The organism is Klebsiella sp. 28 (genome assembly GCF_018223905.1).
GTDB classification, from domain to species: domain Bacteria; phylum Pseudomonadota; class Gammaproteobacteria; order Enterobacterales; family Enterobacteriaceae; genus Klebsiella; species Klebsiella pneumoniae.
Window position 1 is genome coordinate 1 of sequence record NZ_JAGRQY010000021.1, and the last position, 113,696, is coordinate 113,696.

At 57.1% G+C, this 113,696-nt stretch carries 107 protein-coding genes, 3 tRNA genes and 1 other annotated feature (1 of these 111 running past the window's edge); of the genes, 40 read left to right on the forward strand and 70 right to left on the reverse strand.

Annotated elements, in window-relative coordinates; genetic code table 11:
• From polB to rluA, 3 genes are all read left to right on the forward strand, one after another.
• The coding region (gene polB / locus KHQ28_RS03695; RefSeq protein WP_211777565.1) for a DNA polymerase II at positions 1 to 2,305 on the forward strand (2,305 nt) is incomplete at its 5' end.
• Positions 2,306 to 2,492: 187 nt separating this feature from the next.
• On the forward strand, positions 2,493 to 5,399 hold the full coding sequence (gene rapA / locus KHQ28_RS03700; protein ID WP_023287243.1) for an RNA polymerase-associated protein RapA: 2,907 nt from the start codon (positions 2,493 to 2,495) through the stop codon (positions 5,397 to 5,399).
• 12 nt (positions 5,400 to 5,411) lie between these two features.
• Positions 5,412 to 6,071 carry a bifunctional tRNA pseudouridine(32) synthase/23S rRNA pseudouridine(746) synthase RluA gene (gene rluA / locus KHQ28_RS03705; protein WP_032419413.1) on the forward strand — a complete coding sequence of 220 codons (660 nt, stop codon included), beginning with the start codon at positions 5,412 to 5,414 and terminating at the stop codon, positions 6,069 to 6,071.
• Positions 6,072 to 6,145: 74 nt separating this feature from the next.
• Here the strand turns inward: rluA and citX are convergent, their stop codons facing one another.
• Both citX and KHQ28_RS03715 read right to left on the reverse strand, forming a co-directional pair.
• Complete coding sequence (gene citX / locus KHQ28_RS03710) at positions 6,146 to 6,685, reverse strand: citrate lyase holo-[acyl-carrier protein] synthase (RefSeq protein WP_002888347.1); 540 nt, start codon at positions 6,683 to 6,685, stop codon at positions 6,146 to 6,148.
• A gap of 179 nt (positions 6,686 to 6,864) precedes the next feature.
• The gene (locus tag KHQ28_RS03715) at positions 6,865 to 8,229 is read right to left on the reverse strand and encodes a 2-hydroxycarboxylate transporter family protein (RefSeq protein ID WP_002888345.1); all 1,365 of its coding nucleotides are present in this window, start codon (positions 8,227 to 8,229) and stop codon (positions 6,865 to 6,867) included.
• A gap of 324 nt (positions 8,230 to 8,553) precedes the next feature.
• Here KHQ28_RS03715 and KHQ28_RS03720 point away from each other — a divergent pair, with 324 nt between their 5' ends.
• A complete protein-coding gene (locus KHQ28_RS03720) occupies positions 8,554 to 10,179 on the forward strand; it encodes a sensor histidine kinase (protein WP_032419414.1) in 1,626 nt (541 codons plus the stop codon).
• Entirely contained in the window at positions 10,169 to 10,867 is a 699-nt protein-coding gene (locus KHQ28_RS03725; protein ID WP_032419415.1) for a response regulator, read from the forward strand. Before KHQ28_RS03720 ends, KHQ28_RS03725 begins: the two co-directional genes overlap by 11 nt.
• A gap of 32 nt (positions 10,868 to 10,899) precedes the next feature.
• Here KHQ28_RS03725 and djlA read toward each other — a convergent pair whose 3' ends face one another.
• Complete coding sequence (djlA, locus tag KHQ28_RS03730) at positions 10,900 to 11,727, reverse strand: co-chaperone DjlA (protein ID WP_002888332.1); 828 nt, start codon at positions 11,725 to 11,727, stop codon at positions 10,900 to 10,902.
• A 243-nt stretch (positions 11,728 to 11,970) separates the two neighbouring features.
• On the opposite strand from djlA, the gene lptD reads away from it, so the two are divergent.
• From lptD to apaH, 6 genes are read left to right on the forward strand one after another with little or no spacing between them, the layout of a single operon-like run.
• On the forward strand, positions 11,971 to 14,319 hold the full coding sequence (gene lptD / locus KHQ28_RS03735; protein ID WP_004147026.1) for an LPS assembly protein LptD: 2,349 nt from the start codon (positions 11,971 to 11,973) through the stop codon (positions 14,317 to 14,319).
• Between the two features lie 54 nt (positions 14,320 to 14,373).
• Positions 14,374 to 15,660, forward strand: coding sequence for a peptidylprolyl isomerase SurA (surA, locus tag KHQ28_RS03740; RefSeq protein WP_002888329.1), 1,287 nt, complete (start codon positions 14,374 to 14,376; stop codon positions 15,658 to 15,660).
• A 5-nt stretch (positions 15,661 to 15,665) separates the two neighbouring features.
• Positions 15,666 to 16,655 carry a 4-hydroxythreonine-4-phosphate dehydrogenase PdxA gene (gene pdxA / locus KHQ28_RS03745; RefSeq protein WP_004177430.1) on the forward strand — a complete coding sequence of 330 codons (990 nt, stop codon included), beginning with the start codon at positions 15,666 to 15,668 and terminating at the stop codon, positions 16,653 to 16,655.
• Entirely contained in the window at positions 16,652 to 17,473 is an 822-nt protein-coding gene (gene rsmA, locus KHQ28_RS03750; protein ID WP_002888324.1) for a 16S rRNA (adenine(1518)-N(6)/adenine(1519)-N(6))-dimethyltransferase RsmA, read from the forward strand. The genes pdxA and rsmA overlap by 4 nt, the downstream gene beginning before the upstream one ends.
• Positions 17,474 to 17,475: 2 nt before the next feature.
• On the forward strand, positions 17,476 to 17,853 hold the full coding sequence (apaG, locus tag KHQ28_RS03755) for a Co2+/Mg2+ efflux protein ApaG (protein ID WP_002888323.1): 378 nt from the start codon (positions 17,476 to 17,478) through the stop codon (positions 17,851 to 17,853).
• Between the two features lie 4 nt (positions 17,854 to 17,857).
• Positions 17,858 to 18,706 carry a bis(5'-nucleosyl)-tetraphosphatase (symmetrical) ApaH gene (gene apaH / locus KHQ28_RS03760; protein ID WP_002888321.1) on the forward strand — a complete coding sequence of 283 codons (849 nt, stop codon included), beginning with the start codon at positions 17,858 to 17,860 and terminating at the stop codon, positions 18,704 to 18,706.
• 419 nt (positions 18,707 to 19,125) lie between these two features.
• On the opposite strand, the gene folA is transcribed toward apaH, so the two are convergent.
• From folA to KHQ28_RS03800, 8 genes are all read right to left on the reverse strand, one after another.
• The gene (folA, locus tag KHQ28_RS03765; protein ID WP_002888320.1) at positions 19,126 to 19,605 is read right to left on the reverse strand and encodes a type 3 dihydrofolate reductase; all 480 of its coding nucleotides are present in this window, start codon (positions 19,603 to 19,605) and stop codon (positions 19,126 to 19,128) included.
• Between the two features lie 173 nt (positions 19,606 to 19,778).
• A complete protein-coding gene (gene kefC / locus KHQ28_RS03770; protein ID WP_004145992.1) occupies positions 19,779 to 21,644 on the reverse strand; it encodes a glutathione-regulated potassium-efflux system protein KefC in 1,866 nt (621 codons plus the stop codon).
• Positions 21,637 to 22,170, reverse strand: coding sequence for a glutathione-regulated potassium-efflux system oxidoreductase KefF (gene kefF, locus KHQ28_RS03775; RefSeq protein WP_002888068.1), 534 nt, complete (start codon positions 22,168 to 22,170; stop codon positions 21,637 to 21,639). Before kefF ends, kefC begins: the two co-directional genes overlap by 8 nt.
• 131 nt (positions 22,171 to 22,301) lie before the next feature.
• Positions 22,302 to 22,535 carry a YgdI/YgdR family lipoprotein gene (locus KHQ28_RS03780; protein WP_002888059.1) on the reverse strand — a complete coding sequence of 78 codons (234 nt, stop codon included), beginning with the start codon at positions 22,533 to 22,535 and terminating at the stop codon, positions 22,302 to 22,304.
• 169 nt (positions 22,536 to 22,704) lie between these two features.
• Positions 22,705 to 25,929: a carbamoyl-phosphate synthase large subunit gene (gene carB / locus KHQ28_RS03785; RefSeq protein WP_002888056.1), complete on the reverse strand. Its 3,225-nt coding sequence runs from the start codon at positions 25,927 to 25,929 to the stop codon at positions 22,705 to 22,707.
• 17 nt (positions 25,930 to 25,946) lie between these two features.
• A complete protein-coding gene (gene carA, locus KHQ28_RS03790) occupies positions 25,947 to 27,095 on the reverse strand; it encodes a glutamine-hydrolyzing carbamoyl-phosphate synthase small subunit (protein ID WP_004212571.1) in 1,149 nt (382 codons plus the stop codon).
• A 457-nt stretch (positions 27,096 to 27,552) separates the two neighbouring features.
• Complete coding sequence (dapB, locus tag KHQ28_RS03795) at positions 27,553 to 28,392, reverse strand: 4-hydroxy-tetrahydrodipicolinate reductase (RefSeq protein ID WP_211777566.1); 840 nt, start codon at positions 28,390 to 28,392, stop codon at positions 27,553 to 27,555.
• Between the two features lie 294 nt (positions 28,393 to 28,686).
• On the reverse strand, positions 28,687 to 29,316 hold the full coding sequence (locus KHQ28_RS03800) for a hypothetical protein (protein ID WP_009309191.1): 630 nt from the start codon (positions 29,314 to 29,316) through the stop codon (positions 28,687 to 28,689).
• Positions 29,317 to 29,408: 92 nt separating this feature from the next.
• On the opposite strand from KHQ28_RS03800, the gene KHQ28_RS03805 reads away from it, so the two are divergent.
• On the forward strand, positions 29,409 to 30,338 hold the full coding sequence (locus KHQ28_RS03805) for a LysR family transcriptional regulator (RefSeq protein ID WP_002887987.1): 930 nt from the start codon (positions 29,409 to 29,411) through the stop codon (positions 30,336 to 30,338).
• Here KHQ28_RS03805 and KHQ28_RS03810 read toward each other — a convergent pair.
• From KHQ28_RS03810 to ribF, 7 genes are all read right to left on the reverse strand, one after another.
• Positions 30,286 to 30,651, reverse strand: a complete 366-nt coding sequence (locus tag KHQ28_RS03810; protein ID WP_002887984.1) for a DUF805 domain-containing protein — start codon at positions 30,649 to 30,651, stop codon at positions 30,286 to 30,288. The two genes, KHQ28_RS03805 and KHQ28_RS03810, sit on opposite strands and share 53 nt — an antisense overlap.
• Before the next feature lie 30 nt (positions 30,652 to 30,681).
• Complete coding sequence (gene rihC, locus KHQ28_RS03815) at positions 30,682 to 31,596, reverse strand: ribonucleoside hydrolase RihC (RefSeq protein ID WP_002887981.1); 915 nt, start codon at positions 31,594 to 31,596, stop codon at positions 30,682 to 30,684.
• A 66-nt stretch (positions 31,597 to 31,662) separates the two neighbouring features.
• Positions 31,663 to 32,613 (reverse strand): 4-hydroxy-3-methylbut-2-enyl diphosphate reductase, encoded by a 951-nt coding sequence (gene ispH / locus KHQ28_RS03820; RefSeq protein ID WP_002887979.1) that lies wholly within the window; start codon positions 32,611 to 32,613, stop codon positions 31,663 to 31,665.
• Between the two features lies 1 nt (position 32,614).
• Positions 32,615 to 33,064: an FKBP-type peptidyl-prolyl cis-trans isomerase gene (gene fkpB / locus KHQ28_RS03825; RefSeq protein WP_002887976.1), complete on the reverse strand. Its 450-nt coding sequence runs from the start codon at positions 33,062 to 33,064 to the stop codon at positions 32,615 to 32,617.
• A 115-nt stretch (positions 33,065 to 33,179) separates the two neighbouring features.
• Positions 33,180 to 33,680 carry a signal peptidase II gene (gene lspA, locus KHQ28_RS03830; RefSeq protein ID WP_002887973.1) on the reverse strand — a complete coding sequence of 167 codons (501 nt, stop codon included), beginning with the start codon at positions 33,678 to 33,680 and terminating at the stop codon, positions 33,180 to 33,182.
• Positions 33,680 to 36,496: an isoleucine--tRNA ligase gene (gene ileS, locus KHQ28_RS03835; protein WP_004212580.1), complete on the reverse strand. Its 2,817-nt coding sequence runs from the start codon at positions 36,494 to 36,496 to the stop codon at positions 33,680 to 33,682. Before ileS ends, lspA begins: the two co-directional genes overlap by 1 nt.
• Positions 36,497 to 36,539: 43 nt before the next feature.
• On the reverse strand, positions 36,540 to 37,478 hold the full coding sequence (gene ribF, locus KHQ28_RS03840; RefSeq protein ID WP_002887969.1) for a bifunctional riboflavin kinase/FAD synthetase: 939 nt from the start codon (positions 37,476 to 37,478) through the stop codon (positions 36,540 to 36,542).
• 329 nt (positions 37,479 to 37,807) lie between these two features.
• Between ribF and rpsT the strand changes: the two genes are divergently transcribed.
• On the forward strand, positions 37,808 to 38,071 hold the full coding sequence (gene rpsT / locus KHQ28_RS03845) for a 30S ribosomal protein S20 (protein WP_002887965.1): 264 nt from the start codon (positions 37,808 to 37,810) through the stop codon (positions 38,069 to 38,071).
• Between the two features lie 119 nt (positions 38,072 to 38,190).
• On the opposite strand, the gene nhaR is transcribed toward rpsT, so the two are convergent.
• From nhaR to dnaK, 4 genes are all read right to left on the reverse strand, one after another.
• A complete protein-coding gene (gene nhaR / locus KHQ28_RS03850) occupies positions 38,191 to 39,087 on the reverse strand; it encodes a transcriptional activator NhaR (RefSeq protein ID WP_002887961.1) in 897 nt (298 codons plus the stop codon).
• A gap of 54 nt (positions 39,088 to 39,141) precedes the next feature.
• Positions 39,142 to 40,317 (reverse strand): Na+/H+ antiporter NhaA, encoded by a 1,176-nt coding sequence (gene nhaA / locus KHQ28_RS03855; protein WP_004192071.1) that lies wholly within the window; start codon positions 40,315 to 40,317, stop codon positions 39,142 to 39,144.
• Positions 40,318 to 40,494: 177 nt separating this feature from the next.
• Positions 40,495 to 41,628 (reverse strand): molecular chaperone DnaJ, encoded by a 1,134-nt coding sequence (dnaJ, locus tag KHQ28_RS03860; protein ID WP_002887955.1) that lies wholly within the window; start codon positions 41,626 to 41,628, stop codon positions 40,495 to 40,497.
• 87 nt (positions 41,629 to 41,715) lie between these two features.
• Positions 41,716 to 43,632, reverse strand: a complete 1,917-nt coding sequence (dnaK, locus tag KHQ28_RS03865) for a molecular chaperone DnaK (protein WP_004146997.1) — start codon at positions 43,630 to 43,632, stop codon at positions 41,716 to 41,718.
• Positions 43,633 to 44,017: 385 nt separating this feature from the next.
• Between dnaK and KHQ28_RS03870 the strand changes: the two genes are divergently transcribed.
• From KHQ28_RS03870 to satP, 3 genes are all read left to right on the forward strand, one after another.
• Positions 44,018 to 44,422 (forward strand): DUF2541 family protein, encoded by a 405-nt coding sequence (locus KHQ28_RS03870; RefSeq protein ID WP_002887909.1) that lies wholly within the window; start codon positions 44,018 to 44,020, stop codon positions 44,420 to 44,422.
• 27 nt (positions 44,423 to 44,449) lie between these two features.
• The gene (gene msyB, locus KHQ28_RS03875) at positions 44,450 to 45,199 is read left to right on the forward strand and encodes an acidic protein MsyB (protein ID WP_004146011.1); all 750 of its coding nucleotides are present in this window, start codon (positions 44,450 to 44,452) and stop codon (positions 45,197 to 45,199) included.
• Between the two features lie 88 nt (positions 45,200 to 45,287).
• Complete coding sequence (gene satP, locus KHQ28_RS03880) at positions 45,288 to 45,854, forward strand: acetate uptake transporter (RefSeq protein ID WP_002887905.1); 567 nt, start codon at positions 45,288 to 45,290, stop codon at positions 45,852 to 45,854.
• A gap of 62 nt (positions 45,855 to 45,916) precedes the next feature.
• On the opposite strand, the gene KHQ28_RS03885 is transcribed toward satP, so the two are convergent.
• From KHQ28_RS03885 to tal, 3 genes are all read right to left on the reverse strand, one after another.
• Positions 45,917 to 47,221, reverse strand: coding sequence for an MFS transporter (locus tag KHQ28_RS03885; protein ID WP_002887901.1), 1,305 nt, complete (start codon positions 47,219 to 47,221; stop codon positions 45,917 to 45,919).
• Positions 47,222 to 47,340: 119 nt separating this feature from the next.
• Positions 47,341 to 47,928 carry a molybdopterin adenylyltransferase gene (gene mog / locus KHQ28_RS03890; RefSeq protein ID WP_002887898.1) on the reverse strand — a complete coding sequence of 196 codons (588 nt, stop codon included), beginning with the start codon at positions 47,926 to 47,928 and terminating at the stop codon, positions 47,341 to 47,343.
• Positions 47,929 to 48,027: 99 nt separating this feature from the next.
• Positions 48,028 to 48,981, reverse strand: coding sequence for a transaldolase (gene tal / locus KHQ28_RS03895; RefSeq protein ID WP_002887897.1), 954 nt, complete (start codon positions 48,979 to 48,981; stop codon positions 48,028 to 48,030).
• Between the two features lie 202 nt (positions 48,982 to 49,183).
• Here tal and KHQ28_RS03900 point away from each other — a divergent pair, with 202 nt between their 5' ends.
• Together KHQ28_RS03900 and yaaA are read left to right on the forward strand one after the other, a co-directional pair.
• A complete protein-coding gene (locus KHQ28_RS03900) occupies positions 49,184 to 50,614 on the forward strand; it encodes a sodium:alanine symporter family protein (RefSeq protein WP_002887871.1) in 1,431 nt (476 codons plus the stop codon).
• 77 nt (positions 50,615 to 50,691) lie between these two features.
• Positions 50,692 to 51,465 carry a peroxide stress protein YaaA gene (gene yaaA / locus KHQ28_RS03905; RefSeq protein WP_004178561.1) on the forward strand — a complete coding sequence of 258 codons (774 nt, stop codon included), beginning with the start codon at positions 50,692 to 50,694 and terminating at the stop codon, positions 51,463 to 51,465.
• A 68-nt stretch (positions 51,466 to 51,533) separates the two neighbouring features.
• Here yaaA and KHQ28_RS03910 read toward each other — a convergent pair whose 3' ends face one another.
• The 7 genes from KHQ28_RS03910 to yjjY form a co-directional block, all read right to left on the reverse strand.
• The gene (locus KHQ28_RS03910) at positions 51,534 to 51,911 is read right to left on the reverse strand and encodes a hypothetical protein (protein WP_002887866.1); all 378 of its coding nucleotides are present in this window, start codon (positions 51,909 to 51,911) and stop codon (positions 51,534 to 51,536) included.
• A gap of 314 nt (positions 51,912 to 52,225) precedes the next feature.
• Positions 52,226 to 53,506: a threonine synthase gene (gene thrC / locus KHQ28_RS03915; RefSeq protein WP_002887863.1), complete on the reverse strand. Its 1,281-nt coding sequence runs from the start codon at positions 53,504 to 53,506 to the stop codon at positions 52,226 to 52,228.
• Between the two features lie 3 nt (positions 53,507 to 53,509).
• Complete coding sequence (gene thrB / locus KHQ28_RS03920; RefSeq protein WP_002887853.1) at positions 53,510 to 54,439, reverse strand: homoserine kinase; 930 nt, start codon at positions 54,437 to 54,439, stop codon at positions 53,510 to 53,512.
• 1 nt (position 54,440) lies between these two features.
• Positions 54,441 to 56,903, reverse strand: a complete 2,463-nt coding sequence (gene thrA / locus KHQ28_RS03925; protein WP_002887848.1) for a bifunctional aspartate kinase/homoserine dehydrogenase I — start codon at positions 56,901 to 56,903, stop codon at positions 54,441 to 54,443.
• 25 nt (positions 56,904 to 56,928) lie between these two features.
• Positions 56,929 to 57,046: a sequence feature (Thr leader region), on the reverse strand.
• Complete coding sequence (thrL, locus tag KHQ28_RS03930) at positions 56,985 to 57,053, reverse strand: thr operon leader peptide (protein WP_004222578.1); 69 nt, start codon at positions 57,051 to 57,053, stop codon at positions 56,985 to 56,987. It overlaps the preceding feature by 62 nt.
• A 211-nt stretch (positions 57,054 to 57,264) precedes the next feature.
• On the reverse strand, positions 57,265 to 57,951 hold the full coding sequence (locus KHQ28_RS03935; protein ID WP_002887846.1) for a tRNA/rRNA methyltransferase: 687 nt from the start codon (positions 57,949 to 57,951) through the stop codon (positions 57,265 to 57,267).
• Positions 57,952 to 58,347: 396 nt separating this feature from the next.
• A complete protein-coding gene (gene yjjY / locus KHQ28_RS03940; protein WP_004146984.1) occupies positions 58,348 to 58,488 on the reverse strand; it encodes a protein YjjY in 141 nt (46 codons plus the stop codon).
• A 95-nt stretch (positions 58,489 to 58,583) separates the two neighbouring features.
• Here yjjY and arcA point away from each other — a divergent pair, with 95 nt between their 5' ends.
• On the forward strand, positions 58,584 to 59,300 hold the full coding sequence (arcA, locus tag KHQ28_RS03945) for a two-component system response regulator ArcA (protein WP_002887843.1): 717 nt from the start codon (positions 58,584 to 58,586) through the stop codon (positions 59,298 to 59,300).
• A 62-nt stretch (positions 59,301 to 59,362) separates the two neighbouring features.
• Here the strand turns inward: arcA and creD are convergent, their stop codons facing one another.
• From creD to creA, 4 genes are read right to left on the reverse strand one after another with little or no spacing between them, the layout of a single operon-like run.
• On the reverse strand, positions 59,363 to 60,721 hold the full coding sequence (gene creD, locus KHQ28_RS03950; protein WP_032418066.1) for a cell envelope integrity protein CreD: 1,359 nt from the start codon (positions 60,719 to 60,721) through the stop codon (positions 59,363 to 59,365).
• 60 nt (positions 60,722 to 60,781) lie between these two features.
• Positions 60,782 to 62,206 (reverse strand): two-component system sensor histidine kinase CreC, encoded by a 1,425-nt coding sequence (creC, locus tag KHQ28_RS03955; RefSeq protein WP_002887823.1) that lies wholly within the window; start codon positions 62,204 to 62,206, stop codon positions 60,782 to 60,784.
• The gene (creB, locus tag KHQ28_RS03960) at positions 62,206 to 62,895 is read right to left on the reverse strand and encodes a two-component system response regulator CreB (protein ID WP_002887820.1); all 690 of its coding nucleotides are present in this window, start codon (positions 62,893 to 62,895) and stop codon (positions 62,206 to 62,208) included. The genes creC and creB overlap by 1 nt, the downstream gene beginning before the upstream one ends.
• A 12-nt stretch (positions 62,896 to 62,907) precedes the next feature.
• Positions 62,908 to 63,381 (reverse strand): protein CreA, encoded by a 474-nt coding sequence (creA, locus tag KHQ28_RS03965; RefSeq protein WP_004182876.1) that lies wholly within the window; start codon positions 63,379 to 63,381, stop codon positions 62,908 to 62,910.
• 209 nt (positions 63,382 to 63,590) lie between these two features.
• Between creA and robA the strand changes: the two genes are divergently transcribed.
• Entirely contained in the window at positions 63,591 to 64,460 is an 870-nt protein-coding gene (robA, locus tag KHQ28_RS03970) for an MDR efflux pump AcrAB transcriptional activator RobA (protein WP_002887812.1), read from the forward strand.
• On the opposite strand, the gene gpmB is transcribed toward robA, so the two are convergent.
• Complete coding sequence (gpmB, locus tag KHQ28_RS03975) at positions 64,457 to 65,104, reverse strand: 2,3-diphosphoglycerate-dependent phosphoglycerate mutase GpmB (RefSeq protein ID WP_002887811.1); 648 nt, start codon at positions 65,102 to 65,104, stop codon at positions 64,457 to 64,459. The two genes, robA and gpmB, sit on opposite strands and share 4 nt — an antisense overlap.
• A 113-nt stretch (positions 65,105 to 65,217) precedes the next feature.
• Here gpmB and yjjX point away from each other — a divergent pair, with 113 nt between their 5' ends.
• A complete protein-coding gene (gene yjjX, locus KHQ28_RS03980; protein WP_002887810.1) occupies positions 65,218 to 65,733 on the forward strand; it encodes an inosine/xanthosine triphosphatase in 516 nt (171 codons plus the stop codon).
• On the opposite strand, the gene trpR is transcribed toward yjjX, so the two are convergent.
• The gene (gene trpR, locus KHQ28_RS03985) at positions 65,720 to 66,049 is read right to left on the reverse strand and encodes a trp operon repressor (protein WP_002887809.1); all 330 of its coding nucleotides are present in this window, start codon (positions 66,047 to 66,049) and stop codon (positions 65,720 to 65,722) included. The two genes, yjjX and trpR, sit on opposite strands and share 14 nt — an antisense overlap.
• 88 nt (positions 66,050 to 66,137) lie before the next feature.
• Positions 66,138 to 68,075 (reverse strand): murein transglycosylase, encoded by a 1,938-nt coding sequence (gene sltY, locus KHQ28_RS03990; RefSeq protein WP_002887806.1) that lies wholly within the window; start codon positions 68,073 to 68,075, stop codon positions 66,138 to 66,140.
• Positions 68,076 to 68,303: 228 nt separating this feature from the next.
• On the opposite strand from sltY, the gene ettA reads away from it, so the two are divergent.
• A complete protein-coding gene (gene ettA / locus KHQ28_RS03995) occupies positions 68,304 to 69,971 on the forward strand; it encodes an energy-dependent translational throttle protein EttA (protein ID WP_032418067.1) in 1,668 nt (555 codons plus the stop codon).
• 93 nt (positions 69,972 to 70,064) lie between these two features.
• Here ettA and nadR read toward each other — a convergent pair whose 3' ends face one another.
• The 3 genes from nadR to serB are packed head-to-tail and all read right to left on the reverse strand — an operon-like array spanning position 70,065 to position 73,682.
• Positions 70,065 to 71,297 carry a multifunctional transcriptional regulator/nicotinamide-nucleotide adenylyltransferase/ribosylnicotinamide kinase NadR gene (nadR, locus tag KHQ28_RS04000; RefSeq protein ID WP_002887802.1) on the reverse strand — a complete coding sequence of 411 codons (1,233 nt, stop codon included), beginning with the start codon at positions 71,295 to 71,297 and terminating at the stop codon, positions 70,065 to 70,067.
• Between the two features lie 21 nt (positions 71,298 to 71,318).
• On the reverse strand, positions 71,319 to 72,701 hold the full coding sequence (gene radA, locus KHQ28_RS04005; RefSeq protein WP_032418069.1) for a DNA repair protein RadA: 1,383 nt from the start codon (positions 72,699 to 72,701) through the stop codon (positions 71,319 to 71,321).
• A 9-nt stretch (positions 72,702 to 72,710) separates the two neighbouring features.
• Positions 72,711 to 73,682, reverse strand: a complete 972-nt coding sequence (serB, locus tag KHQ28_RS04010) for a phosphoserine phosphatase (protein WP_004177487.1) — start codon at positions 73,680 to 73,682, stop codon at positions 72,711 to 72,713.
• Between the two features lie 104 nt (positions 73,683 to 73,786).
• Here serB and KHQ28_RS04015 point away from each other — a divergent pair, with 104 nt between their 5' ends.
• Both KHQ28_RS04015 and lplA read left to right on the forward strand, forming a co-directional pair.
• Positions 73,787 to 74,434, forward strand: a complete 648-nt coding sequence (locus KHQ28_RS04015) for a YtjB family periplasmic protein (protein ID WP_002887794.1) — start codon at positions 73,787 to 73,789, stop codon at positions 74,432 to 74,434.
• Complete coding sequence (lplA, locus tag KHQ28_RS04020) at positions 74,434 to 75,450, forward strand: lipoate--protein ligase LplA (protein WP_002887791.1); 1,017 nt, start codon at positions 74,434 to 74,436, stop codon at positions 75,448 to 75,450. Before KHQ28_RS04015 ends, lplA begins: the two co-directional genes overlap by 1 nt.
• A gap of 80 nt (positions 75,451 to 75,530) precedes the next feature.
• Here lplA and deoD read toward each other — a convergent pair whose 3' ends face one another.
• The 13 genes from deoD to KHQ28_RS04085 form a co-directional block, all read right to left on the reverse strand.
• A complete protein-coding gene (deoD, locus tag KHQ28_RS04025) occupies positions 75,531 to 76,250 on the reverse strand; it encodes a purine-nucleoside phosphorylase (RefSeq protein ID WP_002887789.1) in 720 nt (239 codons plus the stop codon).
• A 102-nt stretch (positions 76,251 to 76,352) separates the two neighbouring features.
• Complete coding sequence (deoB, locus tag KHQ28_RS04030; RefSeq protein WP_004151380.1) at positions 76,353 to 77,576, reverse strand: phosphopentomutase; 1,224 nt, start codon at positions 77,574 to 77,576, stop codon at positions 76,353 to 76,355.
• A gap of 52 nt (positions 77,577 to 77,628) precedes the next feature.
• Positions 77,629 to 78,951 carry a thymidine phosphorylase gene (gene deoA, locus KHQ28_RS04035; protein ID WP_002887787.1) on the reverse strand — a complete coding sequence of 441 codons (1,323 nt, stop codon included), beginning with the start codon at positions 78,949 to 78,951 and terminating at the stop codon, positions 77,629 to 77,631.
• A gap of 113 nt (positions 78,952 to 79,064) precedes the next feature.
• Positions 79,065 to 79,844, reverse strand: a complete 780-nt coding sequence (gene deoC / locus KHQ28_RS04040) for a deoxyribose-phosphate aldolase (RefSeq protein WP_002887784.1) — start codon at positions 79,842 to 79,844, stop codon at positions 79,065 to 79,067.
• A 416-nt stretch (positions 79,845 to 80,260) separates the two neighbouring features.
• Positions 80,261 to 81,538: a NupC/NupG family nucleoside CNT transporter gene (locus tag KHQ28_RS04045; RefSeq protein ID WP_004146034.1), complete on the reverse strand. Its 1,278-nt coding sequence runs from the start codon at positions 81,536 to 81,538 to the stop codon at positions 80,261 to 80,263.
• A gap of 130 nt (positions 81,539 to 81,668) precedes the next feature.
• Complete coding sequence (locus tag KHQ28_RS04050; protein ID WP_004192101.1) at positions 81,669 to 82,463, reverse strand: metal-dependent hydrolase; 795 nt, start codon at positions 82,461 to 82,463, stop codon at positions 81,669 to 81,671.
• Complete coding sequence (locus KHQ28_RS04055) at positions 82,460 to 83,533, reverse strand: patatin family protein (protein WP_004146038.1); 1,074 nt, start codon at positions 83,531 to 83,533, stop codon at positions 82,460 to 82,462. Before KHQ28_RS04055 ends, KHQ28_RS04050 begins: the two co-directional genes overlap by 4 nt.
• 153 nt (positions 83,534 to 83,686) lie before the next feature.
• The gene (locus KHQ28_RS04060; RefSeq protein ID WP_002887716.1) at positions 83,687 to 83,848 is read right to left on the reverse strand and encodes a DUF1328 domain-containing protein; all 162 of its coding nucleotides are present in this window, start codon (positions 83,846 to 83,848) and stop codon (positions 83,687 to 83,689) included.
• 129 nt (positions 83,849 to 83,977) lie between these two features.
• Complete coding sequence (gene osmY, locus KHQ28_RS04065) at positions 83,978 to 84,598, reverse strand: molecular chaperone OsmY (RefSeq protein ID WP_004146042.1); 621 nt, start codon at positions 84,596 to 84,598, stop codon at positions 83,978 to 83,980.
• A gap of 219 nt (positions 84,599 to 84,817) precedes the next feature.
• Positions 84,818 to 86,407 carry a peptide chain release factor 3 gene (gene prfC, locus KHQ28_RS04070; RefSeq protein WP_002887711.1) on the reverse strand — a complete coding sequence of 530 codons (1,590 nt, stop codon included), beginning with the start codon at positions 86,405 to 86,407 and terminating at the stop codon, positions 84,818 to 84,820.
• Positions 86,408 to 86,497: 90 nt separating this feature from the next.
• Positions 86,498 to 87,175: a pyrimidine 5'-nucleotidase gene (yjjG, locus tag KHQ28_RS04075; protein ID WP_004146044.1), complete on the reverse strand. Its 678-nt coding sequence runs from the start codon at positions 87,173 to 87,175 to the stop codon at positions 86,498 to 86,500.
• 14 nt (positions 87,176 to 87,189) lie between these two features.
• The gene (gene rimI / locus KHQ28_RS04080) at positions 87,190 to 87,636 is read right to left on the reverse strand and encodes a ribosomal protein S18-alanine N-acetyltransferase (RefSeq protein ID WP_009309163.1); all 447 of its coding nucleotides are present in this window, start codon (positions 87,634 to 87,636) and stop codon (positions 87,190 to 87,192) included.
• Positions 87,605 to 88,018 carry a DNA polymerase III subunit psi gene (locus KHQ28_RS04085; protein WP_004146046.1) on the reverse strand — a complete coding sequence of 138 codons (414 nt, stop codon included), beginning with the start codon at positions 88,016 to 88,018 and terminating at the stop codon, positions 87,605 to 87,607. The genes rimI and KHQ28_RS04085 overlap by 32 nt, the downstream gene beginning before the upstream one ends.
• Before the next feature lie 102 nt (positions 88,019 to 88,120).
• On the opposite strand from KHQ28_RS04085, the gene rsmC reads away from it, so the two are divergent.
• The 4 genes from rsmC to KHQ28_RS04105 all read left to right on the forward strand — a co-directional run bounded on the left by rsmC (position 88,121) and on the right by KHQ28_RS04105 (position 89,640).
• Positions 88,121 to 89,149, forward strand: coding sequence for a 16S rRNA (guanine(1207)-N(2))-methyltransferase RsmC (gene rsmC / locus KHQ28_RS04090; RefSeq protein WP_004177499.1), 1,029 nt, complete (start codon positions 88,121 to 88,123; stop codon positions 89,147 to 89,149).
• 171 nt (positions 89,150 to 89,320) lie between these two features.
• Positions 89,321 to 89,407: transfer RNA gene (locus tag KHQ28_RS04095), tRNA-Leu, on the forward strand.
• 28 nt (positions 89,408 to 89,435) lie between these two features.
• Positions 89,436 to 89,522, forward strand: a tRNA-Leu gene (locus tag KHQ28_RS04100).
• Between the two features lie 31 nt (positions 89,523 to 89,553).
• Positions 89,554 to 89,640: transfer RNA gene (locus KHQ28_RS04105), tRNA-Leu, on the forward strand.
• Between the two features lie 21 nt (positions 89,641 to 89,661).
• On the opposite strand, the gene KHQ28_RS04110 is transcribed toward KHQ28_RS04105, so the two are convergent.
• On the reverse strand, positions 89,662 to 89,901 hold the full coding sequence (locus tag KHQ28_RS04110; RefSeq protein ID WP_002887654.1) for a DUF1435 domain-containing protein: 240 nt from the start codon (positions 89,899 to 89,901) through the stop codon (positions 89,662 to 89,664).
• Positions 89,902 to 89,971: 70 nt separating this feature from the next.
• Here KHQ28_RS04110 and KHQ28_RS04115 point away from each other — a divergent pair, with 70 nt between their 5' ends.
• The 3 genes from KHQ28_RS04115 (at position 89,972) to fhuF (ending at position 92,107) form a co-directional block, all read left to right on the forward strand.
• Positions 89,972 to 90,142 carry a hypothetical protein gene (locus tag KHQ28_RS04115; RefSeq protein WP_004221147.1) on the forward strand — a complete coding sequence of 57 codons (171 nt, stop codon included), beginning with the start codon at positions 89,972 to 89,974 and terminating at the stop codon, positions 90,140 to 90,142.
• Positions 90,143 to 90,165: 23 nt separating this feature from the next.
• Entirely contained in the window at positions 90,166 to 91,212 is a 1,047-nt protein-coding gene (locus KHQ28_RS04120) for a GGDEF domain-containing protein (protein WP_002887653.1), read from the forward strand.
• 106 nt (positions 91,213 to 91,318) lie between these two features.
• Positions 91,319 to 92,107, forward strand: coding sequence for a siderophore-iron reductase FhuF (gene fhuF / locus KHQ28_RS04125; protein WP_023159267.1), 789 nt, complete (start codon positions 91,319 to 91,321; stop codon positions 92,105 to 92,107).
• A 49-nt stretch (positions 92,108 to 92,156) separates the two neighbouring features.
• Here fhuF and KHQ28_RS04130 read toward each other — a convergent pair whose 3' ends face one another.
• Positions 92,157 to 93,500: a PTS sugar transporter subunit IIC gene (locus KHQ28_RS04130; RefSeq protein WP_032418070.1), complete on the reverse strand. Its 1,344-nt coding sequence runs from the start codon at positions 93,498 to 93,500 to the stop codon at positions 92,157 to 92,159.
• A 337-nt stretch (positions 93,501 to 93,837) separates the two neighbouring features.
• Between KHQ28_RS04130 and KHQ28_RS04135 the strand changes: the two genes are divergently transcribed.
• A complete protein-coding gene (locus tag KHQ28_RS04135; RefSeq protein ID WP_004151383.1) occupies positions 93,838 to 94,296 on the forward strand; it encodes a YbaK/EbsC family protein in 459 nt (152 codons plus the stop codon).
• Between the two features lie 5 nt (positions 94,297 to 94,301).
• Here KHQ28_RS04135 and bglJ read toward each other — a convergent pair whose 3' ends face one another.
• From bglJ to pobA, 4 genes are all read right to left on the reverse strand, one after another.
• Entirely contained in the window at positions 94,302 to 94,976 is a 675-nt protein-coding gene (gene bglJ, locus KHQ28_RS04140; protein ID WP_002887647.1) for a DNA-binding transcriptional activator BglJ, read from the reverse strand.
• The gene (locus tag KHQ28_RS04145) at positions 94,937 to 95,659 is read right to left on the reverse strand and encodes a LuxR C-terminal-related transcriptional regulator (RefSeq protein ID WP_002887645.1); all 723 of its coding nucleotides are present in this window, start codon (positions 95,657 to 95,659) and stop codon (positions 94,937 to 94,939) included. Before KHQ28_RS04145 ends, bglJ begins: the two co-directional genes overlap by 40 nt.
• A gap of 265 nt (positions 95,660 to 95,924) precedes the next feature.
• Positions 95,925 to 96,806, reverse strand: coding sequence for a helix-turn-helix domain-containing protein (locus KHQ28_RS04150; RefSeq protein WP_002887643.1), 882 nt, complete (start codon positions 96,804 to 96,806; stop codon positions 95,925 to 95,927).
• Positions 96,807 to 96,822: 16 nt separating this feature from the next.
• Positions 96,823 to 98,007, reverse strand: a complete 1,185-nt coding sequence (gene pobA, locus KHQ28_RS04155; RefSeq protein ID WP_004146953.1) for a 4-hydroxybenzoate 3-monooxygenase — start codon at positions 98,005 to 98,007, stop codon at positions 96,823 to 96,825.
• A gap of 103 nt (positions 98,008 to 98,110) precedes the next feature.
• On the opposite strand from pobA, the gene KHQ28_RS29460 reads away from it, so the two are divergent.
• From KHQ28_RS29460 to opgB, 7 genes are all read left to right on the forward strand, one after another.
• Positions 98,111 to 98,245 (forward strand): hypothetical protein, encoded by a 135-nt coding sequence (locus KHQ28_RS29460; RefSeq protein WP_254910869.1) that lies wholly within the window; start codon positions 98,111 to 98,113, stop codon positions 98,243 to 98,245.
• Between the two features lie 41 nt (positions 98,246 to 98,286).
• Entirely contained in the window at positions 98,287 to 99,063 is a 777-nt protein-coding gene (locus KHQ28_RS04160) for a threonine/serine exporter ThrE family protein (RefSeq protein ID WP_004146059.1), read from the forward strand.
• Positions 99,054 to 99,527, forward strand: a complete 474-nt coding sequence (locus KHQ28_RS04165; protein ID WP_002887631.1) for a threonine/serine exporter — start codon at positions 99,054 to 99,056, stop codon at positions 99,525 to 99,527. The genes KHQ28_RS04160 and KHQ28_RS04165 overlap by 10 nt, the downstream gene beginning before the upstream one ends.
• A gap of 102 nt (positions 99,528 to 99,629) precedes the next feature.
• Positions 99,630 to 100,169: a primosomal protein DnaT gene (gene dnaT / locus KHQ28_RS04170; RefSeq protein WP_002887624.1), complete on the forward strand. Its 540-nt coding sequence runs from the start codon at positions 99,630 to 99,632 to the stop codon at positions 100,167 to 100,169.
• Positions 100,170 to 100,171: 2 nt separating this feature from the next.
• Positions 100,172 to 100,909, forward strand: coding sequence for a DNA replication protein DnaC (dnaC, locus tag KHQ28_RS04175; protein ID WP_002887623.1), 738 nt, complete (start codon positions 100,172 to 100,174; stop codon positions 100,907 to 100,909).
• A gap of 65 nt (positions 100,910 to 100,974) precedes the next feature.
• A complete protein-coding gene (locus KHQ28_RS04180) occupies positions 100,975 to 101,466 on the forward strand; it encodes a DUF2501 domain-containing protein (RefSeq protein ID WP_032418071.1) in 492 nt (163 codons plus the stop codon).
• A gap of 257 nt (positions 101,467 to 101,723) precedes the next feature.
• Complete coding sequence (gene opgB, locus KHQ28_RS04185) at positions 101,724 to 104,027, forward strand: phosphatidylglycerol--membrane-oligosaccharide glycerophosphotransferase (RefSeq protein ID WP_211777567.1); 2,304 nt, start codon at positions 101,724 to 101,726, stop codon at positions 104,025 to 104,027.
• 54 nt (positions 104,028 to 104,081) lie between these two features.
• Here opgB and KHQ28_RS04190 read toward each other — a convergent pair whose 3' ends face one another.
• The 9 genes from KHQ28_RS04190 to KHQ28_RS04230 form a co-directional block, all read right to left on the reverse strand.
• Entirely contained in the window at positions 104,082 to 105,026 is a 945-nt protein-coding gene (locus KHQ28_RS04190) for an Rpn family recombination-promoting nuclease/putative transposase (protein WP_072198303.1), read from the reverse strand.
• Positions 105,027 to 105,159: 133 nt separating this feature from the next.
• Positions 105,160 to 106,170: an SIS domain-containing protein gene (locus KHQ28_RS04195; protein WP_004178531.1), complete on the reverse strand. Its 1,011-nt coding sequence runs from the start codon at positions 106,168 to 106,170 to the stop codon at positions 105,160 to 105,162.
• Between the two features lie 17 nt (positions 106,171 to 106,187).
• On the reverse strand, positions 106,188 to 107,249 hold the full coding sequence (locus tag KHQ28_RS04200; RefSeq protein ID WP_032418072.1) for an SIS domain-containing protein: 1,062 nt from the start codon (positions 107,247 to 107,249) through the stop codon (positions 106,188 to 106,190).
• A 12-nt stretch (positions 107,250 to 107,261) separates the two neighbouring features.
• Positions 107,262 to 108,113, reverse strand: coding sequence for a PTS system mannose/fructose/sorbose family transporter subunit IID (locus tag KHQ28_RS04205; protein WP_004146068.1), 852 nt, complete (start codon positions 108,111 to 108,113; stop codon positions 107,262 to 107,264).
• A complete protein-coding gene (locus KHQ28_RS04210; protein WP_002887608.1) occupies positions 108,091 to 108,870 on the reverse strand; it encodes a PTS mannose/fructose/sorbose/N-acetylgalactosamine transporter subunit IIC in 780 nt (259 codons plus the stop codon). The genes KHQ28_RS04205 and KHQ28_RS04210 overlap by 23 nt, the downstream gene beginning before the upstream one ends.
• Positions 108,871 to 108,886: 16 nt before the next feature.
• Positions 108,887 to 109,357, reverse strand: a complete 471-nt coding sequence (locus tag KHQ28_RS04215; protein ID WP_002887607.1) for a PTS sugar transporter subunit IIB — start codon at positions 109,355 to 109,357, stop codon at positions 108,887 to 108,889.
• 14 nt (positions 109,358 to 109,371) lie between these two features.
• The gene (locus KHQ28_RS04220) at positions 109,372 to 109,794 is read right to left on the reverse strand and encodes a PTS sugar transporter subunit IIA (RefSeq protein WP_002887606.1); all 423 of its coding nucleotides are present in this window, start codon (positions 109,792 to 109,794) and stop codon (positions 109,372 to 109,374) included.
• 100 nt (positions 109,795 to 109,894) lie between these two features.
• Positions 109,895 to 112,660 carry a sigma 54-interacting transcriptional regulator gene (locus KHQ28_RS04225; protein WP_032418073.1) on the reverse strand — a complete coding sequence of 922 codons (2,766 nt, stop codon included), beginning with the start codon at positions 112,658 to 112,660 and terminating at the stop codon, positions 109,895 to 109,897.
• Between the two features lie 108 nt (positions 112,661 to 112,768).
• Positions 112,769 to 113,590, reverse strand: a complete 822-nt coding sequence (locus KHQ28_RS04230; protein WP_032418074.1) for a GNAT family N-acetyltransferase — start codon at positions 113,588 to 113,590, stop codon at positions 112,769 to 112,771.
• A gap of 32 nt (positions 113,591 to 113,622) precedes the next feature.
• Here KHQ28_RS04230 and KHQ28_RS04235 point away from each other — a divergent pair, with 32 nt between their 5' ends.
• Positions 113,623 to 113,696 carry the beginning of a GNAT family N-acetyltransferase gene (locus KHQ28_RS04235; protein WP_002887560.1) on the forward strand. The gene runs 460 nt beyond the window's last position, so 74 of the gene's 534 nt are visible here — the first part of the coding sequence; the start codon lies at positions 113,623 to 113,625; its stop codon lies off the right edge, out of view.

The following is a 113,696-nucleotide window of genomic DNA, read 5'->3' on the forward strand; positions in this document are numbered from 1 at the left end:
GCAGGGCACCGAGCTCTCCTTCTGGCTGGCCACCGACGACGGTCCGCTGCAGGTAACCCTCCCGCCGCAGGAGTCCGTCGCCTTTATTCCCGAAGCGCAGCGGGCGCAGGCTGAACGGCTGCTGCAGGGGGAGAAAGGGCTCCGCTTCGCCCCGCTGGCCCTGAAAGATTTCCACCGTCAGCCGATTGTTGGCCTCTACTGCCGCGCCCATCGCCAGTTGATGCGTCTGGAGAAGATGCTCCGCGACAGCGGCGTCACCGTTTACGAAGGCGATATCCGCCCGCCGGAGCGCTATCTGATGGAGCGCTTTATCACCGCCCCGGTGTGGGTGGAAGGCGAAACGCGCGGCTCGCAGCTGGTCAACGCGCGCATGAAGCCGAACCCTGACTATCGTCCGCCGCTGAAATGGGTGTCGCTGGATATCGAAACCAGCCGCCACGGCGAGCTGTACTGCATCGGTCTGGAAGGCTGCGGCCAGAGGGTGGTCTACATGCTGGGCCCCGAACCGGAAACGCCGCCAGACGTCGACTTCGAGCTGGTCTTCATCGCCAGCCGTCCCCTGCTGCTGGAAAAGCTCAACGCCTGGTTTGCCGAACACGACCCCGACGTGCTGATCGGCTGGAACGTGGTGCAGTTCGATCTGCGCGTTCTGCAAAAGCACGCCGAACGCTATCGTATCCCGCTGCGGCTCGGCCGCGGCAACAGCGAGCTGGAGTGGCGTGAGCACGGCTTTAAGAACGGCGTCTTTTTCGCCCAGGCCAACGGGCGGCTGATTATCGACGGCATCGACGCGCTAAAATCGGCGTTCTGGAATTTCTCCTCCTTTTCGCTGGAGGCGGTGGCCCGCGAGCTGCTGGGAGAAGGCAAAGCCATCGACAACCCATGGGATCGGATGGATGAGATCGATCGCCGGTTTCATGAAGACAAACCGGCGCTGGCCATCTATAACCTGCAGGATTGCGAGCTGGTGACGCGGATCTTCCACAAAACGGAGATCATGCCGTTTTTGCTCGAACGGGCGACGGTCAACGGTCTGCCCGCCGACCGCCACGGCGGCTCGGTCGCCGCCTTCAGCCATCTCTATTTCCCGCGCATGCACCGCCTGGGCTACGTGGCGCCGAATCTCGGCGACGTACCGCCGCAGGCGAGCCCCGGCGGCTACGTGATGGACTCCCGCCCCGGCCTGTATGACTCGGTGCTGGTGCTGGACTATAAAAGCCTGTATCCGTCGATTATTCGTACCTTTTTAATCGATCCGGTCGGCCTGGTTGAAGGGCTGGCGCAACCCGATGACCAGCACAGTATCGAGGGCTTCCTCGGCGCCCGCTTCTCGCGAGATAAGCACTGCCTGCCGGGGATTGTCAGCCAGATCTGGCACGGCCGGGATGAAGCCAAACGCCAGCACAATAAGCCGCTCTCCCAGGCGCTGAAGATCATTATGAACGCCTTTTACGGCGTGCTGGGGACCAGCGCCTGCCGCTTCTTCGACCCGCGTCTCGCCTCGTCGATCACCATGCGCGGCCATGCGATCATGCGCCAGACTAAAGCGTTAATTGAAGCCAAAGGCTATGACGTTATCTACGGCGATACCGACTCCACCTTCGTCTGGCTTAAGCGCCCGCACAGCGAAGCCCAGGCGGCGGAGATCGGCCGCGAGCTGGTCAGCGATGTCAACGCCTGGTGGGCGCAGGAGCTTAGCAAAAGCCAGCTTACCAGCGCCCTGGAGCTGGAGTATGAAACCCACTTCTGCCGCTTTTTAATGCCGACGATCCGCGGCGCCGATACCGGCAGCAAGAAGCGCTATGCCGGGATGATTCAGGAGGGCGATGCCCAGCGCATGGTGTTTAAGGGGCTGGAAACGGTGCGTACCGACTGGACGCCGCTGGCCCAGCAGTTTCAACAGGAGTTATACCTGCGCATCTTCCGCAACCAGCCGTATCAGGATTATGTGCGGGAGACTATCGCCAGGCTGATGAACGGCGAGCTCGACGAACAGCTGGTTTATCGCAAACGCCTGCGCCGGCCGCTGGCGGAGTATCAGCGCAACGTACCGCCGCACGTGCGCGCCGCCCGGCTTGCCGATGAACACAACCTGAAGCTTGGGCGGGCGCAGCAGTATCAGCAGCGCGGCACCATCAAATACGTCTGGACCACCAGCGGCCCGGAGCCGGTGGATTACCAGCAGTCGCCGCTCGATTACGATCACTATTTAACAAAGCAGTTGCAGCCGGTGGCGGAAGGGATCCTGCCCTTCGTCAACGATGACTTTGCTACAATAGTGACAGGACAGTTGGGGCTATTTTGATTTTTTGTCACCCATTCCACGGGCACGAAAGCCTAAAAATGAAGCGTGAGGAGAACGTGACGAACGTTCTGCCATCCAGTAATATAGCGCCCTTTCCATTCCTGGCCCCAATTTTGACGCATCTCCGATTGTTCATGGAGATGATCAACTATTGCCTGCAATTAAAGAACTAAAGAGCCGAACATATATGCCTTTTACACTTGGTCAACGCTGGATTAGCGACACAGAGAGCGAACTAGGATTAGGGACGGTGGTAGCGCTGGATGCGCGCATGGTCACTCTCCTTTTCCCCGCCATCGGCGAAAACCGTCTGTACTCTCGCAACGATTCCCCGATCACCCGCGTAATGTTTAACCCGGGCGACACCATCACCAGCCATGAAGGCTGGCAGCTCCACGTTGACAAAGTGAATGAAGAGAACGGGCTGCTGTCCTACACTGGCACCCGCCTGGACACCCAGGAAACGAACGTCACCCTGCGTGAAGTGCTGCTCGACAGCAAACTGGTATTCAGCAAACCGCAGGACCGCCTGTTCGCCGGCCAAATCGACCGCATGGATCGCTTTGCCCTGCGCTACCGCGCGCGCAAGTTCCAGAGCGAACAGTACCGCATGCCGTGGAGCGGCCTGCGCGGCCAGCGCACCAGCCTGATCCCGCACCAGCTGCATATTGCCCACGATGTGGGCCGTCGTCACGCGCCGCGCGTCCTGCTGGCCGATGAAGTGGGCTTAGGTAAAACCATTGAAGCCGGGATGATCCTGCACCAGCAGCTGCTCTCCGGCGCCGCCGAGCGCGTGCTGATCGTGGTCCCGGAAACCCTCCAGCACCAGTGGCTGGTGGAGATGCTGCGCCGTTTCAACCTGCGTTTCTCGCTGTTCGACGACGAGCGCTACGCCGAAGCGCAGCACGATGCCTACAATCCGTTCGAAACCGAACAGCTGGTGATCTGCTCTTTAGACTTCGTGCGTCGCAGCAAGCAGCGCCTGGAGCACCTGTGCGACGCCGAGTGGGACCTGATGGTGGTCGACGAAGCGCACCACCTGGTGTGGAGCGAAGAGGCGCCGAGCCGTGAATATCAGGCTATTGAACAGCTGGCTGAGCGCGTGCCGGGTATCCTGCTGCTCACCGCGACGCCGGAACAGCTGGGAATGGAGAGCCATTTTGCGCGCCTGCGTCTGTTGGATCCGAACCGCTTCCACGATTTTGAACAGTTTGTCGAAGAACAGCAGAACTACCGTCCGGTGGCCGACGCCGTCGCGCTGCTGCTGGCGGGCAACAAGCTGAGCGATAGCGAACTCAATACCCTGGGCGATCTGATCGGCGAGCAGGATATCGAGCCGCTGCTGCAGGCCGCCAACAGCGATCGCGAAGATGCCCAGGCCGCGCGCCAGGAGCTGATCTCGATGCTGATGGACCGCCACGGCACCAGCCGCGTGCTGTTCCGTAATACCCGTAACGGCGTCAAAGGTTTCCCGAAACGCGAGCTGCACACCATTCGTCTGCCGCTGCCGACCCAGTACCAGACGGCCATCAAAGTGTCCGGCATTATGGGCGCGCGCAAAACCGCGGAAGAGCGCGCGCGCGACATGCTCTATCCGGAGCAGATCTATCAGGAATTTGAAGGTGATACCGGTACCTGGTGGAACTTCGACCCGCGCGTCGAGTGGCTGATGGGCTACCTGACCAGCCATCGCTCGCAGAAGGTGCTGGTAATCTGCGCTAAGGCCGCCACCGCCCTGCAGCTGGAGCAGGTGCTGCGCGAGCGCGAAGGCATCCGCGCCGCGGTGTTCCATGAAGGGATGTCGATTATCGAACGCGACCGCGCCGCGGCGTGGTTTGCTGAAGAAGACACCGGCGCCCAGGTGCTGCTGTGCTCCGAGATCGGCTCCGAAGGACGCAACTTCCAGTTCGCCAGCAACCTGGTGATGTTCGACCTGCCGTTTAACCCGGATCTGCTGGAGCAGCGTATCGGTCGTCTCGACCGTATCGGCCAGGCGCACGATATCCAGATCCACGTTCCGTACCTGGAAAAAACCGCGCAGTCGGTGCTGGTGCGCTGGTATCACGAAGGGCTCGACGCCTTCGAACATACCTGCCCGACCGGTCGCACCGTCTACGACAGCGTGCACGATGAACTGATCAACTATCTTGCGGCGCCGGAATCCATCGACGGCTTTGACGATCTGATCAAATCCTGCCGCCAACAGCATGATGCCCTGAAGGCGCAGCTGGAGCAGGGCCGCGACCGTCTGCTGGAGATCCACTCCAACGGCGGCGAGAAAGCCCAGGCCCTGGCGGAGAGCATCGAAGAGCAGGATGACGACACCAGCCTGATCGCTTTCTCGATGAACCTGTTCGATATCGTCGGCATCAACCAGGACGACCGCGGTGAAAACCTGATCGTCCTCACCCCTTCCGACCATATGCTGGTGCCGGATTTCCCGGGCCTGCCGGAAGACGGTTGCACCATCACCTTCGAACGTGACGTGGCGCTGTCGCGTGAAGATGCGCAATTTATTACCTGGGAACACCCGCTGATACGCAACGGTCTGGACCTGATCCTTTCCGGCGATACCGGCAGCAGCACCATTTCCCTGCTGAAGAACAAGGCGCTGCCGGTCGGCACCCTGCTGCTGGAGCTGATCTATGTCGTCGAAGCGCAGGCGCCGAAGCAGCTGCAGCTCAACCGCTTCCTGCCGGCGACCCCGGTTCGCATGCTGCTGGATAAAAACGGCAACAACCTCGCCGCGCAGGTGGAGTTCGAAAGCTTCAACCGCCAGCTGAGCGCGGTCAACCGCCATACCGGTAGCAAGCTGGTCAATGCGGTGCAGCAGGACGTTCATGCGATTCTGCAGCAGGGTGAAGCGCAGATCGCCAAAGCGGCGCAGGGGCTGATCGACGCGGCGCGTAACGAAGCCGATGAAAAGCTGACGGCGGAGCTGTCGCGTCTGGAAGCGCTGAAGGCGGTGAACCCGAACATCCGTGACGACGAACTGGCGGCGATCGAAAGCAACCGTCAGCAGGTGATGGATGCGCTGGCGCAGGCCGGATGGCGTCTGGACGCGCTGCGTCTGATCGTCGTCACTCACCAGTAACGGAACGCGAACATGGCGATGGAAAACTACAATCCGCCGCAGGATCCCTGGCTGGTGATCCTGTATCAGGATGAGCACATCATGGTGGTCAACAAGCCGAGCGGCTTGTTGTCCGTCCCCGGTCGTCTTGAGGAGCATAAAGACAGCGTGATGACGCGCATTCAGCGCGACTTCCCGCAGGCCGAATCGGTGCATCGCCTGGATATGGCCACCAGCGGCGTGATTGTGGTGGCGCTGAATAAAGCCGCCGAGCGTGAACTGAAGCGTCAGTTCCGCGAGCGCGAGCCGAAGAAGCAGTACGTCGCCCGCGTCTGGGGCCATCCGCAGCCGGCGGAAGGCCTCGTGGATTTACCGCTGATTTGCGACTGGCCGAACCGGCCAAAGCAGAAGGTGTGCTATGAAACCGGCAAAGCGGCGCAAACCGAATATGAGGTGCTGGAGTACGCAGAGGATAACACCGCCCGCGTGCGCCTGAAGCCGATTACCGGGCGGTCGCACCAGCTGCGCGTGCATATGCTGGCGCTGGGGCATCCGATCCTTGGCGACCGCTTCTATGCCACGCCGCAGGCGCTGGCGATGGCCCCGCGCCTGCTGCTGCACGCCGAGACGCTCACCATCACCCATCCTGCCTACGGCAACGCGATGACCTTTCGCGCGCCGATCGACTTTTAACGCTCATACTTCGAGTTGCATGCGGGTTGGCTGCGTGCAACTCGGATTAGTGAGGATACAGAAAACAATCCCGATTAATCGCGGGCGAACCACGCGTCAATCATCTGCTCAACGCGGGCGACGACGAGATCGGTGTCGTGACGACGGCTGCGCGCACAGGCGTGCGCCGGCTCATCGCACAGCAGGCAGCGGCGCTGCGATTCGCCCAGCGACTGGCGTCCCACCAGCCCGTTCTGCGGACAGATTACATCGATATCCCACAGGCGTCCCAGCGGATGGCTCTGCTCCAGCGTACTGCACATCGCTTTGATTTCGCTGGCCGGATGCGCTACGCACCACAGCGCTTCTGGCCCGGTCGGCAGCCATAGCACCTGACGATCCAGCGTTTGCCAGCGGTGCTTCCACAGCAGCTGATCGCAGGCCTGGAGGGCAACGCCCATCATATTGCGATAGCGAATGCTGTCCTTCACCGCCCCCGGGGTCACCAGGGTCAGGGAAATAACAGGCTGCTGATAATGGGCCAACCAGTCGGCCTGGCGGGCTGCACGCTGCTCTTTCGCCGCCAGCAATGCGTCGATGCTGACGCCCGCCTGGGCGGGAGTATCCACTGACATTAATTCCTCTCCTACATATGATAAATACGACAGCGCCTGGACTGTCATGATGATGGTTGCGATAGCCGATCGCGCGCTGATTGTAACGCTAAATGCGGAGCATTTAGGATACAGAACGCAGATATTTTCGGCGTTCTGTAGCGGAAAATAGCAGATTTATCGCTGAGCGTAGCGTTATATCACGCCAGATAGTGGCTGAGGAACAGCAACCCCAGCGAGACATTTATCGCCCCGCCGATGCGGGTAGCGATCTGCGCGAACGGCATCAGGCTCATGCGGTTGCCGGCGGTCAGGATCGCCACATCGCCGGTGCCGCCCTGCCCGCTCTGGCAACAGGAAACAATCGCCACATCGATCGGGTGCATCCCTATCTTTTTACCAACCAGGAAACCGGTCGCCACCAGCGCGGAGACGGTACTGACGATCACCAGCAGGTTGGTTAAAGTGAAGGCGTTTACCAGTTCCTGCCACGGGGTGATCGCCACGCCAACGGCAAAGAGGATCGGGTAGGTGACCGCGGTGCGGAAGAATTTATACACCATCTGCGACCCCTCCTGCAGACGCGGAGACACCACGTTAGCCAGCTTTAACAGCACCGCGAGGAACAGCATGCCTACCGGCGCCGGCAGACCAATCAGTTTGTGGCCGAGCATCCCCATCATATACAGCAGTACCGCCAGCAGCGCGCCGGAGGCGAGGGTCCCAACGTCGGTCTTACCGCTCACGCCTTCGCTCTCGCTGAGGCTGCGGGTTTCATGGCTGCGGTTCGGCATCAGTTGCCCTTCGCCGGTCAGATGCGGGAAGCGCTTGCCGAGCTGGTTGAGGCAGCCGGAGATGACGATCGCCGTCAGGCTGCCAAGCATCACCATCGGCAATACCCGGCCCAGGGCCACGCCCTGCTCCATATGCATCAGCGCGGCATAACCCATTGACAGCGGGATCGCCCCCTCTCCCACGCCGCCGGCCATAATCGGCAGCACGATAAAGAAGAACACCTGGAACGGCTCCATGCCCAGCAGCGTGCCGACGCCGATGCCCACCAGCATGCCGACCACTTCGCCGCACAGCATCGGGAAGAAGATCTTCAGAAAGCCCTGAATCAGCGTGGTGCGGTTCATACTCATGATGCTGCCGACAATGATGCAGCAGATATAGAGATAGAGGATGTTAGTGGATTTATAGAATTTGGTCGTGGATTCAATAACCACGTCAGGCAGCAGACCATAGTGGACCAGCGCGGAAGGAATAAAGGTGGCGCAGATCGCCGCCGCACCGAGTTTCCCCAGCACCGGGAGGCGTTTACCAAACTCGCCGCAGGCGAAGCCAAAGAAAGCCAGGGTGGCCACCATCACCACGATATCGCTCGGCAGTTTGCCGCCAAGGCAGTCGAGGGCAATCAGTCCTCCGGCCAGCAGAAACAGCGGCAGCGGGACGATCCCCACCTTCCAGTTATCCATGATATGCCACCAGCGCTGCTTGAGCGTGGTTTTCGGCGTATCGATCGGTTCAAGGGTTGCAGAGAATGCATTGTCTGTGGTGCTCATAAATTCAGCCCTGTCGTTATTATTCATTTTCAGCGTAAAGGGACAGCGGCGTCGTTAATGTGAAGCTTCCCAGATTAAAAAAGAAGTTTTAATGGTCACTATGGTTTTTATGGTTTCTATTCGCTGAACTGCCCGGGAGTGATATATCTCTGATTTATGACTGTGGTTTTTATGGTTTTTATTTCCCGCCGGCCGCCTATTTCCGCCGCGACCGCTGGCGGCAGCCCGCGCCTGCGCCGCTGATCACAACTTTCCCTTAACATTTACGTCACGTGACAGAAAAATGTTAGAGTGCCGGTATGGTTAATACGTCGTCCGGGGCCTATGAAATTATCTTTTCAATATAAGCTGTTTATTTCTCTGGTCGCTTTTTTCTCGGTCCTTTTTATCGCGCTGGGCATTTATTATTATTTTGACGCCAGCCGCCAGCTTTATCAGGAGATGAGCGCCCGGGCCAAAATACAGGCCGAAGAGATAGCCCTGATGCCGAATTTACGTCAACAGGTCAGCCGGCACGATCCACAGGCGATTCAGGCGTTTATGCAGCAAATCGCCGCCCATAGCGACGCCAGCTTTATCGTCATCGGCGACCGTCAGGGAGTTCATCTGTTTCATTCCGTCCATCCGGAGTGGGTCGGCACCCGACTGGTCGGCGGCGACAACCAGGCGGTACTGGAAGGAAAATCCATCACCACCATTCGCAAAGGCGGCCTCGGGGTCTCGCTGCGCAGCAAAACGCCCATCGTTGATGACGCAGGGCGTGTGATCGGTATTGTCTCCGTCGGCTACCTCACCAGCTATCTCGACAGCATTACTCTGACTAAAGTGATCAATATTTTTATCGCCGCCGTCCTGCTGCTCATCGCCCTGTTTATCTTCTCCTGGTACTTTACCCGCAGCATCAAGAAGCAAATTTTTTCGCTCGAGCCGCGGGAAATTGGCCTGCTGGTTCGCCAGCAAAAGGCGATGATGGAGTCGATCTTTGAGGGGGTGATCGTCATCGATCACCAGCGGCGTATTGAGGTGATAAACCATGCCGCCCGCAGCCTGCTGGGGCTCAGCCAGCCCGCCCGCCAGCTGCGCGGTCAGTCGATCGACAGCGTCATTTCGCCGCAGCCCTTTTTCGCCAGCGGCGACATGCTCGAACGCGATACCCACGATGAGCTGTGCCGCTTCAACCAGTTGACCGTGCTCGCCAGTCGGGTGCGCATTATGCTGGAGAATACCCTGCAGGGCTGGGTGATCACATTCCGTGACCGCAATGAAATCAATGCCCTCACCGCCCAGCTGAGCCAGGTGAAGCGCTATGTCGACAATCTGCGCATCATGCGCCACGAGCAGCTCAACCGGATGACTACCCTCTCCGGCCTGCTGCATATGGGCCATTATGACGAAGCGATCCGCTATATTCAGGCCCAGTCGGAACATGCTCAGGAGCTACTGGATTTTATCTCCTCGCACTTCCACTCGCCGACGCTATGCGGTCTGCTGCTCGGCAAAGCCACCCGCGCCCGCGAAAAAGGCGTGGCGCTGAGCTTCGACCCGGCCTGCCGTATCGACCGCCCCCTGCCGTCGCTGATGGAATCCGAGCTGATCTCCATCATCGGCAACCTGCTGGATAACGCCATCGAAGCCACGCAGCGTGCCGAGCTGCCGCATGAGCCGGTGGAAGTCCTGATCCAGCTCAACGCCCGGGAGTTGATTATCGAAGTGGCCGACCGCGGCGTCGGCATCCGCCCCGATATCCGCGAGCGCATTTTTGAACGCGGCGTCACCACCAAAACCCGTGGCGATCACGGCATTGGTCTGTATCTTATTGAACATTATGTCACTCAGGCGGGCGGCACCATCGAAGTCGCCGATAACGCGCCGCGGGGAACGATCTTCACCCTATTTATCCCGGCCGACGCGCACGCCTGTCCGCAACCGGAGGCCCACGATGCATCATGACCTGGTCGATGTGCTAATCATTGAAGATGAGAGCGAACTGGCGCGCCTGCACGCCGAGCTTGTGCAAAAACACCCGCGACTGCGGCTGGCAGGCATGGCGGCCTCCCTCGCCCAGGCGCGGCAGCTGCTTCACGCCACGCCGCCGCAGCTGGTGCTGCTGGATAACTATTTACCGGACGGCAAAGGCGTCACGCTGATGACCGACCCGGCGCTGGCGACCAGCCAATGCTCGGTGATCTTTATCACCGCCGCCAGCGATATGGAAACCTGCAGCCAGGCCATCCGCAACGGCGCCTTCGACTATATCCTTAAGCCGGTATCATGGAAGCGGCTGAGCCAGTCGCTGGAGCGCTTTATCCAGTTCTACGATCAGCAACGGGAGTGGAAAATCGTCGATCAGCAAAACGTCGATTCCCTCTATCAACTGCAGGCGAAGAACTATCGCGTGGATAGCGGCAGCAAGGGGATTGAAGAGAAAACGCTGGCGCTGGTGCAGGGACTGTTTAGCGACCGGGAAGCGCACTGTTTTTCCGTTGATGAAGTGGTCAGCGCCGCCGGGCTTAGCAAAACCACCGCCCGTCGCTATCTGGAGCACGGCGTTGAGATCGGTTTTCTGGAAGTGGAGATGCTGTACGGAAAAATTGGCCATCCGCGGCGGCTGTATCGCCGCGCTAAGGTCAAAAGTTAAAACCCCTCGCCGGACGGGAGGGGCTGGAAACGTCAGAAGCCGCGCTGCTCTTTGATCAGCTCCCAGGCCTTCTGGATCTCCTGGGCCTTCTGTTTGGCCATCTCCATCATCTCCGGCGGCAGACCTTTCGCTACCAGCTTGTCCGGATGATGTTCGTTCATCAGCTTGCGATAGGCGCGCTTCACCGTCGCCGCGTCGTCGGTCGGTTTTACTCCCAGCACATTGCAGGCATCTTCGAGGGTCGGCCCACGCTGCGCCTGCTGCCAGCCGGCGTTGCCGCCATGCTGGCCATAAGAGCGCTGCTGCGAACCGCCGCCAAACTGGGCGCCGCCCTGCATCATCCGCAGGAATTGATCGAACTGGGCGCGGGAGATGCCGAGCTCGTCGGCAATGACGAACAGCACTTCACGTTCGTTAGGATGCAGTTCGCCATCAGCGAACGCCGCCTGCAGCTGAATTTCCAGAAACATCCGAATCAGATCGAAACGGCCAAAGCAGACGCTGCGCAGCTGACGCATTTTCTCGCGCAGGGGATAGTTGTCGGCCTTACCGTCGCGAAACGCCTGCTGCGCCGCGGTGCGCGAGGCGCCATGCAGGTTCATGCGATCCATTAGCACATTGGCGACATGAATATCCGCTTCGGTAACGCGGCCCTTGGATTTGGTCAGGTGCCCCATCACTTCGAAGGTGGTGGAAAAGAAGAGCGACTGACGCTCCTGCTGATTGGCGAAGAGATTTAACCGGCGGCTGCGCGCCCGGTCAAACATATGGCCGACCAGAAAGCCAAGCACCACGCCCCAGAACCCACCCCCCATCAGCAAAGCCACTGCCACGCCAATCACTTTACCCAAATACTGCATAGACTCCCCAACTGTTTATCGCCGTTAAGCTCGAATATGACCGCACGTTACCCGGCACTCGCGCCTCGGTCAATTGTGGGACATAGCCTATAATTTGCTTTATCATACTCGTCATTCAACAGGGTGCCTAACGCTCGGGCTCGAAACGGGCAGGATTAACACTAGCGTGATAATGTTGAGTAAGTTAGGCTCTGACCGTTTGCAAGCCGCTGTCACAAGATGATGGAACAATAAATACAACGTATGAAAAAACGTATTCCCAGCCTCCTGGCTACGATGATTGCCAGCGCCTTGTATAGCCAACAAGGCCTCGCTGCCGATCTCGCAACGCAATGTATGCTTGGCGTGCCAAGCTATGATCGTCCGCTCGTGGAAGGTCGTCCTGGCGATCTGCCGGTGACGATTAACGCCGATCATGCGAAGGGCAACTACCCGGACAACGCCGTCTTTACCGGCAACGTCGATATTAACCAGGGGAATAGTCGCCTCCGCGCCGACGAAGTTCAGCTGCATCAGCAGCAGGCCGCGGGCCAGGCGCAGCCGGTGCGCACGGTGGACGCGCTGGGCAACGTGCATTACGACGATAACCAGGTGATCCTCAAAGGGCCAAAAGCCTGGTCGAATCTGAATACCAAAGATACCAACGTCTGGCAGGGCGATTATCAAATGGTCGGACGCCAGGGACGCGGCACCGCCGACCTGATGAAACAGCGCGGTGAAAACCGCTATACCATTCTCGAAAACGGCAGCTTTACCTCCTGTCTGCCGGGCTCCGACACCTGGAGCGTCGTCGGCAGCGAAGTTATCCACGATCGCGAAGAGCAGGTTGCCGAGATCTGGAACGCCCGCTTCAAGCTTGGCTCTGTGCCGATTTTCTATAGCCCCTACCTGCAGCTGCCGGTGGGCGATAAGCGTCGTTCAGGCTTCCTGATCCCGAACGCGAAATACAGCACCAAAAACGGCGTGGAATTCTCCCTGCCGTACTACTGGAACATCGCGCCAAACTTCGATGCCACCATTACTCCGCACTATATGAACAAACGCGGCGGCGTGATGTGGGAAAACGAGTTCCGCTATCTGACCCAGCTCGGCAGCGGCTTAACTGAATTCGACTACCTGCCGTCGGATAAAGTCTACGAAGACGACCACTCGAGCGACAGCAACAGCCGCCGCTGGCTGTTCTACTGGAACCACTCAGGGGTTATCGATCAGGTATGGCGTCTGAACGCTGACTACACCAAGGTCAGCGATCCTGACTACTTCAACGACTTCAGCTCGAAATATGGTTCCAGTACCGACGGCTATGCGACGCAGAAATTCAGCGCCGGTTACGTCAACCAGAACTTTGACGCCACGGTATCGACCAAACAGTTCCAGGTCTTTGACCGCGAATCGAGCAACTCCTATTCGGCTGAGCCGCAGCTCGACGTCAACTACTACCAGAATGATGTCGGTCCGTTCGATACCCATCTCTATGGACAGGTTGCCCATTTTGTTAACTCGAATAACAACATGCCGGAAGCGACCCGCGTTCACTTCGAACCGACGATCAACCTGCCGCTGTCCAACGGTTGGGGCAGTCTGAATACCGAAGCCAAGCTGCTGGCGACTCACTACCAGCAAAGCAACCTCGATAAGTACAATGCCGCCAACGGCACTGACTATAAAGAGTCCGTCAGCCGCGTAATGCCGCAGTTTAAAGTCGACGGCAAAATGGTCTTTGAACGCGACCTGCAGGAGGGATTCACCCAAACGCTGGAACCGCGCGTGCAGTATCTGTACGTGCCGTACCGCGATCAGAGTGAAATCGGCAACTACGACTCCACGCTGTTGCAGTCGGATTACACCGGTCTGTTCCGCGACCGTACCTATAGCGGTCTGGACCGCATCGCGTCGGCTAATCAGGTCACCACCGGGCTCACCTCGCGCGTGTATGATGCCGCCGCGGTGGAACGTTTTAATATTTCCGTTGGTCAAATCTACTATTTCACCGAGTCACGCACCGGTGATGACAACATCAACTGGGAGAACAACGATACCACGGGTTCACTGGTCTGGGCCGGCGATACCTACTGGCGCATTGCCGATGAATGGGGTCTGCGCGGAGGGATCCAGTACGATACGCGTCTGGATAACGTTGCCACTGGTAACGGCACCATTGAATACCGTCGCGATGAGAACCGCTTAGTTCAGCTTAACTATCGTTACGCCAGCCCGGAATATATTCAGGCCACGCTGCCGTCATATTCCACCGCGGCACAATATAAACAGGGTATTTCGCAGGTGGGGATGACCGCCAGTTGGCCGATTGTCGATCGCTGGTCCGTGGTCGGGGCCTACTACTACGATACTAATACCCGGAAAGCAGCAAACCAGATGTTGGGTGTGCAGTATAACTCCTGCTGCTACGCCATCCGTCTTGGCTACGAACGTAAAGTCAACGGCTGGAACAGCAACGACAACGGCGGCGAGAGCAAATACGATAACACCTTCGGAATCAATATCGAATTGCGCGGTCTGAGCTCTAACTACGGCCTCGGCACCCAGCAGATGCTGCGCTCGAACATTTTACCGTACCAGAGCTCCCTGTGATGCGGCTGGTCTACAACATCATCCGCATTTGCGGTTAATCGAAATGGAAAAAGTATGAAGAACTGGAAAACGCTGCTTCTCGGTATCGCCATGATCGCGAATACCAGTTTCGCTGCCCCCCAGGTGGTCGATAAAGTAGCGGCCGTCGTCAATAATGGCGTCGTGCTGGAAAGCGACGTCGATGGTTTGATGCAATCGGTTAAGCTCAATGCTGGTCAGGCTGGCCAACAGCTGCCGGATGACGCCACCCTGCGCCATCAAATCCTCGAAAGACTGATCATGGACCAGATCGTGTTACAGATGGGGCAGAAGATGGGCGTGAAGATCTCTGACGACCAGCTCGATCAGGCTATCGCCAACATCGCCAAACAAAATAATATGACCTTGGATCAGATGCGCAGCCGTCTGGCCTATGAAGGCATCAACTACAACACCTACCGTAACCAGATCCGTAAAGAGATGCTGATTTCGGAAGTGCGTAACAATGAAGTGCGTCGTCGCATCACCGTGCTGCCGCAGGAAGTGGAAGCGCTGGCGAAACAGATCGGCGACCAGAACGACGCCAGCACCGAGCTCAACCTGAGCCACATCCTGATCCCGCTGCCGGAGAACCCGACCTCTGATGAAGTCGCCGCGGCCCAGGAGCAAGCAAACTCCATCGTTGAGCAGGCGCGCAACGGCGCCAACTTCGGCAAACTGGCGATCACCTACTCCGCTGACCAACAGGCGCTGAAGGGTGGCCAGATGGGCTGGGGCCGTATCCAGGAGCTGCCGGGCATTTTCGCTCAGGCGTTAAGCACCGCGAAGAAAGGGGATATCGTCGGTCCGATTCGTTCCGGCGTTGGTTTCCACATTCTGAAAGTCAACGACCTGCGCGGTGGTACCCAGAATATCTCCGTTACCGAGGTTCACGCCCGTCATATTCTGCTGAAACCGTCGCCGATCATGAACGACGCCCAGGCTCAGGCTAAGCTGGAACAGATCGCAGCCGAGATTAAGAGCGGGAAAATCACGTTTGCTCAAGCGGCGAAAACCTATTCGGAAGATCCGGGCTCGGCAAACCAGGGCGGTGATTTAGGCTGGGCCACGCCGGACATCTTTGACCCGGCGTTCCGCGATGCGCTGATGCGTCTGAACAAAGGGCAGACCAGCGGACCGGTGCACTCTTCCTTTGGCTGGCATCTGATCGAACTGCTGGATAGCCGTCAGGTCGACAGAACCGACGCCGCGCAGAAAGATCGTGCTTACCGCATGCTGATGAACCGCAAATTCTCTGAAGAAGCGGCAACCTGGATGCAGGAACAGCGCGCCAGTGCGTATGTTAAAATTCTGAGCAACTAATATCGATGCCTGAAACCCGTAAAGTTGTTATCACTCCCGGCGAACCCGCCGGGATTGGCCCTGACCTGGTCGTGCAGCTTGCCCAGCGCGACTGGCCAGTTGAGCTGGTGATTTGCGCCGATGGCGCCCTGTTAACTGACCGAGCCAAGCGGCTCGGTCTTCCTTTATCTCTCCTCCCTTACGATCCCGCGCAACCTCCTGTTCCTCAGCGCGCCGGTACCCTGACGCTGCTGAACGTGGCGCTAAACGTCCCGGCGGAGCCCGGCGTGCTGAATGTGCAAAACGGCGCCTACGTAGTGGAGACGCTGGCGCGCGCCTGCGACGGCTGCCTTAGCGGCGAGTTTGCGGCGTTAGTGACCGGCCCGGTGCATAAAGGCAACATCAACGACGCCGGTATCGCCTTTACCGGTCATACCGAGTTCTTTGAAGAGCGCGCGAAGGCCAGCAAAGTGGTGATGATGTTGGCGACCGAGGAGCTGCGGGTGGCGCTGGTCACCACTCATCTGCCGTTGAAAGCCATCAGCGAAGCGATTACCCCCGAGCTACTGCGCGAGATCATCACCATTCTCGATCACGACCTGCGCACGAAATTTGGCATTGCCCAGCCGCATGTGCTGGTTTGCGGGCTTAACCCGCACGCTGGCGAAGGCGGCCATATGGGAACAGAAGAGATAGACACCATCATTCCGGTGCTGGAAGAGATGCGCGCAAAGGGGATGAACCTCAGCGGTCCGCTGCCGGCAGACACCCTCTTTCAGCCGAAATATCTTGATCATGCCGATGCGGTACTCGCGATGTACCACGATCAGGGCCTGCCCGTGCTAAAATACCAGGGCTTTGGCCGCGGCGTGAACATTACGCTCGGTTTACCTTTTATTCGTACCTCCGTCGACCACGGCACCGCACTGGAATTAGCGGGCCAGGGAAAAGCGGACGTCGGCAGTTTTATCACGGCGCTTAATCTCGCCATCAAAATGATTGTTAATACCCAATGAATAATCGAGTCCATCAGGGCCATTTAGCCCGTAAACGCTTCGGGCAGAACTTCCTCAACGATCAGTTTGTGATCGACAGCATCGTCTCGGCGATTAACCCGCAGAAAGGCCAGGCGATGGTTGAAATCGGCCCCGGCCTGGCGGCCCTGACCGAGCCGGTCGGCGAACGCCTTGACCAGCTGACCGTCATCGAACTGGACCGCGATCTGGCGGCTCGCCTGCAGACGCATCCGTTCCTCGGTCCAAAGCTGACCATCTATCAGCAGGATGCGATGACCATGAACTTTGGCGAACTGGCGGAGAAAATGGGCCAGCCGCTGCGCGTCTTCGGCAACCTGCCGTACAATATCTCGACCCCGCTGATGTTCCATCTGTTCAGCTATACTGATGCCATTGCCGATATGCACTTTATGCTGCAGAAGGAAGTAGTGAATCGTCTGGTTGCCGGACCGAACAGTAAGGCGTATGGTCGGTTAAGCGTGATGGCACAATATTATTGCCAGGTGATCCCGGTACTCGAAGTGCCGCCGAGCGCGTTTACCCCGCCGCCTAAGGTCGACTCCGCGGTGGTACGCCTGGTGCCGCACAGCACCATGCCGTATCCGGTCAAAGAGATCCGGGTGCTGAGCCGCATCACCACCGAAGCGTTCAACCAGCGCCGCAAGACTATCCGCAACAGTCTCGGCAATCTGTTCAGCGTGGAAGTGCTGACCGAGCTGGGCATCGACCCGGCCATGCGCGCCGAAAATATTTCCGTGGCGCAGTACTGCCTGATGGCCAACTGGCTGTCTGACAATCTGCCAACGAAGGAGAGCTAACCATGATTCATTCGCCCCGGGTGTGTGTCCAGGTACAGAGCGTCTATATCGAATCGCAGTCTTCCCCGGAAGAAGAGCGCTACGTCTTCGCTTACACCGTCACCATTCGCAACCTGGGGCGGAGTCAGGTTCAGCTGCTTGGCCGCTACTGGCTCATCACTAATGGCCACGGTCGTGAGACTGAAGTTCAGGGTGAAGGGGTGGTCGGCGAGCAACCGCATATTCCCGCCGGCGGTGAATATCAATATACCAGCGGCGCAGTGATTGAAACGCCGCTGGGAACCATGCAGGGTCATTATGAGATGATCGATATCGACGGCGCGCCGTTCCGTATTGAGATCCCTGTTTTCCGTCTCGCAGTTCCAACGCTCATTCATTAAAACAATGTCAACATACCTTATTGGCGACGTTCACGGTTGCTACGATGAACTGATCGCATTATTAGCGCAGGTTGAATTCGATCCGCGGAGAGATACGCTGTGGCTGACCGGCGATCTGGTGGCCCGAGGCCCGGGATCGCTGGAGGTCCTGCGCTATGTCAAATCTCTGGGCGACAGCGTTCGACTGGTGCTGGGCAACCATGACTTACACCTGCTGGCGGTCTTTGCCGGTATCAGCCGCAACAAGCCAAAGGATCGTCTGAAACCACTGCTGGAAGCGCCGGATGCCGATGAGCTGCTCAACTGGCTGCGTCGCCAGCCGCTGCTGCAGGTGGATGAAGAGAAAAAGCTGGTGATGGCCCATGCCGGCATTACGCCGCAGTGGGATCTGGAGACCGCCCAGCAGTGCGCGCGTGATGTTGAAGCAGTGCTCTCCAGCGACTCCTATCCTTTCTTCCTCGATGCCATGTACGGCGACATGCCGAACCACTGGAGCAACGAGCTGAGCGGCCTGGCGCGCCTGCGCTTTATCTCTAACGCCTTTACCCGCATGCGCTACTGTTTCCCGAACGGCCAGCTGGATATGTATTCGAAGGAAGCGCCCGAGGACGCCCCGGCGCCGCTGAAGCCGTGGTTTGCCATTCCCGGCCCGGTCAGCAATGCCTACAGCATTGCCTTTGGCCACTGGGCTTCGCTGGAGGGACGCGGCACGCCGGAGGGGATTTACGCCCTGGATACCGGCTGCTGCTGGGGCGGGGAACTCACCTGCCTGCGCTGGGAAGATAAGCAGTACTTCACCCAGCCGTCAAACCGGCAGAAAAGCCTCGACGAAGGCGAAGCCGTCGCGTCCTGACTCTTCCCGGATAGCGGCGCGTTGCGCCTTATCCGGGCTACCTGCTGCGTCGTTTTGTCGGGTGGCGGCTAACGCCTTACCCGACCTACATTTCCTTGCCATTTGTAGCCCGGGCAGCGCTCCCGGAAGACAAAGTCAGCGATGGGAAACACGACGCAGTCCCGTAGGCCCGCGCAAGCGCAGCGCCGCCGGGCAAGAACTGCGGGCGCGGAGCCACTTTTGTGTCGGGTGGCGGCTTACGCCTTACCCGACCTACATTTCCTTGCCATTTGTAGCCTTGGGCAGCGCTCCAGGAAGACGAAGCCCGCGATGGGAAACATGACGAGATACTGAGTGCGCCATCGTCGCGCAATTCATGCAAAAGAAAACCCCGGTCACGCCAGACGCGACCGGGGTTTTTTTATCGCTATCCTGCCCGCTTAACGGCGTTCGAGGATCTCAAAGCAGTAGCTATGGGAGTTCTGCGCGTCGGCGTCATGAAACTCGCTGAACACCGACTCCCATTCGTCCGGATCGTAATCCGGGAAATGGGTATCGCCTTCCACTTCCGCATCAATATGGGTCAAGTAGAGCTTCTGCGCTTTCGGCAGGAACTGCTCATACACCCGGCCGCCGCCGATCACCATAATCTCTTCCACATCGCCGCAGGCGGCAATTGCTTCTTCTACGGAGGAGACCCACTGCACGCGATCGTCGCTGCCGGGTTTGCTGCTGATCACGATATTTTTACGCCCCGGCAATGGGCGCCCAATGGATTCCCAGGTCAGACGCCCCATCACCACCGGCTTATTTAACGTGTTGCGTTTGAACCAGGCGAGATCGGCAGGCAGGTTCCATGGCATGGCGTTTTCCATACCAATGACGCGATCTACCGCTAACGCCGCAATCAGACTGATCATTCATTCATTCCCGAGTGCAAAAAATTGTCGCCACTATACGGAAAGCGTACAACTTCGTCGACTGGCCGGAGGGTAAAGAATAAGAAAATTTTCTGATTTGCTGGCAAGCCCACGTTCACACCGTGGGCCGCCAGAAGAGGATCCAAACGAAAACAAAATGTTACTGGTCAGCCTCAGGCTGAGGGCTTATTTTCCGGCTCATCGGCGATATCCCCGGTGTGCCTGCCCTCTTCCGTACCCTGCCAGCCATGACGCTGCACCAGCGACAGATGATGACGATCTTCGTTGATGATGCCGGTCAGCATATCGCTGGTCCGCTTGAAGACCGCCACCCGCGACGCGGCATCGTTTTCCGCCATCGCCACCATCTCTTCGACCATTTGCAGGTTGAATCGACGAAACAGATCGGCCCGCTCGCGCGCTTCATAGGCGCCGAGCCCCAGCGCCTCCAGCGTCATTCGGCCGGACTTCAGCGCCGCCTCGAAGGTTTCACGCTCCGGGGCCTCGACGCCAGCCTGGCGCAGCTGAATGTAATGATCGACATCGCGGGCGCGGGAGATGATCTGCAGATGCGGAAAATGCTCTTTTACCCTCGCCACCAGCTCCAGGCTGACGTGCGGATCGTCAATGGCATTGATCAGCACTTCCGCCTTTTCGGCCCCGGCCGACTCCAGCAGATCGACCCGGGTGGCATCGCCGTAGAAAACCTTCATATCAAATTTGCGCAGGGTATCGACATGGTCCGGGTCATGATCGAGGATCACCATCTTCACCCCGCTTGAGAGCAGCAATCGCCCGGCAATCTGCCCGAAGCGGCCAAAGCCGGCAACAATCACCCGCGGCTGCTCTTCATCAATCTCGTCAGCATCACGCGCCTGGCCGCTGGACGATTTCTCCAGACGGGTCAGCAGCACCAGCAGAATGGGGGTTGCCGCCATCGACAGGGCCACCGCCAGGGTCAACGCTTTTGCCCATTCGCCGTCCAGTACATCCGCCATCCGCGCGGCGCCAAACACCACAAACGCGAACTCACTCCCCTGCCCCAGCAGCACCGCAAACCAGCGGCGCTGGGCGCGCGGTACGCCAAGCGGCCTGGCGATAAGCCACAGCATCAGCATTTTTATCGCCAGGAAACCGACCAGCAAAATCACAATGCGCAGCGGATGGGTGACCAGGGTGCCGAAATCAATCGACATGCCGACGCCGATAAAGAACAGCCCCAACAGCAGTCCTTTAAACGGCTCAATATCACTCTCCAGCGCATGACGATATTCGGAGCTGGCCAGCAGCACCCCGGCGAGAAACGCCCCCATCGCCATCGACAGCCCCACCTCTTCCAGCAATAAGCCAAAGCCGAAGACCAGGAACAGGGCCACGGCGCTGAACACTTCGCGCAGGCCGGAACGGGCGACAAAGCGCAGCAGCGGGCGGGTCAGATAGCGCCCAAGGACCACCACCAGCGCCAGCGCTGCGGCCACTTTCAGCGCGGAGAGGGCAAAAGCCATCAGCGAAGTGGCGCCGCCGCTGGCCGCCAGCAGCGGGATCATCGCCACCAGCGGGATCGCGGCGATATCCTGGAACAGCAGCACTGCGAAGGCGCTGCGCCCCATCTGCGACACCGTCAGATTGCGCTCATTCATCGCCTGCATAGCGATCGCGGTTGAGGAAAGCGCCAGAGTCATACCAATCAGCTCGGCCACCTGCCAGCGCAGGCCCAGCAGCATGCAGAACAGGCCGATCAACACCCCGCAGGCCACCATCTGCAGTGCGCCGCCGCCAAACACCGAGGCGCGCAGCTTCCATAAGCGCTGCGGATCGAGCTCCAGACCAATGACGAACAGCATCAGCACCACGCCAATCTCGGCAAAGTGCAGAATCGCCTCGGCATCGGTCACCAGCCGCAGCGCCCACGGGCCGATAATACAGCCGGCGATGAGATAGCCCAGCACTGACCCAAGCCCCAGACGGACGGCGATGGGCACAATCAGCGCCGCGGCGCCGAGGTAAATCAACGCCTGTATCAGCGTATGGCTATCCATTCTGGTGTGCCTCCTGCCAGTCGATTAAGCGTTGACGATAGCGGCGGGCCTGCGCCTGCAGCGTTTCATCATCGCAGATAAAGGTGCAGTGCATAGCGAACGGCGGCAGCCATTTCATCCCGCAGTAAAGCGCGGTTGCCTGCAACGGCTGCGCCAGCACCGGAAAACCGGGGAATGAGCCAATGTCGAAGTGGCTTTCACCGCCGCCGGTGGTCACCGCCCACATCAGCGATTTACCGCGCAGGGCAATACCGTTGTGACCATAGGCCCAGCCGTGCGACAGCACCTTGTCCATCCACAGCTTGAGCAGCGGCGGTACGCTATACCACTGCATAGGATGCTGCCAGATAACCAGATCGGCACGGGCCAGCGCCGCCTGCTCGGCGGCGACATCGATATTAAAGTCGGGATAGAGTTGATAGAGGGAGCGTATCTCTACGCCTTCAAGCGTCCCTGCCTGTTCAAGCATTCGCTTATTCGCATGAGAATGCTGCGGATAAGGATGCGCATAAATTATCAGAATCATTGATTGGCCTGCGTTTGCTCTTGTCGTAATCAGCAAGAGTGTAGACAGTTAAGCGAACCGCTTACAATGATAACTGTGATTTATGTCGCGATGGCTTACGCAACGCGCACCCTGAGGGTTAACGTCAGGCCTTAGTTATCCAGCTCGTCCATGGACTTCACCTGGTCGCGGTTAATCTGCTCCACGCGGCCGGTTTCGGCATTTTTGTATGAGACAAGGCCGGTGTCATCATCCACCTGCGGTTTGCCGCTGGTAACAATGGTCTTGCCGTCGGTGGTTTTGATCGACTGATTCGATGAGCAGCCGGCCACGAACATGATTGCCGTCGCTGCCAGTGCGGATGCCACCAGAATATTGTTCCGCATTGTATCCTCCTGTCTTTTCATCAATAGGTATCGTTATGGTGCTAACTATAGTTAGCCTGACCCGACAGGGGGTTAAAAGCAGAACTCTCTGAAGATGGCTGCGGCCCAAAAAAATAGGCTGACGATGTCGTCAGCCCAGGATTGTTGCTATCCGGCCAGGCCGGGAAGCTTATTTAGTGATTTGCGCGTGCATTTCCTGAACCGAAATCACCTTCTCGGTGGCGTCAGCGTTCAGCGCCATCGCGGTGGCAAAGCCGCCGTTCAGGGTGGTGTCGTAATGCACTTTGTACTGCAGCGCGCTGCGGCGAATCAGCTTGGAGTCTTCAATCGCCTGGCGACCTGCGGTGGTGTTGATGATGTAGGTATATTCGCCATTCTTGATGCGGTCCTGAATGTGCGGACGACCTTCATGCACCTTGTTCACCAGACGCGGGTTAATGCCCGCTTCACCCAGCACAATCGCCGTACCGTGGGTCGCATCCAGCTCGAAGCCAAACTTCAGCAGCTTCGCCGCCAGGTCAACCACGCGCTCTTTATCGCCTTCGCGGACGGAGAGCAGCGCGCGACCCTGTTTCTTCATGGTCGAGTTGCTGCCCAGCTGCGCTTTGGCGAACGCTTCGGCAAAGGTGCGGCCGACGCCCATCACTTCCCCGGTGGAGCGCATTTCTGGCCCTAACAGCGGGTCAACGCCCGGGAATTTATTGAACGGCAGGACCACCTCTTTCACCGAGTAGTACGGCGGGATGATCTCTTTGGTCACGCCCTGCTGCGCCAGTGTCTTACCGGCCATCACGCGCGCCGCCACTTTCGCCAGCGGGACGCCGGTGGCTTTGGAGACGAACGGTACGGTACGCGCTGCACGCGGGTTGACCTCAATCAGATAAACTTCGTTATCTTTCACCGCGAACTGGACGTTCATCAGGCCACGAACCTGCAACTCGAAGGCCAGCTTCTGCACCTGCTCGCGCATCACATCCTGAATCTCTTTGCTCAGGGTGTAGGCTGGCAGGGAACAGGCGGAGTCGCCGGAGTGGACGCCTGCCTGCTCGATATGCTCCATGATGCCGCCAATCAGCACCATTTCGCCATCGCAGATGGCATCGACATCCACTTCAATCGCATCGTCGAGGAAGCGATCCAGCAGCACCGGCGCGTCGTTGGAGACGCTGACCGCGGTCTGGAAGTAGCGGCGCAGATCCTGCTCGTCATAGACAATCTCCATCGCCCGGCCGCCGAGCACATAAGACGGACGCACCACCAGCGGGTAGCCAATCTCTTTCGCTTTCTCTACCGCCTGCTCAATGGCGGTGACGGTGGCGTTCGCCGGCTGCTTCAGCTTCAGACGGTCAACCGCGTGCTGGAAGCGCTCACGGTCTTCCGCCCGGTCGATAGCGTCCGGACTGGTACCGATAACCGGCACGCCGGCAGCTTCCAGGGCACGCGCCAGCTTCAGCGGGGTCTGGCCGCCGTACTGGACGATAACGCCTTTTGGCTTCTCGATGCGCACGATTTCCAGCACGTCTTCCAGGGTCACCGGCTCAAAATACAGACGGTCGGAGGTGTCGTAGTCGGTAGAGACGGTTTCCGGGTTACAGTTGACCATGATGGTCTCGTAACCGTCCTCGCGCAGCGCCAGCGAGGCGTGTACGCAGCAGTAGTCGAATTCGATACCCTGACCGATACGGTTCGGGCCGCCGCCGAGGACCATGATTTTATCGCGGTCAACGGACGGGTTGGACTCACACTCTTCTTCATAAGTGGAGTACATGTAGGCGGTATCGGTAGCAAATTCCGCAGCGCAGGTGTCCACGCGCTTGTAGACCGGGTGCAGGTCATACTGGTCGCGCAGCTTGCGGATTTCCGCTTCCCGCACGCCCGCCAGCTTCGCCAGACGCGCATCGGCAAAGCCTTTACGCTTCAGGGTGCGCAGGAAGTCAGCGTCGAGGCCGTTGATGCCCACTTCCGCCACTTTCTCTTCCAGACGGACCAGCTCTTCAATCTGTACCAGGAACCAGCGGTCGATGTTGGTCAGGTTGAAGACGCCGTCAACCGAGAGGCCCGCGCGGAACGCGTCAGCGATATACCAGATACGCTCAGCGCCGGCATCTTTCAGCTCGCGGCGGATTTTGGTCAGCGCTTCCGGGTCGTCGAGGCTCACTTTCGGGTCGAAGCCGGTAGCGCCCACTTCCAGACCGCGCAGCGCTTTCTGCAAGGATTCCTGCTGGGTACGACCAATCGCCATCACTTCGCCGACAGACTTCATCTGGGTGGTCAGACGGTCGTTGGCGCCGGCGAATTTTTCGAAGTTAAAGCGTGGGATTTTAGTGACCACGTAGTCAATGGACGGTTCAAAGGAAGCCGGGGTGCGGCCGCCGGTGATGTCGTTCATCAGCTCGTCAAGGGTATAACCTACCGCCAGCTTGGCTGCCACTTTAGCAATCGGGAAGCCGGTGGCCTTAGAGGCCAGCGCCGAGGAGCGGGAGACGCGCGGGTTCATTTCGATAACGATCAGGCGACCGTTTTTCGGGTTGACCGCGAACTGCACGTTAGAGCCGCCGGTTTCGACGCCGATTTCACGCAGCACCGCCATCGAGGCGTTACGCATGATCTGGTACTCTTTGTCGGTCAGGGTCTGCGCCGGGGCAACGGTGATGGAGTCACCGGTGTGGATCCCCATGGCGTCGAAGTTTTCGATGGAGCAGACGATGATGCAGTTATCGTTCTTATCGCGCACCACTTCCATCTCGTACTCTTTCCAACCGATCAGCGATTCATCGATCAGCAGTTCGTTGGTCGGAGAGAGATCCAGGCCGCGTTCGCAAATTTCTTCGAACTCTTCGCGGTTATAGGCGATACCGCCGCCGGTGCCGCCCATGGTGAAGGACGGACGGATGATGCACGGGAAACCAACGTCGGCGGCAACCGCCAGCGCCTCTTCCATCGTGTGGGCGATACCAGAGCGCGCGGTGTCGAGGCCGATTTTTTTCATTGCGATATCGAAACGGCGACGGTCTTCGGCTTTATCAATCGCATCGGCGGTGGCGCCAATCATGGTCACGCCGAATTCAGCCAGTACCCCCTGACGCTCCAGCTCGAGCGCGCAGTTCAGCGCCGTCTGGCCGCCCATGGTCGGCAGCACCGCATCCGGGCGCTCTTTTTCGATGATTTTACGCACCACTTCCCAGTGAATCGGCTCGATGTAGGTGGCATCGGCCATTTCCGGGTCGGTCATGATGGTCGCCGGGTTAGAGTTCACCAGGATAACGCGGTAGCCCTCTTCGCGCAGCGCTTTACACGCCTGGGCGCCGGAGTAGTCAAACTCACACGCCTGACCGATAACAATCGGGCCCGCGCCCAGAATCAGGATACTTTTTATGTCTGTACGTTTTGGCATTGCTCTTTTACTCCTGATTATTTCGCGGACTGACGGTATTGCTCAATTAACTCGATAAAGTGGTCGAACAGCGGCGCGGCATCATGCGGCCCCGGGCTCGCTTCAGGGTGCCCCTGGAAGCTGAACGCCGGTTTGTCGGTACGATGGATCCCCTGCAGGGTGCCGTCGAACAGCGACTTATGGGTCACGCGCAGGTTGGCCGGCAGCGTCGCCTCATCTACGGCGAAACCGTGGTTCTGGGCAGTGATCATCACCACGTTGTTATCAATATCTTTCACCGGGTGGTTGCCGCCGTGGTGGCCGAACTTCATCTTAATGGTCTTGGCACCGCTCGCCAGCGCCAGTAGCTGATGGCCAAGGCAGATGCCGAATACCGGAATATCGGTCTCAAGGAATTTTTCAATCGCCTCGATAGCGTAATCGCACGGCGCCGGGTCGCCAGGACCGTTGGAGAGGAAGATACCGTCCGGATTGAGCGCCAGCACGTCCGCGGCGGAGGTCTTCGCCGGCACCACCGTCAGGCGGCAGCCGCGGTCAACCAGCATGCGCAGGATGTTGCGTTTCGCGCCGAAGTCATATGCCACAACGTGGAACGGCAGCTCGCTTTCCGCTTTCGCTTCCGGCAGGTCGCCCGCCAGGGTCCAGCTGCCTTGCGTCCAGCTATAGGTTTCTGCGGTGGTCACTTCCTTCGCCAAGTCCATGCCGTTCAGGCCCGGGAACGCTTTCGCTTTTTCCAGCGCCAGCTGGGCATCCGGGCTGTCGCCCGCGATGATGCAGCCGTTTTGCGCCCCTTTCTCACGCAGCAGACGCGTCAGCTTGCGGGTATCGATATCGGCAATCGCCACGATGTTATGGCGCTTCAGATAAGAAGAGAGGTCTTCAGTACTGCGGAAGTTGCTGGCAATCAGCGGCAGGTCGCGAATAACCAGACCCTGCGCATGTACCTGAGAAGATTCTTCATCGGCGGCGTTGGTGCCGACATTACCAATATGAGGATAAGTAAGAGTGACGATTTGGCGGGAATAGGAAGGATCAGTGAGGATTTCTTGATAACCGGTCATTGAAGTATTGAAAACGACTTCCCCAACCGCCGTGCCGGTTGCCCCGATGGCCCGACCGTGAAACTGGGTTCCGTCTTCCAGAACCAATAGCGCTGACTTAATCAAAACATCCTCCAGAGAATATCCACTCACTTTATTTGCATATTAATTCATAAACACGATCTGAATCAATGCAAATCTGTTGCCCGCAGATTTTTGGCAAACGGCGGCATTCTGGAGAGATGTCGGATAAAAGTCAACTTAAAGCGGAGATTTTTAATGTCATTTTACGCCACTGGTGCGTAACACGTGATTTTTACGCCAAAAAGATCAACAAACCTGGCTGAGAAAACGCTTGCGGATGTGGAAGAGTGTAAAACAGAGCGATGCTCGGCAAAAAAGTGGACCAGATGGTCAAAATTTACATTTCATTCACTAAAAAACACGCTAATACTGTATTTTTTACGCGTTAAACTCAAAACATCCACCGTAATACGTAAAAATAAAAAAGGGCAACAAAATATTGCCCTTTGCATCAATAACTTATTGATAGCAATAACCACATCACGATGGGTAATAATCGTTATAAACTATTCAGATCCAGCACATCACGCATATCAAACAGGCCATTTTTCTTGTCTTTCAGCCATAATGCTGAACGAACGGCGCCATTTGCAAAGGTCATGCGGCTGGACGCTTTATGGCTGATTTCAATACGCTCACCGATGTCAGCAAACATTGCCGTATGCTCCCCGACGATATCGCCCGCGCGAACGGTCGCGAAGCCGATGGTGCCCGGGACGCGTTCGCCAGTGTAGCCTTCACGACTGTAGACCGCGCAGTCCTTAAGATCTTTGTTCAATGCCCCGGCGATCGCTTCGCCCATCGCCAGCGCGGTGCCTGACGGCGCATCCACTTTATGCCGGTGGTGCGCTTCGATAATTTCGATGTCGGTATAGTCGCCCATCACCTTCGCCGCCTTCTCCAGCAGCTTCAACAGGACATTGACGCCAACGCTAAAGTTAGCGGCGAAGACAATGGCAATGTCCTGCGCGGCATCGCGAATCGCCTGTTTGCCAGCGTCGTCAAAACCGGTGGTGCCGATGACCATCCCTTTGCTGTGCTCGCGGCAAAACGCCAGATGGTTCAGCGTGCCTTCCGGGCGGGTAAAATCGATCAACACGTCGAAATCATCTTTTACCGCCGCCAGGCTGCTCTGCACCGCGACGCCCGCTTTGCCGGCGCCCGCCAGCTCGCCGGCGCCCGCCAGCTCGCCGGCGTCGCTGCCCACCAGGCTTGACCCTTCGCGCTCCAGCGCCGCGCCCAGCGCCACGCCTTCCATCTGCAATGCAGCCTGAATTAACTGGCGTCCCATCCGGCCGCCCGCGCCGGCGATGGCCACGCGGATTTGTGCATCATGCATAGCTATTCTCTTTTGTTAACATTACGTAAATTGTTTTCAGAGTAACCAGCCCGTCAGCGGGCCGCTACTCAAAAACGCCGATAATTAGAAATTTATGACAAACGGCGGACGATATCAGTAAAAACTATACGATTGTGCTGAAATGCGAGCTTTGCGGGTGCTCTCTCTGAGATGATAATCGACGCTTTCGTCATCTGTTGGTTTCAAGAAATAAGATGCACTAAATCTGGCAAACTCGACCGACCAGCATTGAAATGCTATGGAAACATTATACTTCCGGTAGAGCAGAAAGCCTTACGCCAGGGTGTAGCTGACCACCAGCTGCCCCTTCTTCATCTTAATCTGACTAATGACAATGTCGCCCAGCTCCGCCAGACGGGCGACGTGGGTGCCTCCGCAGGGATAGGCTGGCAGCTCGCCGAATCCCACCTTGCGCATGCCATCAGCGAACGTCACCTGACGCGGTAAGTCCTGCGCCTGCCATGCCTTTACTAACGCCAGTAGCGCACTGGCGTCCGGCAGCGCGGCGCTATTCCTGCTGGTAAAGGTTATCCGCCCTTCGCCGGGCCAGTGGTGCGCTTTCACCGGTTGCCAGCCAAGCTGTTCGCCCGCCAGGCCAAGCAGGTGGCCGGCAGAATGCAGACGAGCATGCAGCTGTCTCGCGGAGGCATCAATTTTCATCTCCACTTCACCGAGGGGAAGGGGTTGCGACAGAATATGCAGCACCCTTTCGCCGCGCACAGCCACCGTCTCAACCACCTGCCCGGCAATCCATCCACGGTCCGCCGGTTGACCGCCCCCTTGCGGGTGAAACAGCGTCCGATCCAGTTCGATGGCGTAACGGCCATCCGCTTCTGCAGTGCAGGCGATGATCTGGGCGCGCCCGTCGGTAGCATCGCTGGTGTAATAAACCCGTTCAGTCATAGTGATTCTCCTCTCTGTCCGGCCAGTATATTATTAATGCCGACAGCGATAATCCCACCACCAGCCAATGCACTCTTGCTCCGGGAGCACAAATGAATCTGAACCTCCTGCCCGACCTCGCTCTTTTCGTTCAGATAGTCGACCAGGGCAGCTTCTCCGCCGTCGCCCGCCAGAACGGCATTACCCCTTCAGCCGTTAGCCGCAGCGTGTCACGGCTGGAGCGAGAGATGGGCTGCAAACTGCTGCAGCGTACCACCCGCAAGCTGCGACTGAGCGATGCCGGGGAAACGATATATCAGCATGCCCAGCAGATGCTGGAAGCGGCGCGACAGGCAATGGATTCCGCAGGCAGTCGCCAAACGGTCGCCCAGGGAAAGCTGACGCTCAGCGTCCCGAAAGCCGTCGGCCGCTTTGTGATCCACCCGCTGATGATGGCGTTTTTCCACCGCTACCCGCAGGTGGACGTCTGCCTGCGGCTGGAAGATCGCCCTCTCGATTTTATCGATGACGGTATTGATCTGGCGCTACGCATCACCGATACCCCCTCCCCCGGCCTGCATGGCAAACCGCTGATGCCAATCAGGCACGTTATCTGCGCCACTGAGGCCTATTTACAGCAGCACGGTACGCCGTACACGCCGCAGGATCTGCGCGCGCATAGCTGCATTAGCCTTGGCGAAACGCCCGCCGATGCGCGCTGGAAGTTCCGTCGGGAAGGCAAAACAGAAACGGTGCAAACCTACGGGCGGTACGCCGCCAACCATACCGCCGTACGCCTCGACGCGGTCAGACAGCATTTAGGGATCGGCAGCCTGCCGCTGTTCACCGCCCGTGAGGCGCTGGCGAACGGCGACATCGTGCAGGTGCTGCCCGAGTGGGAATTTATCAGCAGCTACTCCGGCGATCTGTGGCTGCTGTGGGCGGGAGATAAGCATATGCCCGCCAGGATGCGGGCGATGATCGATTATCTCAGCGAGACGGTGCCGGCGCTGAGCGCAGGCAGCACAGAGCCAGCGAAATAATTGCAAACCACGGAATGATAACCCCCAACACAAACCAGATCCCGGAGCGGCCGATATCATGCATCCGCCGGCAGCCTACAGCCAGCAGGGGGATCGCCATCAACAGCAGCCAGAGAGCGGCAAAGGGAATGACAACAAAACTGAGGATGCCGTATTGAGGGTTAACGCTGGTTGCCAGACACCAGGCCGCCAGCGGCGCGGTGGCGATCAATACATTGGTGAGAAAAAACGTCCAGAACTGCCGTCGACTGGCGCGTCCGCTAAAGTTAAAGGTCTCTTTCCAGCCGCTCAAATACGCCTGTCCATAGGTCATTGCTTCTCTCCTTGAAAATCGAGTGATATATCACGGCGCCAGGGCAATCACCTCCGCCGCCCAGCGCTGAAACCCTTCGACGTCGATATCCAGCGCCACCTGGGCGTTCGCCGGCTGGCCCAGTCGTCCTTCGATATCCACCACCGTGGTGCCGGCGGTCCAGGTCCCCTGCGTCTCCACCGCCACAAAGCACGGCTGGAGAGTGAACAGTTCCGGGCGGGCCAGCCACGCAATAGCGCACAAGTCGTGCATGCGCAGACCACTGCTCATGCTGCCGCTGCGATAGTGGCTAAACAGCGCATGGAGCATTTTACCGGTCTGGTTCAGCGTCGGCAGCGTCGCCAGATAATCCGCCGCCAGCAGCGCCCGGTTGGTGACGTCCAGCCCGCACATCACAATCTCCAGCCCACTATGGAACACTTTCGCGGCGGCTTCCGGGTCGATAGCGATATTGAATTCCGCATTCGGCGTGAAGTTGCCGCGGCCCGCCGAGCCGCCCATGATCACCAGCCGGCGAATATTAAACACGCATTCCGGGTACTGGGTCAGCAGCAGCGCTATATTGGTCAGCGGGCCAATCGCCACCAGGGTGATCGGCTCGGCAGCATGCATAAGCGCATCACGGATCGCCTGGAAGGCCGGCTTCGCCAGCGGTTGACGTTGATGCTCAACAAAGTCATACCCCTCCATGCCGGATTCGCCATGCACCGAGGCGGCGTCGCGCAACGGACGCACCAGCGGCATCGACGCCCCCTGCGCCAGCGGTACATCGGCATTCCAGAAATGCAGCAATTGCAGCGCGTTACGGGTCGTCTTCTCCACCGAGACATTGCCCGCTACGGTGGTCATCAACTGCAGATCCAGCTCAGGCGCGAACAGCGCCGCGGCAATGGCGGCGGCATCGTCGATGCCCGGATCGGTATCAAGAATGATTGGTAAGCGCATGGTTTCTCCCTAAAAAAATGCCAGACGTTAAGTCTGGCATCTTCTCATACTGCTGGAGGAAAGAACTTACTCTACTTCACGGACATCCACACGCAGCTCTTTCGGCACTTCAAAGACGATATTCTCTTCCCGGCCTTCCAGCGGCACGGCTTCGCCGCCGCCCAGCTCCTGCAGGCGGGTAATGACGTTCTGCACCAGAATATCCGGCGCCGACGCGCCCGCCGTCACGCCGACGCAGGCCGCATCCTTGACCCACGCTTCCTGGATATCGGAGGCGTCGTCAATCAGGTAAGCCGCCTTACCCATCCGCTGCGCCAGCTCGGCGAGGCGGTTAGAGTTGGAGGAGTTTTTCGACCCGACCACCAGCACTACGTCAGCCTGCTCCGCCAGCGCGCGCACGGCTTCCTGACGGTTAGTGGTGGCATAGCAAATGTCGTCTTTGCGCGGGCCGACGATTTTCGGAAAACGCGCGCGCAGGGCGTCAATCACATCCGAGGTATCGTCGACGGAGAGCGTGGTCTGGGTCATAAACGACAGCCGGGCGTCATTTTTCACTTCCAGCTTCAGCACGTCTTCCGGCGACTCGACCAGGTACATCCCCCCTTGCGGGTTGTTGTACTGTCCCATGGTGCCTTCGACTTCCGGATGGCCGGCATGGCCAATCAGAATCGACTCTTCGCCGCGGCGGCTGGCGCGGGCGACTTCCATATGGACTTTGGTCACCAGCGGACAGGTGGCATCGAACACCGTCAGGTCGCGGCTCTTCGCTTCGTTGCGTACCGCCTGCGACACGCCGTGGGCGGAGAAAATCAGGATCGCGCCGTCCGGCACTTCGCTGATCTGTTCGATAAAAATGGCGCCACGCTTGCGCAGGCTATCCACCACATAGCGGTTGTGCACCACTTCATGACGAACATAGATCGGTGCGCCATACAGCGTCAGCGCGTTTTCTACAATGCTGATAGCGCGGTCAACGCCAGCGCAAAAACCGCGCGGGTTAGCCAACAGGATCTGCATGTTACTCCTCCAGCGCCGGATCGATCTCCAGCACTTCAATATCAAAATGAACAGTGCGCCCGGCCAGCGGATGGTTGAAGTCAACGGTGATGGAATCGCCGTTCACTTCGCGGATCACGCCAGGCATTTCGCTGCCATCCATTGCGGTAAAGAGCATAATCGCGCCGATCTCCGGCTCGCCAGCGTCGATAAACTCGCGGCGAGAGAAATACTGAATCAGGTCCGGGCTGGGTACGCCAAAGGCGGCGTCAGGCTCCAGCGAAAAGGCCTTTTTCTCCCCCTCTTTCAAACCGAGAAGCTGTTGCTCCAGCCCTTCAGACAAAGAGGTGTCGCCGAGGCGAAACAGCGCCGGTTTGCCGTTGCTGCGGGTGGACTCGGCAGTGGAGCCGTCGTCCAGTTTCAGAGTGAAGTGCACCAGTACCGCGCTGTTGCTCTGTACGGATTTAGACATGCAAATTGCTCGCTTGTTTAGGTCACCCGGTGCCCGGCGGCATTACGCTTACCGGGCCTACGGGGGCCAAAAATTCTGTAGGCCGGGTAAGCGTCACGTCACCCGGCATTGAGATTTACGCCTGCTCTTTCACAGTCGGTTTCGGCAGGAAGCCTTCCAGCACAATCAGCGCTGCGCCGATGCAGATCGCGCTATCGGCGAGGTTGAAGGTGGCAAAATGCCAGTCGCCGACGTAGAAGTCGATCATATCGACCACAAAGCCATGCCACAGGCGATCGAACAAGTTGCCCAGCGCGCCGCCGATAATCAGCGCGTAGGCAATATTGTTCAGCTTTTGCGTCGCCTTCGAACGGTACATCAGCACCGTCAGCACTACGCAAATGCCGATCGCGATCCCGGAAAAGAACCAGCGCTGCCAGCCGCCGCTGTCGGCGAGAAAGCTAAAGGCCGCGCCATAGTTGCGGGCATAATGCAGATTAAGCGACGGGAACAGCGGAACCGTCTCCCCCAGAGCGAAGTTCTGGAGGATCAGGAATTTGCTGCCCAGATCGATAATCAGCACGGCTACGACCACCCACAGCCAGCGTAGCCCCGTTGAACAGATCGATTTACTCATCAGGCGAATTTACGTTGCTCGCCGTCACCGGCGACGTTGCTCACACAGCGTCCGCAGATTTCCGCGTGTTCCGCCACCTTGCCGATATCGGTGGTGTAATGCCAGCAGCGCGGGCATTTCTCACCTTCAGCTTTACTCAATGCGACTTTCAACCCTTTGAGCAGTTCGCTTTGCTGCGCATCAGCGGACGCGCTCGCATAGTCTGCGACGTTCGCCCCGGAGGTCAACAGGACAAATCGCAATTCATCGCCCAGCGCATTGAGCTTAGCCGCCAGATCGGCATCAGCATACAGCGTGACTGCCGCTTCCAGCGAGCCGCCGACTTTCTTATCCGCACGCGCCTGCTCGATCACCTTGTTGACTTCGCCACGCACCTTCAGCAGCTCGTCCCAGAAATCGTCGTTCATCGCTTCGTCGTCGGCCAGGCCGAACAGACCTTCATACCACTCGCCGGTGAAGACATATTTCTCACGCTCGCCCGGCAGATAGCCCCAGATTTCATCTGCGGTGAAGGACATGATCGGCGCCATCCAGCGCACCAGCGCTTCCACGATATGGAACAGCGCGGTCTGGCAGCTGCGACGCGCCACGCTGTCCGCCTTGGCGGTGTACTGGCGGTCTTTGATGATGTCGAGGTAGAACGAGCCCATCTCGATGGAGCAGAAGCGCATCAGGCGCTGCACCACTTCATGGAAGTCGTAGGATTCGTAGGCTTTCAGGATATCTTCCTGTGCCGCCTGCGCGCAGCCGACCGCCCAGCGGTCCAGCACCACCATCTCTTCCGGTTTAACCATGTCTTTCGCCGGATCGAAACCGTTAAGGTTCGCCAGCAGGAAGCGCGCGGTATTACGGATACGACGATAGCTGTCGGCGGCGCGTTTGAGGATCTCGTCAGAGACCGCCATTTCGCCGGTGTAGTCGGTGGAAGCCACCCACAGGCGCAGGATATCGGCGCCGAGCTTGTTCATCACGTCCTGCGGGCTAACGGTGTTGCCGATAGACTTGGACATTTTGCGGCCCTGACCGTCGACGGTGAAGCCGTGGGTCAGTACCTGGCGATATGGCGCTTTGCCTTTCATCGCCGTGGAAATCATCAGCGAGGACATGAACCAGCCGCGATGCTGGTCAGAACCTTCCAGATACATATCGGCGGCGTGACCGGCGAATTCCGGACGCACGTCAACCACGGAAGAGTGGGTCGACCCGGAGTCAAACCAGACGTCGAGGGTATCCGGCACTTTCTCATAGCTGTCGGCGTCATCGCCAAGAATGTCGCGGGAATCGAGATCCCACCACGCCTGGATGCCGTCAACTTCAACGCGTTTTGCCACTTCTTCCATCAGCTCAAGGGTACGCGGGTGCAGTTCGTGGGTTTCTTTATGCACGAACAGCGACATCGGCACGCCCCAGGTGCGCTGACGGGAGATACACCAGTCAGGGCGGTTAGCGACCATCGATTCGATACGCGCCTGGCCCCAGTCCGGGATCCACTGCACGCCTTTGATCTCTTTCAGCGACTGCGCGCGCAGGCCTTTCTGATCCATGCTCACGAACCACTGCGGAGTGGCGCGGAAGATGATCGGCGACTTGTGGCGCCAGCAGCATGGATAGCTGTGCTGCAGTTTCTCAACGTGTAACAGCGCGCCACGCTCACGCAGCATCTCAACGATGATGTCATTGGCTTTGAAAACATTAATGCCGTCCAGGGACGGCCAGGTACCTGGCAGGTAAGCGCCGTCCGGGCCAACCGGGTTGGCGATTTCCAGACCGTATTTCTGGCTGATGGTGTAGTCGTCCGGACCGTGGCCGCCAGCGGTATGCACCGCACCGGTACCGGCATCCAGCGTCACGTGGTCGCCAAGGATCGCCGGCACGTCGAAATCGAGGAACGGATGCTTAAAGCGCATCAGCTCAAGCTCAGAACCTTGTACCGCCGCCAGAATAGTGTAGTCCGTCGCGCCAACGCGCTTCATTACGCTCTCAACCAGGTCTTTCGCCAGGATCAGCGCCTGGCCGTCAACCTGCACCAGCGCATAGTCGAACTCAGGAGACAGAGAGATAGCGCGGTTGGCCGGCAGGGTCCACGGCGTGGTGGTCCAGATAACCAGCGACACCGGACCGTTGACGTCGGCTACGCCGAATTTCGCCAGTACCGCGGCTTTGTCTACCGCGTGGAACGCGACATCGATAGACGGAGAGGTTTTGTCGTAATACTCCACTTCCGCTTCCGCCAGCGCGGAACGGCAGTCTACGCACCAGTGCACCGGTTTGGCGCCTTTATGCAGGTGGCCATTACCGATGATTTTGCCCAGCGCGCGGATGATGTTGGCTTCGGTTTTGAAGTCCATGGTCAGGTACGGATGCGACCAGTCGCCCAGCACGCCGAGACGGATAAAGTCTTTACGCTGGCCATCGATCTGCTCGGCGGCATATTCGCGGCACTTAGCGCGGAATTCGGCAGCGGTAAATTTCTCACCCGGCTTGCCGTATTCCTGCTCCACTTTCAGCTCGATCGGCAGACCGTGGCAGTCCCAGCCCGGAACGTAAGGCGAGTCATAGCCCGTCAGTCCTTTGGACTTAACGATAATGTCTTTCAGAATCTTGTTTACCGAGTGACCAATATGAATGCTGCCATTCGCATAAGGAGGGCCATCATGCAGAATGAAGGTTTTTTTGCCTTTTTTGGCTGCACGAATGATGCCGTACAGGTCATCATCGGTCCAACGCGCCAGCATTCCCGGTTCGCGTTTGGCGAGGTCGCCACGCATAGGGAACCCTGTTTCCGGCAAATTCAGGGTCGATTTATAGTCACTCATCAGATTCTCGGTTCCGTATTTCGGTTTGATAAACACCAGTGGCTCAGGCCTGGCTGGTCAGCCCAAATAATTCGCGGGCCGTTAACTCATCACGTGCGATTTGCGCCTTCAGCTCGTCCAGCGACGCAAACCGCTGCTCGTTACGTATCTTTTTACGCAGTATTACATTGATATGGCGACCGTAGAGGTCCATTACAACGTCCAACAGATGTACTTCGAGCTGCTGACGCACGCCCGCAACCGTTGGACGGGTGCCAATATTGGCGACGCCCGCTATCGGTTTGTCGCCCAGCCCTGTCACTTCTACCGCATAGACCCCTTTAACCGGGGAAACCTGACGACGCAGCGGTAAGTTCGCCGTCGGAAAACCTATGGTTCGGCCTAGTTCATCACCATGCACGACGCGTCCGGAGATGCTAAACGGATGGCCGAGCAGCGTCTCCGCCAGCAGGAGATCGTCATCGGCCAGCGCCTGGCGTACCGCCGTGCTGCTGATTCGCACCCCGCCTTCGCAGAAGGTTTGGGTACTGGTGACGTCGAAGCCATATTCCGCCCCCGCCTTTTGTAATAACAAGAAATCCCCCTGGCGACCAGCGCCAAAGCGGAAATCGTCACCAACGGCGAGGAACTGCACGCCCAGGCGACGCACCAGCAGTTCACTGATAAAATCCTGCGCGGTTAGCGCGGCGAACCGGCGGTCAAAGCGAACGCACAATACATAGTCAACCCCGCTTTCAGCCAGATAGCCCAGCTTTTCACGCAGGCGGGTCAATCGCGCCGGGGCTTTATCAGCGGCAAAGAGCTCCAGCGGCTGGGGTTCAAAAATCATCACCACGACCGGTAAACCGCGCTGGCGGCCCTCTTCGCGCAACCGCTGCAGCAGCGCCTGATGCCCACGATGCACGCCGTCGAAATTACCAATGGTCAGCACGCACCCGTGCGGGGCCTGACTGAGATTATGTATGCCGCGTATCAGCTTCATGTCTGGCTCAAAACAGTGAAAATCGTCCGAGTATACCTTGTACAACTGTCAACGTTAACCAGCGATTGCACCTCGGCGACGAAAGTTCTCAGGAATTCATTCACTCAGCGCGAGAAAGCGGGAAAACTGGCCGCGCCCGGCGATTTTTATGGTGGAAAAGCTGTATTCGCCTGCAACAAGCTGGTAGAATCTTGCGCCATCACTACGTAATGAAGCGCTGTGGTGTTAAACGGCGCTTATTTGCACAAATCCATTGACAAAAGAAGGCTAAACGGGCATATTCCTCGGCCTTTGAATTGTCCATATAGAACACATTTGGGAGTTGGACCTTGGCTAATATCAAATCAGCTAAGAAGCGCGCCGTTCAGTCTGAAAAGGCTCGCAAGCACAACGCAAGCCGTCGCTCTATGATGCGTACTTTCATCAAGAAAGTATACGCAGCTATCGAAGCTGGCGACAAAGCTGCTGCACAGAAAGCATTTAACGAAATGCAACCGATCGTGGACCGTCAGGCTGCTAAAGGTCTGATCCACAAAAACAAAGCTGCGCGTCATAAAGCAAACCTGACTGCACAGATCAACAAACTGGCTTAATCGCCTGCTTGCTGAACTTTGTTAAAGAAACCCGCGAAAGCGGGTTTTTTTATGCCTATCATCTTCCCCCGGTAGCGCACGCTGGCGCGATCTGAGCCACGCCAGCCCACGCCTTCCGGCTATCGGGGTTCGGTGAACAGCGACGAATAATCGCGATTACAGATACGCTGTACCGCCGGGTGCTGAATCATTCGTTCAGCGAAAATAGCGTGATACTCCTCCATCACGCTATCCATACGGCCAATTTCGACAATCGATTCATCATGGTAGAAATCATGCGCGTAGAGCGTCGGCGCGACAAATATCGCATTATGTGCGGCGCCGAAGGCTTTCATGAGCGCCGCGTCGTCAAACTCGCCGAGGATCTCCACCTTCAGGCCCTGCACGTTAATCCAGTTCAGCAGCTTACGTCCCAGCATCGATCGCCGGCCGGGGATCAGCAGCCGCCGCTCTTCGAGGCAGGCCGGGAACGGCTTCGTCGGCGCCGGATTCATGCACCAGAAGCTGACGCTGCACTCGCCGATCTTCACCGAAAATAGCCCTTCCTGCTGCGTCGAGTCGATCGGGCAGTCAGAGATAATCATGTCGAGCTTATGCTGGCTCAGCTGCTCCAGCAGCAGCTCATGAGTGGATTCAAAACAGCGCAGATGAATCTGCTCGCTCTCAACGACGGCGGCATCCAGCACGCCGCTGACCAGCCGTTTCGAGAGCGCATCGGCCACGCCGACGTCAAACAGCAGGTTCGACTCTTTGCGATAGTTGACGATGTCGAGCATCTCCTGGCTGAGGGTAAACATCCGGTCGGCATAGCGAAAAACCAGCTCCCCCAGCTCGCTCGGCTCAAGCCCCCTTCCCTTTCGCTTAAATAATTTTCCCTGCAGGCGCTCCTCCAGGGCTTTGATCTGCCCGGTAATGGTCTGCGGCGTCAGAAACAGCGCCTCCGCCGCGCCCACGACGGACCCTTCTTTATACACGTGCCAGAAGTAGTACAGATGATTGTAGTTAATATGTGACATGCTTCTCTCCCTGATAATGTCCAGGAGAGCCTGGCGGGCTCTCCTGCAGAAAGGTTATACCGCGAGGCGAGTATCCGTCACGCGCTGACGCAGTATGAGGTAGCCGACGACCGCTGATAGCACTGAGCCGATCAGAATGCCAAGCTTGGCCCAGTTGATCAACGCGGGATCCACGCTGCCAAAGGCCAGGGTGGCGATGAAAATCGACATCGTAAAGCCAATCCCGCACAGGATCCCCACCGCCATAATTTGCTTGCAGGTGGTTCCCTCCGGCAGCGAAGCCCACTTCAGCTTCAGGGCCAGCCAGCAGAACAGGCTAATCCCCAGCGGCTTACCGATAAACAGGCCAGCCATAATGCCCAGCGGCAGGAGCGACGTCAGCCCGGCAAGGGTGACCCCCTGCAGTGAGACCCCCGCGTTCGCGAAGGCAAACAGCGGCAGGATCATAAACGCCACCCACGGGTGCAGGACATGCTCAAGCGCTTTGGCCGGCGACTTGCCATGCTTTTCCTCGAGCGGGATCATAAAGCCGACAATCACCCCGGCAAGGGTCGCGTGAACGCCAGACTTCAGCACCGCCGTCCACAGCACCGCGCCAACCAGAATATAGATCCCGGTACGCCGCACGCCGCTCAGATTCAGGGCCACCAGCACCGCGATCGCCGCCGCCGCCACGCCCAGCGAGAGCATGGACAGGTCGTGGGTATAAAACAGCGCGATAATCACGATAGCCCCGAGGTCATCAATAATCGCCAGTGCCATCAGGAAAATCTTCAGCGCCGTCGGGACCCGGCTACCTAACAGCGCCAGCACGCCGAGGGCAAAGGCAATATCCGTCGCCGCCGGGATCGCCCATCCCTCTCTGGCGACAGGATCCTGGGCGTTAAAGGCCAGGTAGACCAGCGCCGGGACGATCATCCCGCCCAGCGCGGCTATCACCGGGAAGACCGCCTGACGGCGGCTCGCCAGCGAGCCCTGAATCAACTCGCGCTTGACCTCCAGGCCAATCAGCAAAAAGAACACCGCCATCAGGGCATCATTGATCCATAACAGCATGTTCTTGTTGATCTCCAGCGCGCCCACACGCAGCTGTACTGGCGTCTCAAGGAAGGAGTGATACAGACCGCTGGTCACGCTGGTATTGGCCATCACCATCGCCAGCGCGGCGGCGATAATTAAGACAATGCCGCCGGAAGCATCGCTACTAAAGAATCGTTGCAGATGTTTCACTTTTACTTTCATCCTGTTGGTGAATAACTCGATAAAAGCATAATACACATACTGATAACTCGAAAAAATCAGATTTAAGTTGCGCTAATATTCGCTTTTTACGAGTCAAAGGGGAGTTGTAAGGCGAAAAAAAGCCCGGGCAGCAAAGGCTCGGGCCGGATATCAACAAAGGTGGAATTAGCGGGTCAGGTCGTCGAAGAACTTCTTCACGCCGTCAAAGAAGCTTTTCGAACGCGGGCTGTTGTTTTCCCCGGTCGGACCGCCGAAGCTCTCCTGCAGCTCTTTCAGCAGCTGCTTCTGCTTCTCATTCAGCCCCACCGGCGTCTCCACCACTACGCGGCACAGCAGATCGCCCTGCGCGCCGCCGCGAACGGATTTCACGCCTTTTCCACGCATGCGGAACAGCTTGCCGGTCTGGGTTTCACCTGGAATTTTCAGGTTCACGCGGCCGTCGAGCGTTGGGACCTCGATCTCACCGCCCAGCGCCGCCATGGTGAAGTTGATCGGAACTTCGCAGTACAGGTTATTGCCTTCACGCTCAAAGATAGCGTGCTGCTTCACCTGAACCTGAACGTACAGATCGCCTGCCGGCGCGCCATGTTCGCCGGCCTCGCCTTCGCCCGCCAGACGGATCCGGTCACCGGTATCCACGCCCGCCGGAATTTTAACCGACAGGGTTTTGGTTTTTTCTACGCGGCCATGGCCATGACATTTATTGCACGGATCTTTAATTAGCGTACCGCGTCCCTGGCAGTGCGGACAGGTCTGCTGTACCGCAAAAAAGCCCTGGCGCATCTGCACCTGGCCCGCGCCATGACAGGTCGGACAGGTCTGCGGTTTGCTGCCGGCCTTGGCGCCGCTGCCGTGGCAGACGTCGCACTCTTCCAGCGTCGGAATACGGATCTCTTTAGTGACGCCGCGCACCGCTTCTTCCAGCGTCAGCTCCATGTTGTAACGGAGATCGGCGCCGCGTGCCGCGCGCTGACGACCACGTCCGCCGCCAAAGATATCGCCGAAAACATCGCCAAAGATATCGCTGAAGTCGGCACCGCCGCCAAAACCGCCGCCGCCGCCCATGCCGCCCTGTTCGAAGGCCGCGTGGCCGTACTGATCGTAGGCCGCACGCTTCTGGGCATCAGTCAGGATTTCATACGCTTCTTTGATTTCTTTAAATTTGGCTTCAGCCTCTTTATCACCCTGGTTGCGGTCCGGGTGATATTTCATGGCCAGGCGCTTATAAGCCTTTTTGATTTCACGCTCTTCCGCTGTTTTGGAAACGCCTAAAATCTCGTAGTAATCTTGCTTTGCCATCGGTGTTTTTCAGCCCCTTAACATGCGTGCACGGGCGGAGAGGAAACCTCTTCGCCCGTGCCAGTGTTTTACCCGTTCAAAGGGCGATTATTTTTTATCTTTCACTTCTTCGAACTCAGCGTCGACAACATCGTCGTCTTTCGCGTTGCTCGCCTGAGCGTCAGCGGAACCCGCCTGCTGCTGAGCGTGCTGCTGCTGAGCAATTTCCATCAGCTTCTGAGAAGCCTGCGCCAGCGCCTGCATTTTCGCTTCGATATCCGCTTTGTCTTCGCCTTTCAGAGAAGATTCCAGCGCGGTCAGCGCAGACTCAATGGCAGTTTTGTCGTCAGCCGGCAGTTTATCGCCTGCTTCTTCAACCTGCTTACGAGTGCTGTGCAGCAGATGGTCGCCCTGGTTGCGGGTCTGTACCAGCTCTTCGAACTTACGGTCAGATTCGGCGTTAGCTTCTGCTTCGCGAACCATTTTCTGAATTTCTTCTTCATTCAGACCGGAAGACGCTTTGATGGTGATCTTCTGCTCTTTACCGCTGTTTTTGTCTTTCGCGGAGACGTGCAGGATACCGTCAGCATCGATGTCGAAGGTCACTTCGATCTGCGGCATGCCGCGCGGCGCCGGGTTAATACCATCCAGGTTGAACTGACCCAGAGATTTGTTATCAGACGCGCGTTTACGCTCACCCTGCAGCACATGGATGGTTACCGCAGACTGGTTGTCTTCAGCGGTAGAGAACACCTGGCTGTGCTTGGTCGGGATGGTGGTGTTTTTGCTGATAAGCGCAGTCATCACGCCGCCCATGGTTTCGATACCCAGCGACAGCGGGGTTACGTCGAGCAGCAGAACGTCTTTCACATCGCCAGTCAGTACACCGCCCTGAACGGCAGCACCGATCGCCACGGCTTCATCCGGGTTAACGTCTTTACGCGGTTCTTTACCAAAGAACTCGGCCACTTTCTTCTGCACCATCGGCATACGAGTCTGACCACCAACGAGGATCACGTCGTTGATATCGGAAACGGACAGACCGGCATCCTGCAGAGCGACTTTCAGCGGCTCGATGGAACGGTTAACCAGGTCTTCTACCAGGCTTTCCAGTTTCGCGCGAGTCACTTTGATGTTCATGTGTTTCGGACCGGTCGCGTCTGCAGTGATGTACGGCAGGTTAACGTCGGTCTGCTGAGCAGAAGACAGTTCAATCTTCGCTTTCTCAGCGGCTTCTTTCAGGCGCTGCATGGCCAGCGGGTCGTTGCGCAGGTCAATGCCCTGATCTTTCTTGAACTCATCAACGAGGTAGTTGATCAGACGAGTATCGAAGTCTTCGCCGCCCAGGTGGGTATCACCGTTGGTCGCCAGAACTTCAAAGGTTTTTTCGCCATCAACTTCGTCGATTTCGATAATCGAGATATCGAAAGTACCACCACCGAGGTCGTAAACCGCGATAGTACGGTTGCCCACTTCTTTATCCAGACCGTAAGCCAGCGCGGCCGCGGTTGGTTCGTTGATGATACGTTTGACTTCCAGACCGGCGATACGGCCGGCATCTTTGGTTGCCTGACGCTGCGCATCGTTGAAGTAAGCCGGTACGGTGATAACCGCTTCAGTTACCGGTTCACCCAGGTAATCTTCAGCCGTTTTCTTCATTTTCTTCAGCACTTCAGCAGAGATCTGCGGCGGTGCAGTTTTGGTGCCTTTCACATCCAGCCATGCGTCGCCATTGTCTGCGGCAACAATTTTGTATGGCATGATAGAAACGTCACGCTGAACTTCTTCGTCCTGGAAGCGGCGGCCAATCAGGCGTTTAATCGCAAACAGGGTGTTTTGCGGGTTTGTCACTGCCTGACGTTTAGCCGGCTGACCAACCAGAGTTTCACCATCCTGGGTATAGGCAATGATAGAAGGCGTGGTGCGATCGCCTTCGGCGTTCTCCAGCACGCGTGCAGTAGTGCCATCCATAATCGCTACACAAGAGTTGGTAGTACCCAGGTCGATACCAATAATTTTACCCATCTAAACGTCTCCACTAAAAATTCGATCAACATGTGGTTGTGAACCTGTAATAAGGGCGAAACGTGCGGTTTCAACTGCCCAGACATCATTTTTTTTCAGGTTCTTCACTGCGGTTGACTACAAGATGGGGTCGCCCACTCCGGCATCAAGGGGCAAGCATAAAAATTTTTTGCCTCGGATTCGCACAGGGTTACGGATGACTTGCCGAACAAGGTTGTTGGATGGCAAAAACGACGGCGAAATATACATACAAAAAACGGATTAAAATAGGAAATACATTCATAATATCATTGACATAACCCGCAATACTTGCGCGCTAAAAGCCCCGTTTTCGCAGTGATAAACTCCCCCGCCATCGCACTTCGCTTATTCAGGGGACAAATTAATGAAATCGCTATACCGGCTTTCCGTAGGGCTTATCCTCGGCGTGTCATTTATCACCTCGGCGGCCGCTAACGACCATAAAATTCTCGGCGTGATAGCTATGCCGCGCAATGAAACCAACGACCTGACGCTGACGCTTCCCGTCTGCCGGGTGGTCAAACGCATTCAGCTCAGCGCCGACCGCGGCGATGTACAACTCTCCGGGGCGACGGTCTACTTTAAGGCCAGCCGCGGCGCCAGCCACACGCTGAACGTCCCCGCCGGGATCAAAGAGGGCAGCACCACCGGCTGGATCAACATCAATAGCGATAACGACAACAAACGTTGCGTGAAGAAAATCGCCTTCTCCGGCCACACGGTGCACTCCTCAGATATGGCATCACTGAAAATTATCGGCGATGACTAACGTCGCCCCTGCCCGAGAGAAAACGTTATGCATATTAATTACCTGGAGGATGACGATCTCGCCTTTCTGCCTGAGTGCAGCGAGGCGCATCTGGAAGCCTTTACCCGCATTCTGACCCACGGGGAAAATGGCAAACCCCGTCTCTCCAGCACGCTCCTGCGCAACGAGACATTTTTAGCGATGGAGGGGCACCCGGAGCGTTATCGCCGCAACTGGCAGCTAATCGCCGGTGAGCTACAGCATTTTGGCGGCGATAGCATCGCCAACACGCTGCGCCGCCATGGCAAATTTTATCGCGCGATCCTGCTGGATGTATGTAAACGACTGAAAGCGAAGGTCGACAAACAGCTGTCGACGCCGCAGATCGAGCAGCAGTTGCTGGCGCATTTTCTGCAGCACAGCTGGAATAAACTGAACGCGGAGCAAAAAGCGCAGTTTCTCGCCGCGGTGGAGTGCCGGAGCCATGAGCTGGACAGCCTGATGGCTCATCTGCTGAGGCATCGCAAGCTAAGCGAAGGCGTCACTTTGTTGCTGGACGAACGCTTAACCGCCATCCTGCGCACGCACGCCGCGGTGAGCGTCATCGGTCATGGCCTGGTGCGCGGCGCCGGGCTGGGCGGACCGCTCGGCGCCGCGCTGAACAGCGTGAAAGCGGTGAGCGGCAGCGCCTACCGGGTCACCATCCCCGCGGTCCTGCATATTGCCTGTTTACGGCAAATGCTCCAGCCGCCGTCAGACACCGCGGAAATTGGTGAAAAATACCCCGCCAGATCATAGACAGCCCTTCAGCGCCTCATTATTATGCCGCGCCCCGCCGCCAAGTCGCGGGGTAATGCTTCCCTTTTAATGATAATTTTGAGGAATTATGGGCAACACTAAGTTGGCTAATCCGGCACCGCTGGGCCTTATGGGCTTCGGCATGACCACTATTCTGCTTAACCTGGCGAATAGCGGCCTGTTCGCATTCGATGTAGCTATCCTGGCGATGGGGATTTTTTACGGCGGCATTGCGCAAATTTTTGCCGGCCTGCTGGAATACAAAAAAGGCAACACTTTTGGCTTAACCGCTTTTACCTCCTACGGCAGCTTCTGGCTGACGCTGGTGGCGATTCTTCTGATGCCGAAAATGGGCCTGGCAGACGCGCCAAACGCGCACTTCCTCGGTATGTACCTCGGCCTGTGGGGCGTCTTTACTCTGTTTATGTTCTTTGGCACCCTGAAGGCAGCCCGTATGCTGCAGTTTGTCTTCCTGAGCCTGACCGTACTGTTCGCGCTGCTGGCGATTGGCCATTTGGCCGATAACGAAGGCATTGTGAAGGTAGCCGGCTGGGTCGGCCTGATTTGTGGTGCCAGCGCTATTTACCTGGCGATGGGTGAAGTGCTGAACGAACAGTTCGGCCGCACCGTGCTGCCGATCGGCGAACCGCGCTAATCTTCCGCCGCCGTCCGGTCACAGGGCGGCGGCAGGTCATTATCAGCATCAGCTAGCCATCGTTAACGCTGCAGCTCCCCTTCCGGCATCCCCGTCGGCGCCGTCAGCTCCTGACGCAGCCAGATACCTAATCCCAGCCCCATCAGCGACAGGGCCAGCACATACCAGGCCGGCGCCATCGGCGACACCCCCATCAGCATGGTGACCGCAATCGGCGTCAGGCCGCCAAAGATCGCGTACGACAGGTTGTAGGAGAAAGAGATGCCGGTGAAGCGTACTTCCGCCGGGAAGGCCCGCACCATCACATAGGGCACCGCCCCCACCACGCCGACGCAAAGCCCCACCGTACCGTAGAGCAGAAACAGCCGCTGCGGGCTGGCGCCGGCAAGATGGTAAAATGCCCAGCTGGCAACCGCCAGCAGCAGGCTGCCGACGATAAAAGTGCGGCTGGCGCCGAAGCGGTCCGCCGCCAGCCCGGCGAGCAGACAGCCGATGCACAACATAATGGTGGCGATGCTGTTGGCCTGCAGGGTAATGGCCGGCGCAAAACCATAGTGCTTCTGCAGCCAGACCGGCGACATCAGGATCACCACCACCACGCCAGCCGACAGCAGCCAGGTCAGCAGCATAGAGATCACCACCGCCTTCTGGTGCTTGAGCGCCACCGCTTTTACCGGCAGCTCCTGCGCCAGCGCTTTGCGCTGCTGCATCTCAAGAAAAATCGGCGTCTCCTGCAGCCAGCGGCGCAGATACATCGCTATCAGACCAAATACGCCGCCCAGCAGGAAGGGGATCCGCCAGCCGCCGTCGTGGATCCCCTGCGGCGTCAGACTGGTATTGATAAGCGTGGCCACCACCGACCCCAGCAGAATGCCAACCGTCAGGCCGGCCGTCAGCGTGCCGCAGGCGATACCAATGCGTTTTTCCGGGACATGCTCAGCGACAAACACCCAGGCGCCTGGAACTTCACCGCCGATCGCCGCTCCCTGCAGAATACGCATCAGCAGCAATAGCAGCGGGGCGATGATACCTACCGAGCTATAGGTCGGTAACAGACCGATCGCCAGGGTTGGCAGCGCCATCAGCAGGATGCTGAGGGTGAACATTTTCTTGCGCCCCACCAGATCGCCAAAGTGGGCCATGATGATGCCCCCCAGCGGACGCGCCAGGTAACCGGCGGCGAAAATGCCAAAAGTTTGCACCTGGCGCAGCCATTCGGGAATATCCGCAGGGAAGAAGAGCTCGCCGACGACAGCGGCGAAGAAAACGAAAATGATAAAGTCATAAAACTCCAGCGCGCCGCCCAGGGCGGCCAGCGTCAGCGTTTTATAATCCTGGCGGTTGAGCGGTCGGTTTACATATGACATAACGCAATTTCATCCTGAGGTGTGCAGCGTGTTTTATAGTGTGTAAAGTAAAAATCACTATATCGTAAATAAAACGGCACACCATTAGCGATGCAGGTTATATCAAAAATGCATCAAATTCAGGATAAAGTTTCGCGTCTGGCACTCTTGGGACGAAAAGCTTCTACTACACGGCCATCGGTTTCCACATAAGGCCCTTCAAGCAACTGTACACAATAAGGTACACTTGCGAAAATACCGTGCACCAGCACGTTGCCGTCAGCATCTTTCACCCCTTCCAGAGTCTCCTGAATTGCTTTCGGTTGCCCGGGAAGGTTGAGGATCAGCGCCTGCTTGCGGATCACACCGACCTGCCGGGAAAGGATAGCCGTCGGCACAAAGTGTAGGCTAACCTGGCGCATTTGCTCGCCGAAGCCCGGCATCTCGCGATCGGCGATCGCCAGCGTTGCGTCGGGCGTCACATCGCGACGCGCAGGGCCGGTTCCGCCGGTGGTCAGCACCAGATGGCACCCCATTTCGTCAACCAGTTCGCACAGCGTTTGCTCAATGATGGCCTGCTCATCCGGAATCAGACGGGTTTGCAGCTCGAAAGGGGTGGTCAGGGCACGTGCCAGCCACTCTTCCAGTGCCGGGATGCCTTTGTCCTGATAGACGCCGCTGGAGGCGCGATCGGAAATGGAAACTAAGCCGATTCGTAAGGTATTCATGGTTATTCCGTTCAAACTGTGGCGTTAAACGAAATGATACACTGCCGGAGGCGGGACAGACAGTGTAATGTGGCCGACGGGCGTCGGCCACCTGCGGGATTACAGCAGTTCGTCGATCATTTTTTCCAGTTTTTCCTGGTCGATCGCAAACTTACGGATACCTTCCGCCAGTTTGTCTACCGCCATCGGATCCTGGTTATGCTGCCACAGGAACTCAGATTCGGTAATACGCTCCGGACGCGCTTTCACTTCACCGGTATATACCAGCTTACGCTCAACGGCGCCTTCGCTTTCGGACAGCTCTTTCAGCAGCGCCGGGGCGATGGTCAGGCGGTCACAGCCAGCCAGTTCCAGAATTTCGCCAACGTTACGGAAGCTTGCGCCCATCACGACGGTTTCATAGCCGTGCTGCTTGTAATACTCGTAGATTTCGCTGACGGAAACTACGCCCGGATCTTCTGCCGGTGCGTACTCTTTCTTGTCGGTGTTGGCTTTGTACCAGTCGAGGATACGGCCAACGAACGGCGAAATCAGGAAGACGCCCGCTTCGGCGCAAGCGCGAGCCTGAGCGAAGGAGAACAGCAGCGTCAGGTTACAGTTAATGCCTTCTTTTTCCAGCTGTTCAGCGGCGCGAATGCCCTGCCAGGTGGAGGCCAGTTTGATCAGAATGCGATCGTTGCTGATGCCCGCGTCGTTGTACAGCTTGATGATGCGCTTGGCTTTCGCGATAGACGCTTCGGTGTCATAGGAGAGACGTGCGTCCACTTCGGTGGAGATACGGCCCGGGATCAGTTTCAGAATTTCGAGACCGATGTTCACCGCCAGCTTATCGGAAGCATCGAGGATCTGCTGCGCGCGATCGCTGCTCTGGCTACGAGCCCAGGCGACAGCGTCGTCAATCAGCTTACGGTACTCAGGGATCTGAGCCGCGCCGAGAATCAGGGAAGGGTTAGTGGTGGCATCCTGAGGCTGATACAGCTTCATTGCCGCAATATCTCCGGTGTCAGCGACGACAGTGGTGTACTGACGCAGAGAAGTTAATTTATCCGTCATGATATATTTCTCTTAAACAGCAGTTAAGGGGATGTAACCGGTCTGCCCAGATGATAACACGCTGCCGGATCAGCGCAACCGCCGACGAGAGAAGAGCGCAGAGTGTGATAAACTATGCAGATTAATTTGCTGAAAGCGAAAGGATTGTCACTTAATTGGTAACGCTTACACTGGCGTGCCGGCATGGACAAGAGGATGTTTAATGCCTGATTTTCTCTCATTTATCAATGAAATACTCTGGGGCTCAGTGATGATTTATCTGCTACTGGGCGCCGGTATCTGGTTTAGCTGGCAAACCCGGGGTATTCAGTTTCGTTATGTGCGCAAATTCGGCCGCAGTCTAAAAAAAAGCCTGCACCCGCAGCCGGGTGGTTTAACGTCCTTTCAGGCGCTCTGTACCAGCCTTGCCGCCCGGGTCGGCAGCGGCAATCTTGCCGGGGTGACGCTGGCGATCGCCGCCGGTGGGCCCGGCGCCGTATTCTGGATGTGGGTTTCCGCCCTGCTCGGCATGGCCAGCAGCTTTGCTGAATGTTCCCTTGCTCAGCTGTATAAAGAACGCGATAGCCGCGGACAGTTTCGCGGCGGCCCGGCCTGGTACATGGCGCGCGGGCTCGGCATGCGTTGGATGGGCGTCCTGTTTTCGATCCTCCTCCTGCTGGCCTATGGTTTTATCTTCAATACCGTGCAGGCTAACTCCGTGGCCCATGCCTTGCGCTATGCGTTCGATCTGCCGGCGGCGGTCAGCGGCGGCGTGCTGGCCGTTGTCGTTTTGCTGGCGATCCTCCGTGGTTTACGCGGCGTGGCGCGTCTGATGCAATGGATCGTTCCCTTTATGGCGCTGTTGTGGATCGCCACCAGCCTGCTCATCGGCCTGTGGCACATCACCGCCCTGCCGACGATTTTCGCCACCATCTTTCGCTGCGCCTTCGGCTGGCAGGAGGCCGCCGCCGGCGCGGTGGGCTACACCATCAGCCAGGCGCTGACCAGCGGCTTCCAGCGCGGCATGTTCTCCAATGAAGCAGGGATGGGCTCTTCGCCTAACGCCGCCGCGGCCGCCGCCTCCTGGCCGCCGCACCCGGCGGCGCAGGGGATCGTGCAGATGATTGGCGTGTTTATCGATACTATCGTGATCTGTACCGCCAGCGCGATTATCGTCATGCTGGCGCCGCGGCCCGACAATGAATATACGCTCAACGGTATTCAGGACTTGCAACACGCGATGAGCGTGCTGGTCGGCGGCTGGGGAGCGGGTTTTATCGCCCTCATCGTGCTGCTGTTCGCCTTTAGCTCTATCGTAGCCAACTACGTGTACGCGGAAAATAATCTGGTCTTCCTGCGCCTGGATAAGCCACGCTATATCTGGGGGCTGCGAATACTCACCGTCCTGATGGTGCTGTTGGGGACCATGGTTAGCCTGCCTGTCGTCTGGCAGAGCGCGGATATCATCATGGCGCTGATGGCGATGACCAACCTGACGGCCATTCTGTTGCTCTCCCCGACGGTGCGGATTATCGCCAGCGATTATCTGCGTCAGCGGCGGCTGGGTATCCAGCCGACTTTCGATGCCACTCGTTACCCGGATATTGACCAACAGCTGGCCCCGGGCGCCTGGAATGAATTGCCGCGCGAATAGCGCGGCAATTGCAGCTATCGATCCCACCATGCACTTTTTTTGTTAAAATTCGTCGAAATTACCTGCAAGGACTGGATATGCTGATTCTGATTTCACCTGCTAAAACGCTCGATTATCAAAGCCCGCTGGCAACGACTCGCTATACCCAGCCCGAACTCCTCGAGTATTCTCAGCAGCTTATCGGCATCGCCCGTAAGCTGACCGCGCCGCAAATCGGCAAGCTGATGAGCATTAGCGACAAGCTGGCGGATCTAAACGCCACCCGCTTCCACGACTGGCACCCTGACTTTACGCCGCAAAATGCCCGCCAGGCGATCCTCGCCTTTAAAGGCGATGTCTACACTGGCCTGCAGGCAGAGACACTCACCGAGGACGACTTTGACTTCGCCCAGCAGCATCTGCGCATGCTCTCCGGACTGTATGGCGTGCTGCGCCCGTTAGACCTGATGCAGCCCTACCGCCTGGAGATGGGGATCCGTCTGGAAAATCCGCGCGGCAAAGATCTGTACCAGTTCTGGGGGGATACCATTACCGAGAAGCTGAATCAGGCGCTGCGCGACCAGGGCGACGATATCGTCATCAACCTGGCTTCCGATGAATATTTTAAATCGGTGAAAACGCCAAAATTGCAGGGTCAGCTGATCAAGCCGGTATTCCTCGATGAGAAGAACGGCAAATTCAAAGTGATCAGTTTTTATGCGAAGAAAGCCCGCGGCCTGATGAGTCGCTACATTATTGAAAACCGCTTAACCCAGCCGGAGCAGCTCAAAGCCTTTAATAGCGAAGGCTATTTCTTTGATGCGGATGCCTCAGAGAAAGGCGAACTGGTGTTTAAACGCCACGAGCAGTAACACGTTACGGTAATAAAAAAGGGGAGTTATTCCCCTTTTCAATATAATTAAGCAGATTATTACTTATTTTAACGCACCCAGTTTTCCACCACGCCTTTTTCATCGAAGAAAATCATCAGCGAGTTCGAATCTTTTTGGCTGGACTTATCGACCGCATCGGCAGCTTGCGATGCCCCGGTTACCGGGATCATGGAACCCGCGAGGCTGACCAGGTTGATCCCTTTATCTACTGAATAATACCAGCTCTCTTTACCCGACGCCGTCACCGTCGTATGACCAGAATCCGGGGCACCAAAATACTGACGAACCTCGGCCTTGGTGGTTTTTCCGACAATGAGATGTTGTTTCAGATAGGCTGGCGTTAATTTATCTTCATTACCGCCAATCGTTGTCCCGGAGCAGCCTGTTAAAGCGAACACCACCAAAAAAAGAGATAAAATACGCATGTTTCCTCCTTGAAAACCTTGTGCATTAACAATGCATCTATAACAAATGATATCTATAGCTGCTTCATAATAAAATCAGCAGCATAAATATAAGCAGCATGAAATAATAAATAAAAAAGATAATCCAGTGGAATTATCCGGCAAAGAGGACAATCCGTAAAAGAGTTTGCAATAAAAGCAGTGCGCTGACAATAAAATAGTGTGGGGAATTTTATGGAGAGAAATTTTACTGATATGGAAAAGTGCGTTAAATATAAAAACCGGGCAATAGCTGCCCGGTTTGGTCGATCATGTTGCCGATATTATTGCCTGGCTTAGCCCATCATCAGCTTACGCAGCGCGGCGAAATCCGCCGGCAGGTTGTGAGACAGCAGCGGCAGGTCGGCGCGGTCGGCCAGCTCCTTCGGCAGCGGCAGAGTCTCCTGCAGGATCTCCTCCACGCTCTCTTTGAACTTCGCCGGATGGGCGGTGCCGAGGAACAGGCCGTACTCTCCCGGCTGCAGCTGATCGCGCAGCGCGCGCCAGGCAATCGCCGCATGCGGTTCAGAGATGTAGCCGATGGCCTTCAGCTCGCGCATCGCTGCTTTGGTGGTCTCATCATCGACCGCGGCATAGCCCAGCTCGCTGAGACGCCAGATTTTACGGCGGAACAGCTCTTCAACGCGCGGCCAGTTGTTCGGCTGGCTGACGTCCATGGCGTTGGACAGCGTCGCCTGGGTGGCTTTTGGCGCCCACTCGCCGCCCTGCAGATAGCGCGGAACGGTGTCGTTGGCGTTGGTGGCGGCGATAAAGCGCTTGATCGGCAGCCCCAGCGACTTGGCCAGCAGACCGGCGGTCAGATCGCCGAAGTTGCCGCTCGGCACGGAAATCACCAGCTGATTGCGGGCTTCCTGCGGCAGCTGCGCCGCCGCTTCGAAGTAGTAACAGATCTGCGCCAGCAGGCGGCTGATGTTGATGGAGTTAGCCGAGTTGAGACCCAGCGTCGCCTTCAGCTCTTCATCGTCAAACGCCTGCTTCACCAGCGCCTGGCAGGCATCAAAGTCGCCATCAATCGCCACGGTTTCAATATTGCCGCCGAGGGTACAGAACAGCTTCTCCTGCAGGGGACTGATCTTGCCGCGCGGATAGAGGATCACTACCTTGACGTTCGGCAGGCCGTAGAAAGCATGCGCCACCGCCGCCCCGGTGTCGCCAGAGGTCGCGGTGAGGATGGTGACCGGCTTATCGCCTGCGATGTGGGTCAGCATCTGTGCCATAAAGCGGCCGCCGAAATCCTTGAACGCCAGCGTAGGGCCATGGAACAGCTCCAGACAGCCGACATCTTCCTGAACCTTGCTTACGGGCGCCGGAAACGCAAACGCCGCGCGCACCCGCTGCTGCAGGACATCCTGCGGGATCTCATCGCCGATAAAGGCGGATAAAATTTTGGCGCTACGGGTGACAAAGTCCTGCGCCAGCATGTCGTCAATTTCAGTCAGGCTGAATTCCGGCAGATCGTGCGGAAAGAACAGGCCCTGATGCTTGCCAAGTCCCTGGGTGACGGCCTGCGCAAAGCTGACCTGCTCGTTATGATCTTTTAAGTTATACAGTTTCATTGGTTATCCCACTACGCGTGCGCCCGCCGTGTCCAGCCGGCAAATATGAACAAAGCCTTCCTGATTCTGCAGATAGTGCGCGCCAAGCCAGTCGGCGACGCGCTGTGCGGTATCCGGTTTATCACACAACGCGAACAGCGTTGGGCCAGAGCCGGAGATGCCGCAAGCCTGGGCGCCCATTTCCATGGCCGCCTGACGCGCTTCGCTAAAGCCCGGCAGCAGTTTGGTTCGGTACGGTTCGGCAATCACATCTTTCATCAATTTTGCCGCCAGCTGCGGCTGGCGGGTGTAGCAGGCGTGAATAAAGCCCGCGAGGTGGCGACCATGGGCGATACAATCCTGGCGGCGATACTGCGCCGGCAGAATCGCCCGCGCTTCAGCAGTAGAGACTTTAATCCCCGGATAGGCCAGCACCCACAGCCACTCATCAAACCCGGGCACCTGCTGACTGATAATCCCATTCTCTTCGATCATCAACTGCATGCCGCCAAGATAGCACGGCGCCACGTTGTCGTAGTGAATGCTGCCGGAGATACGCCCTTCCATCTCTCCCATCAGCGCCAGCATGCGCGTCTCGTTCAGCGGCTTGCCGCAGAACTCGTTCATGGCCACCAGCGCAGCGACCACCGAGCAGGCGCTGGAACCCAGCCCGGAGCCAATCGGCATGTTTTTTTCCAGCGTCATCGCCACCGGCACCGTCTTGCCGATCTCCCGGCAAAAGCTTTCCCAGCACTGGTAAACAATGTTCTCCTGCGGCGCCGTCGGCAGTTTGCTGGCGAAGCGTCCAAGATTCTGCAGGCTAAATTGCTCCGCCGCTTCGACAGTGACGTTGTCGCCAAGCAGCGTGCCATCGACCGGCGTGACCGCCGCGCCCAACACATCAAACCCGACGCTCATATTGGCACTGGAAGCCGGGGCATATACTTTGACCATCTTAAACTCCTAACTTCCAGGACAGGGTGCGCAGCAGGTCGGCGAATACGCCGGCCGCCGTGACGTCGTTCCCGGCGCCATAGCCGCGCAGCACCAGCGGCAATGGCTGATAATAATGGCTATAAAAAGCCAGCGCGTTCTCACCATTCTTAACTTTGAACAGCGGATCGTTGCCGTCAACCGCGGCTATTTTTACCCGGCAGGTACCATCCTCTTCGATGTTACCGACGTAGCGCAAGACTTTACCTTCATCGCGCGCCTTAGCAACCCGCGAGGCAAAACCATCGTCCAGCGACGGCAGGCGGGCCATAAAGGTCTCGACATCGCCGCTGGCGTCGAAGTCCGGCGGCAGCGCCGACTCGACGATAATGTCCGCCAGCTCCAGTTCACGCCCGGTCTCACGGGCCAGAATCAGCAGTTTACGCGCCACATCCACCCCGGATAAATCGTCGCGCGGATCCGGCTCGGTATACCCCATCTCACGGGCCATCGCCGTCGCCGCGGAGAAACTCACCCCCTCGTCCAGCTTGCCGAAGATAAACGACAGGGAGCCGGACAGGATCCCGGAGAAATGGCGCAGCTCATCGCCGGCGTTGAGCAGGTTCTGCAGGTTCTCAATCACCGGCAGGCCCGCGCCAACGTTAGTGTCATAGAGGAACTTACGCCGCGAGCTGCTGGCCGCATGGCGCAGCTGGTGATAGTAATCCAGCGAAGAGGTATTGGCCTTTTTGTTCGGCGTCACCACATGGAAACCTTCGCGCAGGAAGTCGGCATACTGATCGGCGACCGCCTGGCTGGAGGTACAGTCGACGATCACCGGATTGAGCAGGTGGTACTCTTTCACCAGGCGGATCAGGCGGCCAAGATTAAACGGCTCTTTCGCCTCCGCCAGTTCCGCACTCCAGTTTTCCAGATTCAGGCCATGCACGCTGGTCAGCAGCGCCTGAGAATTGGCTACACCGCAGACGCGCAGATCGATATGTTTGTTCTTCAGCCACCCCTGCTGGCGCTTGATCTGCTCTAGCAGCGCGCCGCCGACGCCGCCGACGCCGATGACAAACACTTCAATCACCTGGTCGGTGTTGAACAGCATCTGATGGGTCACGCGCACGCCGGTGGTGGCGTCGTCATTGCTGACCACTACCGAAATTGAGCGCTCGGAAGAGCCCTGGGCAATCGCCACGATATTGATATTGGCGCGGGCCAGCGCCGCAAAGAATTTCGCCGAGATACCGCGCAGGGTACGCATTCCGTCGCCCACCACGGAGATGATCGCCAGACGCTCCATAATCGCCAGCGGCTCCAGCAGCCCCTCTTTCAGCTCCAGATAAAACTCATCTTCCATCGCCCGTTTGGCACGTGCGCAGTCGCTCTGCGGCACGCAGAAACTGATGCTGTACTCCGAAGAAGATTGAGTGATCAACACCACCGAGATGCCGGCGCGGGACATGGTGGCGAAGACGCGGGCCGCCATGCCGACCATCCCTTTCATCCCCGGCCCGGAGACGTTGAACATCGCCATGTTGTTGAGGTTAGAGATGCCTTTCACCGGCAAATCGTCCTCGTCGCGGCTGGCGCCGATAAGCGTTCCCGGCGCCTGCGGGTTGCCGGTATTTTTAATCAGGCATGGGATTTGGAACTGGGCGATAGGGGCAATGGTGCGCGGGTGCAGCACTTTCGCGCCAAAGTAGGAGAGCTCCATCGCCTCCTGATAAGACATCGATTTCAGCAGGCGCGCATCCGGCACCTGACGCGGATCGCAGGTGTACACTCCGTCGACATCGGTCCAGATTTCGCAGCAGTCAGCGCGCAGGCAGGCGGCCAGTACCGCAGCCGAGTAGTCGGAGCCGTTACGCCCCAGCACCACCAGCTCGCCTTTCTCATTGCCGGCGGTAAACCCGGCCATCAGGATCATATGGTCTGCCGGGATCTGGCTGGCGGCAATGCGGCGGGTGGATTCGGCGATATCGACGGTGGATTCCAGATAGTGGCCCACGGCAAGCAGTTTTTCGACCGGGTTAATGACACTGACTTTATGTCCACGAGCTTCCAGCAGACCCGCCATGATGGCGATGGAGAGCTTTTCGCCGCGGCAGATCAGCGCGGCATTGACGCTGTCCGGGCACTGACCCAGCAGGCTGATGCCGTGCAGAACATGCTTAATCTGAGCAAATTCCTGCTCCACGAAGGCTTTTAACTGGGCAAGCGGGAAAGCGGGCTGGGCGTCGGCAAGGCCCTGAAGAAGTTCGGCAAAAATGCGTTCGGCGTCGGCAATATTGGGGAGGGCATCCTGGCCGCCAATGGTCTTTTCAATCATCGCTACCAGGTGGTTAGTGATCTTCGCCGGGGCAGACAGGACCGTCGCTACCTGCCCCTGCCTGGCATTACTCTCCAGAATATCGGCAACCCGCAGAAACCGTTCCGCATTTGCCACTGATGTACCGCCGAACTTCAACACTCGCATGGTTCTTACCCCTTGATCTCTTGTCAAAAAAAAAGCCCGCACTGTTCAGGTGCGGGCTTTTTTCTGTGTTTCCTGTACGCGTCAGCCCGCACCGTTACCTGTGGTAATGGTGGTGGTGATAATGGTGGTAATCATGCCGATGCGATTCATGGATGTTGTGTACTCTGTATTTTTATCTGTCTGTATGTCCTGCCTATATTGGTTAAAGTATCTGCCGTCTTAAGTCAATGAATTTCTCAATTTGCCCCATTTCAGCAGGCTTACGTATTTTCCCGCTGCCGTGAGAAAAAACATCCAGATCGGCGGAAAACCAGCTCATAGAACAGCATACACATCCATAAATAAAAAATATGGCAGAGTTTTATTCTGGCAGGTTTTTTTCAATATCATGCAGCAAACGATGCAACATTGCCGTGTCGCGCTGCTGCAGCAGGCCCAGCCGTTGCGACAACCAGTCGGCCAGTTTGGCATCATCCTCCACGCCCAAACGCGAAAGTAACGCCAGGGTACGAGTACGTAAGGCCTGCAGCTGATGATGGTCTGCCGCAGCGGCGGCGGGCGCCGTTTGTTGCATTAGCGATGCTAATTGATAACAGTAGACCATCACCGACTGGCCGAGATTCAGCGACGGATAATCCGCAGCCATCGGCACACCGGTCAACACATCAGCCAGCGCCAGCTCCTCATTGGTCAATCCGGCGTCCTCACGACCAAATACCAGGGCAGTATGGTTCATCCACTGCGCCTTCTCCTCCAGCAGCGGCAACAGCTGCTGCGGCGTGGCGTAATAGTGAAAACGCGCGCGGCTGCGGGCGGTGGTGGCGACGGTAAAATCAACGTCATGCAGCGCCTCGGCAAGGGTGGGATAGGTGGTGATACCATCGAGGATGTCGCCTGAGCCATGCGCCACCCAGCGTGCCGGCGGCGCCAGGTGGGCTTCGCTATCGACGATCCGTAGTTCGCGAAATCCCATGGTTTTCATCGCCCTGGCGGCAGCGCCGACGTTCTCGGCCCGGGCAGGACCGACTAAAATAATCGTTAAACGCATTGCGGTTTCTTTCTCTCTCTCAGGCGTTATCGAGGCGCAGCGCCCCCCATTTTACGCGGTGAAAATTTACAAATTTGCAACAAAAATCACTAAAATTGCGTTTTCTTACCCATAAAAAAATCTAAACTGTTCTCAGGAGGCCGTGACAAGGAGTATGTTAACAGAACCCATTTATCCATATGATGGGCAATGCAATTTCATCTGATGCATCGTTTCAGGCTTTGGATTCACTGTATTTATTAATTTATCCACGCAACTAGTTGAGCCGGGTAAAGATTGTGACTATAAAGAGCATGGCGATGCAATGATTTCACAAGACTGTTAACGTGCTACAATTGAACTTGATATATGTCAACGAAGCGTAGTTTTATTGGGTGTTCGGCCTCTCTTAGCCTGTTATGTTGCTGTTAAAATGGTTAGGATGTCAGCCGTTTTTGACACCGTCGGGTCCAGAGGGAAAGTACCCACGACCAAGCTAATGATGTTGTTGACGTTGATGGAAAGTGCATCAAGAACGCAATTACGTACTTTAGTCATGTTACGCCGCGCATGTTAATTTGCGACATGCAGCAGGCAGGTCAGGGACTTTGGTACTTCCTGTTTCGATTTAGTTGGCAATTTAGGTAGCAAACATGCAGACCCCGCACATTCTTATCGTTGAAGACGAGTTGGTAACACGCAACACGTTAAAAAGTATTTTCGAAGCAGAAGGTTACGATGTATTCGAAGCGACCGATGGCGCGGAAATGCATCAGATCCTGTCTGAAAATGATATCAACCTGGTGATCATGGATATCAACCTGCCGGGTAAAAATGGTCTTCTGCTGGCGCGCGAGCTGCGCGAGCAGGCTGACGTCGCGCTGATGTTCTTAACCGGCCGCGACAACGAAGTGGATAAGATCCTTGGCCTCGAAATCGGCGCTGACGACTATATCACTAAACCGTTTAACCCGCGTGAACTGACTATCCGCGCGCGCAACCTGCTCTCCCGTACCATGAACCTCGGTACCGTGAGCGAAGAGCGTCGCAGCGTGGAAAGCTACAAGTTCAACGGCTGGGAACTCGATATCAACAGCCGTTCCCTGGTTAGCCCGAACGGCGAACAGTACAAGCTGCCGCGCAGTGAATTCCGCGCGATGCTGCACTTCTGCGAAAACCCGGGCAAAATTCAGTCTCGTGCCGAGCTGCTGAAGAAAATGACCGGTCGCGAGCTGAAGCCGCATGACCGTACCGTTGACGTGACCATTCGTCGGATTCGTAAACACTTCGAATCCACTCCGGATACCCCGGAAATCATCGCTACCATTCACGGTGAAGGCTACCGTTTCTGTGGCGATCTGCAGGAATAATACGATTTATTCCGCAGCCATGATGCGAAAACGGCGCCCCAGGGGCGCCGTTTTTTATACCGTCACTCTTTCCAGAGACGCAGCTTATCGTCATCGGCAGCCGGTGTCGGAGGCACTGTGCCTTTCGGCAGCGATAACGCATACCAGTCCACGCGACGGGTCAAAAACATCAGGACGCTCAGCGCCAGCGCCAGCACCCCGGTACCCAGCAGCAGCGCGCTATCCTCAGAATGCAACAGAAACCACATCACGCCATCCAGCAGCAGTAGCGCGGCGACAAACAGCAGGCTGTTACGCCATCCTCTGAGCACCGCCTGAAGGTAGATCCCATTCATCACCGCGCCAGACAGGCTGGCCGCCAGCCAGGCGGCGGTAAAACCAATGTGCTCTGAGAGCGCCAGCAGCACCAGGTAAAACAGCACCAGCGATAAGCCCACCAGCAGATATTGCATCGGATGCAGGGGACGACGGGTCAGGCTCTCGAACACGAAAAAAGCCATAAAGGTCAGCCCGATTAACAGGATGGCATATTTTGTCGCCCGATCGGTTAGCTGGTACTGGTCGGCAAGGGACATCACATCGGCACTGAACGCCGGCAGTCGCGACCACGGGATCTCCATATCATCCTTGAAATAGCTCCCCATATCGTTGGCGAACCAGCTGCTTTGCCAGTGGGCGCGATAGCCGGCAGCACTCACTTCCCGTTGCGTTGGCAGGAAGCTGCCGAGAAAACCGGGATGCGGCCAGTTACTGGTCAGCTGCAGCTCGCTGTTACGCCCGAGCGGCACCAGTGAAAACTCACCCGTCCCGTTCAGATCGAGTGAAAAGGCAATCTCAAGCGGCTTGTTGTCCTCCGCCAGCGCAGGCATTGGCATATGAATACCTGCGCCATCGCCGCTTATCCCCAGCCCCGGCTCCACGCTTAATACGCTACCGTTGACCTCCGGGGCATGGATGGCGCCAATGCCGCGGGCATCGCCGACGCTCACCACCAGCCGCGGCTGGCCTAAGACGATATTCGTTTTTCTCAGCGCCGCCAGACGCAGCGGATCAAACGAGGCCTTAATCTGCAAGACGTTATGCCAGACCTGGCCGCTGTAGATACCCACCCTCCTCGACTCCACGGTCTGTTTGCCGGTGACCGCCAGCGACTCCGGCAGCCAGTAATACACCCAGCTCCGCTGATAGTTGACCTCTTTTTGGTTCTCCATGCGGGTCAGGGTCTCGGTTATCGGAATAGCGATCAGCGGTCCGGCGAGTTTTTGCGAGCCGCTGGTGCTTTGCTCAATGGCGTCCACCACTTCGCTACGATAATCCGCTCGCTCATTAATAAGCTCCCTGACCATCATTAACGGCAAAGATAGCAGCACAATACAGCCTATTAACGTGGTGATTTTCCAGAATAACGGTGATTTCAACATAGCCTTTCTCCCTATCGTGATGGCCTCACAATAGGACGGCTGTGTGGGGAGAATTTGAAGCTATGTGAAGGGACGGTGAAGTCGCAGCGTGGCGACCACGCCGCCTTCGGGCCGATTGTGCAGATTGATATCGCCGTGATGCAGGCGCGCGACTTCACGAACGAACGCCAGCCCAAGGCCGCTGCTCTTATGGCCGTCTTCGCGCGGCAGCGAATAGAATCGCTCAAAGATTCGTTCCAGGGCATAGTCCGGAATACCGCACCCGTTGTCGATAACGCTCAATTGCACCTCTTCATTTCGCTTCTCCGCAGCCAGGGCGATCTCACCGCCCTGGGGGGTAAAGTCAATCGCGTTGTCGAGCAGATTACCCAGCGCCTGGGCCAGCAGCTCGCCATCGCCATTGACCAGCATCCCACTCTCCCGCCAGCGCAGGGTGATAGCTTTCGCCGCCAGAGCGATGTTGCGCTCCTCCGTCAGCCGTTGGTATAGCGCATCTATCGACACCGGATGCTGCTTTATCTCCAGCCGGCTTTCCAGTCTCGCCTGCTGGAGCAGCCGCTCCACCAGCAGTTGCATCCGGGTGTTTTGCGCGAGGATATTATCAGTAAACCGCGCCGCCACCTCAGGCGGCGGCCCTTCGCGCAGGATCTCCGCCGCGCCGCGGATGGCCGCCAGCGGGCTTTTCAGTTCATGGGTCAGGTCATAGACATAGTTTTCGATGGCATTCTTACCTTCGAGCTTTACCCGCATGCTCTCCAGAGCCTGGGCCAGCTTGCGCAATTCGCTGCTGCCAACCTCCGGCAGCGGCAGCGGGCGCTCAGCGGTCACCGAGTCCGCATAGCGCACCAGCTTGCCGATAGAGAAATTGATCCACCAGACGACGCCGCCGCCAATCAACAGCGCAATGCCCAGCAGGGCGCCGCCGGCCCAGAGGATCCGCCGCTCGCTGCGCTTAATGACCGGCGTCATCGCCAGGTTGGGTTTACCGACGCTCAGCACGCCGATAATCCGTCCCTTATCCATCACCGGCGCGGCGATATACATCACCGAGCTGGCTTCATCATGCGGATCGCTGCGCGTACTGCGCGCGCCGTACTGGCCGCGCAGGGTGAGCCAGACATCGTTCCAGCGCGAATAGTCCTGCCCTGTCGCCTGCCCGCTGGAGTCAAACACCACCTTGCCCCGGGCATCGGTCAGATAGACGCGGTACTCATTACGTACCTTTTTAATTCCGCCAATATTGGCGTTGAGCGGCTGCTGGTTGAGCTGGTGAAAGGCCTGCGCCAGCCTGCCCTGCTGCGGGTTTGCCGCCAGCAGATCCTCACGCGCCAGCGCCGCCAACAGGGTAGCGGTATCATTGAGGGTCCCCTCTGTCGCCCGGCGCACGCCCGGCTTCACTTCCTGGACAAAGATCGACAGCACAAACCACGCGGCGATCGCGACGATAAGAAAATAGCCCAGCAGCAGGCGCATGCCGATACGCATCAGCCGCGCCCCAGGCTGTAGCCCATACCGCGATGGGTATTGATTGGCGCCTTTTCAGGATTCACAGCCCGCAGCTTAGCGCGCAGGGTTTTGATATGGGTATCGACGGTACGGTCGAGGCTTTCCCAGGCATCGATCCACACCAGCTCCATCAGCTGCTGACGGGAGAAGACGCGACCGGGCGCGTGAAGCAGGGTTTTCAACAGCAGAAATTCGTAGCGCGTCAGATTCAGCGGCTGGCCGAACCAGCTGATCGCCGCCGCCTGCTCATCGAGCACAAACTCGCCGACGCGTACCACCGGCGATGGCGCGGCAAACTTCTGCAGCCGCCGCAGCACGGTTCGCACCCGCGCGCAGACTTCGCGTGGTGAAAACGGCTTGGCGATGTAATCGTCAGCGCCGATTTCCAGCCCCAGCAGCTTATCGACCTCGTCGCTACGCGCCGTCAAAAACAGCACCGGCAGCGCCGGATAACGCGTCAGCAGACGCCGACAGAGCTCGAAGCCGCTGATATCCGGCAAGCCGACGTCGAGGATGGCGACATCTGGCGCCTGATGCGCCGCCGCCTCCAGCGCGGGCAAACCGCGGCCAAAGACGCTGACCTGGAAGCCCTCCTGCTGCAGCATGTAAACCAGGGTATCAGCGATACTCTGTTCATCCTCAACTAACCAAATCCGTGGCTGCTGCATGCGCGCTCCCGTTTATTTATTCCATGGCATGATCGGCACGGCGCTGATGGCGTTCTTCGGCGAGCCATCAACCACTTTATCCGAGTAGGTCAGATAGACCAGCGCATTGCGCTTCGCATCATAGAATCGCACGACCTGCAGTTTTTTAAACACCAGCGAGGTGCGCTTCTGGAACACCACGTCGCCCTGGCTTTTGCCGTTTTTGATTTTGTCCGTTAGCTCAATCGGCCCGACCTGCTGGCAGGAAATCGCCGCGTCAGAGGTATCTTCCGCCAGCCCCAGCCCGCCTTTGATGCCACCGGTTTTCGCCCGGCTGATATAGCAGGTCACGTTCTGCACATCCGGATCGTCAAAGGCTTCGACGACGATTTTGTGATCCGGCCCTAACCATTTGAAGACCGTATCCACGGAACCAATCTGCTCCGCCTGAGCCAGCTGGCTACCGGTCAGCAGGAGCAGCCCCATCGCAAACTTCTTGTATTTCATATTGTTACCATTATTAAAAAATATAGCTGAGTGATTATCACGCACTTAGCAGAAAAGGTTTATAGATCACAGCTTTACAAAATTATCGTTCAAATCCCCTGACCTACCGCATTTAAAAGCAAAAAAAACACTGAATGCTAAAACATCAAAAAATGCTATTATCCGCTACTTTAATATCAGGCACCTGTGTTTAAGGATGGGGACATTTTATGGATCAAGCAGGGATTATTCGCGATCTCCTTAGCTGGCTGGAAGGTCACCTGGATCAGCCGCTTTCTCTGGATAATGTGGCGGCGAAGGCAGGTTATTCCAAGTGGCATTTGCAGCGAATGTTTAAGGATGTCACCGGCCATGCCATCGGTGCCTATATTCGCGCGCGCCGCTTGTCGAAATCTGCTGTCGCATTACGCCTGACCGCCCGTCCAATCCTTGATATTGCGCTGCAGTACCGTTTCGACTCCCAGCAGACCTTCACCCGAGCGTTTAAGAAGCAATTCTCGCTGACGCCGGCGCTCTACCGCCGCTCGCCGGACTGGAGCTCGTTCGGTATGCGCCCGCCGCTGCGTCTTGGCGAATTTACCCTGCCGAAACATGAGTTTATCACTCTGCCCCCTACTCAGCTGCTTGGCGTGACCCAGAGCTATACCTGTAAGCTCGAGGAAATCTCCGATTTTCGTAACCAGATGCGGGTCCAGTTCTGGCGAGACTTCCTCGGCAACTCACCGTCAATCCCCCCGGTGCTCTACGGGCTGCATGAGCCGCGTCCGAGCCTGGAAAAAGACGATGAGCAGGAAGTATTCTATACCACCGCGCTGACGCCGGAGATGGCTAACGGCCACCTGCAGCATGCCCATCCAGTGACCCTGGAGGGCGGCGAGTATGTCATGTTTACGTATGAAGGGCTGGGTACCGGTCTGCAGGAATTCATCCTGACCGTCTACGGCACCTGCATGCCGATGCTGAACCTGACGCGTCGCAAGGGGCTGGATATTGAACGCTTCTACCCTGAAGATGAAAGCCGGGATCAGGCCACGCCGATTCAGTTGCGCTGCGAGTATCTGATCCCGATCCGCCGTTAACGCTGCAGCTCGTCCATTGCGGGGGCGTCAAGATGCGAGACGTCGCCCGCCGTTTCCACCACCCAGCCGGAAGCCAGCCACGGGCTTTGCTGATAGTCGACGCGCGAAATAGAGCAGTTGCGCAGCCGCAGACGACGCTCAGCGTACGCCGGCAGCCCTAATATCGTGCTCACCAGGCAGCCCAGCGCGATCCCATGACTCACCAGCAGCGGCCGGCTACCGGCGGGTAATTCCAGACAGGATGCCAGCGCCGCATGCATACGCTCGCTGAGCTCCTGCATCGATTCGCCCTGCGGAATACGACCGTCCGGTGTGCCGTTGACCAGCTGGCGACGCCAGCCTTCTTCTTCTTCGCTGAGCGAGTCGATATGGCGCTTCTCCAGCACCCCCATATCCAGTTCGCGCAGGCGCGCATCGGCGATCACGCTGCAGCCGCAGGCTTCGGCGATAATTTCTGCTGTGCGGCGGGTTCGCCCCAGATCGCTGGTAATGATATGGGTGATCCCCAGCGTTCTGGCGCGCTCGCCCACCTGCCAGGCCTGGCGCTCACCATGGGCGGTCAGCGGGCTGTCGGACTGACCCTGAATACGTCGCTCGGCGTTCCACTGCGTTTCACCGTGGCGAACAAGGTATACTTGTAACATGCTTTTTTTCCGTTCTGGACTCGTTATCAACCGCTTTCGGGCATTACCGCCTGCCCTCGGGGTGATTTAGAGTATACTGCGATGACGTTAGTTTATTCTGAGTTGTTTTGATTATGCACCATGTTGTCTCAGCGACCACTAATCCCGCCAAAATTCAGGCAATTCTGCAGGCTTTTGACGAGATTTTCGGCGAAGGATCCTGCCACATTGAGTCCGTCGCCGTCGAGAGCGGCGTGCCGGAACAGCCCTTCGGCAGCGAGGAAACGCGCGCTGGCGCACGAAATCGCGTCGCCAATGCGCGCCTTGCCCAGCCAAATGCCGATTTCTGGGTAGCCATCGAAGCCGGTATCGACGATGACAGCACCTTTAGCTGGGTGGTCATCGAAAGCGCCAGCCAGCGCGGAGAAGCGCGCTCAGCCACGCTGCCGTTGCCTGACGTTATTCTTGAGCAGGTTCGCGCTGGCGAAGCGCTCGGCCCGGTCATGTCGCAGTATACCGGCATCGATCAGATCGGTCGTAAAGAGGGGGCGATTGGGGTTTTCACCGGCGGCAGATTAACCCGCAGCAGCGTTTACCACCAGGCGGTCGTACTGGCGCTAAGCCCGTTCCATAACGCTATTTATCGCTAGCCAGCAGCGTCTGCTCAAGCCACTGGCGCAGCTCTACCGGCGCCGATTTCAGGCTGTTCGACCCGCGGGTAATGGTCGCAATTCCGGCGCCGAGCTCATTTTTCAGCTCACGCTGGCTCATCTCGCCGCGCAGCAACTCTTCGATAATGCGCACCCGGGTACCCAGGGCTTCGCGCTCGTCGGGCGTCAGCATCAGCTGCAGCAACGGCAGATGCAGATCCTCAGCATAGGCCTGCTGAAGCAGGGCAACAAAGCGCAGCCACTCCTGATGACGTTGTTCGGCAACGGCCGCGGAATAGGGAGATTGTTGGGTCATATCGCGCCACCATATTGAGACGGGCAGCTTACGCTGCCCGTCGAATGTACTCTTCAACGAGTACAAAGCATAACATACTTCCCAGCGATCAGTAACGCTGGCGCCACTCCGCATCGCTGAGGATCTTATCCTGCTGCCCCATAAAGTAGCGGTAGTAGGCGTCATAGGAGAGGACATTCTTCACGTAGCCGCGGGTTTCCGAAAACGGAATACTCTCGACAAACGCCACGGCGTCGATCCGTCCGGCGCTGTTCCCCTGCCAGCTGCGTACCCGGCCCGGCCCGGCGTTATAGGCCGCTGAGGCGTAGATACGGTTATTGCCGAACTGCTGATAAACGTACTGCAGATAGCTGGTGCCGATATTGATGTTGGTTTCCGGATCCAACAGCTGCGACGGGCCGCTGTAGCCGGGAATGCTGAACATACTGACGGTATGCGTCGCGGTGCCCGGCATAATCTGCATCAGTCCGCTGGCGCCGACCGGCGAGCGCACTTTCGGGTTCCAGGCGCTCTCCTGACGGGCAATCGCCATCGCGTAGCTCTGCGGAATATCTTTGCCGCTAACATAGCGGGCAAACAGGTCGTTATAGGCCAGCGGGAAACGTTCTTCCAGCTGATCCCAAAGCTTACCGGCGATCGTCGCCTGCACGCTCAGATCCCACCAGTGCTGATCGAAGGCATAGCGCGCCAGCTGCGCCTGCTGGGATTTGGTGCGACTAGTGACCAGGTTGGCCCATTCGGTGCGCGCGGTGTTATCCATATTCCAGTACATCAGCTCACGTACCCGCGCCATCTCCGGCCCGGAGGCCAGCGCCGGATCGATGGTGCCCGAGGCTTTATCGATGCGGAAGGTATACTCCTCGCCAAGACGCTGCGCGGCGACCATCGGGTAGAAGCCTCGCTGTTGCATCAACGAGCGAAGGATCGCCTGCGCCTCCTCATCCCTGCCGCGCTCCAGCAGCAGATCCGCCTGCCAGTAGCGCCATTCGTCTTTCTCTTTCGCCTCCATCGGCAGGCGCGCCAGCCAGGTGTTGAGGCCATGGCGATCGCCCGTCCCCAACGCCATCCGTACCCGCCGCTCCACCAGCGGCGTGGACTGCGAACGCATGATTGCGTCATCGCGCCAGATGGCCTGCTCTTCGGTTACATCGCTACCCATCAGGCGCCAGGCGACAATATCGCGCAGTTCCTGGGTCTGATCCTCATTGAGCTGCTGAGCCTGTACCAGCGAAGGGATCATCAGGCGGGCATTTTCCACGTCCTGGCGGGCGACGCTGGCGAAGGCGACGGCGGCCATCTGACGGGTAAAGTCCGTCGCCCCGGTGGTGCGGGCGAAGGTGAGGACGCTGTTTGGATCGTTAGCCAGGGCGACCACGGCGCTGGCGATGCTCTGGTAGTTGGCGGGCATTTGCTGGGCCAGCGATTTCACCAGCCCGATATTGCCGGCCTTCATCGCCAGGCGGATCCGTTCGAGATAGGCCAGCGGATCCTGCTGACCGGAGTCGCGCCAGGCGCTGAACAGCGGTTCACAGGCGCCGGGCTGATTCTTGCCCGTCAGCCACAGCTCTTTCGCCCCGCTCCAGGCCTCCTGCGACTGCCCCACGCTCAGCTTGGCGTAGTAATAGTTGCACTGCGCCTCGGTGCTGGTCGGCTTATCCGGGCTAAACGCCAGCAAGCCGCGCCAGTCGCTGCGCCGGGCCAGTTCATTCACGAAGCGCGAACGTAATGAACGCGCAGGGGGCAGCGTCGGATTGGCGTCAATAAAGTTTTTCACCACCAGCGCCGGCTGGTTCATCAGATCGTCGGTGATCTGTCGGTACTGCAAATAGGGATACAGGGGATAGGTGCTTAACGTGGGCATCAGCTGGTCGACTACATCCATCTGCCGGTTATCCCACGCCTGCTTAATTTGTGCGTAGCGGCTGCGCTGTTCATCCAGTGAATCCGCATGCGCCAGCTGACTCAACGTCAACAAACCAACGCTGGCAGCCAAAAGATGCCACGTCATTTTTTTGGCTTTTTCCACAAGCTCTTCCTCTTTCCGGTGCATTTTCGCAGCATCGTGCCGCTTAAAAACCCCTGCCGGTTCGGCAGGCGGCTTTACTTATGCTAATCAGACAACGCTAAACGCGCCATGTCCTGGACATTTTTTTACGCTTCTGTGAATCCTGTCGCCTCGCTGGGATTAGCGCGCGAAAAAGGCTACACTTCGGCTTTGAACTATCTATCAAAATAGAAAGAGGCGAAGTCCAACGTGGCTCAATTCGTTTATACCATGCATCGTGTCGGCAAAGTGGTTCCGCCGAAACGTCATATTTTGAAAAATATCTCCCTCAGCTTTTTCCCTGGCGCGAAAATCGGTGTGCTCGGTCTGAACGGCGCCGGTAAATCTACCCTGCTGCGCATCATGGCCGGTATCGACACCGAGATCGAAGGTGAAGCGCGTCCGCAGCCTGGCATCAAAATCGGCTACCTGCCGCAGGAGCCGCAGCTCAACCCGGAGCACACCGTGCGCGAGTCCGTGGAAGAAGCGGTCGCCGAAGTGGTTAACGCGCTGAAGGGGCTGGGCGAAGTCTATGCCAAATACGCCGAGCCGGATGCGGACTTCGATAAGCTTGCCGCACAGCAAGGCAAGTTCGAAGAGATTATCCAGGCGCACGACGGCCATAACCTGAACGTCCAGCTGGAGCGCGCGGCCGACGCCCTGCGCCTGCCGGACTGGGATGCGAAAATCGCTAATCTTTCCGGTGGTGAACGCCGCCGCGTCGCGCTGTGCCGTCTGCTGCTGGAAAAACCGGATATGCTGCTGCTCGACGAACCGACCAACCACCTCGACGCCGAGTCCGTCGCCTGGCTGGAACGCTTCCTGCACGACTTCGAAGGCACCGTGGTGGCGATTACCCACGACCGTTACTTCCTTGATAACGTCGCCGGCTGGATCCTCGAGCTTGACCGCGGCGAAGGTATTCCGTGGGAAGGCAACTACTCCTCCTGGCTGGAGCAGAAAGACCAGCGTCTGGCGCAGGAAGCTTCTCAGGAAGCCGCACGCCGCAAATCTATCGAGAAAGAACTCGAGTGGGTTCGCCAGGGCGCGAAAGGCCGTCAGTCTAAGGGCAAAGCCCGCCTGGCGCGCTTTGAAGAGCTTAACAACGTTGAATATCAGAAACGTAACGAAACTAACGAACTGTTCATTCCGCCAGGCCCGCGTCTGGGCGATAAAGTTCTGGAAGTCAGCCATCTGCGCAAATCCTACGGCGACCGCGTTCTGATTGACGATCTGAGCTTCTCGGTACCGAAAGGCGCTATCGTCGGCATCATCGGTCCGAACGGCGCGGGTAAATCCACCCTCTTCCGCATGATGTCCGGCCAGGAACAGCCTGATTCCGGCACCATCACCCTGGGTGAAACCGTTAAGCTGGCTTCCGTCGATCAGTTCCGCGACGCGATGGACAACAGTAAGACCGTGTGGGAAGAAGTGTCTGGCGGCCTGGATATCATGAAGATCGGCAACACCGAGATGCCGAGCCGCGCCTACGTGGGCCGCTTTAACTTCAAAGGCGTCGACCAGGGTAAACGCGTTGGCGAGCTGTCCGGCGGTGAACGTGGTCGTCTGCACCTGGCGAAACTGCTGCAGGTCGGCGGTAACGTCCTGCTGCTCGATGAACCAACCAACGACCTGGATATCGAAACCCTGCGCGCGCTGGAAAACGCCCTGCTGGAGTTCCCGGGCTGCGCGATGGTTATCTCGCACGACCGCTGGTTCCTTGACCGTATTGCCACCCACATTCTGGATTACCAGGATGAAGGTAAGGTTGAGTTCTTCGAAGGTAACTTTACCGAGTACGAAGAGTACAAGAAACGCACTCTCGGCGCCGACGCGCTGGAGCCGAAGCGAATCAAGTACAAACGTATCGCGAAATAAAACGCAAAAAGGCAACGCAAGTTGCCTTTTTTAATGTTTGCTCCCTCTCCCATTGGGAGAGGGTTGGGGTGAGGGCAACAGCCCGCAGAGCCCCTACCCCTGCTCGCCCATCAGCTGTTTCACCAGCTCGACGCAGCGCAGGAACCGGGCATCGTAGTCCGACTCCTTCACATGAACGAATTCGATCTCGTTCTCTTTCAGCAGCGATACCAGCAACGACTGAAACTCTTTACGATCCACCGAGCTCCCAAGACTGCGCAGTCCATCGGCCACCCACGGGGTATTGTTCTCCAGCAGGATCACCAGGTCGAAGCGGTATTCATCAATCAGCGCCTGCACAAACGGGTGCTCACGTCCCTCGTACTTCAGACAGAAGGCCTGAGTGCTGACGAAGTCGGTATCGATGAACGCCACCTTGTTGGCATATTTCACCGCAAAATCAATATACTGCGCATGCCCAAGGGCAATTTTATCGTAATCCGAATACTGGAGCGCCATCTCATCGCCGCCGAGATGCGAAAAAACATAATCCCGGCCATATTCCCAGGCGCTGGTGGTATTGAAGATATTGGCGAGTTTATTGACCAGCGTCGATTTACCGCTCGACTCGCCGCCGAGGATCGCCACCGTCCGCACAAAGAACGGTTTCACTTCCGTCGGAATATATTCCCAGTAGCGGAACGGGTTCTCGCGGATCTGCCCGCCGCTAATATTCATAAAGGTCCGCTTAGGATCGATAAGCACCGTCTCGATCCCCAGATGCTCAAGGTACTGCGGCGCATCGGCCTCTTCCGAGGTATAGATCCGGTTCGGCTCGATCCCTTTTTCGCTCATAAAAGCGCGGATCCCATGGCTCCAGACGTCCCAGCCGTGCGGATAGGGCTCCATCCCCTCTTCATTGAAGGCGTGGATGCGAATATTCTTCTGATATTTAAAGGTTTGTAGCAGCCAGCGCAGGCGGTCAGGCACCGTCGGCTGTTGCGACATGGCGCTCTCTTCAAACAGCTCGCGGTCGCGGGTATCGTCATAGCCCATAATGATATGCAGCTCATCGACCTGGCTACAGGCGCGCTGTATCAGGTAGATATGCCCGGTATGCAGTGGGTAAAACTTACCAAACACCACGCCGACGCTTTTCTGTCGGCGGGGAAACTCCAGCCCGAGGAAACGATGCAGCGCTTCAAGCTTCTGCGCGCTCGGGCTTTTGATTTTGGCATTCAGCAGCTGGCTAAGATACCCCTTGGTCATTCCGCTGGCTTCCGCCACCTGCTGCAGGGTACAGCCTTTCTGCTTAATGGCGCTTTTTAAATAGTCAAATGACGACATCGCTAATCTCCTTTTAACTTATTATAAGTCGTCAAAAACGCTTAGCGCGTCTGAAAGCTTTTTCACGCCAAAGATTTGCATGCCTTCCGGCACTTTTTTCGGCACATTGGCCGCCGGGACGATGGCGCGGCGGAAGCCGTGCTTCGCCGCTTCGGAGATACGCTCCTGACCGCTCGGTACCGGGCGAATTTCCCCGGCCAGCCCCACTTCGCCAAAGACCACCAGATCCTGCGGCAGAGGACGGTCGCGCAGGCTGGAGACCATCGCCAGCAGCAGCGCCAGGTCGGCGCTGGTTTCCGTGACCTTCACCCCGCCGACCACATTGACGAAGACGTCCTGATCGGCCATCTGTAGGCCGCCGTGACGGTGCAGCACCGCCAGCAGGATCGCCAGGCGGTTCTGTTCCAGCCCCACCGCCACGCGGCGCGGGTTGGACATCATTGAGTGATCGACCAGCGCCTGGATCTCCACCAGCAGCGGGCGGGTCCCTTCCCAGACCACCATCACCGAGCTACCGGAGGTGATTTCATCTCCCCGGCTGAGGAAGATAGCGGACGGGTTGCTCACTTCGCGCAGGCCCTGCTCGGTCATGGCGAAGACGCCCAGCTCGTTCACCGCGCCAAAGCGGTTTTTATGGCTGCGCAACGTACGGAAGCGGGAGTCGGCATCCCCGTCCAGCAGCACCGAGCAGTCGATACAGTGCTCCAGCACCTTCGGACCGGCCAGCGAGCCGTCTTTGGTGACGTGGCCGACCATCACAATCGCCACGCCGCGAATTTTAGCAAAGCGCGTCAAATAGGCCGCGGTTTCCCGTACCTGGGCGACGCTGCCCGGCGACGACTGCACGTCGGCCATATGCATCACCTGGATGGAGTCGATCACCATCAGCTGCGGCTTTTCTTCATCGGCGATCTGACAGATCTGCTCAATGCTGGTTTCCGAGAGCATGTTCAGGTTGGCCGTTGGCAACCCGAGACGATGGGCGCGCATCGCCACCTGCTGCAGGGACTCCTCCCCGGTGACGTACAGGGTTTTCATCCCTTCCGCCAGTTTGCAGAGGGTTTGCAGCAGCAGCGTCGATTTGCCCGCGCCGGGGTTGCCGCCAATCAGGATCGCGCTGCCCGGCACCACGCCGCCGCCCAGCACGCGGTCAAATTCTTTAAAGCCGGTGGAGAAACGCGGCAGCGCCTCCAGGCTGATATCTGACAGCTTCTGCACCTTCGACACGCCGGCGTTACCGGCATAGCCTGAAAGACGCTCGTTTCTCGCCACCTGCGGCGACGCGGCGATGCGCATCTCGGTGATGGTGTTCCAGGCATGGCAGGCGCTGCACTGCCCCTGCCAGCGCGGATAATCCGCACCACATTCATTACAGACAAATGCGCGTTTTGGAGCTTTCGCCACGTTTACCTCTTACTTTTGGTTCATGCTGCCCGAGAGAATACAGAATACCCCCATCAGGTCAGCGTGGCGGATAGTCACTTCCGCCTGTTCATTCACTTTGGGCTTCGCGTGATAGGCGATGCCAAGCCCTGCTGCCTTAATCATCGGCAGGTCGTTGGCGCCATCGCCGATAGCCACGGTTTGCGCCGTTGGGATCTCATACTTTTCCGCCAGCTTGCGCAACGTATTGGCTTTATATTTCGCATCGACGATATCGCCGAGCACGTTGCCGGTGAGCTTGCCGTCGCGGATCTCCAGCTCATTGGCGAATACCGCGTCGAGATGCAGTTTGTCGCGCAGATACTCGGCAAAGAAGGTGAAACCGCCGGAGGCGATCGCCACTTTCCAACCCAGCGTTTCCAGCTTGAGCACCAGCTGCGCCAGGCCCGGCATCAGCGGCAGCGCGTCGCGAACCTGCAGCAAAATACTGGCATCGGCGTCTTTCAGCGTCGCCACGCGCTGGCGCAGGCTGGCGGTGAAGTCCAGCTCGCCACGCATCGCCCGCTCGGTCACTTCCGAGACCAGCTCGCCGGTGCCGGCCAGTTTCGCAATCTCATCGATGCATTCGATCTGAATCGCCGTGGAGTCCATGTCCATCACCAGCAGGCCCGGGGTGCGCAAATGGGGAATTTTACCCAATGGCGCGACGTCCAGCCCCGCCTCATGCGCCAGTCGCGTCGCACGGGGAGTCAGCGAACCGGCCAGGCGGATCACCTGGTAATCCTCGACCACCCAGGAGGCAACGATCACTAACGCGGCGCCCAGCTCACGCTGCCACGCCGTCAGCCGACGTTTATCCAGACCGCGACCATATAGCAGCCAGCCGCTGCGCCCGGCGTGATAATCCAGCGGCATGACCTCGTCGCCGCTCAGGGAAAGCGGCAACCCAGGCCACAGGGAAACGTCTTCAGGCAGGTCGCACCAGGTCAAACTGTTAGGCATTACGGCTCCACATCTCTTCATTCAGGCGAGGAAAATAACGCATGAGGCTACCTTGTAACCAGCGCTTCTGGCAACATTAAGCTGCAAATTTTCAAAGGTGGAATATGGTTCGCGCAAAACTGAAATTCCGGCTGCATCGTGCGGTCATTGTTCTTATCTGTCTCGCCCTGCTCGTCGCGCTGATGCAGGGCGCTTCGTGGTTCAGTCAGAACAGTCAGAAACAACGCAATCCGCAGCTGGAAGAGCTGGCCCGCACGCTGGCGCAGCAGGTGGTGCTGAATCTCGCGCCGCTGATGCGCAGCGAGACGCCTGACGAGAAGCGCATCAATCAGCTGTTGACCCAGCTAACCCATAACAGCCGCGTCCTGGACGCCGGGGTATATGACGAACAGGGCGACCTGGTGGCGCGCTCTGGCGAAAGCGTCGAGGTTCGCGACCGGCTGGCGCTGGATGGTAAAAAAGCCGGCGGCTACTTCAACCAGCAGATTGTCGAACCGGTGCCAGGAAAAAACGGCCCGCTGGGCTACCTGCGTCTGACCCTCGATACTCATACCCTGGCGACCGAGGCGAAGCAGGTGGATAATACCACCAATATCTTACGCCTGATGCTGTTGCTGTCCCTGGCTATCGGCGTGGTGCTGACCCGCACGCTGCTGCAGGGCAAACGCACCCGCTGGCAGCAATCGCCCTTCCTGCTCACCGCCAACAAGCCGGTTGAGGATGAAGACGATGAAAAGAAAGGAAATCTATAATGTCCACATTGCGCCTCCTGCTCTCTGACTCTTACGATCCGTGGTTCAACCTGGCGGTCGAGGAGTGCATTTTCCGCCAGATGCCCGCCACCCAACGGGTGCTGTTCCTGTGGCGCAATGCCGATACCGTGGTCATCGGCCGCGCGCAGAACCCGTGGAAGGAGTGTAATACCCGCCGCATGGAGGAAGACCATGTGCGGCTGGCCCGTCGCAGCAGCGGCGGCGGCGCGGTGTTCCACGACCTCGGCAATACCTGCTTTACCTTTATGGCAGGCAAACCGGAGTACGACAAAACCGTCTCCACCGCTATTGTGCTGGCGGCGCTTAATTCACTCGGCGTAACCGCCGAAGCCTCCGGGCGCAACGATCTGGTGGTCAAAACCGACAGCGGCGACCGCAAAGTCTCCGGCTCCGCCTATCGTGAAACCATGGACCGCGGTTTTCATCACGGTACCCTGCTGCTCAACGCCGATTTAAGCCGTCTCGCCAACTACCTCAACCCGGACCAGAAAAAGCTGCAGGCTAAAGGCATTACCTCGGTGCGCGGACGGGTGGCGAACCTGGTTGAGCTGCTGCCGGGCATTACCCATCAGCAAGTTTGCGAGGCGATCCAGGAAGCATTCTTCAGCCATTATGGCGAACGGGTGGACGCCGAGGTGATCTCCCCGGACAACACGCCGGATCTACCAAATTTTGCTGAGACCTTCGCCCGTCAGAGCAGCTGGGAGTGGAACTTCGGCCAGGCACCGGCCTTCTCTCATCTTCTGGACGAGCGCTTTCGCTGGGGCGGCGTCGAGCTGCATTTTGACGTCGAAAAAGGGCATATCACCCGCGCGCAGGCCTTTACCGATAGCCTGAACCCGGCGCCGCTGGAGGCCCTGGCGGCACGCTTAGTCGGCTGTCAGTATCGGGCAGAAGTATTACAGCAGCAGTGCGAGGCGCTGGTCGGCGATTTCCCGGAGCAGGAAGCGGAACTGAAAGAACTGTCGGCGTGGATTGCCGGCGCAGTGCGCTGATAAAAAAAGCCCGCTGCGCTTAGCGGGCCTGGAAAACCGTAGGCCGGGTCAGACGAAGCCGCCACCCGGCACAACAGCTCTTACTCTTTATCGCCCAGCAGCACGGATTCCAGCGCGATTTTGATCATGTCGTTGAACGTGGTCTGACGCTCCGCAGCAGTGGTCTGCTCGTGGGTACGGATGTGGTCGGAGACGGTGCAGATGGTCAGCGCTTTCGCGCCGAACTCCGCCGCCACGCCGTAGATACCCGCCGCTTCCATTTCCACGCCCAGAATGCCGTATTTTTCCATCACGTCGAACATGGACGGGTCCGGCGTATAGAACAGGTCTGCGGAGAAGATGTTGCCGACGCGCGCGTCAACGCCCAGCGCTTTCGCCGCGTCTACCGCATTACGCACCATGCCGAAATCGGCAATCGCCGCAAAATCATGGTCTTTGAAACGCAGACGGTTCACTTTAGAGTCGGTGCACGCGCCCATGCCGATCACCACGTCACGCAGTTTGACATCTTCACGCACCGCGCCGCAGGAGCCCACGCGGATGATTTTCTTCACGCCGAAATCGGTGATCAGCTCTTTGGTGTAGATAGAGCAGGACGGGATACCCATCCCGTGGCCCATCACGGAGATTTTGCGGCCTTTATAGGTACCGGTGAAGCCCAGCATGCCGCGCACGTTGTTCACTTCACGCACGTCTTCGAGGAAGGTTTCTGCAATGTGCTTCGCGCGCAGCGGGTCGCCCGGCATCAAAACGACGTCAGCGAAATCGCCCATTTCTGCGTTAATGTGAGGAGTTGCCATCTTCAGTTCCTTTTACATTGTTGTTTTTGCCGGGTGGCGGCTACGCCTTACCCGGCCTACAAATCGTAGGCCCGGATCGCTGTGCGCCACCGGGCAATGACCTCAGAACATGGCTTTGCCATATTCCATGTCAGACGTACCAAAGTATTTCGCAATAGTCTGGCCGATGTCCGCGAAGGTTTCACGGTGACCGAGCGAACCTGGTTTCACTTTCGGGCCGTACACCAGCACCGGGATATGCTCGCGGGTGTGGTCAGTACCAGTCCAGGTCGGGTCGCAGCCGTGGTCGGCGGTGAGGATCAGAATGTCGTCTTCACCAACCAGCTCCATCAGCTCTGGCAGACGGCGGTCGAACAGCTCCAGACCCGCCGCGTAGCCAGCGACGTCACGACGGTGGCCCCAGGAGGAGTCAAAATCGACGAAGTTAGTGAAGACGATAGTCTCGTCGCCCGCTTCCTTCATCTCTTTGATGGTCGCGTCGAACAGCGCGTCCAGCCCGGTGGCTTTCACTTTCTTAGTGATACCGCAGTTGGCGTAGATATCGGCGATTTTACCCACGGACACCACGTGGCCGTTTTTCTCGTCGACCAGCTTCTGCAGCACGGTCGGCGCCGGCGGCTCTACCGCCAGGTCGTGACGGTTACCGGTACGCTGGAAGTTACCGGCTTTGTCGCCCACGAAAGGACGAGCAATCACGCGACCAATGTTATAGCCGCCTTCGGTCAGCTCTTCACGCGCGATTTCGCACAGCTCATACAGCTTGTCGAGGCCAAAGGTCTCTTCGTGACAGGCGATCTGGAACACCGAGTCAGCGGAGGTATAGAAGATCGGTTTCCCGGTTTTCATATGCTCTTCGCCGAGCTGATCGAGGATCACCGTCCCGGAGGAGTGGCAGTTGCCGAGATAGCCCGGCAGGTTGGCGCGTTTCACCAGCTTATCCAGCAGCTCCTGCGGGAAGCTGTTTTCCTGGTCGCTGAAGTAGCCCCAGTCAAACAGCACCGGCACGCCGGCGATTTCCCAGTGGCCGGACGGGGTATCTTTACCGGAAGAAAGTTCATGCGCCCAGGCATAGGCGCCAATCACTTCGGCATTGCCATCCATACCCGCGGCAATTTTACCGGTGGAGCCTTCATGCGCTTTCACCAGACCCAGACGGGTCAGGTTCGGTAAATTCAGCGGGCCTTTGCGGCCGTGGTCAGCCTCGCCTTTGGCGCAGGCTTCTGCAATGTGGCCCAGCGTATCGGCGCCGACGTCGCCAAAGCGGTCTGCGTCTTCCGTTGCGCCAATCCCAAAGGAGTCCAGCACCATGATAAATGCACGTTTCATCTTGTTCTCCATACATCTTGCGCTGCAAAAAAGCGATCAGATCAGTATATCGCTATTCAGTGATACGGCGATAGACTGTCGGTGTAATTTCCGGGGCTTTATCGTCCAGTTTAATGGCCGCTTTGACCGCTTTCGCGGCCTCCTGCCAGCTGTTCTCGTCTTTGGCATGGATCACCGCCAGCGGACGCTGTCCGTCGACGCGGTCACCCAGACGCGCCATCTCGGTAAAGCCAACGCTATAGTCAATGGTGTCCGATGCCTGACGGCGGCCGCCGCCCATAGAAACCACTGCCATGCCCAGCGCGCGAGTATCCATCGCGCTGATAAAACCTTCGGTATCAGCATAGACTGCTTTGCTCAGCATCGCCGTCGGCAGATAATTAGCATAATTCTCGACAAAGTCGCTCGGCCCTTTCTGCGCCGCGACCATGCGGCCAAACACTTCCGCCGCTTTACCGTTATCCAGCACCGCCTGCAGCTTCGCGCGCGCCTCGGCATCGTCCGCCGCCAGCTTGCCGGAGATCAGCATTTCCACACACAGCGCCATTGTCACGTCGAACAGGCGCGGGTTGCGGTATTCGCCGGTCAGGAACTGCACCGCTTCGCGAACTTCAACGGCGTTGCCGGCGCTGGAGGCCAGTACCTGATTCATATCGGTCAGCAGCGCGGTGGTGCGCACGCCGGCGCCGTTGGCGACACCCACGATCGCTTCGGCCAGCGCGGCAGAGAGTTCATAAGTCGGCATAAACGCGCCGCTGCCGACTTTGACGTCCATCACCAGCGCATCCAGCCCTTCCGCCAGCTTCTTCGCCAGAATCGAGGCGGTAATCAGCGGGATGGAGTCCACCGTCGCGGTAATATCGCGGGTGGCATAGAAACGTTTGTCGGCCGGGGCAAGGGAGCTGGTCTGCCCGATAATTGCCACGCCAACATCTTTAATAATCTCGCGGAAGCGGTTGTCGTCCGGGAAGATATCGAAGCCCGGGATCGCTTCCAGTTTGTCCAGCGTACCGCCGGTATGGCCGAGGCCGCGGCCGGAGATCATCGGTACGTAACCACCGCAGGCGGCCACCATCGGCCCCAGCATCAGCGAAGTGACATCCCCGACGCCGCCGGTAGAGTGTTTATCGACGATCGGACCGTTAAGGTTGAGGCTTTTCCAGTCCAGAACGGTACCGGAATCCCGCATCGCCATGGTCAGCGAAACGCGCTCCGGCATAGACATATCGTGGAAGAAGATGGTCATCGCCAGCGCGGCGATCTGCCCTTCAGAGATAGTATTGTCGCGGATGCCGTTGATGAAAAAGCGGATCTCTTCATCGCTTAATGCCTGACCATCACGTTTTTTACGAATAATTTCTTGTGCGAGAAACACGGTAACCTCCCAAAGAGAATAAATTGCCGGATGACGGCGCGAGCGCCTTATCCGGCCTACAGGCATCAATTCGTAGGCCGGATAAGCGCAGCGCCATCCGGCAAATCAAGGGATTAGTAGCTGCTGGCGCTCTTGCCGTCGCCGTGACCCAGGGCTTTCAACAGGCTAGCCAGCAGGCTGGATGCGCCAAAACGATAGTGACGAGAATCGGCCCAGTCGGCGCCGAACAGTTCATCAGCGATCGCCAGGAACTGCTGCGCGTCTTCCGCGCTGCGCACGCCGCCCGCCGGTTTGAAGCCAACGGTTTTCTCAACGCCCATATCGCGGATCACTTCCATCATGATGCGCGCGCTTTCCGGCGTGGCATTCACCGGCACTTTACCGGTCGAGGTTTTGATGAAATCGGCCCCGGCTTTGATAGAGATTTCAGACGCTTTACGGATCAGCGCTTCTTCTTTCAGCTCACCGGTTTCGATGATCACTTTCAGCAGCACGTTAGCCGCCGCACAGGCTTCCTTACAGGCTTTCACCAGCTCGAAACCGACCTGCTCGTTGCCGGCGATCAGCGCGCGGTACGGGAAGACCACGTCCACTTCATCTGCTCCGTAAGCGATCGCCGCGCGGGTTTCCGCCAGCGCAATGTCGATATCGTCATTCCCGTGCGGGAAGTTGGTGACCGTGGCGATGCGAATATCCGGCGTCCCCTGCTCATTCAGCGTTTTACGGGCGATCGGGATGAAGCGCGGGTAGATGCAGACCGCCGCGGTGTTACCCACCGGCGTTTTCGCCTGATGACACAGGGCAATGACTTTCTCATTGGTGTCGTCGTCATTCAGAGTGGTCAGGTCCATCAGTTTTAACGCGCGCAGGCTGCTTGCTTTTAAATCAGTCATTTCATACTCCGCCGGCGTCATGCCGGATCAATAGTTTGTTCACCTTGCGAGTCTGTTACTATTGTAACATTCGCTCGTCGTTACACTTCGACATTCATCACAGTTAATGAAAACTACTTACTAATTTGCATTACTGTAACGTGATTAAAATCACAAATTAGCACTCAATACCGCAGCAATTATCGTTAGTCCCCTCTTAAGCATAATCGATACTATACCGCCGATGAGAATGTGATAATTATAACACACAATAACAGGTACACTCGATAGCGTGGCGCACATTTTGCCCAACTTACGGGCAATAAAAACGCTACAAATTGAAATATAAACCTTTTTTCAAAAAAGAGAGTGGTGATGGAATTATCACATTTACAGCAACACCAGCGGCACGGTGGCCGCTGGTTCAGCAGACAGGCTTACAGGGCGAGAAAAACCCCGGCGATGGTGGCGCTCATCAGGTTGGACAGCGTCCCCGCCGCTACCGCACGTAGCCCAAGCTGAGCGATATCCTGCCGCCGGTTGGGCGCCATTCCCCCGAGTCCGCCAATCAGAATGGCGATCGATGACAGGTTGGCAAAGCCGCACAGCGCGAAAGAGATAATGGCTTTGGTGTGATCTGAAATGACCTGCAGCCCGGCCGCCGCCACTTCGGCATCCGCCTTTAAATATTCGCCAAAGTTCATGTAGGCCACGAACTCGTTAATGATCAGCTTCTGGCCGATAAACGACCCCGCCACCGTCGCTTCGTGCCACGGCACGCCAATCACCCACGCCAGCGGTGAGAAGATCCAGCCGAGGATCATCTGCAGCGACAGCTCAGGATGGTTAAACCAGCCGCCGACGCCGGAGAGTATGCCGTTCAGCAGGGCGATCAGCGCAATAAACGCCAGCAGCATCGCGCCGACGTTGAGCGCCAGTTGCATACCAGACGCGGCGCCGGAGGCGGCAGCATCCAGCACGTTGGCCGGTTTATCCGCGTCAGCGCTTTGGCTGTCATGAGCCGGGTTATCGTCCGGTTTTTCCGTTTCCGGTACGATAATTTTGGCAAACAGCAGGCCTCCCGGCGCCGCCATAAACGACGCGGCAATAAGGTACTCCAGCGGAACGCCCATCTGCGCATAGCCCGCCAGTACCGAGCCCGCCACCGAGGCCAGGCCGCCGCACATGACCGCAAACAGCTCCGAGCGAGTCATGGTGGCGATATAAGGACGCACCACCAGCGGCGCTTCGGTCTGGCCAACAAAGATGTTCGCCGTGGCCGACAGCGATTCGGTACGTGAGGTCTTCAGCACTGCCCGCAGCGCGCCGCCGAGAATGCGAATGACCAGCTGCATAATGCCCAGGTAGTAAAGCACGGCAATCAGCGACGAGAAGAAGACGATCACCGGCAGCACGCGCAGGGCAAAGACGAAGCCGCCGCCGCCAAACACCTCGAACATTTTATCGGAGACCAGCCCGCCGAAGATGAAACTAATCCCTTCATTGCCGTAGGCAATAACGCTGGCGACGCCATTCGACATCGCTAATAGCGCCGCGCGCCCGGCCGGTACATACAATATTAACGCGCCGATACCCACCTGGATTATCCAGGCGCCGAGCACGGTGCGCAGGTTAATGGCTTTTCGGTTATTGGAGAGCAGCACAGCAATGGCCAATAGCGCCACCATGCCGATAAGTCCCATGAGGATTTGCATACAGATTCCCTGTGTTTTTGATAGTCCAGTACTAACCGCGTGATTATATCGGCCTGAAACTATCCTGCCCGTCTGGCTTCACACATTTTAAGCAAATCAATGATATGGATGGACAATTATGAGAAATCGATCACCATACAGAGACCGGGGGAAGGGAAAACAAGGCGAGCGTATTGTGCATGATCCCTTCTTCTATAGCTGCCGGCGACTCCGGACGCAGTTCACACAGCGCCTCAAATACCCGTGCAGCTTGTTCCGGTCGATTGGGCTGTCCCTGAAAGCCATTTAGCGGCATATCCGGCGCATCGGTCTCCAGCAGCAGAGCGGAAAGCGGCAGACGCGCCATCACTTCACGGGTTTTACTGGCGCGGGGATAGGTAATGGTGCCGCCAACGCCGATCTTATAGCCAAGCTGAACGAAGCGCTCGGCCTGCTGCAGGCTGCCGGCAAAGCCATGGATGACTCCGGTACGCGGCAGGGCATGTTTTTTCAGCAGCATCGCCAGCTTATCGTGGGTGCGTCTGGAGTGGAGGATCACCGGCAGATCGTAACGCTTCGCCAGCCTCAGCTGCGCTTCCAGCAGCGCCTGCTGACGATCAAACTGCGGATCGTCGCGATAAAGATCGAGGCCAATCTCTCCCACCGCCACCAGTTTAGGCGGCCGCTGCGCCATCAAGGCTTCCAGCTGCGCCAGTCCCTCATCAGTATGCTCTTCGATGACGATCGGATGCATACCCAGGGCGGCGTACAGCGCTTCGTGCTGAGCTGCCAGCGCCAGCACGCGGCTAAAACGCTCAGCAGAGATGGCTGGAACGATAATTCGCCCGACGCCGGCCTGCGCCGCACGCGCCAGGCTGGCGACCTCATCTGCCGCGAAGGGGGGAAAATCAAAGTGACAGTGGGTATCGATAAAACGGTGCGTCACGCCAGATCCTCATGATCAAAACTGGGGTCATTCGCCTGGGGCGCAGGAATGATGGTCGCCTGGGGCGCTTCATTGGCCACCGGCACCGGCGGCACCACCACCGGCGCGGGCCGGGCAATACGCGGCGCGTGGCGCAGCAGCGGCGGCTGGTCGGCCAGTAGTTTACCCACCGTTGCCAGGAAATAACGGCCGCACTGGCGCCCGGTTTTGTAGTCCTCCAGCAGCGCCGGTAGTCGGCTGCCAAGCGCCATGCTGCGCAGCGGCCGCTGCGGATAGATTTCGAAGATCCGCAACTTACCCGGCGGTTTCTCGATGAACTGCTGGATGGCGCGGTAGGTAGTTTCGTGATGATGCACCAAATTGACCAGCGGTTGCAGACTACTCTCTCCCAGCCAGCGCTCCATCCGCTTGAACCACTGCGGGGTATAAAACATCTGCGAAGGGACGGTACGGATCACCACGATGGTCTGGGCGCCGCGGCGGGCCGCCTCCTGCACCGGGATCGCATCGCTGACGCCGCCGTCCAGGTAGCTAACGCCGTCGAGCAACACGCCGCTGCGATAAAAGCCGGGGATGGCGCTGGAGGCGCGGATCAGATCCAGCCACGTTTGCGGCGTCGGCGAAAAATAGCTGGCGGAGTAATCGTCACCGCGGCAAGCGCATAGCCACAGCTCTTTCCCCAACGCGAACTGCGCTTCGGCATAGTTCATGGCAAGCGGCATTTGCTGCGAAGTGGCCTCAACCAGCCAGTCGAGATCGATAAGGTTGCCGCCGCGCACAAAGCGCATCGGATCGAAAAACTGGCGTGAAGTGGTGTAGCGGGTGATAACTTTGCGGGCATAGCCTTGCTGATTACACATGTAGGCGGAGAGGTTTTGCGCGCCGGCGGAAGTACCCAGCATCAGGTCAAAGGGGTTAAATCCGGCGCGCATAAATTCGTCCAGCACCCCGGCAGTAAAAATCCCTCGCTGTCCTCCGCCTTCGCATACCAGCGCCAGCTTGCCTGGTCGGAAGGGTTTAACCGCCAGCGGGGCGATATTGCCCAGCGTGACGGGAATGCGTTGCCCCACCCTGCTTTCCTGTTCGATTGATCTTCTCCTGACAAGGTAACGCAATTTGCCCGCCGCTTAAACCGCGAAAGCCAGTCCTCAGGACTGGCTTTGTGTAAGATGACGTGTCAGTAAAAATGCTTAGGCTTCAGTATCGCCCGCATCGCGGGCCGCCTAAGGACGTCTGCGTCCTGTAAACAGGCTCACCAGGAACAGGATAATCCCGACGACAAAGACGATTTTCGCAGCGCCAGCGGCCGTACCCGCCAGACCACCAAAGCCCAGAGCCGCAGCAATTAATGCAATGACCAGAAAAATAATTCCCCATCGAAACATACTTTTCTCCTTACCATAATGGACGGTGAACAGCGGTTTGCGCACCCTTTCTGTATAGCTCATCGCTCAGTGGATGCTGCTATTCGTTCGGCAACCTTGGCCAGACAACACTTTTGTTAATAACTCGGTTTACTTAACGCTAAGATCGTTGCGCACGCTTTTCACACCGGAGACCGCTTTCGCAATCTCTGCGGCACGCTCCGCCTGCGCCGCGGAAGCCACCGTACCGGTCAGATGTACCGCGCCGGCGTTGGTTTCGACTTTCACATTGCGCGAAGGGACAATGTCATCCGCCAGCAGCTTGGCTTTCACTTCGCTGGTAATGGCGGTATCACCGGCATAGCCTTTCAGCGTCGCCGTCTCGCTCGATGATTTATGATGGACCGTCAGCTTGTCGTTAACGTGTGAGACGCCTTTGACCTCTTTCGCTACGCTCAGTGCCTGACTTTTCTGTTCAGCACTGGTGACGTCTCCGCTGAGGGTGACCACTTTATTCTCCGTTTTCACCGAAATATCGCCGGAGTTAATATCTTTATGGTCGATCAGCGCCGCTTTTACCCGTGCGGTAATGGTACTGTCATCCATAAAATCGCCGACTTTGTTAATCGAATTATCTACCGCCTCTCCCGCATTGCTGGCAGCCGACTTCGCACTGTCTACCGTTGTTTTTTCCGTCTCTGCCGAGGCGTTCAACGCGGCTAAGCCTAAGAAGAGCGCCAACAACATATTGGCATTCTTTAGTCTGGTCATCGTTATGTCCTCGTTTTTTCACCAGCGCTGGCGTCTTATCGCAGTGAATTACGCCAGCATTTTTAAAAACACGAATTAAATATAGTAGACAGACGAAGGGGTTGCGGAGGATATGGATAAAAAACAGACGAATTAGCGGTGTTTTAAGAACTTTCCAGAAGGAAGGGAACGGGGGCGTAATCAGAAAAAAGCGCGGCCTGCGCCGCGCTTCGTCAGGGATTAGTGCTCGCGCGTTTTGCGGAACACCACGTCAGGGTAACGCTCCTGCGTCAGGTTCAGGTTGACCATTGTCGGGGCGATGTAGGTCAGGTTATCGCCGCCATCCAGCGCCAGCTGAACTTCATTTTTCCGCTTGAACTCTTCGAACTTCTTCACGTCAGTAGATTCAACCCAGCGCGCGGTGGCCACGTTGACCGATTCGTAAATCGCTTCCACGTTGTATTCGCTTTTCAGACGCGCTACCACCACGTCAAACTGCAGCACGCCGACGGCGCCAACGATCAGATCGTTATTAGCGATCGGGCGGAAGACCTGGACCGCGCCCTCTTCAGAGAGCTGAACCAGCCCTTTCAGCAGCTGTTTCTGCTTCAGCGGATCCTTCAAGCGAATACGACGGAACAGTTCCGGCGCGAAGTTCGGAATACCGGTGAACTTCATCATCTCGCCCTGGGTAAAGGTATCGCCAATCTGAATGGTGCCGTGGTTATGCAGGCCGATGATATCGCCTGGGTACGCTTCTTCAACGTGCGAGCGATCGCCCGCCATAAAGGTCAGCGCGTCGGAAATCACTACGTCCTTGCCGATACGCACCTGACGCAGCTTCATGCCTTTTTCATATTTGCCGGACACCACCCGCATGAAAGCCACGCGGTCGCGGTGTTTCGGATCCATGTTGGCCTGAATTTTAAACACGAAGCCGGTGAATTTCTCTTCCGTGGCGGTGACTTCACGCGTGTCGGTGTTGCGCGGCATCGGCGCCGGGGCCCACTCCACCAGGCCATCCAGCATATGGTCAACGCCGAAGTTACCTAACGCGGTTCCGAAGAAGACCGGGGTGATTTCCCCGGCCAGGAACAGATCTTTGTCGAACTCATTCGACGCCCCCTGCACCAGCTCCAGCTCGTCACGCAGCTGCTGCGCCAGGTCTTCCCCCACCGCCGCGTCGAGATCCGGGTTGTTGAGCCCCTTCACGATACGCACTTCCTGGATGGTGTGGCCTTTACCGGTCTGATACAGGTAGGTTTCGTCTTTGTAGAGATGATAAACGCCTTTGAACAGCTTGCCGCAGCCGATAGGCCAGGTAATCGGCGCGCAGCCGATTTTCAGCTCGTTCTCGACTTCATCCAGCAGCTCCATCGGATCGCGGATATCACGGTCAAGTTTGTTCATAAAGGTGAGGATCGGCGTATCGCGCAGACGGGTGACTTCCATCAGCTTACGGGTCCGATCTTCGACGCCTTTTGCCGCGTCAATCACCATCAGGCAGCAGTCCACCGCCGTCAGGGTACGGTAGGTATCTTCGGAGAAGTCTTCGTGCCCCGGGGTATCCAGCAGGTTCACCAGGCAGTCATGATACGGGAACTGCATTACCGAGGTAGTGATCGAGATACCACGCTGCTTTTCCATCTCCATCCAGTCGGATTTCGCGTGCTGGCTGGAACCACGACCTTTTACTGTACCGGCGGTCTGAATCGCCTGTCCGAACAGCAGCACCTTTTCGGTGATGGTGGTCTTACCGGCATCCGGGTGAGAAATAATGGCAAAAGTGCGGCGTTTGGCCACCTCTTGCAGATAAGGAGACAACGTCATAATTAATCTTCTAAGTAAACGCGGCCATGGGCCACGCATGTGGAATACGAAAAATTGCGGCTATTTTACCCATCAACGGGGGGGAGGCAATCAGTGTTTACACAGGAGCTGCTCCAGTTCGCTTAACGAGGTCACCGTCCAGTCCGGCTCGAGGTCCGCCGGCAGCTCGCGCTGATGCGCATTGAGCCAGCAGGTCGCCAGTCCGGCGTTCACGCCGCCGCGAATATCCGACTCGGCGGTATCGCCGACCATCAGCACCCGCGAGCGCGGTGGATTACCCGCCTGCGCCAGTGCATAATCGAAAATACGCGCGTCCGGCTTGGCGACACCCACCTGTTCAGAAATAATCAGCAAATCAAAGTGATCGCGTAAACCTGTGCGCTCCAGACGAGTCTGCTGCAGCGAGGTAAAGCCGTTGGTGATGATGCCCATTCTGACCTTGCCCTGCAGCGCGTTGAGCAGCGAGACCGCGCCCGGCAACGGAGCACAGATTTCCGCCATCGCATTCATAAACGCGTCGTTGAGTTCCCCGGGCGGCACATTCAAACGTTCCGCCCAGCTGTCAAAACGCTGGTGCTGCAGCTGCAGCGAGGTGATGGCGCCGTTTTGGTAATCCACCCATAGCGGCTTGTTCACGGCCTGATAGTCCTGAAAATCTTCGGCGGTAAAGGTCACGCTGTAGTCGAGAAACATCCGCTGCAAGCCGCTGAAAGAATCAAACGTAAACAGCGTTTCATCGGCATCAAAGAAAATCCAGTCCCATTTCATCGTATCACCTTGTGTTACATACTGATTGGCAGAGCCATAATAATGGCGTCTTCGCGTCCGTCGGTCGTAGGATAGTAGTTGCGGCGGATGGTTGCCTCATTGAAGCCTACGCTCTCATACAGCGCGATGGCGGCAACGTTGGATGCTCGCACCTCCAGCCACAGCGTGACGACGCCGAGTTTTTCGACTTCATCAATGACATGCTCCAGCAGCGCTCGCCCCAGGCCGCGGCGCTGGTACGCGGGATCGACGGCGATATTGAACAGCGTCGCCTCATCCAGCACCACTTGCGTAATGGCGAAAGCCGCCATTTCGCCATCTACCGATAGCTGATAGTTGCGATAGCGCTCCCCCTGGTTACTGGCCAGAGTCTGTTCGCTCCACGGGAAAGCGTGGGCGCGTTTTTCGATGTGCCAGGCTTTGGTTAAATCAGCCGTGCTGAGGGTAGAAATCGTGTTCATGTGCGCAGATTTGTTGCCAGAGCGCCCTGCGAGCCGGCGCGCTGGTCTGGAGTTCATCAAAAGCGGGGGTGGACACCTGGGCGCCCGCCAGCGGCAGCGACGCCTCTGTGCCCAACCGCCAGCTGTTGCAGCGGCTGTCCTGCGGCAGCATCGCCACCCGCTCCGGAGTCAGCTGCAGGACCTGATCTGGCGTCACGGCCAGCGCGCGTAATATGTCGCCAATCAGCGGCTCTGTCAGCGACGGCGGGGTTTCCGCCACCATCACCAGACGAATATGTTCAGGAAGCGAGATAGCGATTTCGCCCTGCAACGCCCCCGGTCGGCGCAGCGACCACTGGGTAATGCCCAGCTGCTGTAATTGCCAGTCTCGTCGGGATGTCATAGCGAAACACTCCTGTTAAACAAGCGCGCAATATAGCAAATCCGTCGTATCTGCGCCAACAAACTACTATAATCGGCGCCAGTCTTAATGAAGGAGTGTTTCATGTCCGCTTTTACCCCGGCAAGTGAAGTCTTGCTGCGCCACAGTGATGATTTCGAGTCCGCCCGCGTTCTGTTTGCCGGTGACCTGCAGGATGACCTGCCTGCGCGTCTGGATACCGCGGCCAGCCGCGCCCACACCCAACAGTTCCACCACTGGCAGGTCCTCAACCGCCAGATGGGTGACACCGTCCGTTTTAGCTTAGTGGCTGAGGCCGCTGACGTCGCCGAATGCGACACCCTGATCTACTACTGGCCAAAGAACAAACCAGAGGCGCAGTTCCAGCTGATGAACCTGCTCTCTCTGCTGCCGGTGGGAAGCGACATTTTCGTCGTCGGTGAAAACCGCAGCGGCGTCCGCAGCGCGGAGCAGATGCTGGCTGAATACGCGCCATTAAACAAAGTGGATAGCGCCCGCCGCTGTGGCCTCTATCATGGCCGTCTGGAAAAGCAGCCGACCTTCGACGCCGACGCATTCTGGGGCGAATACACACTGGATAATCTGACGATAAAAACCCTGCCGGGCGTCTTCAGCCGCGACGGTCTGGACGTCGGCAGCCAGCTGCTGCTCTCCACCCTCGAGCCGCATACCAAAGGGAAAGTGCTGGACGTCGGCTGCGGCGCGGGCGTGCTGGCCGCCGCGCTGGCCAGCCATTCACCGAAAGTGCGCCTCACCCTGTGCGACGTCAGCGCCCCGGCGGTTGAAGCCAGCCGCGCGACGCTTGCCGCCAACGGCCTGGCTGGCGATGTGTTTGCCAGCAACGTCTTCTCCGAGGTCAATGGTCGCTTCGACATGATCATCTCCAACCCGCCATTCCATGACGGCCTGCAGACCAGTCTCGAAGCCGCCCAGGCGCTGATCCGCGGCGCGGTTCGCCATCTGAACAGCGGCGGCGAGCTGCGCATTGTCGCCAACGCCTTCCTGCCGTATCCGCAGGTGCTGGATGAGACGTTCGGCTTCCATGAGGTGATCGCCCAGACCGGGCGCTTTAAGGTCTATCGCACCATTATGACCCGTCAGGCGAAAAAATAATCGTCTTTTCACGCCGGCGGCCCGCTCCTGGTACCGCTGGCGCTTCCCGCGGGCAAATCCGCCCATTTTTGCAGCAATCGATACAACCTGCATAATTAACTATTGACGTGTCGCCGAAAACCACTAGAATGCGCCTCCGTGGTAACGATACTTTCAGAGTATCGATGGTATGCGAAGGTGGCGGAATTGGTAGACGCGCTAGCTTCAGGTGTTAGTGTCCTTACGGACGTGGGGGTTCAAGTCCCCCCCCTCGCACCATAATCCACGAAGATATTGCTCGCACTGGGCGAAGGTGGCGGAATTGGTAGACGCGCTAGCTTCAGGTGTTAGTGTCCTTACGGACGTGGGGGTTCAAGTCCCCCCCCTCGCACCAACGAGGCAATATCTCAAAGAAAGAATACTGTGCGAAGGTGGCGGAATTGGTAGACGCGCTAGCTTCAGGTGTTAGTGTCCTTACGGACGTGGGGGTTCAAGTCCCCCCCCTCGCACCAATATTCTTCCCTCTCCCGGCATTATCCTCTCAGTTTAATATCCACAATCATCAGCATTATTCCGCCGATCAACGCGACACACGATGGCAGCAGGATAAAATGGCGCAATTGACGATGCCAGATCATCGCCGCGGACATCAGCATGCCCACCGCGACCAGTACCCGCCATACGTCAGCCGACACTCCGGCATACCCGAGAGCGACAATTAGCGCGCCGGGAATCATCACTCCCCAGCCGCTTCCTAATGCTCGCTGCAGCATGGTTTCACCTCTTACAACGATAATGATAACCAATATCATATGATAATCTTTATCATTTGTCATTTGCGACGTGCTCTGCCCCTTTTTCTTTACGTTCGCGGTAATGACATACATTCATGAAGGTGATAAATTAAGCGGATTATCGATATATATTAAATATTTTGCTTATTTTGCAAATAACCTTTTTTTGCACATTGTTATCAGACTCTTCATTTTTGGCTTTCATCATTTTGAAATTTAACGACTAATAATGATTCTTCCGATATGACTGCACAAACCTGGCGAGCACACTACGCACAAAAATATCAATATTCCTTACGGCTTTTTTTACTGCTTAATTTCATTTCTTCCTCGCTGTCGCTGGTCACCCCCCTATTTACGGTAGTTCGTTTTACGCTGCCCTGCGCCCTGATCGTCGTCTGCAGCGGGCTGCTGCTGCTCTGGCACTGGAAATGGCCGCAATCGAAAATAAATATTCCCACTATCTCGTTGTTATTTGGCATGCTATGGGCATGGCACGTAGTGACAAAAGCGATGCTATTGACACCGCCGCATTTTAACTATCTGGTGATCGCCCTATTAAGCATTCTGTTTATCGGCACCATCGCTTTTTCCAATAATATCACTGCCTTTACCCTCCACTCTTTACCAACTTTCCTTGCCTGCCTGATAATGGCGGAGGGGGAACAATGGTTGCGTATGACTTACTGCTTTATGCTGCCTATAGCCGGTATTACCCTGCAAAATATTATCCAGAAGCGCAGCGATGCCTTTACGCAGGGTTTAATGGATAAACTGATGCATGAACGCAATACGCTCAACGATCTCAGTATGCTCGATCCCCTGACCGGTTTGTATAATCGCCGCGGACTGCAGAACCGCCTCGATACCCTGCTGGCGCTGGACGGCGACAACCACTACGTGCTGCTCCTCGATATCGATCACTTCAAGGCCTATAACGATCACTATGGTCATATGATGGGTGACCAGGCGCTTATTCGCGTCTCAGCTGCCATTCGCAACGCTGTACGCTCACGCGATATTGTCGCCCGCTTTGGTGGAGAGGAGTTTATGGTGCTGCTGACCAATAGCAGCGAAGAAACGGCCTGGAAGACAGCCGAACGTATACGTCAGCGGGTCTATGACCTGAAGATCCCGCATATGTTTAATGAAAGCGTCGCCACCAACGTCACCATCAGTATTGGCCTGACGCCGCTCATTAATGACAACATTGAACAAGCGCTGGCGCGCGCCGACGGCGCACTCTATGAGGCCAAAAATAAAGGCCGCAACATTATTCTTGCCAGTTGACCTGCGCGCGCTGCGACATCGCGGCGCCGATAAAAGCCTTGCCATGCCGCCTGCAAGCAACTAATATCAGTAATCATTATCATTTAGATTTGTATCTGGAAATCGAATGGCCTGGCGTTCCCTTCCTCTCAGCGATGAACTTATCTGGCGGGCTCCTTTGCCGACGGCTGAGCATGCCCTGGCGGAGAGTATTCGGGAAAAAATCGCCACCCTGCGCCCACACCTGCTTGATTTCCTGCAACTTGACGAACCCGCCCCACGGCACGCGTTAACGCTTGCCGAATGGTCGCAACCCATCGCCTTGCGCTCCCTGCTGGCCACCTGGTCCGATCATATCTATCGTCATCAGCCGACGCTGCCTCGGGAACAGAAGCCTCTGCTCTCGCTCTGGGCACAATGGTATATCGGCCTGCTGGTGCCGCCGCTGATGCTGGCGCTGCTCAATGAACCGCAAGGCCTCAGCCTGGCGCCAGAACATTTCCATGTCGAGTTTCATGAAAGCGGCCGGGCGGCCTGCTTCTGGATTGATGTGCATAGCGATGCCGATATCGAGAGGCTTTCACCGCAGGCGCGAATGGATGCCCTGGTAACGCGCACCCTGCAGCCGGTTGTTGAGGCGCTGGCAGCGACGGGCGAAATCAATAGCAAACTTATCTGGAGCAATACCGGCTATCTGATTAACTGGTATCTTGGGGAAATGCGCGCGCTGCTGGGTGATGAGCGGCTTGCCGCGCTACGTCAGCACTGTTTTTTTGAAAAACAACTCGCCGATGGCCAGGATAACCCGCTGTGGCGAACGGTGATGCTGCGTGAAGGGCAGTTAGTCCGACGCACCTGCTGTCAGCGCTATCGCCTGCCGGATGTCCAACAGTGCGGCGACTGTACGCTTAAATAATTACCACTTACCTGAAAAGTAACGGGCGGCCTTTACCGCCCGTTGCTATTTATGCGGTCTGTTGACTCTCATGCTCCGCCCGCTCGGCCTCTTCCGCTTCCTGAGCAAGCAGCTGTTTCTCATATACCTTAAAGAATGGGAAGTAGATGATTGCCGACACGCAGGCCAGAACAATGACCAGAATCGCCGCCCGGAAATCCCAGCCCAGCGCCCAGGCGCCGCCAATTGGCGCCGGCGCCGTCCATGGTACGACGGAGATGACGCGGCCAATCAGATCCAGCTTCATTGCCGCCCAGGCCAGTACCGCGTTCACCATCGGCGCCAGCAGGAACGGAATAAAGAACACTGGGTTCATAACGATAGGCGTCCCAAAGATCACCGGCTCGTTGATATTGAACAGGCTTGGCACCACGCTCAAACGACCAATGGAGCGCAAATGCGCTGAACGGCTGCGCAGATAACAGAACACCAGTCCCATGGTCGCCCCGGAACCTCCGACCACGATAAAGAAGGTCCAGAACGCCTCCATAAAGATATGCGGCAGAGGCGCGCCCTGGGCCAGCGCCTGCTGGTTCATACCGAGGTTAGTCAGCCAGAACATCTGCAGCATCCCGGACACGATCGCCGCACCGTGGATCCCGGCAAACCACAGCAGGTGGCCGATCAGCACCGCCAACAGAATTGCCGGCAGAGAGTCGGCTGCCGAAACCAGCGGCTTGAAAATGGCCATAATGGCCTGCGGGATCAGCATGTCAAAATGGTGCTGGATAAACAGGCTCAGCGGATAGAGCGTCAGCACGACCACCAGCACCGGGATCAACAGATCAAACGAGTTTTTGATCATTGGCGGAACCTGGTCCGGCAAGCGGATCCCAATGTTGTGCGCTTTCAAGAAACGCATCATCTCCACGCAGTAGATCGCCACCAGGATGGCGGTAAAGATCCCGGTCCCCCCGAGGCTATCCACCGGCAGCGTGCCATTGGTCTTCGGCGCGGCAATCAGCAAAAAGGCCATGATCGACAGCATTGCGCACATAAAGGGATCGAGCTGATTGCATTTCTCGTAATGCTTACCGAGGTTATAGGAGATTGCCGCGCAAATGTAGATCGACATGATCCCCATCGTCATATCAAAGGGGGTCAGAATACGCCCCTCAAACTCTTTCGCCAGATCCAGCCAGGCGCGGGCAAAACCCCAAGTGGTATCCGGTGAGAACGGTGGATAAGCAAACACTAACAGGAACGATCCGACGATCATAAACGGCATCGCTGAGATAAATCCGTCACGAATAGCCATGACGTGGCGCTGCGACGAGATCCGCCCTGCTATGGGGCTTATGTAATTTTCTACAAAGCGAAATATCAAATTAAACGCAGCATGGTTAGCAGACATAGTAGCCCTCCTGACAGGCTATTGATACTGGCCCAACAACGATTACCCTGCCGTTACGATGACCGCTTTTTGACGCAGCAGGCCGCTGGCGGATGTGCAACCGGCTATACTGCTCATGAGGCAACGATTCATACACGGCTCTTTTGTTATAAATAAAAGGAGAAGTGACTGTTCCAGTATTCATCTCAATGCAGATAACCGCAACCGGTTACAGTAACCGGTTACGGCGATTGTGAAGGAGATCGACAAAATAGAAAGAATCTGGATTGTCCGCGCTGATATTTACACTCCGCCAGGCTTGTGACAGATTTAACCAGGCTTAAATCAGGAGAATCCAATGAGTCTGCAGTCTGTACGGCAGTTTTTTGCCGAACACGCCCCCGATATCGAAATTATTGAGTTAAATCAGAGTACCGCCACCGTCGCACTTGCCGCTGCCGCACACAACGTTGAGCCGGGGCAAATTGCCAAAACGCTGTCGCTCAAGATCAAAGATAAGATTGTACTGATCGTCGCCAGGGGCGATGCGCGGCTGGATAATAAAAAGCTGAAAGAGACCTTTGGCGCGAAAGCACGCATGCTAAGCAGCGATGAAGTGGTTACCTGGACCGGTCATCCGGTCGGCGGCGTTTGCCCGTTTGGTCTGGAAAATCCGCTGGCAGTCTACTGCGACGTCTCTCTCAGACATTATCAGGAAGTACTACCCGCAGCGGGAGCCATCCATAGCGCGGTTCGCATTGAACCAGAACGCATGGCGCAGCTCACCGATGCAACATGGGTAGATGTGTGTTTATAGCCGCATTACGCTACCTGTTTAACGGCGCTGGTCGTACTATTGAGCGGTAAATGCAACAGGATATCCGCCGCGTTTAATAAACCAATGTCTGAGCGAACTCCGAGCTTGGTCATGGCGTTAAACTTATGCGCGCGGATCGTTTTAATATTCCGGTTGAGCTGTATCGCAATATCAGAAAGCGAATATCCCCACGACATATACCGAAGGATGGCGTGCTCCGTCGGGCTTAGCGGATCGTTGCACGCCTCTCTGTCGCAAAATTGTTCGCTGCCGCTGAGATGATGATTGTCCAGTAGCTGCAGCAAACGCTCCTGTAGCCCGCGTCGCGGCGCGGATTTATTCAGTATGCCGTGCAAACAGGCCGGCATAAGATGGCCGATCAGGTGCATTTCACTTTCATTATTAGCCAGAATAATCGTTTGGACTTCCGGCCGGCACCGCGCCATTTCATGAACAAAGAGCAGACTCTCGGCTCGTGAAGAACGACTTCCCGAAAGAGAAAAAATAATGGTTGACCAGGGAAACGGTATTTCCGCCGCCCTGAGCATACTGACATTTTTAAACAGATGAATATGATAACGGCGATTATCTTCACGACTAAAGATATAGCGCCATGCCATTTCCGTCATCACGCATTTTTCTACGATGGCGACATGGCGGGTTGTACTATTTTTTTCCATTCCATTTGCTCCCCGTAAGCTGAATTGATATTCAGCTCTTGCATTCCCTGCGCGCTGTTGATCCAGGCATACATTTCAGCGTTGCTGCGTAGCGATAAGCGACGCATTGCGCTGTTTTTCTGCGCGCTGATCGTCTTATTACTCTTTTTCAACAGCGCGGCGATCTGGTTTATTCCCCACCCCTTCGCCAGAAGGCGCAGAACTTTACGCTCTGAAAGAGTGAGCATCGCCGCAGAGTGGTAGCTTGCGAAATCGCTGTCCTCATCCCCGGCAAACAGCGTACGGCTAATCTGTTCAGCCGCACGGCTACCGGCGCAAATCACCTCAATCAGCCGGTTAACCGGCTCGCTCTCGGAGATCAACGAGCTTTCAGGACGAATTAATAGCTCAACGGCCAACGGATAGAGGCTGTCGCTGACCATAAAAACCCAGTGAATATCACGGTACTGAGTCATGAGGGAGTAATAACGCTCGCAGACGGCTCGGGGGTGCGCAATCTCGCCGGAGATATCCGCGACAACCAGCACCGCCCGCCGCAGTTGTAAAAGGGTGAGCTCATCATGAGAACGACAAAAACTCAGTTCGTAATCAGGGAGGTTCTCATTGAAGATCACCTTTAACCCTGATTGCATGACGGGAATTTTACTAATAACGACGCCAAACTTACCTTGTCCTGGTAACATAACACCTCCGCTTCCTGTCGAAGTTCCTTCGCTTGCCTGCAAACGATCGGCGAGCGACTTTATCGCCATATCATTTCCTGGATGAATATTAAAATCATATTCATGGCCTGCGCACACGATATACGTAACGACCGAACCGTGGTCATACCGTGTAAAATATTATTGCCGTGTATACTTGCGATTAATATTAACACAGACGTTCCTGCGCTAATAAATTAGAAAAGATAAAAACATTATTTAGCAAAAATAATTTCAGTACTGAACATTATGAAGCATTATCTTTAATTGTTTCTCTAAATGCTTTGGGTGACATACCGCTATAGCGACGGAAAAAACGCGAAAAATAGGCTGCATCGCTAAACCCCAAATAATCAGAGAGTTGTGTAATCGTCATGCGGGTGTACTGCAGATTGCGTCGCGCTTCAAGCATCAACCGCTGATGCAATACTCCAAGAGCGCTACAGCCATAAAACTCACGACATAAATAATTTAAGTGCGTAACCGACAGTCCAATCAGCTTCGCATACTCCGCCAACGGGAGATGCTGTCGGTAGTGGCTCTCGATAAGGCGGGCGAAGTGACGCATCATGCTGCGCTTCCGCTCCGCTTTATCTTCAGCGGGGGACGCGGGATGGCACTGTCGGTTCAGCCAGACCAACAGCGTCCCCAGCAGCGAATAGAGCATCATTTCTCGCGCATCGTGCTCTTCGCAGTACTCCTCGCGAAGCGCTGAAAACAGCGTATGCATGCGCCCGCGAGAACGGCCCACCGGCACACACTGCGGCACGCTAAGCACATCCAGAGGGCGACCGAACTGATTTTCAAACCGGCTCAGCAGCGGCAGCGCCAGAGAGAGCACAAACCCTTGCGTCCCGGGTGAAAAATTAAACCCGTGAATACAGAGGGCGGGAACCACCTGGATGCAGGACTCCGTCATCACCGCGGTGGCGCCTTCAATTTCGATCTCCGCCCGCCCCTGATGCAGATAGAGAAGCTGGACCATTTCCGCATGCTGATGGACGCGAATATGCCACTGATACAGGCTGCTGCGCTGTAAAATCGACTCACAGTGCAGCAGGTCCGGCGTCGGCCAGCCGCACTCTTCGCCATACAGCTTAAATACGGGCACGGTTTGAACGAACGGCATGATGACTCCTCTTAATTCAGGCGACACGCTCCATGGGCAAGCCCACGTAGTTTTCCGCGATGGTGGTCAGCCCGGCGCGCGAGCCCAGATAGTAGCGGCGGTCGGCGGCCTGCATTTTAGCGTCGAACGCGTTCTGATCCGGAAAATCATGCAGCAGGCGGGTCATAAACCAGCTAAAGCGTTCCCCTTTCCAGACCCGATCCAGCGCCAGTTGCGAGTAGGCCGCCAGCAGATCGCTGCGGCCACGATGGTAGTATTCGCGCAGAATCCGCCACAGATAGTTCACGTCCGATGCCGCCAGATTTAATCCTTTCGCCCCGGTTGGCGGAACGATATGCGCCGCATCCCCCACCAGGAACAACCGCCCATATTGCATCGGCTCCACGACGAAGCTACGCAGGGGGGCAATGCTCTTCTCAAGTGAGTGACCAGTCACTAACCTGGATGCCAGCTCCTCCGGCAAGCGGCTTTTCAGCTCCTGCCAGAAGCGCTCGTCCGACCATGCTTCAACCTTATCGCTCAGCGGAACCTGCAGATAATAGCGGCTGCGAGTCAGTGAGCGTTGACTGCACAATACAAACCCCCGCTGATGGTGCGCATAAATAAGCTCCGGATTGACCGGCGGCGTATCCGCCAGCAGGCCTAGCCAGCCAAACGGCCACACGCTCTCGTAGGTCTGCAAAATGCCAGCTGGAATACTTTGCCGCGATACGCCGTGGAAACCGTCGCAACCGGCAATAAAATCGCACTCCAGACGGCAGGTTTCCCCTTCGCTGAGGTAGGTGATCGTCGGCCGGTCGCTTTTGGCGTCATGGATAGCCACCTCGCTCACGCCATAGACGATCGGCGCGCCGCTGGCGGCCCGGGCAGCCATCAGATCGCGGGTGACTTCGGTCTGGCCATAAACCATTACGCTCTTACCGTCGGTTAGCTCGCTCAGTGCGACGGGCACCCGCTGGCCGTCAAACAGAAACTCCACCCCATGATGCACCAGGCCTTCGGCATCCATCCGCTGCGCCACGCCCGCTTCGCGTAGCAGATCGACGGTGCCGCTTTCCAGAATTCCCGCGCGGATGCGCCCCAGCACATACTGCGGCGTTTGACGCTCAAGGATCACGGTATGGATCCCGGCGTTGTGCAGCAACTGCCCCAGCAGCAGCCCGGAGGGGCCCGCGCCAATAATCGCGACCTGTGTCTTCATAGGGATGTCTCACTCTTGCAGGGTTAATTATTTGTATAATTTTTGTTTAATAAAAGTGCTTTTCTGCATTTTTGATAAGTCAGTGGGGAAAAAGAAGGGATGAATGGCGACAAAAATTGCACTTTTCACCAAACTGGCAAAAGTGTGGGATGCTTCAAATTCTGCCGCCCCGCAGACCGGGAATTTTTGCACATTATTTGATCCCACCCCCCTCAGCCGCCACTGCGCTTCAGGTTAAAGTATCGGCAGATACCAGGCGTCGTGGACAATAGAGGAAGTATGCAGGTTGATCGGACACAGCAGCGGGCAATCACACGTTTATGCATCCAGTGTGGTCTTTTTCTGTTACAGCACGGCGCCGAGAGTGCGCTGGTGGAGGAACTGTCAACACGTCTCGGGCTGGCGTTGGGGATGGACAGCGTTGAAAGCGCCATCTCTTCGAATGCCATCGTCCTGACCACCATTAAAAATGGCGAATGTCTTACCTCTACGCGCAAAAATGTCGATCGCGGCATTAATATGCATGTGGTGACGGAAGTGCAGCACATTGTGATCCTCGCCGAGCATAAGCTGCTGGACTATCGCGACGTCGAGAAGCGTTTTGCGCAGATCGTTCCCCTGCGCTATCCGCGCTGGCTGCTGGTGCTGATGGTGGGTCTTTCCTGCGCCTGTTTCTGCAAACTGAATAACGGCGGTTGGGATGGGGCGCTGGTCAGCTTCTGCGCCAGCACGGTAGCCATGTACATTCGCCAGGTGCTGACCCATCGCTCCATGCATCCGCAGATCAACTTCTGCATCACCGCCTTTGTCGCCACCACCATCTCCGGGCTGCTGCTGCGCCTCCCGGCGTTTGCCAGCACGCCGACCATTGCCATGGCCGCCAGCGTCCTGCTGCTGGTCCCGGGTTTTCCATTAATCAATGCCGTCGCCGATATGTTTAAAGGGCATATCAATACCGGACTCGCCCGCTGGGCGATCGCCAGCCTGCTAACCCTCGCCACCTGTATTGGCGTGGTGATGGCCATGACCGTATGGGGGCTGCGCGGATGGGCATAATCTCATTTATTTTTGCGCTGGCGGAAGACATGCTGCTGGCGGCGATCCCCGCCGTCGGGTTTGCGATGGTCTTTAATGTCCCTCAGCGCGCTCTGCGCTGGTGCGCGCTGCTGGGGGCGATTGGCCATGGCTCGCGTATGATCATGATGAGCGCCGGTTTTAACATTGAATGGGCCACCTTTCTCGCCGCTCTGCTGGTGGGCAGCATTGGCATTCAATGGTCGCGCTGGTATCTGGCGCATCCGAAGATTTTTACCGTCGCCGCCGTGATCCCGATGTTTCCTGGCATCTCAGCCTACACGGCGATGATTTCCGCGGTAAAAATCAGTCATTTTGGTTATTCGGAAGAGATGATGATTTTGCTGCTGAGCAATTTTTTAAAGGCCTCTTCGATTGTGGGCGCCCTTTCGATTGGCCTGTCGATACCCGGCCTGTGGCTGTATCGTAAGCGTCCTCGCGTCTAACCCCGACGTCGCGGTTAATCCGCGACGCTCCTTCCGCGATGGCCTCTGTGCTACTATGTGCAGATCACCCCACTCTTTGCAGTTCAGAGTTGAGATAGAGTTATGTCTTCGCGAATTTTAACCTCCCATTTTAGCGGCCTGGAAGAGTTCCTCCAGCAGCACGCGGCGCTGCTGGCAAAATCGACTGACGGCACCGTTGCCGTTTTTGCCAATAACGCGCCGGCATTCTATGCGCTGACGCCAGCGCGGCTGGCGCAACTGCTGGAGCTGGAAGCCAGGCTGGCGCGCCCCGGCAGCGACATCGCGCTTGACCCGCAGTTTTTCGAGGAGCCCGCCGCGGCGCCGGTTGCGGTGCCGATGGGCAAATTTGCTATGTACGCCGGATGGCAGCCTGACGCCGATTTTCAGCGCCTGGCCGCGCTGTGGGGCATTGCCCTGAGCCAGCCGGTTACCCCTGAAGAGCTGGCCGCTTTCGTCGCTTACTGGCAGGCGGAAGGTAAAGTCTTTCACCACGTGCAGTGGCAGCAGAAGCTGGCGCGTAGCGTGCAAATCAGTCGCGCCAGCAACGGCGGACAGCCGAAGCGCGATGTGAACAGCGTTAGCGAACCCGACAGCCATATTCCGCGAGGTTTCCGAGGATGAGCATGAAAAACGTTGGCGACCTGATGAAACGCCTGCAGAAAATGATGCCGGCACATATTGAACCGGCGTTTAAAACCGGCGAAGAGCTGCTGGCCTGGCAAAAAGAGCAAGGCCGGCTGCGTTCCGAAGCGCTGGAGCGAGAGAATCGCGCGATGAAAATGCAGCGCACCTTCAACCGCTCGGGGATCCGCCCGCTGCATCAGAACTGCTCCTTTGATAACTATCGCGTCGAGTGCGAGGGGCAGATGAATGCGCTCGCCCGGGCGCGCCAGTACGTGGAAGAGTTCGATGGCAATATCGCCAGCTTTATCTTCTCCGGTAAACCGGGCACTGGCAAAAACCACCTGGCGGCAGCCATTTGCAACGAGCTGCTGCTGCGCGGGAAGTCGGTCTTAATCATTACCGTGGCCGATATTATGTCGGCGATGAAAGATACCTTCGGCAACCGGGAAACGAGCGAAGAACAGTTGCTTAACGACCTCAGCATGGTCGACCTGCTGGTGATCGATGAAATTGGTATGCAGACAGAGTCTCGCTATGAAAAGGTCATTATCAATCAGATAGTTGACCGGCGCTCATCCTCCAAACGACCTACCGGGATGCTCACCAACAGCAATATGGAAGAGATGAACAAACTGCTCGGCGAGCGGGTGATGGACCGTATGCGGCTCGGCAACAGCCTGTGGGTTATCTTCAATTGGGAAAGTTACCGGCACCGCGTTACAGGCAAGGAGTATTAAGAGATTTCCGGGCGACGACGGCGTTATACTAAAGCGATTATTCAGTCACGCTTATGAGTCCGTCTATGAAATCGTTTAAAAATAGCGTTGTTGCCGCGCTTGCCGTTAGCGCGTTTACCCTCTCTGACGCCCACGCCGCCTCCTGGCAGGATTCCCTTAACAGCGCTGCCAGCCAGCTCAGCGGCAGTAACGCCCAGGCCAGCGGCGGCATGTCCGTCTCCTCGCTAACCAGCCTGCTTAACGGCAGCAGCCAATCCCTGACCGCCAGCAGCATGAATAATGCGGCCGGGATCCTGTCATATTGCGCGAAACAGAAGCTGGCCTCCGTGACCAGCGCCGATAACGTCAAAAATCAGGTGCTGGATAAACTGGGGCTTAGCACGCCGGAAAAACAAAAACAGGACACCAGCTATCTGGATGGCCTGCAGGGGCTGCTCAACAGCAAAAACGGCCAGCAGTTGGACCTGAATACGCTCGGCAATAGCTCGCTGGCGAAACAGGTAAAAACCAAAGCCTGCGATCTGGTCTTAAAACAGGGTGTTAATTTCCTCTCCTGATCCTGACTGACAAGGCCGCATTTGTTGCCTTCGCGGCGGCGCCGCGGCCTGAAACGCTTTTTTTTGCAGTTTTCCTGTTCCGTTTTCCCATTTCGCCCGATGCGATGCCGATCAAAAAAGGCAACTTCTAAACCAATTCTGAATAACTGCACACTTTCATGACGCTAGAATTGCAGCAAGATGGCGCTGCAATTACAGTGGGGCTTGAAAAGTAATCTGTTCTGCCAGCCGATAACTGGCATTAATGAGGATGAGCTGTGTCAGAGTTGTTATCCATCGCCTTATTTTTAGCTTCGGTGGTGCTGTATGCCTGGAAAGCGGGTCGTAACACCTGGTGGTTTGCCGCCACGCTCACGGTGTTAGGCCTGTTCGTGGTGCTGAATATCACCCTCTACGCCAGTGACTACTTCACCGGCGACGGCATCAACGACGCGGTACTCTACACTCTGACCAACAGCCTGACCGGCGCCGGGATCGGCAAATATATACTGCCGGGGGTCGGCGTGGCCGTCGCACTGGTCGCCGTCTTTGGCGCCCTCGGCTGGGTGCTGCGCCGCCGTCGGCATCATCCTCATCACGTCGGTTACAGCCTGGCGGCGCTACTGCTGGCGCTGGCCTCCGTTGATGCCAGCCCGGCCTTCCATCAGATCAGCGAGCTGGTGAAATCCCAGTCACGCGAGGGCGATCCAGACTTTGCCGCGTACTATAAAGAGCCGTCGAAGCAAATCGACAATCCGCAGCTGAACCTGGTCTATATCTATGGCGAAAGTCTCGAGCGCACCTATTTTGATAACGACGCCTTCCCAAACCTCACCCCTGAGCTTGGCAGAATTAAAGCTGAGGCCATTGATTTCAGCAATACCATGCAGCTGCCGGGGACCGATTACACTATCGCCGGCATGGTCGCCTCACAGTGCGGCATTCCGCTGTTCGCGCCGTTCGAAGGTAATGCCTCAGCCTCAGTCTCCAGCTTCTTTCCACAGAATATTTGCCTTGGCGATATTCTGAAGAACTCCGGTTACGAGAATTACTTTGTGCAGGGGGCTAACCTGCGCTTTGCCGGCAAAGACGTGTTTCTTAAATCCCACGGCTTCGATCATCTGTACGGGGCGGAAGAGCTAAAAACTACGGTGGCGGATCCTACCTACCGCAACGACTGGGGCTTCTATGACGACACTGTGCTCGACGAGACCTGGAAAAAATTCGAAGAGCTGTCGCAGTCCGGGAAACGCTTCTCGCTCTTCGCCCTGACGGTGGATACCCACCATCCCGACGGTTTTATCTCACGCACCTGCGAGCGTAAACGCTATGATGTGGACGGCAAGAAAAACCTCTCTTTCAGCGCCGTTAGCTGCAGTCAGGAACATATCGCCGCGCTGATAGAAAAGATTAAAGCCTCACCCTATTTCAAAAACACGGTCATCGTGGTCTCTTCCGATCACCTGGCCATGAAGAACAGCGCCTGGGATTATCTCAACAAGCACGATCGCAGCAATCTGTTCTTCGTCCTGCGCGGCGATAAACCGCAGCAGGAGACCCTGGCGGTGAAACGCAACACCATGGATAACGGCGCGACGGTGCTGGATATTCTCGGCGGCGATAACTATATCGGCCTCGGGCGTAGCAGCCTCTCCGGCCAGTCGCTCTCCGGTATTTTCATGAATATGAAAGAGAAAGTCCTGGCATGGAAGCCTGACGTGATCCGCCTGTGGAATTTCCCCAAAGAAATGAAGAATTTCACCATCGACTCGCAAAAAAATATGATCGCTTTCTCCGGCAGCCATTTCCGCCTGCCGCTGCTGCTGCGGGTATCTGACCAGCGCGTAGAACCGCTGCCGGAGANNCTGCCGGAGAGTGAATACTCTGCGCCGCTGCGCTTCCAGCTGGCCGATTTCGCGCCACGGGATAATTTCGTGTGGGTCGATCGCTGCTATAAAATGGGCCAGCTGTGGTCGCCTGAGCTGGCGCTCTCCACCGACTGGTGCGTCTCGCAGGGACAGCTGGGGGGTGAGCAGAAGGTCCAGCACGTTGATAAGCCGCAGTGGCACGGCAAGACCGCCTTCAGGGACACCCTTATCGATATGGAGCGCTATAAGGGCAACGTCGATACGCTGAAAATTGTCGACAACGATATTCGCTATAAGGCCGACAGCTTCGTGTTTAACGTCGCTGGCGCCCCGGAAGAGGTTAAACAGTTCAGCGGTATTTCGCGTCCCGAGTCGTGGGGGCGGTGGTCCAATGCTCAGTTGGGCAGCGACGTGAAGATTGAATATAAAGAGCCGCTGCCGGAGAAATTTGATCTGGTGATCACCGCCAAAGCTTATGGCCCAAACGCTAATAAGCCGATTCCGGTGCGAGTTGGAGAAAGTGAGCAAGTGCTCACTCTGGATAATGACGTGACTACCACGACGCTGCATTTTGACAACCCAACGCGCAGCAACACGCTGATCATCACCCCGCCGGACCCGCAAACCACTAACGAGGGCAATATCCTCGGCCACTCCCCGCGTCAGTTGGGGATCGGCATGGTGGAGATCAAAGTGGTGAAAAGCGAAGGCTAACGCAATCCTGCCCGGCGAATTTTCGCGCCGGGCAGCGGTTGTCGTGGCAGGACGTTAACCACACAGCGGCTGTAGTTCATCAGTCGACAGTCCGGTGATCTTCTGTACCATCTCTTTGTCGAGGCCATTCTGTAACATACTGCCGGCAATGCGCAGCGCCTCGCGTCGGCTGCCTTCCTGCAAGCCCTCCAGGTGCCCTTCTTCCCGGCCTTCCAGTCGGCCTTGTTGCCGACCTTCCTGCTTAAGCTTTTGCGCGATAGACATCAATGTCTCCTCATACTGTGGCAGACGGCGGGCCAGCCGGCGGAGAAACACGCCCGGCTCGGCCGTATTACCGTACTGCAGCATATAGTGAAACAGCATTCTCAACTGCCGACGGTTAGTGTATCCCAGCATCACAACGGCCGCCAACGACTCCGTTATGCCGCTGAGATCGCGCTGGCGAATATGTTTTTGCATCAGCTCCAGCAAGGCGACTCGCCGATGTTGCACGATGTCATCGTCCGGCATCACCGTCACGTCGATCAATGGAAACGGACAGCCATACAGCGTCTTCGCCAGCTGCGGGTCGGCAAATTCATCCAGCCAGTTGAGGGAAAAAGGATACGGACTGGTTGCACCGTGATAAAAAAGCATCGGCACCACCAGCGGCAGCGTTTTGTGCCCGGCATCCAGGTGGCGCTGCATTGCGGCAATCGCATAGCGCATCAGGCGAAAGGCCATATGGCTATCCGGTGAGCTCTGGTGCTCTATCACCACGTAAACATACCCCGTGCCGCAGGTGGTCTGCACCGACCAGAGGACATCTGAATACCAGGCGCGCAGATCCTCATCGATAAAGCTCGCCGATTGCAGCCTCAGGGTAGAGAAATCGCACCGCTGAAGGATCGCTTCGGGAAGGTAGAGGGTGAGGAAATCAGTCGCTGTCTCCGGGTGACGAAGAAATCGCTTAAAGACCGCATCGTGCGGCGTCGAGGTCATCCGTTTTTTCATGGCCATCCGCTTGCCTGAAAGAGAAGGTAAGCCGGACTCTATCACCGGTTTTTACCCGGTTGGGTTTGACGACAATTTTCTGGGAAGCGCCTCGGAGAATAGCATGGCGGCCAGCCCGGCTGGCCGCCATCAACACGGCTTAGTAATCAAACTGCCGGTAGTAACGGCGGATATTGAGGTCGTGGCCGGTATGGTGTTCAAAGTGGGCCGCCAGCCGGTCCACCAGCAGGGTGGACACCACGCACGGCGCCATAATCCAGCGGAACGCGTCATCAATGCCGTTCAGCGGATAGTCGCGCGGGTCGATAACCACCAGATGGTCAGTTATTTTTTCGGCAAAACGCTCGACGCGTTCGTCCAGCGCCCGGCATCTCCCCTCGCCTTTCACCAGAAACAGCGGAACCTCTTTTTCCAGCAGCTCCAGGGTGCCGTGGAAAAATTCAGCGGAGCTCACCGACTTCGTCCGCTTCCACTGCATCTCTTCGAGAATACACATTGAGAACAGATAGACCTCGCCCCACATTTCCGCGCCGCCAATCCACATCATATAGTCGCAGTCATGGTATTGCGCGGCAATGCTATCCGCTCGGGGATCGAACTGGCGTTTCGCCTGCAGGAGATTTTCCGGCAGTAACTCGAGCTGGCTGGCAAATCGCGCATAATCAGCAAACTCGCCGTGACGAAAAATGACGCGGAAGAATAACCAGTACAGCAGCATATATTCATATTCCACGCCATTTTTGTGGCACATCGGAATATGCCAGCTGGCGGCGGCAGCCAATGGCGAGTCGGCGTGACGAGTAATAGCTACCACGCGGATCCCCTGTGCCTTGCACCATTCGGCAATGGCGACCGACTCTTTGGTATCGCCGGATTTAGATAACGTAACGACAACCGCATCTTTATTTAATTTTTTATGTCCGCGATGGATTAACTCCGCGGCCTGTTCAAGATATACCGGCACGCTGGTTAATTCCTTGGCAAATTCATTAATTGCCATCATCGGCGCCAGGGAACCACCTACCGAAGCAAAAAATAATGCGCTACAGCCGCTGTCATAAATATCGTCGGCTACGGTTTCAGCCTGTTTACGCGCAGCGATGATCTCGCGAGCACTGGTCAGGTACTCGTCCTGATTAAAACCCAACATAGTTTTCTCCTGAATATTCAGATTTTACTTTTTAAGACGCGGTCAAAATCGTCGAAAATACGTTTAGCCAGATCGATGCCTTTCAGTCCTGCGGTATGCCAGGCGAGCATCTGCACTGGGACAATCAGCAGCAGAGGCGCCAGGTGATGCTCGCACGGACAGTTTAGCGCCAGCGTTTGAGCATCCTCTTCGTCACCCAGCGTCAGGGTAAAGGCCCGGTCAATGGACGGCGCCAGATAGTCGCGCAGCGCCCGGGTTCGCGCGTCCGGCGTATCTTCAATAAACAGCATCACATGGCGGGCATTGGCTTCCAAATAGGGGCCATGCATATAGGCTTCCAGCTCAAAGCCGCTGGAAGGCACGCGCACCGTCTCGGTAAATTTGGTTTCGAACTCCTTCGCCACGCCAACCAGCGCGCCGTAGCCGGTGGCGACAAAGCGCTCGCCGCTACGCAGCGTTTCGCTATGGCGGTCAATAAAGCGCGAGGTACGGACGATAACCTCCGGGATCGCCGCTACCAGCCGCTGCAATTCAGCGAGATAGTGCTGCTCCTCGACCTCGCTGGCTTTCTCCTGCTTACGAGCAATGATCAGCGCTATCAGCAACAGGTTGAGCACCGTCGCGCTAAAGCCGCGGGTCACAAACCCTACGCTCTCGATCCCGGTATTAATATCCAGAACGCCATCGCTGGCGCATCCTATCGGGCTTTGCGGATCTGAGGTCAGGGCGAAAACCGATTTGCCGGAAGCCTGTACCTTACGCATCGCCTCCAGCGTCGACGCGCTTTTTCCGCTCTGTGAAATCGCCACCACCAGATCGGCATGCGGGTCGATCGCGTCGTAATGGGTGAAGTTGTACGGCTCTTTAATGTCAAGCAGCACACCGAAGCGTTGCTCAAAGAAATAGCGCGCGCACAGCGCGGCATTCAGCGACGATCCGGTCGCGAGCAATAATATCCGCCGTACCGGGTGCTGGCGGGCGAAGGTTTCAATCGGCGCCAGCTTTTGCCGGTACTCGCGCAGGATCTGCGCCAGGCAGGCTGGCTCTTCACTGATATATGTCATCATTGTTGGTCGCATAGCTCACTCCCGTTAAAACAATCCGATCCACGAACCCAGAATGCCCACCAGCGCCATGCCGCCAATAATTGAGAGCGGTTTAACTTTCCGTCCCAGTAGCCAGTAGACGATGCCAAAACTCACCAACGGCAGCATGCAGGGCAGAATGTCGTTGATAATGTCCTGTACCTGGGTTTTGGCCTCCCCGGCGCCGAAGGAGAGAGGAATGGTGATATCGATCATTGAAGCGGTCATCGCCCCGACTACCATCAGACCGATAATCGACGCCCCGTAGGTCAGGCTCTCCATCATTCCGCTCTTCTGGATCCGCTGCAGGACCCCGGTGCCCAGTACGTAGCCCCAGCGGGTAAAACACCAGCGCACCAGAATGTGCGGCACGTTAAACACCAGCAGAAACAGGATCGGCCCGAGGATGTTGCCCTTCAGCGCCAGGCTGGTGCCGATCCCGGTGGCGATGAGGCGCAGCGTCCCCCAGAAGAAAGAGTCACCCAGCCCGGCTAACGGTCCCATCAGTGAGGCTTTGACGTTATCAATCGCAGTGGCATCCATGTTTTTCTGCTGACTGTTTTTCTCTTCCATCGCCGTGGTGATCCCCAGCAGCAGGGTGACGATATGCGGCGTGGTATTGAAAAAAACCAGATGCCGCTTCAGCGCTGCGGCCAGCTCCTCTCTGCGCGGATAGAGCTTCTTCAGCACCGGGATCAACGCGTAAACAAAGGCGAGATTCATCTGCCGCTCATAGTTCCACGAGAACTCCATCTGGAAAGAGCGCCAGAACACCCGGCGTAAATCGCGCGGCGTAATCCGGGTTTCTTCCTGCGCCTGCGGCTGCAGGGTCTCTTCAGAAATCATCTTCGTCGTCATCGCTGACTCCTTGTTCTGTCGTGATACGAGGTGAATTCAATGCGGTGACGTTAACCATGACCACCGCCACGATAGCGCCGAGAATGGCGATACCGGTCACCGGGATTTTCAAATAGGCCATCAGCACAAAACCGAGGAAAAAATACGGCGCCACTTTCTTGTTAATCAGCAGCCTGGCGAGCATCGCGAAGCCGAGGGCCGGGATGATGCCGGTGGCGACGCTGAGCCCATGTTTGATAAATTCCGGGATCGTATCGAGCAGGGATTTCACCGCGTTGCTGCCCACCAGGAATGAGACGGTGACCACCGCGGCAAGCATCAGCGACAGGCCGAATCCGGCAATCAAATGCATCCGCTCAATGCCGCGGAGATCCGCCCGTTCCGCATACCCGTCCGCCTTCTGGCTAAGCATTGGAATGAACATCCCCAGATAGATGTTTTTCAGGATCAAAGTCAGCGTGGCGATAGGCAGGCCAAGCAGCAACGCCGTTTCTGTGCCTGCGCCAGAGGTAATGGCGAACGCCACGCCGAGAATACCGCCCGTCACGACGTCGGGCGGGATCGAGGCGCCAACGGAGAAAGAGCCGATAAACGCCAGCTCCAGCGTCGCGCCCATAATGACGCCGGTCTGTACATCCCCCAGCACCAGCCCGGTCAACAGCCCGGTGACGATAGGCCGTGAAATTAGCGACGTCCCTAAGGCATATTCCGATTGCGCGATAAACGCCACCAGACCCAGTAAGAGAGCCTCTACCATAATCTGTCCTCCGGAATTACACGCATTCCGCAAAAAGCTGTTTGCGATCGTTCGGGACCTGGCGAATCTCCACTTCGACGCCCTTGCCCACCAGTTGTTGTAGCTGTTCTATTTCTGTCGGCAGTAAATTAATCGCCTTAGAGATATTTTTACTGCCCTCTTTAGCCTTTATTCCGCCAAGATTTATGCTTTTTATTTCGTCGATGGCGCTGGCAATACGCCAGGCGTCATTAACCGACTCCACAACAATAAATAAATTATATTTATCGGTAACCCCGCTTTTTATTGCCTCAATAGAATCATTTATATTTTTAATCACCAGCTTCACCGAGGGCGGTTTGGCAAGCTTAATGGTGGTTTTCCGCAACTCATCGCCAGGGACGCTATCGTTGGCGATTAAAATACAATCGGCGCCGACATATTGGGTCCAGGAAAAGGCCACCTGGCCGTGAAGTAATCGATGGTCTACCCTTAATAATGTAATCATCATGCTTCCTCATTTCAGAAGTCTTTATCCATAGTCATCGCGCTGGCAATCGTTTGATTGCAGTACTGAATGCTCTCTTTGGCGTTTGTTAATGCCTCGGTAATTAATTTTTCGGTATTGTCTTCGGCTGCGGAAATCAGCAAGTCAATAATTAACGGCAGATTTAAACCGGATAATAAATGGAAATGTGGGCGAGATAAAAAACGAACAAACTCGTTATTCACGCTACCGGCAAAAATATCCGTAATCACGATCAGCTCATCCTGCGCCGGGAAACGCGCCACTAGCGCTTCCACCTGCTGCGTCAGATCGACCTCTTCTTCCACGTAGGCACACAAGGTATGTATGTCGGGTTGTTTACCGAGGATCAGTTCCACGGAGTTCAACAAACCGTTAGCAAAGCTGCCATGGCTGGCAAAAATATAGTGTCGTTTCATCCTTACCTCGAAAGCGCATTCCACTGCTTTCTTAATTGCAACCGACGTGCCAGAAACAGTGGCGCGTCGGCTAACGCAAGGATAAAAAAGAAGAGATGTGTTAAAAGTCTTGATCTTCCTGAATAAATTCTGTTTCCCGCGTCAGGATATCGTGAATGTAGCAGAGCTCTACAACGGGAATTTTGACACTATACCCGCTCTCTATGACACTAAAGGCCTCGCGTAGCGTAGCCAGCTCGCGATCCGGACACTGCCCTCCAGTGTATTGGGCTGGGGAAGCGTGACGAATTAATCGCTCTATCAGACAGCTGATATGCACATACAGCGCGACCTTACGATCGTTAGGTACATCGCGCCCGGCCAGATGCTCATAGCGCAGCAAAAACTGCTCAACCTGGTTGATCACCTTAGCCGTATCGAGGATCGTCACCGACTCGATCACCCGGCGCAGCGAAAAGTTTTTCAGGATCAGGTTGTTGATCTCGCTGACCTGCTCCGCCGTCGCCAGTTCGCCAAAAATGCGCATCAGCGGACGACTCCCTTCGCCAGAGATCAGCGAATCCAGCGAGATCCATGGTAGATCGGCAAGATGCGGATCCAGGGTACCGACGATCGCCAGCACCTCATAGCGGCTTAGCATCGGCTCCCGTCGCGCGGGATCGGCAAGGGTCTCCACATCGCAGGCCACAATATCAATGCCAAGCGCTTCAGGAATGCTGGCTTTTAACAGCGCCGACAGATTCGCCGCCGCGCCCAGACCGGTCGCGCAGGTGGTTAAAATCGCCCGCGGCTTATCGGTTTGCGGGTAATAGTGCTGGTGCTCAACCGCAAGGTCATCGCCGATCTCGCGGACGATATCTTCCAGCATAACGCCCTGCAAAATGCGCTCCCCGACGTACATCGCCATACCGGTGGAGACATTGTTGATGATCGCCATCGGCGTACTCAGGCGACGATTAAAATGGCGGTGAATGGCGTTCAGCGATCCCATGTCGACCAGGATTATCAATCCTGATGCCAGGGCATGGCTCTCTATGTAGGCCATCACCTGGTTAGCGATAGCCTCCGGCGTCACGTCCAGCGGCATATCGAATGACTCAAAGAGCTGGCTTTTCAGCAAGCGGTTCGCCACGTTGGCGATGCTGCTGGCGGTAGCGTAACCGTGAGCGAGAATTATCGCCCGGGTCACCTGCTGCTGGCTGATGGCGCCATTCTTGTGGAACCACAGCACTAACAGCAGCAGGTCGATACGCTGGGGTTCAATATCCAGCTTCAGCGTCAACGCACCGAGGATCGCTTCGCAAAAGCGATACAGCAGCGGAAACTTCTGTACCAGGAAGTCCTCCAGCTGGCGGGCTTTTTCATTGTTTATCGTGGACTGCGCCTGTCGGGATCGGTGGATCAGGTAGTGGCTCAGCGCGTAGAGGCAGTTGCCGTTAAACTGGATATTGAAGCGCTTTTCCAGGCGATAATACTCCTCCCGAACCTGATGAGCGATCAGCAGCAGCATCTGCGAGCTACTGGAGTCATGATTATCAAAGATCAGCCGATCGAAGAGGGTTTCAATCTCTTCCCCCATGCTCCTTTGCGCCTCTTCCCAGACCGTTTTTTTATTCAGCACCGCTTCATACTGCGCCAGAACCCGACACTGAACGTCATAGATCAGCCCCTGTACCGGGTCGCGCGCGCGCAGCAGCCAGACCAGGCTGGTCTGCGGCTCGATAAGCAGCGGCTCCTGCTGGCCCATCGCTTCGCTGAGCGCTGGCGTCGCGGCCATGACATTTTCCGGCAGATCGTGCAGCGTCACGGTCAACATTTCGCGGCCCGGAGACCTGGCCCAGGCTGACGCCACGGCGTACTTCACCACATTCTTCAGCTCGCCGACGTTGCCCCGATAAACATACTGCGTCAGGACCTGCAACAGTCGCGGCGTTAGTTGCAGCCGGGCGGCAAGCGTGCGCGCCTCCTGCCAGAAAAACTGTAGCGTTAGCGCCTCCTTCTCCTCGCGGCTACGGTGTTGAAGATCGGGCAAGCTAACCAGGATCGGAATTCGGCGCAGGAAGGTGGTGAGAAAAGTGCTGTGAATATCTTCGGTGGTGGCAAACACCAACCGCAGCGAAATCGGCAAGCCTTGCGCGGTCTCCCCCACCCGGTAGATCTCCTTACGATCCAGCCAGGTGAACAGCTTCTCCTGTCCCTGAGCATCCAGGCGATGGACCTCATCGAGAAACAGCATCCCGCCGTTTGCCGCCTCAAACGCCCCCGCTTTATCGCTCTGCGCACCGGTAAACGCGCCTTTGACGTAGCCAAACAGGTTGGCGGCCAGCAGCTCCGGATTACTCGCATACTGCGCGCAGTTAAAGCTCACAAAGGGGGCATCGGGCGCCAGCAGCTCCTGGGCGATGGCGAACTCATGCATCAGCTCAGCCATATAGCTTTTGCCGGTCCCGCTGTCGCCGGTGATCAGCAGCGGTAGCCCGCCGTTAGGATAAAACAGCGCGGTTTTCATCTGCTCAATCGGTTTACGCAGGCTGCCGTCATGCCCGGTCAGCAACGAAAAATGGTCCGCCTGCTCCGGCTGGCGGTCGCTCTCCGCGAGTAACTCCGCCATGCTGGCATACTCACTGCGGGAAAGCGGGTAGAACTGCTGGCAAAAGGCTTTTTTATGCAGAAAATAGACCGGCCGGGTGTTGATTTTCACCAGCACGTCCTGAGCGACCAGCTGATTGAGATAATGGCTGGCGGTATTTCTTTGCATCGCGAAACGCCGGGCCAGCCAGCTGGCGGTGAAGACCTCGCTCAGGTTATCCGGATCGAAAAAATCGGTCTGATTTTGCAAAAAAGCCAACAGTTCCGTTTTACGCATCGCATCCCCCTCTTCGCCATTACGAAGGGATATGATGCGGGAAAAGAGAGGCTTATCGACGGCTCGTGCTGTTTTTTGCGGTCCAGCGCACACTCCCGGCTAAGCCGACTACGCGTCGGCCAGATCCATCGTCATTTCATACTGCTGCAGCGAGAGCGGCGTATATCCGGCCGCGGCAAACAGCGGCGTAAAAGTTTCCGGGACCGTCACCGAAGTACCAATGCCCGGGAACTGCTGCGCCAGCGCCATCAGCAGCTCACGCGCCAGCCCCTGGCGGCGGGCGGCGGGCTCCACCCACAAAAACGACAGTACAGGGCGCGAGCCCGCCGTCGTTAGAACCGCGAAGGCGCGCTGTTCCAGCGTCACGACCTGACATGGCAGAGTGGCGAAGGTAAGCGGATCCAGCAGCCAGGGAAGCTGGCTGTTACTCTCCTCAATGGCGCGCCGAAGCAGGGACAGGGTGGGATAAAGCTGTAATACGCCCGGCACCGGGGGCAGAAGTTCTGTACTCAGGTAGCCGCAGAGCCCATAGCGTCGCGTAAAGCCCAGCGACTGATACAGCGCGACGGCCGCATGGTTATCGCGGATCACCTCCAGGAATACCGTCTCGATCCCCTGCTGTTGCAAAAGCATCAGCAGCTCCTGCATCAGTTTCCGGCCCAGGCCTTTGCCGCGCCAGGCCGGGCGCAGGGCAAAGGCCGCCAGGCGAGCAGCATTCCCCCGGCGCGCGACGATCGCGATCGCCGCCGGTTCATCTCCGGCCAGCCAGACGCGGGAATCGACCAGGCTCATCCCCTCGGCGCTAAAACGCTGAACAAATCCCTCTACCGACTGGGTAACAGGCACCAGGTAGGCTTCAAAACAGGCGTTGAGAATATCCGTTAACTGCACGCTGCTGAACTGCGTGGCGGGAACGGCGGTCAGCTCCATACTTTTCTCCCGAAGGCTGCTATGCTGAGGTGATGAAAACTAACACTATAACTGCCGGTGCCGTATTACGCCTGACTCAGGAGAGCGATATCGCCCTTCTGCCCGC

What these genes read in the sequence shown, in the direction of transcription:
- deoD (WP_002887789.1), bottom strand. Translation starts at nt 76,250, where the DNA reads ATGGCAACTCCTCACATTAACGCAGAAATGGGCGATTTCGCTGACGTC.
- yjjG (WP_004146044.1), bottom strand. Translation starts at nt 87,175, where the DNA reads ATGAAATGGGACTGGATTTTCTTTGATGCCGATGAAACGCTGTTTACG.
- KHQ28_RS03810 (WP_002887984.1), bottom strand. Translation starts at nt 30,651, where the DNA reads ATGACCTATGGACAGGCGTATTTGAGCGGCTGGAAAGAGACCTTTAAC.
- rimI (WP_009309163.1), bottom strand. Translation starts at nt 87,636, where the DNA reads ATGAACACGATTTCTACCCTCAGCACGGCTGATTTAACCAAAGCCTGG.
- rapA (WP_023287243.1), top strand. Translation starts at nt 2,493, where the DNA reads ATGCCTTTTACACTTGGTCAACGCTGGATTAGCGACACAGAGAGCGAA.
- nhaR (WP_002887961.1), bottom strand. Translation starts at nt 39,087, where the DNA reads ATGTCACATATTAACTACAATCATCTGTACTACTTCTGGCACGTGTAT.
- KHQ28_RS03870 (WP_002887909.1), top strand. Translation starts at nt 44,018, where the DNA reads ATGAAATCGCTATACCGGCTTTCCGTAGGGCTTATCCTCGGCGTGTCA.
- rluA (WP_032419413.1), top strand. Translation starts at nt 5,412, where the DNA reads ATGGCGATGGAAAACTACAATCCGCCGCAGGATCCCTGGCTGGTGATC.
- folA (WP_002888320.1), bottom strand. Translation starts at nt 19,605, where the DNA reads ATGATCAGTCTGATTGCGGCGTTAGCGGTAGATCGCGTCATTGGTATG.
- rsmA (WP_002888324.1), top strand. Translation starts at nt 16,652, where the DNA reads ATGAATAATCGAGTCCATCAGGGCCATTTAGCCCGTAAACGCTTCGGG.
- KHQ28_RS04230 (WP_032418074.1), bottom strand. Translation starts at nt 113,590, where the DNA reads ATGGAGCTGACCGCCGTTCCCGCCACGCAGTTCAGCAGCGTGCAGTTA.
- lptD (WP_004147026.1), top strand. Translation starts at nt 11,971, where the DNA reads ATGAAAAAACGTATTCCCAGCCTCCTGGCTACGATGATTGCCAGCGCC.
- djlA (WP_002888332.1), bottom strand. Translation starts at nt 11,727, where the DNA reads ATGCAGTATTTGGGTAAAGTGATTGGCGTGGCAGTGGCTTTGCTGATG.
- dnaC (WP_002887623.1), top strand. Translation starts at nt 100,172, where the DNA reads ATGAAAAACGTTGGCGACCTGATGAAACGCCTGCAGAAAATGATGCCG.
- kefC (WP_004145992.1), bottom strand. Translation starts at nt 21,644, where the DNA reads ATGGATAGCCATACGCTGATACAGGCGTTGATTTACCTCGGCGCCGCG.
- KHQ28_RS04180 (WP_032418071.1), top strand. Translation starts at nt 100,975, where the DNA reads ATGAAATCGTTTAAAAATAGCGTTGTTGCCGCGCTTGCCGTTAGCGCG.
- deoB (WP_004151380.1), bottom strand. Translation starts at nt 77,576, where the DNA reads ATGAAACGTGCATTTATCATGGTGCTGGACTCCTTTGGGATTGGCGCA.
- KHQ28_RS04110 (WP_002887654.1), bottom strand. Translation starts at nt 89,901, where the DNA reads ATGCTGCAGCGAGCATTAGGAAGCGGCTGGGGAGTGATGATTCCCGGC.
- fhuF (WP_023159267.1), top strand. Translation starts at nt 91,319, where the DNA reads ATGGCCTGGCGTTCCCTTCCTCTCAGCGATGAACTTATCTGGCGGGCT.
- KHQ28_RS03800 (WP_009309191.1), bottom strand. Translation starts at nt 29,316, where the DNA reads ATGACTGAACGGGTTTATTACACCAGCGATGCTACCGACGGGCGCGCC.
- dnaJ (WP_002887955.1), bottom strand. Translation starts at nt 41,628, where the DNA reads ATGGCAAAGCAAGATTACTACGAGATTTTAGGCGTTTCCAAAACAGCG.
- pdxA (WP_004177430.1), top strand. Translation starts at nt 15,666, where the DNA reads ATGCCTGAAACCCGTAAAGTTGTTATCACTCCCGGCGAACCCGCCGGG.
- KHQ28_RS04015 (WP_002887794.1), top strand. Translation starts at nt 73,787, where the DNA reads ATGGTTCGCGCAAAACTGAAATTCCGGCTGCATCGTGCGGTCATTGTT.
- KHQ28_RS04190 (WP_072198303.1), bottom strand. Translation starts at nt 105,026, where the DNA reads ATGGCCATGAAAAAACGGATGACCTCGACGCCGCACGATGCGGTCTTT.
- KHQ28_RS04225 (WP_032418073.1), bottom strand. Translation starts at nt 112,660, where the DNA reads ATGCGTAAAACGGAACTGTTGGCTTTTTTGCAAAATCAGACCGATTTT.
- robA (WP_002887812.1), top strand. Translation starts at nt 63,591, where the DNA reads ATGGATCAAGCAGGGATTATTCGCGATCTCCTTAGCTGGCTGGAAGGT.
- KHQ28_RS04135 (WP_004151383.1), top strand. Translation starts at nt 93,838, where the DNA reads ATGAGTCTGCAGTCTGTACGGCAGTTTTTTGCCGAACACGCCCCCGAT.
- dapB (WP_211777566.1), bottom strand. Translation starts at nt 28,392, where the DNA reads ATGCATGATGCACAAATCCGCGTGGCCATCGCCGGCGCGGGCGGCCGG.
- rihC (WP_002887981.1), bottom strand. Translation starts at nt 31,596, where the DNA reads ATGCGCTTACCAATCATTCTTGATACCGATCCGGGCATCGACGATGCC.
- apaG (WP_002888323.1), top strand. Translation starts at nt 17,476, where the DNA reads ATGATTCATTCGCCCCGGGTGTGTGTCCAGGTACAGAGCGTCTATATC.
- apaH (WP_002888321.1), top strand. Translation starts at nt 17,858, where the DNA reads ATGTCAACATACCTTATTGGCGACGTTCACGGTTGCTACGATGAACTG.
- mog (WP_002887898.1), bottom strand. Translation starts at nt 47,928, where the DNA reads ATGAATACCTTACGAATCGGCTTAGTTTCCATTTCCGATCGCGCCTCC.
- KHQ28_RS03725 (WP_032419415.1), top strand. Translation starts at nt 10,169, where the DNA reads ATGCATCATGACCTGGTCGATGTGCTAATCATTGAAGATGAGAGCGAA.
- KHQ28_RS04200 (WP_032418072.1), bottom strand. Translation starts at nt 107,249, where the DNA reads ATGCGACCAACAATGATGACATATATCAGTGAAGAGCCAGCCTGCCTG.
- lplA (WP_002887791.1), top strand. Translation starts at nt 74,434, where the DNA reads ATGTCCACATTGCGCCTCCTGCTCTCTGACTCTTACGATCCGTGGTTC.
- KHQ28_RS04195 (WP_004178531.1), bottom strand. Translation starts at nt 106,170, where the DNA reads ATGTTGGGTTTTAATCAGGACGAGTACCTGACCAGTGCTCGCGAGATC.
- KHQ28_RS03910 (WP_002887866.1), bottom strand. Translation starts at nt 51,911, where the DNA reads ATGCGTATTTTATCTCTTTTTTTGGTGGTGTTCGCTTTAACAGGCTGC.
- dnaK (WP_004146997.1), bottom strand. Translation starts at nt 43,632, where the DNA reads ATGGGTAAAATTATTGGTATCGACCTGGGTACTACCAACTCTTGTGTA.
- rsmC (WP_004177499.1), top strand. Translation starts at nt 88,121, where the DNA reads ATGTCCGCTTTTACCCCGGCAAGTGAAGTCTTGCTGCGCCACAGTGAT.
- deoC (WP_002887784.1), bottom strand. Translation starts at nt 79,844, where the DNA reads ATGACTGATTTAAAAGCAAGCAGCCTGCGCGCGTTAAAACTGATGGAC.
- lspA (WP_002887973.1), bottom strand. Translation starts at nt 33,680, where the DNA reads ATGAGTAAATCGATCTGTTCAACGGGGCTACGCTGGCTGTGGGTGGTC.
- KHQ28_RS04045 (WP_004146034.1), bottom strand. Translation starts at nt 81,538, where the DNA reads ATGCAAATCCTCATGGGACTTATCGGCATGGTGGCGCTATTGGCCATT.
- KHQ28_RS03780 (WP_002888059.1), bottom strand. Translation starts at nt 22,535, where the DNA reads ATGCGGAACAATATTCTGGTGGCATCCGCACTGGCAGCGACGGCAATC.
- KHQ28_RS04215 (WP_002887607.1), bottom strand. Translation starts at nt 109,357, where the DNA reads ATGATTACATTATTAAGGGTAGACCATCGATTACTTCACGGCCAGGTG.
- creA (WP_004182876.1), bottom strand. Translation starts at nt 63,381, where the DNA reads ATGAAATACAAGAAGTTTGCGATGGGGCTGCTCCTGCTGACCGGTAGC.
- citX (WP_002888347.1), bottom strand. Translation starts at nt 6,685, where the DNA reads ATGTCAGTGGATACTCCCGCCCAGGCGGGCGTCAGCATCGACGCATTG.
- KHQ28_RS04060 (WP_002887716.1), bottom strand. Translation starts at nt 83,848, where the DNA reads ATGTTTCGATGGGGAATTATTTTTCTGGTCATTGCATTAATTGCTGCG.
- surA (WP_002888329.1), top strand. Translation starts at nt 14,374, where the DNA reads ATGAAGAACTGGAAAACGCTGCTTCTCGGTATCGCCATGATCGCGAAT.
- KHQ28_RS03885 (WP_002887901.1), bottom strand. Translation starts at nt 47,221, where the DNA reads ATGTCATATGTAAACCGACCGCTCAACCGCCAGGATTATAAAACGCTG.
- gpmB (WP_002887811.1), bottom strand. Translation starts at nt 65,104, where the DNA reads ATGTTACAAGTATACCTTGTTCGCCACGGTGAAACGCAGTGGAACGCC.
- serB (WP_004177487.1), bottom strand. Translation starts at nt 73,682, where the DNA reads ATGCCTAACAGTTTGACCTGGTGCGACCTGCCTGAAGACGTTTCCCTG.
- ispH (WP_002887979.1), bottom strand. Translation starts at nt 32,613, where the DNA reads ATGCAGATCCTGTTGGCTAACCCGCGCGGTTTTTGCGCTGGCGTTGAC.
- KHQ28_RS04165 (WP_002887631.1), top strand. Translation starts at nt 99,054, where the DNA reads ATGGGCATAATCTCATTTATTTTTGCGCTGGCGGAAGACATGCTGCTG.
- KHQ28_RS03805 (WP_002887987.1), top strand. Translation starts at nt 29,409, where the DNA reads ATGAATCTGAACCTCCTGCCCGACCTCGCTCTTTTCGTTCAGATAGTC.
- trpR (WP_002887809.1), bottom strand. Translation starts at nt 66,049, where the DNA reads ATGACCCAACAATCTCCCTATTCCGCGGCCGTTGCCGAACAACGTCAT.
- ribF (WP_002887969.1), bottom strand. Translation starts at nt 37,478, where the DNA reads ATGAAGCTGATACGCGGCATACATAATCTCAGTCAGGCCCCGCACGGG.
- pobA (WP_004146953.1), bottom strand. Translation starts at nt 98,007, where the DNA reads ATGAAGACACAGGTCGCGATTATTGGCGCGGGCCCCTCCGGGCTGCTG.
- KHQ28_RS29460 (WP_254910869.1), top strand. Translation starts at nt 98,111, where the DNA reads ATGGCGACAAAAATTGCACTTTTCACCAAACTGGCAAAAGTGTGGGAT.
- satP (WP_002887905.1), top strand. Translation starts at nt 45,288, where the DNA reads ATGGGCAACACTAAGTTGGCTAATCCGGCACCGCTGGGCCTTATGGGC.
- fkpB (WP_002887976.1), bottom strand. Translation starts at nt 33,064, where the DNA reads ATGTCTAAATCCGTACAGAGCAACAGCGCGGTACTGGTGCACTTCACT.
- osmY (WP_004146042.1), bottom strand. Translation starts at nt 84,598, where the DNA reads ATGACCAGACTAAAGAATGCCAATATGTTGTTGGCGCTCTTCTTAGGC.
- thrA (WP_002887848.1), bottom strand. Translation starts at nt 56,903, where the DNA reads ATGCGAGTGTTGAAGTTCGGCGGTACATCAGTGGCAAATGCGGAACGG.
- ileS (WP_004212580.1), bottom strand. Translation starts at nt 36,496, where the DNA reads ATGAGTGACTATAAATCGACCCTGAATTTGCCGGAAACAGGGTTCCCT.
- msyB (WP_004146011.1), top strand. Translation starts at nt 44,450, where the DNA reads ATGCATATTAATTACCTGGAGGATGACGATCTCGCCTTTCTGCCTGAG.
- KHQ28_RS04085 (WP_004146046.1), bottom strand. Translation starts at nt 88,018, where the DNA reads ATGACATCCCGACGAGACTGGCAATTACAGCAGCTGGGCATTACCCAG.
- thrC (WP_002887863.1), bottom strand. Translation starts at nt 53,506, where the DNA reads ATGAAACTGTATAACTTAAAAGATCATAACGAGCAGGTCAGCTTTGCG.
- KHQ28_RS03935 (WP_002887846.1), bottom strand. Translation starts at nt 57,951, where the DNA reads ATGCGTTTAACGATTATTTTAGTCGGTCCTGCCCGGGCCGAGAACGTC.
- yaaA (WP_004178561.1), top strand. Translation starts at nt 50,692, where the DNA reads ATGCTGATTCTGATTTCACCTGCTAAAACGCTCGATTATCAAAGCCCG.
- KHQ28_RS04120 (WP_002887653.1), top strand. Translation starts at nt 90,166, where the DNA reads ATGACTGCACAAACCTGGCGAGCACACTACGCACAAAAATATCAATAT.
- yjjX (WP_002887810.1), top strand. Translation starts at nt 65,218, where the DNA reads ATGCACCATGTTGTCTCAGCGACCACTAATCCCGCCAAAATTCAGGCA.
- bglJ (WP_002887647.1), bottom strand. Translation starts at nt 94,976, where the DNA reads ATGGAAAAAAATAGTACAACCCGCCATGTCGCCATCGTAGAAAAATGC.
- KHQ28_RS03715 (WP_002888345.1), bottom strand. Translation starts at nt 8,229, where the DNA reads ATGAGCACCACAGACAATGCATTCTCTGCAACCCTTGAACCGATCGAT.
- KHQ28_RS04150 (WP_002887643.1), bottom strand. Translation starts at nt 96,806, where the DNA reads ATGCCGTTCGTTCAAACCGTGCCCGTATTTAAGCTGTATGGCGAAGAG.
- KHQ28_RS04210 (WP_002887608.1), bottom strand. Translation starts at nt 108,870, where the DNA reads ATGGTAGAGGCTCTCTTACTGGGTCTGGTGGCGTTTATCGCGCAATCG.
- KHQ28_RS04160 (WP_004146059.1), top strand. Translation starts at nt 98,287, where the DNA reads ATGCAGGTTGATCGGACACAGCAGCGGGCAATCACACGTTTATGCATC.
- creD (WP_032418066.1), bottom strand. Translation starts at nt 60,721, where the DNA reads ATGTTGAAATCACCGTTATTCTGGAAAATCACCACGTTAATAGGCTGT.
- KHQ28_RS03720 (WP_032419414.1), top strand. Translation starts at nt 8,554, where the DNA reads ATGAAATTATCTTTTCAATATAAGCTGTTTATTTCTCTGGTCGCTTTT.
- creB (WP_002887820.1), bottom strand. Translation starts at nt 62,895, where the DNA reads ATGCAGCAGCCACGGATTTGGTTAGTTGAGGATGAACAGAGTATCGCT.
- kefF (WP_002888068.1), bottom strand. Translation starts at nt 22,170, where the DNA reads ATGATTCTGATAATTTATGCGCATCCTTATCCGCAGCATTCTCATGCG.
- nadR (WP_002887802.1), bottom strand. Translation starts at nt 71,297, where the DNA reads ATGTCGTCATTTGACTATTTAAAAAGCGCCATTAAGCAGAAAGGCTGT.
- KHQ28_RS04130 (WP_032418070.1), bottom strand. Translation starts at nt 93,500, where the DNA reads ATGTCTGCTAACCATGCTGCGTTTAATTTGATATTTCGCTTTGTAGAA.
- prfC (WP_002887711.1), bottom strand. Translation starts at nt 86,407, where the DNA reads ATGACGTTGTCTCCTTATCTGCAAGAGGTGGCCAAACGCCGCACTTTT.
- KHQ28_RS04205 (WP_004146068.1), bottom strand. Translation starts at nt 108,113, where the DNA reads ATGACGACGAAGATGATTTCTGAAGAGACCCTGCAGCCGCAGGCGCAG.
- yjjY (WP_004146984.1), bottom strand. Translation starts at nt 58,488, where the DNA reads ATGACTAAAGTACGTAATTGCGTTCTTGATGCACTTTCCATCAACGTC.
- tal (WP_002887897.1), bottom strand. Translation starts at nt 48,981, where the DNA reads ATGACGGATAAATTAACTTCTCTGCGTCAGTACACCACTGTCGTCGCT.
- KHQ28_RS03900 (WP_002887871.1), top strand. Translation starts at nt 49,184, where the DNA reads ATGCCTGATTTTCTCTCATTTATCAATGAAATACTCTGGGGCTCAGTG.
- thrB (WP_002887853.1), bottom strand. Translation starts at nt 54,439, where the DNA reads ATGGTCAAAGTATATGCCCCGGCTTCCAGTGCCAATATGAGCGTCGGG.
- KHQ28_RS04145 (WP_002887645.1), bottom strand. Translation starts at nt 95,659, where the DNA reads ATGTTACCAGGACAAGGTAAGTTTGGCGTCGTTATTAGTAAAATTCCC.
- dnaT (WP_002887624.1), top strand. Translation starts at nt 99,630, where the DNA reads ATGTCTTCGCGAATTTTAACCTCCCATTTTAGCGGCCTGGAAGAGTTC.
- KHQ28_RS04220 (WP_002887606.1), bottom strand. Translation starts at nt 109,794, where the DNA reads ATGAAACGACACTATATTTTTGCCAGCCATGGCAGCTTTGCTAACGGT.
- carB (WP_002888056.1), bottom strand. Translation starts at nt 25,929, where the DNA reads ATGCCAAAACGTACAGACATAAAAAGTATCCTGATTCTGGGCGCGGGC.
- arcA (WP_002887843.1), top strand. Translation starts at nt 58,584, where the DNA reads ATGCAGACCCCGCACATTCTTATCGTTGAAGACGAGTTGGTAACACGC.
- creC (WP_002887823.1), bottom strand. Translation starts at nt 62,206, where the DNA reads ATGCGTATCGGCATGCGCCTGCTGCTGGGCTATTTTCTTATCGTCGCG.